The sequence below is a fragment of the Shewanella sp. UCD-KL12 genome, from assembly GCF_001957125.1.
Taxonomy (GTDB): domain Bacteria; phylum Pseudomonadota; class Gammaproteobacteria; order Enterobacterales; family Shewanellaceae; genus Shewanella.
Genome location: NZ_MPHJ01000013.1, coordinates 1 through 115,343, shown reverse-complemented (window position 1 = coordinate 115,343; position 115,343 = coordinate 1). Strand labels below are relative to the sequence as shown.

The window sequence follows — 115,343 nt, the reverse complement described above, 5'->3', positions numbered from 1 at the left end:
CTGGCATACCTTCTTCATAGATCATCAATCCAACAGGGCTCATGCTGTTTATCGTGATATAGATGTAACCGTCAGACGCTTCGATAATTGAATTTTCATCAGAAGTTCGTACAGCTACCATCTTAAAATTAGTTTTGATCCTATTCATTAAACCTGCTGCAACGGCTACAGCGATGTTTTGTCCCGGTTGTAACTCATACTCCTGAACTGGCTTATAACTTGCTCTCAGGCTTTGACTAAAAGAGCCATTTGAAGAAGCCATTTGCACTTGAGGCATTCCAAAGCTATCTACGGTCATAGCAGATGGTGTGTGTGTGGCTTCTTTAGGAACTGAGGACTTTAAAGAGTCATAAATAAACTGCACTGGATTGTTAGCAGATGATTGCTCATTTGACTCTTCTACTGCTGCTGAAGGTAAGCGTTGATTCGATGTGTTTACAGGTAATATAAATTCATTAATTGGATCACCTTGAGGTTTTTCAAAAAAATCAACGGGTTCATTTGCTGATGCATCTAGTACAAATACCGATAATGAGGTAAGTACTAACGCTATTTGTTTGTTTTTAGTTAGCATCATTTATTTCCTTAATAGTAGAGCCTGATTCCTCAAGTCCTAATCTCATTTCTTCTGTTAATTCTGGAATCGTGTCTGAGGCTGGAACAGTTCGCTGGCGTGTATTTGGCTTACCTGGATATTGTTTGAAATAAGATATTTTCGGCATTCCCCCGTGGACACCAATTCTAAATTCATATGTCCAAATCTTATTTAGCGGTTTCTGGTTGGGAATAGTGATTTCTCTGTTTCCCCAAACCCAAACAACATCTTGATATTCATCAAAGTAAATGTCTTCAATGGTAAACTTCTGCTTCAACTTTCTAGCACTTATAATGCTAACTTGACGCTCAATTTCTTCTTCGAATTGATCTCGAAGGTGTGGTGTTGAGCTCGCTAGAAATCTCTGTTTTACAAATTTAATGTTTGTTTTGCTGATATTTCCGATTAGTTCAGCAAAAGCGATAGCGTGACCTTGTTTGAATGATGAATTTGCCCAACTACCTCTAACCTCAATAGGATCTGTTAAAGGCGCATTAGGAATTGCAACGGCTCCAGGTTCAAAGGTTGCAAATTTAAAAGCAAAAACCAGAATGCTTAAACTAAGTGCTAAGTTTGATACTAAGGTGACGTTCCTTACGGAGATGGCTTCGGTTAACGAGACCTTTACATCGTTAGCCTTTTTCAAAAGTTCGGTCATTTTATAAACTCTCGCTTAAGTGGATCAGGTGTTTTATACCCGAGTTTCATTGGCATGATTCCGAGGTACCAGAGTGAATGTTCTACATACCCTCTTGGGTGGTTTTGGGCAAAGTAGGAGGTAATTTTGAAGTACAAAATAGCGAATATTATTGATTCAAATACCGCTTTAAATGTATATCCCAACGCAATAGCAACTGCGATTGGTATGAACTGTTCAAGCGTAAAGAATAAGACGATCAATGATTCATTTACTTTTTTAGGGATTTTGTATGTTGTAGCCATTAAATTCATTCCAAAACGAAATTGTGCATGAATAAAGTTTGACACTAATAATTTTGAATAAGGCTATTTAAGATGTGAAATATCGATGTCTTAAACTGAAAGGATAAGTAGGTGGGAGTTGTAATTCTAACTTGATAGAGAAATGTCTTGATTTAGACAGAACCTACCAAGTTAGAGAACTTCGGTTATCACAATTTGGGATTTAGTTTACACAGTACCAGTTAGGAATACGTTAATGATTGTGACTGACTGAGAAAGGAGCATACCACCAAGGAAAGCACCGATAGCCATATAGAAGTTTTGCTTTAGTACATTAAATAGAGCGGCAAAAAATGCCAATAGAGTAATAATCTTCCCAGGAACGCCATCAGCCCAACCACTGACCTCGGTCCAAATACTGGTAAATGCTGCACCGCCTGAACCGGCAATAGTTTCCATAGAAAATAGTAAGGTAATTAGAAATGATGCTAATAAAATTGCACCACAGGTTAGTTTTTTGTTGTCTATAGGCGTCACACCTACAGTAGGTAATTGCAATGTATTAGTCATAGAGTAAATCCTTTGATGTATCTAAGTTGTTATGTCTCGATTGATAATTTACTACAGGCCCCAAAATGTAGATCAAAATAAGGGTGGCTATTTCGCAATATAAAAACGCATTTTTTGTTGTTTAACTATGAATATCTAATAGAACTAAGAAGGTGGAAGGGGGAGTAGCGTTCGGTACTACTAATGAATGGCTGAACCCTTTTGGCTTCAGCCATATGGACTGGTTATTGGTAGCTTAACCAGTTTAAAGTGGAAGAAAGAATTTTTGATAATCCGTACTCTGTTTTTGAGTAAGATAAATATTCTAAACCAGACATGGATTCAAGGTTCTTACGGGTTTGAAGTTTATCCGAATTAATATCCACCAGCCCAATTCGCTTTGCTTCTTGGCCTGTCCAGATAAGCCCTGAGAATAGAACTTTCTCATCAGCATTTAATTTATTCTTTCGAGCAGTTAGTACACTTCGCTTGAATTGCTCGAATACTGGGATGACTAACATATCTCGAGCCAATCCTTGTTGCTCAGAGCTGCTATGTTGCCATGGCGATAGCATATCTTTGTGAGGACCACTAGTTATTACTGTGTTAGTAATCCCCAGCTTTTTAGCCAGATCGTGCCAATTATAGGAGTCCATTCTGACGCCGATATTACCAACTAAAGATGCAGGCTGAGCGATTATTATATCCGCATTGACGATAGCTTGGACGCATGCGCTTGCACAAGACTTGGATATCACAGCAATAATCAATTTTCTTGGCAGCTCTTTTATCAGTTCTTGAAAGTCTCCTTGAACTACTACGTGATTAACTTCTGCTTTACGCAGTACATCATTGCTGAATATACGGTTCGTTGAATGTAATTCATCTGATATTCGTTGTAGAACTTCCACATCTAATTTTGCTATCTCTTTATATTGAGTGATAACACCATCAATGATCTGAGAATCGGTAGGTGAGCCTCCATTGCTATCAGCTTCTATCACTATTGCACTCGCTTTACTGTTGTTGATAGCGCTGATGATATGATCACCTACAGAATAGCCAGACCCAGTGTCACTGCCATTTCCAATGTCACCCTGCAACAATATTTGGGCTATGTGCTCCTTTTCACCAAAATCAACGAATTGAGCTAAGTTTGCAATTGTAGCTGTTAGGAATATGAGGCCAATAATAATTATTTTCCCATAACTAGATCGTCTATAGATTTTTAAATGTTCGTTGCCAAATTCGATTATTGCTTTTTCAACTTTAACATCCATTTTTTAAGCTACCTTCATATAGTTTTCGATTGTTTTTTTACATGCATATCCAACCAGCATCAGCATAAGTAGAGGGAACCAAGCTGCAAAAGTCACACCTAAAAAATTTGGAATAACCAGATAACTAAATGCTAGAACAATGATGTACACAATAGAGCGAGTCCAAACCCTTGAACCCTTAATGGATACTTGTTTTGGTTCATATAGCCTAATCCTACGTTGAGTATATCCGTCATAAATTACAGCGATAAAATATGGGATTAAAAGGAGAAACCAGAAGCTAAGGATAGAAATGCGGTAGGTCAATTGATAAGCCAGTATATGCAGATTGTTGACTACTCGATTAAGAACAAAATCTCCCTTAAAGTTTTCAATTATTTTCTTAATTTTATAGTTACCACTGGGGAGTAATGTCTCCTCAACCGCGCTTTGCATGCCTGTTTCAATGTACTTCTCTGAATAGTTGACGTTAACTTTATCGGTAACCTCTATCCATTGAGTAACATTAATCAACTTTGAAAGTGACTTTACTTCATTCTCCACTTCACGTTGAAAAATTGAGCTTGGGACAGCCGTTAATATCACTAAAAGTGAAGCTGTGAAAATTAATAAAAGGAGGCTAATGAGTTTTGTAACTCCATGCTCATAAACTAATTCTGACATTAGATCACCTACATTGAATTGAGTTTTTAAGTGAGTAGACACGCTCTCTACCTGGAAGGGGCAACCCAATAATGTTCAACCGTTTACGATTAAAAATGTGATGACACAATAAATAGGAAACTTTTTCATTCTCTATAAATGATTGTCTTTCTACATAATGAACTTGAAAGCAGTTACATGTAGGCTTTGAATCGAAGCAGTTGCATTTCTTTTTCTTTCTATATACTTCTTGCTGGCTTTCGATAAATTGAGGGAGTGTTTGAGAAACACAATCCCAATGAACTATTTCAGACGGCTTCACTTTGTATGTAACACAATAATTGGTGAGTTCATTGAGATCATCAAGAATCGAAAGGCAAAACCTGCGGAACTTGTCTTCAATGTGCTCATCATCATCATCTCCCCAAGCTAAGTCTGCTTTGATAATAGCTTTGTCAAAAAACGAGATGTTGTTATGTTTGAGTATATTCGTCCCTGCAACTAAGGAGTGTAAGTTCCTAATAACTGTAGAAGCACCTTCATGAACCATGTTGATATTGTTAGTTTCGACCTTGAAATCCATCCCATTAGCTCCCACTAATTATTGGTAATTTACACTTAAGTTTTTGACCGTTTGATAACCTGGCTATGTACTGTAGTTTTGGAAGGTCACCAATTAGACTAGGAGGAAACATATCCTCTCGTGCTTTTGTAATGTTCTCTTTATAGCCACCGCTAAATTCAGTTAGACCATGACCTGTAGCCGATTGGACTGAGTATTGAACTCCAACTGTACTGATATTCGTTTGGTTGAACTGTTGAGAAACGTACTCTTGTGTCTTCGTATCAGTGACTTTCATTGAGATAAAGTTATTACAAAGGCCCAAGTAGCGATCTGCAGTTGCTTCATCTGTCATATCAATTAAATCAGGTATAGTCTGTGTTGAAAGTACAAACTGGGCTTTTGCTGCTCGGCCTTGAGCAAGGTTGTTGAGTAATGCATCGTTACCAGCGACAGCCGCGTGCACTTCATCAACTAAAATTGAGACTCTTCGTTCTTCACTGTCACCATAATTGTATCTATCGCCTAAGCAGGATGAGATATCAGCTAGTAATAACTTTGCTAGATGACCGGCGGTCTTAGGATCATTCATTGAGTTAAGTGAACAATAGATAACTCCTCCATCAAGAATTACCCTCTTGATATCGATAATTCGTGAGAAATCATCCTTATTGCGATCTGGTGATAACAACTTATCTAATGGATTTGTGCATAGGACTTTGAATAAAGGGAAAACAGAAGCTAGCATTTTTTGAGCATGCTCATGGTTGTGGGTCACAAACTGGACTACATCATCAACAGCAGCAACTTTCTCAGTACTAGCTATCTTAAGTGAGTAGTAAGCGAGCATCCCTTCAACTTTCGTATCCCCCATCTCCAACATCTTATCCAGTTCTTCTTCACGCCAATGCTTCCCAAAACGTTTTTCGTAAAATACGGATAATACTTTTTCTAATAGTTCTGTTTTGCCTGATCTCATATATCGATAGATTTCAGTTAATCTAGGGGCTTCAGAGCAATAAATCATTCCATCTGTTATTTGACTTATTGTCTGCCAACCAAAATCGATAAATGTATCTGAACCAGATTTCCCAGATTTTAGTAGACTGGCGATTCGTGTGGGAATTTCTGCTGGAGTTGCGAAGTTTTTCAATATGTCTATGGAACAAGACTCAGAAGGTCTTGCTGGACAAAATTCATGAAACTTATGGAAGATCCCCATTGCTTTCATTTCGTCTTTTATACCATTTTTTAGTTGCTTATCATCCTTGGGATCAATGATGACCAATGAATGGCCTAGGTGTAGGAACCCGGTACCAAGTAGCCGTAATAATGTTGTCTTACCTGAACCTACAACACCGGTGATAAATGTATGTCCAAAGAAAGTCTCCTCACTAACAATTTGCTTTTTCTCATCTCCTATAGAGTGAATCCAAGTTTTGCCACCTAGAGAGCGGGTATTTTTCTTGTACAAATTAACATATGGCTTTAAGGCAAATGGTAACTGCAACTCTTGAAGATCAACACTCATGTCCATGATTTGGTATGCACGTTGGGCATGTTCTGGCCCCCACTCAAAGCCATTGCCTATGTAGATCTCTCTTTTGCTTGTATGTTTAAAATTCTCAACTTTAGGGTTCTGCTCCCAGCGGTTTAGAAATCTAACGATTTTTAGGTCAATAAACATCAGTTTATTGATATGGAGACTCATCTGCCTTTTCATTACTGGGTAGGCATTCATGAGTTTGATTAACCCCACACCTATTAGACCACCAGCTATAAACACTGGTGTCGCTATGTCATTACTGGATACATTTGCATTTACACCAGCAGTAACCCCTGTAGCTAGACCTGCGCCAATATAAACATACGCACTGTTGAGCTCCAATAATGGTCTGAATAAGGTTTCGCTGTAAGTTAAGCTGCTCCTATTGGCCATCAGTTATTCCTTTTTGAATTTTATATTGCAATTCATCTCTTTGAGTTTGTGTACTACTGACCATTAAAGTCCCAGATTGGTCCATAGTTGGTTTAATGTTTAGTGTCTTTAAATATGGGCGTAAACTTGACGCTGAAACCCCTGGATAGTCTTTCTGCAAACTAGACACAAACGTGCTTAACGTTTGGTAAAGATACTTAGATTCATCAGGTAGTTGGTGTGACGTGTTTAGTGGTTCATCCGCGACAATGGATTGCTGTACCGTTGTTGTCATTGATGTTTCGTTGGGTTCTACTTGTTCAATGTCAACATTTTGAGGTTGGGCTAGCGGTATTTCTGTTTGTAGAGGCACAAATACAATCGGCTTCTTACTTGATTGTGTTGGTTTTACTTTATCTTCCTCTGCATTATGTTCATCCACTACATTCTCTATTTCATTGTTCAATGGGATATTTAGATACGTAAACGTCACTGCTGCAGATTGAGATATTGCAATTACTTTGGTCAGAATGTCGTTAATAGGAACTTTCTTAGGAAAATTTTTTGGGGTGTCAATCAGTAAACCTAAATAATCCATTTCTTGCTGGATAGACTTAATTGGTTGTTGCAGGTGCTCAGATAAGAACTTTGTTGATACAACTACAAAACCATTCTCAATTGTTGCACTTGCTTTATCTCGGTTCGACACTAACTCCCAAAGAGCTAGATCTACAGCTTTAACCGGTCGTTTAATTACCCAAGGTGGACTTTTTATGTCTGACTTACTTCCGCATTCATTAGCCTTACTCTTTTCTTGTGTGGATGATTCGCAACCAGGTAAATCAGGTTTTAATTCATTTGCCACATCCCTACCGTTTTTGGCGTTTTGCTTCAATGGCTCGTTACTGCTCTGCAAATTTGACTTATTTGGAGTCGACTCAGTTAATTTAGATTGATCACCTGATTGAGCGGATGCATTTGTAACTTTCTTTGCTTTTGGTTGACGCTTACGAGTAGTTACTTTAGTTGGTACAGGTAATTCTTTGTTGGTATCTACAGCTGAGGTTGAAGCGGTCTTCATTGACTCACTGTTGGAATCTGATGGTTTGGTCTTAATATTGTCCTTTGCTAAACCTACCTTAGCTGTATCGATATCTTCAACAATGGGCTTTTGGATGACAACAATTGATTTATCACCGTTGAAAAGAGTATGCACATTGTCTTCACTTTTTGTGTTGTAGCGTAACGCTCCATTTGCATTATCTGGAATGGGGTTATCACCAATGGCGAAGTTGGCCCAGACAAACTTTATTACTGATTTGGGGCTGGTGGATGCTAAGGGCCCAGACTTGTGTTCGTTGAACTGGTGGATATCATCTACGGAAAACTTTCCACAATAAAAGTTACCAAATGTAGACTTGTTAGATACCTTTCCAATAATTCTCTTCTCTATGAGAATTTCAATTAACGACTTTGGGGAGTTAGGAACGGCAATACGAAGGTCTTGGCATTTTTTGATAACTGCCTTTATTGGTTTGTTCATATCAAGGTATATTTCACCATTGAGAATAAACATTTCTGAATTGGGTGTATTAACAGTCCAATCAAAATACAAAGAGCGTAAGACGTCCACAACAGCCGTTACCATAGCCTTATCACGGTGAGAGTCGTGTCTCCAAACCCTAGCGTAATCATTATAGGTTGATGCGCCATCTGCGAACCTAACAGCGTTAAATAGATATCCTTTATTCGAATGATAGCCAATGAGGGTTTGAGTTATCTTTGAATAGAGATCATCGGGACCGCTAAGCAAATAATCTTTAGTGGTGTCATTTAAAATTAAAGAAAGGAAATGAATAGAGTTTGTTTCGTGCTCATTATGTATCCTGTTCTTGTTATGTAGAACAGTGTATTCAGTAAATGACTTAACCCCAGCCCAGTCCATTAGGTTGCTATGAAGGGGTTGCCATTGCTGACCCGTTTTGGGTTCTATTATTTGCAGGTTAGAAATAATTTTTCCTGCATCGTGTAACAGTCCACATAACCATGCTGCGTATTCGTATCTTGGGCGGCGTACTTGGTCCTCATCAATTAAACCTTGCTCATCCAGCATTGACCCTATAGCTGCCTGTAAAGATCTTAGGGAAACATCTAAAGAGTGCTCGAGTAGCCCACCGACATATTGATGATGATCCATTTCACTAGCAGGGAATAAGTGGCAATAACTGATGAAGTTTTTTAATATCTCTTCAACCATTTCTGTGGAATTGTATTTACTACCAGTCTTAACAAGGCCAATATTGTTTTCAATTTGAATGATTTTTGATTTGTGTCGGTCATATAAAGATTCAACACTTACTAAAGGTATTGCTGCAGGCTTTATAGGATAATGAAGCAAAGCATCCAACTTCGCTTCATCTTCTCTCATTTCAGAAATGTGGTCACTTTTTAAAAGTGAAGTCAATGAACTTTGTAACTTCGACTTGATGTTATGAGACCACATTTTTATTTTTATCATTAAACAGCCTTAGCTAACTCTGGTTGGTCAGCGTTTAATTCATTGTTGGGACTATCACTGTTTAATATTTCAGAAACATTCTCGGTTTCGATATTTGGTTGGTTTTCAGAACTATCTGAGGGTAGGGTAGTGCCAATTTCTGGAAAAAGTGAGAATACTCCTTGTTGAAGTTGCTGAATGAAATATACAGCGCTAAAAGCACCACCATTTCGTTTACCAGGTTTTGTTACAGTAAATATCTTTCTCGACATGTTATTAATTATCAGATTCATATTTGTTCTGCTTGACTCTTCAATACCATCATCATCATCAATGTTTGATAATAATAACAACTCTATATCTTCCATTAAAAAGTCAACTTTAGTTAATAATGACAGTATTTGAATGTGGCTCTTATGAATGATATCTATTTCTAGAAACATGTCAGGATTTTTAATAGATATAAATTCTATTCCTGAATCTGAATCATCTCTTAAAGCAGCAAGTTGACTTTCTAGTGAAGCAATCTCAAGTTCAGCTGGAATTAATACTTCTGTGTTGAACCATTCCACTAATTGATTGTGAAGTTGCTTATCATGAGAACGGGATGTCATTTTAAATAACTCTCCCATTCGATACATTGCATTGTTCAGGTTAGTGCCTGGGGTCTTTCGCATTGACAAGTAAACAGATTCAGACTTGAAGCTCTGTTTAACTACACCAGTCTTTCGCCTTGTTGGTTTTTCATTGTTATTTACTTGAGTTGAGTTAGACATTTGATAATTCCTTATGTTGCCTTTATTGAGCTGGTTTTCTAAGAACTCGTAGGATTTTGTTTAAATGGTTAATATGGTCACAGATAGCATTAAGAGAAATTCTTAAAGAGTTAAATTGAGCTTCGTATTTATCATATAATTTCTTTTCCCATGAGTTTGCATGCTTAGATACGCTGGACCATGTATACCCTTTTTTAGTTGGCTTAATGCGAACGCCAAAGGATTTTATATGCTTTCTTAATGGACTTTTTTTAAAGTCCCACCACTCCAAGTAAACACGGTGAGTGTTTTTTGGGGAATATACCCTAGGTGCCAATCGTCCTGTGTGTATATAGTCAGCAGAGCCTACTGAAATGTGTAGAGACTTAATCCTTTTGTTTTCAGTCTGCCACTCCTCCCAATATGCATCTACTTTGAACTGTACTTCTGCTTGAAGTTGATCTTTTAATTCATGTGAGTTCTTTATCATTGAAAGAATCACTTCGCCCTTACTTTCAGCGGTAAGGGTGTTGGTTTGGCCCATACTTACTCCTCAATGAGCAATGCTACTAAGAATATTTAATCATGAATGGTTTCTATGGAAGGGGATTAAGATTGCAAATATCGACACACTAAACGTAGAAATTAGAAATTTGAAACTCATTAGCTAAAAACATTAAGAAAAGTCCTTGTAGTCATTTTTATAAAATAACTATCTGTTGTAAATGCGGCTAAGTTTACAACTTCACTATGAGCCATTTTTTGCTCGTTAGAGGTGTTTGGAGAATTGTTTACAACATATATACGAAACCAAAAGTTGTTAAATCATAATCTTCAATAAACTGAGCTAGAAATTGCTATATATGTTGTAAACAAATAGAGGTTGCAAATGTGTGCAGGGACAAAACTCAGGTATGACTATTCTTACAATGGCTAGTTTACAACCTATGTAAGCGACCAAACGCTTTTATGGCGGGTTGCTAATTTATGCTTTGGTTATGTTTGTATCAAAATAAATCAATGTAGAAATTTATGTATAGAAAATGCCGGGTAATTATCAAGTTTGTGATCTTGGGTGTCACATTTGTTGTCTTCTTGTGTCGTCATTAGCTTCTGTATCAATGGCTTGAGGTGTTTTGTGACAATTGGTTTCTTTATGTTGTAAAAACATAGCCGCAGGTGTAGAATCTGTTTTGCTGTAAAGTTGTCCATATGGATTGTGAGCCTATTTTAAATTTAGGCTGTATTCGACTTTAAAAATTTACGTGGTAGTAGATATGATTGAGCAAAATATAAGTTTCCATAGGTTGCTAATTGACTGTCAGAGAATGTACTTGACGGCCTTGCATCGCCTATCGGTTCATGACTCGGTTTTGTGTTCAACTTTTTTCGATTTAGATGAGAAAACTTGTTCAACTCTATCAGGCATCAGCCACGAAGAGTTCGATAAAATTTGCCAATCTTTGAACCATTGGGTTCTCTCTTCAATGACCTATAAATCACAAAGATCTCTATCTATCGGCTTCAAGTTAGATGACTGGGTTGATAATGTATGTGCTGAATCTAGTGCGGAAATTAATTATAATAATAAATTTAATTATCCAGACAATTTGTCAATTGAAAATAGGAAATATTTCGATGATATACTAGAAGCTCAATCTGCACTTTTATTATCGCTTGGTGACTCAGCTTATCATTCTCGAGGTTTTACAGTTGGTGTGACTGGCATAGATAATAGTTTGATAAGCAAACTAGTAAATAGTTGGTTTAGTCCTATGAAAATGAGGTCATTACGTTGCCTCTCTCCTGTTTTTACCATTAATAAAAAGATCAACGTCCCGTTATTTTTAAGGGATGGTCGAGAGAGTTTATTATCTGTTGAAGCTGGTATCTATTCTATTAACTGATGATGAGTGTTTAAAGGGAAGTATCATGTCAAAAAGAGATAGTATTTCATTATCAGAGTCATTATTGATTAATAACAATCAGGCTATGCAGTTACATTCACTAGGCATGACACCGAAATGCATTGATGAGTTTGTTGCTGGTACTTATAACAATGTAAGAAGGTTTAAAAATGTAAACCCTCAACTTCAGTTTTCAAGAGGTTCATCAGCTGCTTGGACATTTAAAAAGTCTGGGTTTAAGTTCTCAAATATTTTATTTAAGTTATATATAAATGTTTCCGGTGATTTGAGTTTAAGTAAAGAGCCCAAAGTGTCAGATATTGTCGCAACTTGGACTGCTGCTCAGATACTATACCCCGAAATCATTACCGATCAAATTTGTGACATAACAAGGTTTTCATATCTAATTAGAGGGATTATTGATCACTCATATATTGTTGAGTCATGCAGTAATAAAAAATGTAAATCGCAATTCATTCGCCATTATTCATTTTTAAAAAAAGAATGCTGGTGTTGTATTGAGAAGAGGGAGGTTGTAAGAATTACCAAAGTCGGTTGTGCAAAGCCAACTTCTGTTCCAACTTGTTCTCCCAGTAAAAAAGCGGTTTCACTTGCAGCAAGTAATAATCATGTGGACATAAGTAAACATTTCCCGCATTCGATCTCCAGTAAATAGCTACTTTACTTTAACTGCTCCTTGCATAGTAATTGCGTCATCTAGTAAATGACGCAATTATCTATTGAAATATCTGCCCCCTTCAATTAATACAACCTTCTACATTGCTATTCTTGCTAAAAATCAACTTTAGATACCATTATTCGCAATCTTAAATACACCGTTACTTTTGTACCACCAGTACACTATTTGGAACGGAGGTATGTATGAAATTATTGGTTTTTTTAACATGTTTATTCGCCTGTATTTTTTGTTCATCGGTATTTAGTGGTGATGATGCATTTTACAAAGCTCGTGAAAAAGGATGGTTTTGGCACGAATCACCACCAATAGAGGAAGAAGAACCCGAGGTGAAAAGTAAGGTTGAAATAACTCAAGAAGTTATTCAAGTACAAGGCGAATCAGAACCTGAAATGATTGAAATTAATGCTGAATGGCTAAAGGATAACATCCCAATTTTAAAGATGAAGGCTATTAACAATCCTTCTTCAGAAAATCTAGGCGCTTTTTACTCTGCTCAACGAATCATGATTGATATGTCATCAAATTTTGCAACAAAGACAACGGACTATTTTCGTAAAGAAGGTAACTTCTTATCAGAGGAGCATCGTCGTCCAACTGAAAGTTTTATGTTATCCAACTTTAAACGACAAAGGCAGGAACAATCTAAACCTGTTTTAGCAAAAATTGGGATGAAAGGTGGGTTATGGTTTTTCTATTCTAGCACTTGCCCTTACTGTAAAAAGCAATTGCCATTAATGAAAATATTGGCTGATTATTATGAGGTGAATGTTTTATATGTCTCTCTTGATGGCGGTGTTTTACCGGGCATACCAGAAGATAATGTGGTGTATGACACGACTGGACAGGTAGCCTTAGACTTCAATATACAAGTTACCCCTACAACTGTTCTTGTATCAAATGACGGCCAGTCATTCGAGATGATTGCTCAAGGGGCAGCATCCTTAGACAAAATTCAAACTCAGTTAATTGCGAATGCCCACACGATGGACTGGATAACTGATGAAGAGTATCAGTCAGCACAACATATTCGAGGGTCGAATGCTTTAGCAAATGGGAATGTCGCAGTAAAAGCTTCAGAGATCGATAATCCAACAGTATTGCTTAACGCTCTTAAATCCAAGATTGACCTATCTAGCTCTCCAGTCGGGACTCCATTTAACCGAAGGACTTTGCAAAAATGAAACAGCTAAAAATTTCTATAGTTGCCTTTTCTATGTTTGTATCACCGGCATACTCAGATCCGATGCAAACAATTTTTAACGATATGTATAACGCCACTCCACCAAGCTTTTCTCAGCATGGCAATGGACGCTATGGAGTTTCTTTTGGCTCTTTTAGTTACCGACCAAATATCAGTCAACCTGCAAATATTGTAGCAGCTAGATTACCCAATTTTAAAATGGATGATTGTGGAAGTATTGATATGTTTGCAGGTTCATTTTCAATGATTAGTGGTGATGAGTTATCTCAAATGGCAAGAGCAATTATGCAAGGCGCCGCAACCTATGCATTCGATTTAGCTTTGAATTCTATCTCACCTATGGCTGGTGACATAAAAAAAGAGCTCACAAAGTTAATCACTGATATGAACAAGTTCTCAAAAAATGGCTGTCAAATGGGCCGCAACATGATGATGTCAGCAGTTGGAGAAGAGAATACGACTGCTATTACAGAGTTAAAATTGATGGAGTCACAATTTTCTTCGATTAAGTCAGCATTGGGAACTAGACCGGATTGGTTTTCTGCTGAAAATGATTCAAATAGCATCGCTGAAAATGCTGGTGAGACTGCGGTGTCCGTTGATTATAACTCCACAAAAGCAGCTCTTGATAAGCATGGGGCAATGGGAGCATTTTTCGAAAGCTTTGGTTCAATGAACAGAAATGAACTGGCCATGACCTTCTTTGGAACTACAGTTACTAATACAAGCGGCATCGGCTGTTCCTCTCCAGCGCAAGATGGCGAGAGTACATGTATTTCATATTACCCTGCAAAAGGGCCTAGTTATTTTTTCGACCTTTTCTTCGATGTACAAAATTTTAATAACACTTCTGATGTGACCATTACCTACTATAAGTGTAGCAATCCGCAATGCACAGAAATTACCGAGTCTACTAATACTTCTAAGCGTTTCCTGCCCCTCATAGCGGAAAGTATCGATGACTTATGGGATGTTATGGCAAAAGGCGATCAAGCACTAACTCAAGACCAACAAATTCTCAATTATTATCTAGGCAACGATATGATTTCCAACATGGTTAAATTTGGAACCAATAGTGGGAATAAGGAGGCTTATAAAATGCTTAAATCTCTTCAAATGACACGAACTGTTCTCGAGCATCTAGCTGAAGATATGATGGAGAAAACTGAACAAGCTTTGGAGAAGGAGAAATCTGAAAACCAAAATTCAAAAGTAGCCAAAGCCGGTTTACCTCAATCACTGAAGTCAGTTGAAACATTTCGTGAACAATATCAGTTATCCGTTAAATCAAAACTTAAAGAGCATATCAACGAAGTTACAGCTCAATTTGCAAATTTCTATGCATTGAAGTCAGCGGAGTAACAGTCATGGGAAGTTATGAAATATTTTCAGTGGGTAACCCTGCATTTCTTATAGAAATATTTACGGGAATTTCACGACTTTGGTCTTCAGGTGATATTTATCTTTTCCTTGGGACCGGGTTAATTCTTGGTCTTATTTGGAGCACTTTCCAATGGGCGATAGACCAGGATAAATCTCCATTTCCTGCTAAAGGCTTTATTTTAAGTATTATATTGGTCGTTGGACTATTAGGCCCACAGTCATTAGTTGATGTTACTGTTATTTCGAAGCGTGACAATTCTTTCCAAGATGTAAGCAATGTACCTTTATTGCCTGCTTTTAGTGGGTGGCTAATTACTAACTCAGTTAGTTACCTTGCAGATGGATTTGCTCAAGCATTTAGTATCGTTGGCGTTGACAATACATGGAGTGCGTTTTCACCTATCCAACACTTTGTTGGTCTTGCCAGTGTGAATTATGAGTCTGTTTGCACACCTTATCGAAACGCAGAGAAGTCATATAACATATGTAAGTCAATGAACTTATACCTAAATGAATGTTATACGCCTTCAAATTTACTTGAAGACGGCAAAAGTGAGCCTATAGAAGCAATCTTTAAAGTTAAACCAGCCGATTTAATGGCAACTATCCAAACGACTAATAAAGCATTGCAAACTACGTATTTTTTAGACCCATCAGGAACAGCTACTCAAGGGGTAATGAGTAGCTGTACGATTGCCTACGCAAAACTTGATGAAGCAATTAAAAGTCCTATATTCAATGATTCGTTGGATAAGTCTTTAAAAGCTCAGGGTATAGATCTAAATGAAGTACAGATTTTTGTTGACCAACAAACATCTCAAGGAACAATGCCTGATGCTGAATCATCTTTGACTTTAGCGAATGCTATGTTTTTGAAAAGTCAGTTTGTAAATTACTTTCCCAATTCTAATTACGGAAACCAGGTTGCTAGAGGTATGTTTGATACTGCTAACCAAAGGCACCTAGCTAATGCTCAGAAGAAAGAGTATTGGATGGAAAATGCAGAAATAATGCAGTCATTTTTTGAAGCTTTAGCTGTGTTTTTAACGCCATTTATTGGCTTAATGTTGGCTATCTCAAGTAAGGGGCTAATGGCTGTAGGCCAATACATGATGGTATGGGTCTTTGTGCAAATGTGGACCATTATGATTGTTCTCGTAAATGGATTCATGGGTATGGCAATGACTGGACGGTTTACCGAAGGAGTGGTGGCAGGTGAAAGTGTGTTTAGCTTAACCGCTATCGATTCTCAGTTTGCATCTGCTAATAGTTATATCTCTATGGGAGGGATGTTATATACCTTTATTCCTGCTATCTGTGTATTCGTTATGTATCGAGGAGTCCATGCAATGCAAGGTATGGCTTCGAAAAGTATGGCAGATCCAAGTATAAAAGCTGAGAGGTTTGCGCCTGATACTGGTGCAACAATGAACTCAGGAAACGCTAGTTTTGGTAATCATAATAGCCAATATATGAATAATATTGGGGCGTATAATCGTGGTGACAATGCGACATCATCAACAGCTGGAGATATAACTGCAGGAGGCTCTGTTGGAGCTGGGGCGACTAGTGGACAAACAGCCATTAATAAAGCTTCAGAAACGGTATCTCAACAAAAAAATGCAGCAATCCAAGAAATGTTTCAATCTGGACAAAGTGGAAGTTCCGATTTTACCACTGGGTCCCAAACCCAATCCACAGTGGGAAGCAAAGAAGCGTTTATGGCTCAAGCATCACAGGCAATTGCTAAAGCTACTGGCATGGATATATCAGAGGCTCAACGATTGGTTGCAAATGGTAATGTCGAGATTGGCGCCGGTGGTCAACTTGGTTTTAATAAAGGAGGAAACGGAGTATCGCTAGGTGCAAAAGCTAAAGTTGCAATGGGTGTGAATGACGAAGCGTCTCAATCAAGTAAGGAATCATTTAGCGATACACTTAAACAAGCACAAAGTAAAAGTAAAGAGATTAATGCTGCCTTATCTCAGATTCAAACTGCAGGTGATAGCAGTCAGTTTACAGAAAGTGCTCAGTTTGCAGAAAGTACTTCCAAGGCTGCTCAATTAGCAAAACAAGAGTCAGTTTTGCAGGAGCAAAGTGCTTCAGTTGGTAATATGAATACTGCCAGTGGCCAGATTTCTCAATCTGCAAAAATTGATACAGGAACAATGACAAGGCAACTCGATGGCCAGTCTATCGAGGATTACCTTAAAAGTGTTGATCCCAAATTATGGGAGCAGATTTCAAATTCTCAAATTCAAACTGAAAATGGGATGATTTCTGGAGAGAAATACTTGGAAAATCAGACTGCTGAACGGTTTGCTACTCGAGATGGTTACTCTGCAACCCCATATGGTGAAGCAAAAGCTTATGCATTAATGGATTACGTAAAACAAAATGATGGCCTTGATGTATCAGGAAAGGGGGTAGATTTTGATAAGGAAATGAATGATAACTCAATTAATAAGGGAATATTTAATGCTCTCCAAAATCATGGTGTTGAGGGCGCTGCACAAGCATCAGACGTATATGAAAATCGCGAAGGCAATCTTCAACAAATGCAGAGTACAACATCTTCAATTCTCGGTGACTATGAGCTTAAGGATGTTTTAGGTGAACATCAAAGTACTGCAGATATTGCCGGTTCTAACCAAACTCCAACTTCCAGTGCAGACAAAACACAGGGCAATGCGAGTGGCAGGATTGATACCACACAGGCATCTACAGCTAATGGACAAGCTGCAGTTGTTGCTGCTCATTCAGACGGTAATGCTCAATTTGAAGAAGATGGTCAATCAATAGCAAATGTCGGAAGCATTAGTGAAGATGATCAGGAAAGATTAAACAACTCAACAGCAAATTTACATGACACTCATGCAAATACTGCTGGAGTTTTAGGGGGAGTTCAAAGTGTAGCAGGCCAGGTTGTTGATCATGTAAAAGGTGATGCAGCCGAAAACATGAATGAGTTTATTGTCAGCTCAACAAACAGTGGAACAATACCCACATCGGTTAAAGAGGATTATGCTGATGGAATGGAGAAACTTAGCGATGTTGGAAATATAAATACTAAGGTTCTAGAAAATGGATTGAAAGCTGATGATAGATATAATTCGTCTGAAAGCTTTGAGGCCATGATCGGCTTGATATCAGATCAAGAAATGGTTGATTCAATTGTGGGCAAAGATGGAAATAGCGGAAGTACCGCTTTTACAACTGAGCAAAAGGAGCAACTCTCTGCCGCTAACCAATGGTTCCAAAATTACTCTCAATCTGGAGGAGGATCTTCATTAATTGATAAAGCTATTGAAAAGGCTTCTGATAGAGATGGTGACGTAGTTGGATCATATCTTAATGCATTGGACAACCGTGGAATGGTGTCATCAGCAATGGATCAATCATCACCTGACTCATCTATTTCTGAAGGCTTTAGTAGCATTATCGAAGGGGAAAAGTTCTGGGGGGTAAGTAATGATCTAGGTGTTTCAGGTTCAGGCATAGAGCCAGGTACCTACAGCTTCCTTAACCATAGGTTTGATGAAATGGCTGTGCATGCAGGTCATCAACAATCAGTCTCAAATCAACTGGGCGAGCTATCTGATAAATTAGAGCCATACATGTCAGAAGAGCAAAAAACAAAATTTGATAGTTATATGGATGAATATAATGAAAGGTTTGAAACTGAATCTATATCAAACACTACACCTAGTAACACCTCAAATGTAGGAAGTCGTTCATAGAACTAAATCTCTGGTTGCTACTGAAATATGTAGCGCCAGAAACTAGGCTTTTTTGTTGGGCATGCTTTTAGGTAATCATCGAAGTAGTTTTTTCTTAAATTGAAAGGAACATCTTTGGGCCGAGTGTTCAATTTACACCATTCACGCCAATCCATTTGAGTTTTTAATTTAAGACTTCTTGTAAATACGAGCAAACTTGCAAAATCAATGTAGGTTGGTTTATTGAAAAATTCATTCCAGTTCTTAAACCCTTTGATCTTGTTTATATGTACTGGAGCTTCTATCTGCTTAGTGTTGATTGCTAACTGCCATTCCTCTTTAGTTTTCAAATTAAGAGACAATGCCAATTTCTGCAATGACTCTATATCATGTTCAGAAGTTAAATATTCAACGCCTGTGAATTCATCCCACCCCTTCCAATGATCTTTGTAGAAAACCATAGGCTGGTAAGGAAGTTGTGATTTCAAATCAGGGGTAGAATTTCTGAAACGCATATAATCATTAGCACTGGTGACTTTGTTATCACGGATCAGCTCTAAGGCTTGTTGGTAAGTTAACTTATAGTTCATATAATTCATTGTAACACAACATTCGACAACTAGCCGTTAACTGTTATCTGCGTAGAAGTATCTCCTACAAAGAGTGTAAAAACCTTTCTGTTCTTCTGAGATTGTTTCCAAGAAACTGTTTGGTCAACAGTTTTACTTATGTGCCTTTTTGATAAAAGTATAGAAAAAAAATGTCTAGTGACTACCAGTGATGTGTCTGTTGTAGATATTTTTACTTTTATGAAAATTCCAAGTATGGGAACAGCACTTGCTACTATGTAAACCCAAGGTAAAGTAATCTCATACAATTTATACGAAGTTATCGTAGAAAGCATAAAAATACAAAAAGGCATCATCAGTGCAATTATCGTGGCCTGAAACAATCTATTTTTCCGAAAAAGGTTATATTCCATTATTGATCTTTCCTATCCATGAAGTAGGTATCTCCGTGGAAGGTGAATTGCCTATGAGGGTCATTAAATATTTTACCGCCAAGCATATATTTGTCATTAACACGCGCTGGAGTAGCAATAAACTGACGATTGATTTTACCATTTAGTAAAACCATTTGAGCCTGGTAAAGTTTGTTAATGTACTCCTGCTGTGTAGTCATATGTACATTAACAGGATGTAGTTGTACTTGGCTAGAAAAACTTTCTGTCTGGTTAAAGGTTAACCCCTTTGGTAGTTCATTTGCAGGAGTAGTGACTGATAAAGTTATTGCGCATAAAATTTGACAAATCATGTTGCCATCCTTTCATTAGATTAAGTACCAATGTTTCCGTTGAATCAGTACTGGGTGTTCAATTTTTGGTGGTTCGCGATACACATAATCTTTCAAATCATTAATTTTTTCGGGCTTCTTAAACAAAACAATTGGTATTGTAGCGTTACTACTTATGTGCCGTTTTGCTCGTGTTTCTCCGCTACCTTTGCACCATATATCGATAAATGGTTGCACTCGTGCGAAGCGGATCTCAAAGATCTTAGAGCTGGTGGGCACATGAGTGAGTAACTCTGTTTCCTTTCCATGCCGGTTAACAACTTCATCTTTTGTTAATCCAAAGCACTCGAAATTTCTAGCCTTAAGCCCTGAGTCGAGTATGTTCAGGGCGTCATCATGCTTTACGTGCTTTTTTATCTTCTTAGCTCGCCAATAGAAATTAACGGAGCTTACATGTTCAAAGGACCCATCTAAGATCTTTATTTGCCTAACTGCACTCAGAAGAACTACATTCGGGAGCAATTTATGCAGGTTTTCATGTATATCTTGTCTTTTGTCGAATCCAACCTTAACGGAATCACTAAAAATGACTCTTAATCTATTAGCTTGCTCATTTAAATCTGTAAACTGCTGCTTAAGGTTCTGAGGTAAAACGATGATGCCTGGATATCTTTTCGCTAAATATGTATTTTCATTGAAGGGATTTATCTTGTTTTGAGTAATAGCCTTCTTAACAAATGTTTTTGACTGATCATTAACTTCTGTAAATTGTGAAAGAATCTCAATTTGGGTCGGTACTTCAGATTCGTCCCCGAGATTGTTAACTGGTAATTGATAAATATTTACCTGAATCAAATTCAAACAAACAAACTCTGCCAGTTCAGCAAGCGCTTCTTCTAGCCTTTGATAGTTGATTAATATGTATGAATTTAAGGTTGCTCGATTACTCATATGTGTTACGGCATACTGTCAATAATTATAGTCTATGCCTATTTTTTAGGCTGGTCAATCATTTTGAGTTGTGACATTAAAGTTTGCTACCATGAGGGGTAGCGTATGAAAATTTCTCTTATCTGACTCTATATGCAACAGAGTGAATAGCCAATAGAAAAATCACGGGGCTATAATCAATTGTTATGCAATTTTATGAATAACTAGTGTTTTACTATCTGGTACACTACTTTTTGAGTAACATTTTGGTAGTGCTTGAGATAGCCTAGGTATAATATTGAATTTAAGTCCCAAATGCTGATGTCATTCAACAAGTAATCCGACTCATTGGTGGAGTGGCCAAATGAGCAACTTGAAGAGTCATTAAAGATAAAAGTATCATGACCTTCTATCTTGCTTAATTGTTCACAGTCTACATTATCAACAAAGACAAAGCTGAGGTTATGCCCTCTAGTTATATTAAACTTAATATTATTAGTTGTCTTTCCATAAAAAATTGTGGAATTCAATATTTCAGTGTTGATGAGCACTTGTGATCCTTCCCTATATTGGATAATCCCACCTTTCAAATCAGAATCAATTGAATTTATTGTGAAGTTACCTTCAGATAAATGAATTGGTAATCTATAAAGTTTATTCTGTTTAGCGATACTTGAATTTTCAAACCCATTAATTAAATCACTTGAATTAATTATTGCCGCAGTACTGCCAAGGGCTAGAAATGAGTTAATGCCAAAAAAATCTTTGATCTCAACATTTATATTTGATCCGTGTTTAACAGAAAATGTGCCGAAATCTCCTGATAGCTCAAAGTCACAATTATTGCCAGTGTCTACTGTTAATGCTCTTTTAAAGTGTACAAGTGCTAATTGTTCGTTAACTTTACTTAATTGAGAGCTAAAATGACGCGTTAGTTCATCCCTATTCAGTTTGAATATTTGCCTATCTAACAAGACCTTAATCTTATCGTAATGACCATATGGATGTGTTTGTGGAACCTGGACTATAGAGCCATTACGGTCTCTCGTGAACCCTGATAAGTAGTCAGCGTCAAGATCTAAAAAAAACTCCTCAGCCTCATCACTCTGCAGGTTAGAGTTGTTCATCGAAGAGATTTCTAACAGGCTATTATTACATTTATTTATTTTTAAATATGCATTGCCATTGCTAGAGTGAACATTTACGTCATGTAAATTGTCCTTACTTTCATTAAACTGTTCATTGCCAAGTTTATCAACCTTCACCAAGTAATTGTTTCCTTTAAGGTGGAGGGTTGAATTTTCAATTGTTGAGATATCTAAAGTGCTGTCTAGTAGATTACCTGATAGGCTGAGATTTTCCATATCACCGGAAATATAGTGGTTAATTATTGATGTGTTCCATAACTCACCTGATAAATTTATATCATATATGTTTTTTCTGTACTGTTTTGTCCCAATAGATATACCACTAACTGTTTCCATATCAAGTAAGTTTGTTAAAGCTCTTTTAACCGCATCAGAGCTATAGTTATTACTTCCTATCGTTTGGTATAGTGACATTCTATATGAATTGAGTGATGACTCTTCAGCATTTTTTAAACTGCAATATGATAAGACTACACCTGTGACTGTGCTCGCTGTAATAAGTATAAGCATGACTGAAGCAAAACCTCTAAAAAAGCCATACTTAGGTTCCACCTCGAGTCTAAAAATGTACAAGATAAAATGATGAGGAATTAAAGCAATTTCAGTCGCATTATGTTTTGCAAATAGTGCCCAGCATATCAGCCTGTACCTAATTGTTTCTTCACCATGATTAGACGTGGGCTTTTCCCTCTCTGGCTTCTGCATGAGCTCTCCATTTTCAGTAGGTATGGTATTAACATCATTGTTTTTTAGCGTATTTTCAATGCATCGTTGTACGAAATGAGTGGTTCGTCACCAATTGTAATTAAATTGTTGTGTTAAAGAAAAACTGATAAGCCGATTACCCCTCAAGCCTTACTTACCCTATCGATTTACCGTTGATTTCTTTTGTGGTGTCACCATTTATAATCACTCTTGAAAATATCAGTTTTATGCAACATAATTAGCATTATGTTGCATAAAGGATTGTAGCAGCGTTATAATAGCTTTTATTAAATGGTGTCACCCTAATTGAGGGTTTGTCATTTTTCGGGGTGATGCTACTGTTTGACGAGAATGTTCAGTCATGGTGTTTCCGTCATAATAAGGAGTGAGGCATGTCTGATTATCAGCCGCCAAAATGGCGTTATCAATATGGCAAAACAGGGCGCGGCTATAATTTGCGCTTGTTGTCAGTCGATGAGCTGTTCCTCTCTGCAGATCTACTCAAACTATGGCTGAAACCCACCAGTGCACTGGATAATAAAGCGTGGTACCAAGCCATTGTCTACTCCAACGACTATGAAAATCTGTGGCTGTATTGTAATCGATTAATAAAAACCATTCGCACTTGTGAGCCTGCAACTGTCAACAAGTATGAAATGGATGCACTTAATGATGAGCTCAATCGCATTTTTAGTGATGCCGGTTGGCGCGCCATGAAGCAAAAAATGAGTCAACAGAGCAAACGCAAGCGTAAAGTTCGCCCGGAGATCTCAGCGACGATAGTCAAAGAGTTACACCATTTTAAACAAGAGCTGGGGTTATCGAGCCTCGATGAAGCGGTGGATCATCTACTGGCTTTTTATAAGGATCATGCAGACCAAGTTGGGGGCGACCATGACTAAAAATCTTATCGCTGCAGTCAACTCAAGTTTGGCGAACGCAGATACACTGACCCCGAATACGCTTGAAGAGTCATTGTTAGACAACCGATCATTATTGGAAAAACGCCTTAAATCTCAGCTATCTTTGACGGCAGAGCATATTGATAATGACCTAGTTAAGTCTCTGATAAACCAGCTTTTAGCAGATTTTGCTAACAATGATAGCGCCTTGAGCGACAACACCCTAAAGTCATTGTTTATTTATTGGAATGTATTTGAACAGTGGTGTAATGAACATAATCATGTTTCATTGCCTGCTTCGGCCGCGACATTTATTGCGTACATTAATGATAAAAAGTCTGTCGTTAAAATGAATACCTTGAGCCAATACCGCTGGGCGGTCAGTAAAATCCACCTTGCAGCAGGGTTACCTTCCCCTTCACACACCCAAAAAGTGATGGATATCGTTGGCGGTATTCGTAAGCAAAAAGCAAGGGCCAGTGAGATGGTGACGCAGGCGAGTCCGTTCCGCTCGCACCACATTGATGAACTGGTTAGCCTGTGGGTAAACCATCAATCACCGCTTGAGTGCAGAAATTTGGCGATAATGATCACCGCGTATGAAACCATGCTGCGTGAAAGTGAGTTAGCCAGGATTGAGTTATCTCATATTACATATCATGATGATGGACGGGCGACACTGCTTATCCCGTTTACCAAAACTAACTTATCAGGCGAGCCAGATGTCGTGATGCTTAGTCGCCAATGCGTTGAGATCCTTGAACGCTACCTGTCACATAGCATCAATGACAGCGTGTATTTATTTAAAAAAATGGCTAAGAATGGTAACCCTGCAACGCAACATAACCCGATCTCACGGTTCACCATTGACCGCGTATTTAAACAGGCTTATTTGAGCTTTTGTACGCATCGACCACAACTTATCCGGGGCATATCGGATTGGTCTGGCCACAGTGCACGAGTCGGCGCCTGTCAGGATCTGTTAAGTGCCGGTTATTCGGTATTAGAAGTGCAGCAAGCAGGGCGTTGGTCATCTTCAGAAATGGTCTATCGTTACGGCCGCAATATTTTGGCTAAAGAATCGGCCATGGCACAAGCAAGGTGGAGTAAATAATGGCACAAGCGTACCAACTTCTGTTATCTGAGTGTTGTCATAATAACCTCATCAGTTTGTATTTAGAGGTGGCTGAGCAACCGCGCTTCATGCCCTTCGAAAAGCGCAATCAATACTTACTTAAGCGATTAAAAGCACAGTATAAGAAGCCCATTAATAAACCGATAAAATCTGATATTAAGAAGATGATAGTCAGGGCCCAATCGGTGAGTTTAGAAGGGCAATTGCTTAAGCTAAATAGACTCATTGCCAATAACCAGGTGTTGAAACGCGCCGAAACCAACTGGGTTGACTTCTTAGTTCGTCTAACTGACAGCGGCTATGTGGTGGAGGTTTCCAACCTTAAGCAACCAGCTCAAGAAAATAGGCTTTACGTGGTTAAAGATGAAATATTTAACACCTTGGAACAATCAGGCACCGTTGGACCATTATCACTATTTGCCTACTTGTCGTCAAAGGATGACATTGACAAGCTGAGTGCACTGATTGAACAAGATGAATGTTATAACATCGATGAACAGATTTCCTTTGATAATCATGCAAAGCTAAGTTTAGTGCAAATAGAGTAATAAATATTTGCGGTTAAAATGAGTTTGTAGTGAGTAGTAATTGTACTATATTTTGTCTGTATGCCGTAAAATATTTCAGTTATATAATGCTTTCTTATCAACGAGTTTGCAATGTTCGAGCAAATGAATATATTCTGTTATTGACAATCACCTTGTCAGATTTGTACCAAGTACTTACAGCCTGCCGACTCACTCCTGTTAACTTCATAAATCCAGAGGATCTACCTTCCAAGTATTTATGTTCGTATTCCGCCATTGAGTAGACAACTCCAGTAAATACTCCATCTGAAAAGTGAATAGGTTTGTCTATGTCGGCTAATTTCAAATCCCTAAAATATCTATATAACTTCTTGCCAATAACAATGTAGTTACCAACTGACCATTGCTCAACATTCCTGCTTTGGGTATTGTTCATCTTCGCTGCAATCTTAGTATCGTTGGAACAATGACGTTTTAGATAAAACTCAAAACTATTGATGTTTACATGCTTTTTCTCAATGTTATCGGACTCAATAGCCTTTGAATCAAGCAATAAAGTCTTCAGACTTTGCCCTGTTTCAAAGTGAGCCTGTAAGACTATTTCTGCTGGAAATGCACCTTTGTAAACGTTCTGATAGTAATTACCATGTATAGCTCGCATTTTTAGTTTAAAATTTGCGTGTGACGATGAAGTAAAGCCATAAGCTGAAGCTATACGCTTAAGGATTGCGGCGGTTTTTTTGGAGATAGTAGATTCAAGTTCTTCAAAGTTACCATAAACCTTTAAAGGAAGGTCTAACTCCTGCAGACCAATAATTGATCTAACATCCTGCTTAGTGATTATACTCAATATAATCAAGGCTTTATTAGGCAATGTATCTCTTTGCTTCCAGATACTGATACGATATGGGGCAACCCCCAGCATTTCAGCTATTTCGGCTCTTTGATTCAGTTTCAATCCAAACTGAAAGGCTAGGCGCCTGAACAATTCTTTTACCGTAGATACAGGTTTAACCTCAACAACTTTACTCATATACTCTCTTTATCAATAAATTCAATCAACACATTAACCATAATCTATAAAATCAAACCCGCAACAGCTTGGTTTATGGTTATACAGGCACTTCTTAGGAATATGTTATTTCTGCATATCTAATTTGATAGACCTGGCTCATAAGTAAGATATAGACGAAGATGAGCAAACATGAAGTTGAAGATTTATTTCTGCAAAGAAAATGTCTCTCGATCACTCAAATTAATTTTCACCAATTGACCAGGTGACTGGCAAAGTTGGCACGTTCTAAACATAATGCTCATTTCCTCTATCGCCCAAATGGCCTAAATGCAGATTCGGTTGGTAATTGATATAAAATTGAAAGAACGATTATCAACAGAACGAGCACAACTGCTATTCGCTTCGGTAAATCCATTTGCTGTATCCTATATCTCATCTTTGTCGCCGGTTAACATATAAAAGCAGCCGGTAAGGAAAATAATCATGGCAACAATAAAACAAAGTCCGAATAATGTAGGGTTGTTCTCATAACTGAGGATACCCCACATAATTGGTTGCCCAATTAAACAAGCCCCCGCCATTAATACTGTAGATTTTTTCATCGATATTCACCTTTCCCAATATTTACTAACCTTATAATTCAGCCAATTCATTATCATAAACAGGATTATCAGCATTCCTATAGCTACAAAAAAATGAGCCACCGGTTTTTCATATAATCTAAAATGATATAGGACCGAATTTAAGGAAAGAACACCAATTGCAAGACAAGCGAACAACTTTTGTTTGCCATATATTGCTGTAAATACTAGAGAAAAAATGATACTGGTTACAAAAATACTGCTAAAAGCCATACGTTCACCTCTTCAGCTTGTCATTTTACGTGCAATAACTATTAGGCTGTCTGTATAAGAGTACCCATAACCATATCCGTAACTAACACCACCAGCTACCGCCTCAGTATCACCCATGAGCCTTGGTGAAGAGGTTATTTCATCATCTCGAAATTGGTAACTGTAAGCACCTGAGATAACTGGGACGATACTGTGCACTTCATAGCCTGAGCCATTAAGGCTTACTAATGCTAACCCTAAGTCTCTTTCAAGTCTTTCAGAGTCAACGCAACTCTCAGGTTTCTGAACTTCAGTTTTATCGTTTTTTGGTGTCTTTGGATGAGCATCTGAGCTCCCCCAAACATCTGGTTTAATTGCAGGTTTTTTTTGCGTTTCATTTGTATCTTTGAAGTAAGCCTTTACAAGTATTGTTTTATTCATAAACTGGAGGGCCTATATTATTGTTAGTGGTTTTAATCAGGAAGTGCCACTCAAGGGCAAACGCCGTCTCTCATGGTTAGATATCCATTAACCATCAACATAATACTGGCAGAAGTGATCGCGCCAAGCACAAGCTTAGATAGTGTATAATTGCCTGTTATTAATGTCAGATCATCAACGCCGAAACCTACTAACCCAAGTCCAAAATATACAATTGGTACAAGTAAAAAGGCTCCGGACACAAATCTAGTCTTTCCTAGTAACATAATTGGCTCTCCAAATATTAATGCCGATGAGTATAGTTCGCATAGTATTCTACAAACTTCAAATGGCGCAACTGAAGCAAGTACGATGCTAATCATCTAGGGTGATCAAAGATATGTTAAACGATTTAAGGCAAAACATTGCATTCAAGATTGCGAATTAAGCCATGCTAAATCAAATTTTGAAACTGGAACTGATATATAAGAATTGAATACGAGTCATCCGGAGAACCAACAAATAAATATGATAAAATAGTAGCAATTTCTAAAGGGAGTTAATTATGAAGTGTCGTCATCGATTGCTATTAACTGCGTTTGTTACTTTGGCTGCTTACTTATTATTGGGAGTTAAGGCAAGTACAACGTATATCGGGTAAGCGATAAATAAAGTAGGTGATTAAGTACACAAGTTCAATGCACTAAGTGGAGCGCTCGTACAAATCTATCTTATACCGTGTTTTTCCATGTAAGCTGCGATAGCTTTATGATCACCAACTTTTTCTTCAAGCATTTTTAATGCGCGTTCTTTGATGTCCTGATCTTCATTCGACCAAGCCAGAGATAACCACGTTTTAACTAAAACAACTGGGGGTTCCATCATATTTCCTACAAACATAGCTGCCAAAGCTGGAAAAAATTTTCCCATCATCAAAATATTAAAATGGTAGCGCAGCAAACTCTGCATTACCCTCGTTCACAGACCATACACCGCAAGGTTCGTGCGACTCCAATAGAGACACATTAATTAGACAATTGTTCGGCTGTACAACAGTAAAATTATCTACGTTTACCGAGGTGACTCGAACGGGCGTTAGACCAATCGGATCGGTAGGTAACACAGCAAAAAACTGACCTGAAAATTCCATCGGTATTTCCTACTTTAGCTTTTAGACCAAGAAAGATCCGTCGCGTTGTGTTTCGATGCCCACTCTAAAACAGCACCAAGGGCCCAATGTACTGCGACTATAGCCTGAGCATTAGAACATGCATCAACTCGCTCTAATCCGCTTTCCCCCAACCATAATGCGAAAATTACTCCGTTGATATCATCGTGCTTTAGCGTTCGCTCAGATGCAGGCCTTATTTCAATCCCTGAATAATTGATGATGTTACCCTTCGCTAGCTGCTTACTAGAACCCCCACCAACTAAATCGCGAATAATTCCTACACTAAGTCGGTCTTTAGTCGGAACTACAAGTGTTATGTTTGTTTTCTTTAATTTCGCCTGGACTAGCGCTAGCTGAAAAGCTTGCTTATGCGGTTCTGTATTACCACCTTTCGCATCGATAAAATATCTATCTAACATCATGCATACTCCGTAGGTAGCGTTCTGGAGGAAGTCTGGAAACCTTGCCCTGGCAATGGGCGTAAGACTTTTCCAGAGTTTGACCAAAACGGCCCTAAAACTGATTCTAAGCGCTAATTATCTGGAACAATGTCCAGAGTTCAACTAACGCACTTCGCTTGTTAAATCCACTTCAAAGCCTTTTAGAATAAGCGATTAAAAGGCTTTAAGCTGGATTCCCAATTGGGTTTTCCAGAGTCAAAAATCTACAGTCTAGCTTTCCAGAAAAAGATCTACATAGTACATGCTGTATCCTATTTCATTCTTTTGCGTTCATAGCCATAACTCTCTGCACGAAATTTCAATTCGGCAGCATCAAGAACTTCTCTCCTGCTATCCAACTCTTCAAGGGCATTCATGATGCATTTAGTCATCGCAGACTTGTATCCACTAACTAGTGGACCTTTAGAGTTCCAACACCCACCGTCGGACGAATCAGAATTTAATGACCACACTTCGTTATCTCGCACAAAAAACCAACTACTGAGCCCGCAATCATGATTATGGTGACAACCGCCACTAATCGAGCGTTCCTGTTGCTCCCAAGAAACAAACGACTCTACTTTCATGCTTGGAGGTGTTGTGATTGCTATTTGTAAGTTTCTACGAGCCTCAATATATAAAACCTTTGCTTTTCGCAGATCTGATTTGCTTTCTTGTGCCGCTAGACTCATGGCATGTTGTATCCATTATTAACTATTGTGGCGGTCTTACGTGTGAAACATCAGCAAACACATCTTCCAAAAACTTGATATTCCTTGACCAAGCCTCTTCTACGTCGCATTGACCAGAGTCTATTTCTTCTTGAAATAAAGGCCCAAAACCGCTAATTCGCTCATAATTTTCAAACGATACACGCCATTGTTTATTGAGTTTTTTAGCAAAGACAACCATGCTATTTCCTTCATTGTGCATTTTCAATTAATGCTTCAATCTCATTTACTGACTGTGCAACATGATATGTACTTTGCATTTTAAAGCCGCCATTGCCATCTGAACCATCAATAACTGGCTTCATGGTAATCATCGAACAGTGGTCAACATTCTTTGGTTCATCGTATTCAATTACAGTTTCAATGCTTTCAACATCTACAAGCATGTTGCCTATTTCTCTGCCTGTAATCTCATCGATCAGTCGGAGTTTGATTCGAGCCATGCTGTATCCCATATCAAGATTTTTCTAGTTTTGCTGCCATAGCTCGTAATTTAGCAGCCGTTTTTTGTTCTCAGTACCGAGCATTTCGATTTCATCATCGCTTAGATCGATATCTTCAGTTGTAACCCCAGAACTGACATAATCTTCAATCATGCTAGCGGCAGTCGTTAGAGATATGATGCTGATCTCACGCCTTTTATCGCTTAAATCCATGTACTCTCTTTCCCATAAAAAGGGGATTAGGATAATTATGACTCAAGTTAGTCAATCACTCTAAAATTAGTGACTTCACTATTGATTTCATCAATGATTTTTTTCATTTCTAATTTCAATTCTCCTTTGTAAGCGGCATTTTCAAAGTTCTTTGCACGATACAAGCTTTTGGCTGCGTCTCGTATAGCCTTCTCTACTGAATAGTATGGATTACCAAATGGCAAGAAGCTTATTTCCGCATGTTCTATATCGGTACCGTGCAGGTCTACATCCATGATTTCACAATTTAAAATTTTCGCATTGGATAAATTAGAGTATGACATATCATTATCAACGAGCGACGAATTTGACAAATCTACACCAGCCATATTTGCATTAGTAAACCTTGCATTATTTAAATTAGAGTGTGATATATTTGACAAAGACACATTAGCCTTGCCAAAATTAGAGTCCACTAAATACGTGTGTGACAAATCAGAGTTAGACAAATTAACTCTCCAGAAATCGGCACTATTAAGTAATGAGCCTTTAAGGTTTATCCCACTAAGATTAACACTGTCCATAAAATGCGTTGTAAAGCTAATGTTCGATAGATCTGCTCCTTCTAAAGATATTATAGGGCTCTCTTTCGCTATCAAATTTAACGAGTACAAAAAAATTATCAACTGACCTTTTTCATTACCACCTAACTGGGTAAGAGTTGAAATTGTCAATGCTGTAGCGGCTTCCACTGTAGCTAAACTAGAATTTGCTCTACCGAGCCCATTGTTAGCCATTAAACCTATGATTAAGTACTGAAAATTATGAAGTCTCTCTATATTAAACTTGTTTCGTTCGAATTTAGCTTGGGATATATATCGTTTTTCCTCTAGTTTTAATTGAGTCTCTGTACGTTTATTCTCTAGCTTTAATTGGGCCTCTATACGTTTATTCTCTATCTCCTGTTGCCGTGTTGCTTGGCTTACATTCAAAAAATATCCACAGATTAACAATGCCGCTGGAATAAATAGTAGCTCCATCCATTCCCATAATGATTTTTGTTTTAATGATTCCATAGATACCCTTTAGTAAAAGTGTAAATACACTACTGGACTGCCCCAAGAACCTAGGCATTTAGCAGAGAAACTCTTTTTTCCTTTATTACTATTAAGCAATTTTTGGTAGAGGAAGGGGTTTGTACTCCCCTTAAGTATGCTTTCGCAGAGACTTTTAATGCGTTAATGAACGCCCTCAATTATCTTATGACATTTGAACTAAATAATTACACTGTAACTCAATGGAGTTGATCTGTTTCCCATCATTCATATTTGCTTAACATGCGCAATTCTATGGCCTCTAATTTCTCCGCCATAGACCACATATCGTTATTATCGCTTCGGCTCACTACAGATGATCTTGGTACGTTCCTGCCAATCAATATCAATCTAGCTAAGCGTATTAATCCGACCTCAAACCGTGTTCTTAACCAATCTTTCATAAGACGAATACCCCTCTATAAGATAATTCAACCAAATACTGGTTCTGACAGACTAATTACAAGTGCTTCACCGACTGTAGATACTCCTTGCACGACCATATAATTCCAATCATCCCCTGATACAACTGAAGCATCGAATGGAACTGATTTATCAATTGCATTCAACCGTTCTATTAGATCGAACACTGTAGCAATTTCACCTCCATTGCCCGCTTGTATGAACGTATTAGACGGCTCATGGTAAACCTTACCTATAGGATTTAGCTCACCATCAATTGACACTTTTACTGGTGATGAAGGCAAAAATGTGCCGAGTAACTTGATTAATTCACTTGTTTTCATGTGTGCAATTTTCCCATCATCAAAATATTAAAATGGTAGCGCAGCAAACTCTGCATTACCCTCGTTCACAGACCATACACCGCAAGGTTCGTGCGACTCCAATAGAGACACATTAATTAGACAATTGTTCGGCTGTACAACAGTAAAATTATCTACGTTTACCGAGGTGACTCGAACGGGCGTTAGACCAATCGGATCGGTAGGTAACACAGCAAAAAACTGACCTGAAAATTCCATCGGTATTTCCTACTTTATGATCTTGATTTTAAATTGGCATAGATGGATACAATTCATAATCTTCTGGATCGATATACTCTTCCGCTATGTAAACGCTTTCACTGCCTTTGACTGTAGCGAGTAACTTTAGGTATTCAGTGTCAGTACCAGTATGTTCTTGGTAGCTGAGTACAGGCTTTTTCAGCGTTGCAACGATGTATTCGAAATCACCCCACCCGCAACCATTTATCCGATAGTCGAAATGCGAATTGTTCCATATTTGCGATACCAATTTATCGAGCGCTTCTCGCTGATTCTCGGCTTTAACTATCCAAAACTCTTCTCCATTTACGATAACAAATGTCTGACCATTACCGCCAAGTTGTAAGGTGTTATGCTTGTATTTTCTATTGGAGCAACAAAATATCGTCCTTAAAAAAAGGGTGGTTTCCATGCTGTATCCCATCATAGAAAATTAAGATCTCGGTCTACAAACGAACCTGTGAGCCGATGACCTGGAGCAAAAATTTTGTTCTGCGGTCAACGGCTATAGTTCAGTTTAGAAAAATGTTTGGCTAGTTATCTGGCTCGCAGATGCAATCATGTTCTTTTTCGTTACATTCGACACAATAATTACACTCGCAATTGCTCCCCATTTGCTCACAACCATCGCAAATTTTGTCCATTGGATCTTGCATAGATAGAACTCCGTTTCGTTGTTTAACTGAATTGAATAATTTAAGCGGCTTACGGCAGCAAATCGGCAGTTTTAGAAAGATTTGAGAAAGCAATTTAAAACCAGCTAAACAGTTTGCTTTTGTGAATAGCACTCATTGAATGCCATAGGCAAAAGCCAGATAATTACCCCTTAGTATCCTATGATATTTGAACTAAATAATTACACTGTAATTAAATAGATGCTCTGTTTCCTTTATCGCTATTTGCTATCGAGTAAAACTTTTTCAGCCGCTTCTTGTGTAATTTTTACATTGTTAGATACTGCAACTTTAAAGCTATTTATCGATTCTCTTAGTTGTTTGCATTTTTCTGTATTTTGGTCTTCACAATAACTCAAAGCATCATTCCAATCTTTGGCTATCTGCTGCCCTTGAACATCAAACAATACAGCTAATTCGCCGTGGAGCTTTTCTTGTTCTTCTAAGTAGATAACACGATCTCTGAGTTGTGTTTGTAAACGTTCAGCAGTAGCTTTCAGCTCTAATTGTTCAGCTTCTATAGAAGGGTCGCTACAACCGGTGAACGCAATACATGCTATCGATAGCAACCATCTAATCATTCCATGCTTTTTCATGCTATATCCTACATTACAAATTAATCGAAAATGTCACCTTTGGATGATCACTTAGCTTTGCTAAAGCCCCTGCAAGGACACGAGTCAATTCAATCAAATTTTTGGGTGACAATCTTAAAATAATACGTATTTATCGATAGTAGCTACTTCAATGTGAGTCAAAAAGCGATGCGCTTCACCACGCGATCTAAGTCGTGAGAAGCCGCCAACTCTTGAGCAAATTGAGTAAGATCATCACGATAATATTGCAATTCCCCCTCATGAGACAGCGCACCTTCAGTTATTGCAATACCCGATAAATCCATCACTTTATCAGCTTTGAAGAGAGTCTAGATGCAAAATCGTAAATTCTTTATGCTCACCGCAAACAGGACAAGACTCTGGCACTAGATCATCTTCATCATAATTTTTACCATGATCACACTTCATGCAATGAGTGCTACAAACGGATTCATTCTTGGTACCCATAACATATTCCCCTATAGTTTTCTTCTAACCATTTCCGAGTGTTCTTTCCGCTTGGCTGTGGTTCTTTTTGTCCAAGTTGAAGTTTGTACCAGTACAGAAATTTCAACATTATAACTGCGCTTAGCTACCAAGGATTTGAGGTGTTCGGAAAATGCATCAGCAAGTTCAACACTATCAAGACAAAGCTTCTTGTAGGTCAAGCGCCCCGTAGGGGAAAAGGATAAAGAGACCATAGACTCGCCTGCACTAAGATTATCCTGCAAATTTTTCGGCAAATCCTTATGCATCATCTTTGCTAATACAGTGGCGTACTCAACTACAGTCCTGTTGGGAAAATCTCCTGCACTTCTAAGCATCCTTTCTTTCAACATATAAATATCCTCAATTGCAACAGAATCAACACAAGCTCAGTCTTGAAAGTGGAAGTAACAAATGAACTATTACAGACTGAGCATTCGTAGCCGAAATACTTTTCTTATCTACACCTCAATACTTCTTCATCAGTAAATGCGTAAGTCATAAAACCACCTGTATCTTCTGTGTAAGCAACTACTTTTTCTTTCTCATACAGCGCCAGCCTTGTCGCTAAAGGCTTTCTATCTTCAATTGGCATCATATCCAAATATTCTTGTTCATTGAGAATCAAATGCATAGTTTGCTCTCCCTCAGTTGCCACAAGATAAATCTGCCCACGTTTGAGGGATCTAAACAAGTCAAGATATTGATCTTCGCTTTTAATTAATTCAATCAATCTGGGGCGAACGGCGTCCATAAGCTGTGAGCTGGGAATCGAAGGTGTGATGGTATTAATACAGCACTTTTTAAATTTTGAGCCACTACCGCATGGGCAAAGGTCATTTCTACCAGTTTTCATCAAACTTCCTTGTTAGTATGTGAATATATAGTAAGTACAACGTATATCGTGTAAGCGATAAATAAAGTAGGTGATTAAGTACACAAGTTCAATGCACTAAGTGGAGCGCTCGTACAAATCTATCTTATAGGGGTTTTGCGCCCATCCCCTCGAAATTAACCTTAAGAGAGTTTTTCAACCAATATCATAAGTTATGATGATGAAAATCAACAAGAATGGTTGCCCATCATCAATAAACTAACTACTAAAAGGATTCAAATTCTAAGTGAATCCGAAATAGACGAGCTTTACGCTCTTCCAAACTTTAGCCGTACAGAGAGACTAGATTGTAGGCGTCCGGTCCAATTTAAAGCGTGTCGGCTGGGATTTAGATTATCTAGTGACCCTATTGTTTGTATAGCTAGGTAAACTAGTTTAGAAATGAGAGGATAGTTGCGCCTAAAATTCGAGAATTCAGAAATAAAATGGATAGAATAAAGCTAATTTACACTAGCTGCCGCTGTTTAACAGATGAACTAACTTTTTCCATAAAAAAATCAGGCTTTTAAGGCTCACTTCAGGTCAGAAAATGTTCATGAAAACCCCGTGGCTCCGTGACCTGTTTAACAGCTTCGATTTTGAACTCATCGATATATCGTTTTCCGCGCATGTAACACCTCATATTTTTGATTCATTATAACTCTATGAAGTGTCTACTGTTCTAGGGGCTTACCAATGGTTTGATCCTCAAGAGTTTTCAAAGCCTAAACCACAGCCAGTGACAACTCGTTGTAATAATCGAAAAACCATATTCACAATTGAGTTATTTAAGTACGCAATGAAAGAGCACAAGCGAAAAATGAACAGGAATGCCCAACTTAGAAATAAACGTGCTTCAGTTCCAAGCACTTAAAACAGCCTACATCTTAGGTTGTATAAGCTTCATAGAAGCAAAATTCTAGTATAGAAATTATTCTGAGGCAGATTGTGAAAATATCTATTTCAAAACCCCATAGCTTTACCTACATAGCTGAACTGTGCTTAATCCACCTTTATCTGACAATTAACCAAAAGGGCCACTATTCTATTGAACAAAGAAATAAGATCCTAACCACGTATATTGGGCAGATTTCTAAATGTAGGAACTTGAGAGCATTTGGGTCAGACTTTGAGATAATCAGGAAATATTCAAAATTAAAACGCTACGACTTAGAGCAGTATTTACTAAATCTTCATAAACCTATCATCAGCCCAAAGCACAAGCCATGCGGTTCTGAGCCTTTCTATAGTTTGCTCGAAGAACTATATGTAAATCACAACCTCGAATCTCGATATGTTGGATCTCCAGGAAGCAATGCGGTAGGAGTGATAGTGGCCCACCAGCAAGAACTGGATGCAGTTTTTGTTGGTGGCTATCAGAAGGAGCCAATTGAGCTATATATCACGCCTAGCAAGGTCAATGAATTAATCGCAAGGATAAATGAGCAAAAGGCGTTCAATGCAAACCTAAAGTCTTCTAAAGGAACGCTAGCAGTGGTTAGCCTTAATCAAATCCAATGAAGAGATAAACCTTCGGCCTAATACAAGGTTATTTCGCTGCCCTGGCTTCATTAGCTAAGGGCATGTACCTGACTTTACAAATTGCTTACCTCCCCCCAATACAAATCGCAATATCAATATTCATAAGAGAAAGTCGCATATTTAAAAGTTGATGAGCATTTCGATTTAAGAGAAGCGCGAGCTGTGTTAGCCTAACATTTATCGTGTGTTACAGGTTGTCAGATTACTTTTTAAGGTATGGTAATTGTTGAATAAAACAGGCTCAGAAGCGCTTAAAGATGCTTTTTATCATTATGTCGAACTAGTACATAATGACGCTCAATTTCCAGATCATGTTTGGAAAGCCGGCTTTTTTACTTATCTGCCGACGAAAAAACAGAAGAACCGAATCTTAAAGCTCTCTAATGAGCATGAGTGGGGGTTGGATGCTCAAGATATCAGAGGTATCACGATCACAGGTTCATTCATATCACATGTAATGAAAGCTCGAATGACCAAAGATGGCGCGAGTTGGGTAGAATGCGCTGAAATTTTAAGCTTATCGTTTCATGCCACTTCTGAAATAGCATCAAATGTTAGCAATCAGCACTACAGACAAGGGTTGATGTTTAATAGTAAAAAGCGAGTGACAGTAGCAGGGCAGTCTCAGTACGCCATCTCAGTTTTTCGTGTTGAAAACGAAATAAGCCCCGTGACAGCTTACGCTGGCAACAGGGCTCGATTCGAGTCTAAGACTGGTAGGTGAGAAGGACGCCCGATTAAACTTCTTTCCTCAATTTAATGAGAATAAGAAAATTGTCTAATACTTTCCCTTCATTTTTCTTAATCGACTAAGACTAAGTAGAGCAGCATCGGCGATTTTCTGCTGTTCACCTGTGATAATAGTATTAAGGAATAAACATAATAGCCATAAAAATCGCATAGCAACTGGTCGGATGAGTTAGCAAGGACTTATATTACAACTGGTTACGGTCTAACTTACTTTTTTAGTGGTAAAACCAATTAAGCTATATGCTCTAACATCATACTTATACAGCACGAATAGCAAAAGGAAATTAATAGCAACCAAAGACAAGTATCCTTTCCAACATCACTATTAAAAATTATCTTTATTGACTATCATTAATGCACTGTATAAATAACCAGTGTAAAAATGAGATCACCTACATCAACCACAACACCAATACATGGTTTTGAATCCCCAGCAAAAGACTATGCCGTTAAAAGGTTATGTCTTGACGATATTCTTATTGAAAAAAGTGGTTCAACATACATCACAATAATGTCAGATGATCAAATGAACCAGATCGGCCTATATAAAAACGATTTAGTGATTTTGGACTCAGACCTTACTCCTAAAGAGGCTGACATAGTTTGCGTGCTACTCAACGGGCAGTTAAAGTGCAGAATGTTAGCCCTTCATCCTAAAGCCCTTAAACCATGCCACAGCAGTAACCCTACTCTCGAATTTATTGAAGAGTTTGATGACTTAATAATAGTGGGAGTAGTAACGCGAACAGTCCGTTGTTTTCGAAAACTGAATACGTCAATTTTTGATTGAATACACAGGAATTACAGATGAAAAAAAACCAACATTGCTGTTGGTTTTTCCCCTCGCAGGACCCCTCCTGCGATTTGGAGGACACACTATGAATCATCACAATGTATCAAATTTCATTATATTGTATTAGTTTGCCTATGTATAGAAAGCATCTGCTCTACGTGCGATAAACTTCAACGCTCTTACTTATCTGTAGCTGCTGAATATACACCTAGTAGTAGCCGCGTAACGAGAAGAAGGCAAACCGAAGCGGTCAAAGCTAGTGATAAAATTGAACTTAAAACTACAGAGCTCCTTTCTATAAATTCGAAATCGATTTTTTCATGAATTACCAACTGTAAAAGGAATAGAACCAAAGTTAAAACAATAAACCCCTTGAAACTTCCTTTCAAATCTTCGACTGAAGGTGTTAAGTAAAGACCAATGGTAGCCACCAGCCCTCCCCAAACTAATGTCATTATCATGTTATCTGAGAACCTAGCAGTTAGATGTTCAAAGTTAAGAACTGTGCACTTCATAAAAAACTGTGAATACATGATTAACTGGCTACCTTCTGATGGTGAAAGTGCTTCCAGGTTGATTAAGTCTGTGATCCAATGGTCTCCATTACTAACCAATAAGGAAGTACATAAAACTGTAGCTAATATGCCGCCAAATATTGGAGCTATTCCAATAAAAAAGTTACCTACAACTTGCCATAACGATCTAGATGAATAGCTGTGCTGAACACAGCCTAGAGCGCCATTTTTGGCATAGAAGTCAAATAACACGACTCTATCAATTCTATGCCTAAATATTAAACATGCCACAACGTGTGATAATTCGTGAATAGGGACCGATATCAGGCCATAGGATCTCATTAACCTGCTTGTTATGCTTGCCAAAAATAACCGCTGGACAAAATGAAAGCAGATCAGTGGGATAAGTAAAAATGATGTGCTCAACAGTAAACGTATAAGCAGATCACCAAAATCATTTATCATTTACACCTCAAACATGCTCATTCTAAGACTTAAAAAAGAGCTAAAGCAAACACTGCTTGTAGCTCTTAGAAGGCTAACATACTGACTTATTACCTATTTACCCTTACTCTTTGACGGTTTACAAACCAATGAAAGAAATATCGCAATCAGAAGTGTCACAAAGCACATAAAAAGACCCAAACTTATACTGAATTGAGTCCCTTCAACAAACACTCCCCAAAGACCAATAGCAAAACCAACAGCGCATATAAATAGAAAAAGATTTGTAATCATTATAATCCTTAATTGTTGTTAAATTTCAACTATCGAGGTTAGAGCACTTGGCTTTTTTTTCAAAAATCAGATTATGCAATAAAAGTTCGTTGCTCCATTGGGCCATAGTTTGGAAACCTGTATGTAGTCTATTTGTGTACTTCCCCTATTTGAAAAGTTTTGATGAAGGTTTTACTCAAAATTCATATTCTAAATATTCAAATTAACCATCTTATTTTACCTTAGCTTTCAATGAGCTTGATAAACTGCAGCAAATAATTAGAAGAGGCGATTTACTTTATGAGTCTAAACATTATGTCGATTGAGAAAATAAAACCTGTTTACTCTGATGAGATGCTAACAATCTTCGTGTGTACCAACCGAGGTCTAAAACATGATCATAGTGACGTTCAATCTACTCCATCTAAATATCTGTACTCAAATGGAGATTTTTTCAACATAACTAGTCATTCTCCAGTCATGTGTAATAAGGCACAACAGAATTTCCTTTTAGATTTGATGACCCAATTCGGCACATTTTAAATCCTTGTAGTGGTGCAAAATGCAAAACATTTCATTTCAATATAGCTTGTCAGATAAGTCATTATCAGAGCTCCTAGCATTCAAAGATTTTGAATGGCCTGAAGCAGCGCATAGTTGTATACAGCTAACTGATGGAGAGGTAATTTTCCTCAGTCTCAGCTCTCAAAACTTTAACAACCTGCGATTCCAAAATGAGTCGCAATGCCGCTTTACAGACGCAACTGTTTTACAAATGGTAAAGTCTGTTCACTGTGTGTATGTAGAGGGAGGATACCTTCTACTGCTTGATGAAATAGCAGTTGATTGGTGTGTAGCAACAACTAAAGAAAAAATTCTGTTGTCACTGCTGACAGTGCTATCTAGAACTGAAAACTTTGAAAATGGTTTGCTGATGTGTATGGAAAAACTTTCTATGCTTGGCCTGAGCAGCGCAATGACCAAACATGGTTTACTAATTTCTCTTGCGAGTGGCACAGAATATTTAATTCCAAAAGCGCCTGATAGCAGCGAGTTTCATTTCATTATTAAAAAGTAACCTTATGATTAACGACACAAGAGCGCTTTGTAGAGACGCATGCGCATCCGTTGGGATACCTGAGCACTTTCTTTCGTTAGAGCTAATTGACAGCCAATTTTTTTGGGGAGGGATAGCTGGCCGCTGCTTGTTTGATTGCCGGGTATCAAGCATGGACACCACACCCGAAGAAGTGATCATAGATTTTGTTTGCCGTTTTTTTAGCATTCACACAGCATTACCCGATGAATATCAGTCAATTCTCTCATATCTTGAGGTCCAAGAACGATATGGACTAGAAGCTGTTGTTAATCCATTCACACTTAACCATTCACGAAGCACTGCAAAGTATATTGATCACTTCCCATATAATGTATCGGCTTAGTTAGTAACAGATAAGTCTGAATAAATAACGATTTGCTTCCCTTCAACCAGAGCCAGTCTACTACCACCAATATCTATCAATGTGTGCTCAGAGGTATGAACAAAGTTTCTCCCTTCCATAGTGCTATACAATGCTTCTATGAATGCTGCTTTTGAGCAGCTAACTGGCTCAAACTTAATTAATGTTCTATCAGGGTTTGTATCCGAGTTAGGGTACAGGTCATCGCTGTAACTGACTCCCATTTCTTCAACGGAAGTTATTTTTGCAATATAGAGTGCCACTTCAGAATTTTCCATCTTGATTATTCCTCACTTTTTGTCGGGAGAGTTTCAAATTGCCGTTAAATATTAGTATCCATGTGCTCACTGCATGCCTTACAGGAAGTTAATAACGAGAAAGCCCTTGAGTTAACCATATGGTTAACTTCAAGGGCTAAGGTTGCTTATAGTTCATCCAGTATTGCTTTGGCTTGCGTGATCGCAGTGGCCATTGAATATTGTTCGAGTTCACGAATATCAACTGACAAGCATTCCCTTCCAGATCGGCTAAGGTGCATTACCAGGTTTTTTTTCGGAATCCCGTATGAAACTACGTTAAATGTTGAGTTTGCTCTTTGCCACTGAGTGTGAATACGCCTAATTGGGTGTCCTTCAGATAATCCGGCAAAAAGTAGATGTGGGTTTTGGGTATTTTCTTCGATTGAATAGTCACGTAATGACATGGTATATCCTCCAATTGGCGAATACACATTCCCCTTGGGGAGTGTGTTCCCGCCGGGGTAGTTTTGAATTCAGGGTTGAGTTAAGTAAATAACTCGAATTCAATGTTATAAATTATCGTTTAATCTAGATCTGACAATTCGATGTAATTCACTTTCTAATACACTCAGATTCATCGGTAGCTCAAAAGCCATAAATAAACCGTGTGAATAAAGAATATGAACCTTCGACATGCCCTTCTTTTGTTGATTAACGATATGCTTTAGCAATGGTAACGTTGAAATGTTCACATCCCGCCCCATGCTAATGACTACTGCATTAGAGACTCGATTTCCGTCAAATGCTGTTATTGATACATTATTTGAGTGACATGAATCTTCGATAAACCATTCCGTTTCGTACTCAATAGCTAGTGTTTCAAAAGCTCTGAATGCCGCAACAATAAAGGGCTCATCACTATGCTGGTGGATTGAGAAACAACGTTCAGTCGTAACTTCTGCAACTTCATGATTAATTTCAACACGAATATCACTACCCATGTTAAAAGCTTCAAAAGTTGCGCTCATTTTGGTTTGTACTTTGATTGACATAACAAATGTTTCCTAGATTAGCGGGAAACATTACCACTATGGGATAATTTATTTCCCATAGAGTTGGTAAGTTAAGATTTTAGTTAAGAGATTTTATATCGACCGTTTCTCATAACGAAATGTTCGCTATTAAGTAAGGTTGAAATTGAACTTGGTAAGTCAAACGGGCCCAACTGGTTTAAGTGTTGCAAACTCCCAACCAATTCAGATTCAGACCATTCATAGCACTGCATCATTCGTTTTAAGGTAACAAGCAGATCATCCATATAAACGGAATACATGCTAGCTATCGAACGCTCAAGGCTAGAAATAGCATTAACTGTTGGAGACTTTCGAAATACAAGAAGCTTCTCGTGCGAAATCCTCACTATCTGCTTGCTGTAGACTTTAGAATCACTGGTACAGTTGCTTTGCTGCTTAATAATTTCGTCCACCAGCGGATCTGGAGCTAACCTCTCTGTCAAACTAGACCAATTGAGATATTTGCCATTTTTGCGCTGGTTACCAATTAAGACAGCATAATGCCCCCCAGGTTTCACTGCATCAGAAATGTTAACTAATGCTAGTTTTAAAGCTTGAGGGAAATCATCATCGCTCATTTGACTAAGGTCATCTTTATGCGGCTCTGCCCCCCACATATTGCCGGAGTACCTTACCATTCCGCCGTAGGGGGGGTGAAATAGGGCTAGGTCAGCTGGGCGACCAACTGCATTAAGCAAGTCATCGCGAAGTAGGTTAAACCCACTGTGCAAATCGAAACCAGCAAATTGATTTTCACCTAGACCGAGCTCCTTAGCCACATCTACCGACGTCCCACCTCCAATAGCAGGATCGATAAAGAGTCCATTTTTAGGTAAAAAACTCTCAATCAAGTCGACTATTATTTTGCCAGTGGTATTGCCTCTGTAACGTGCATTTCCATAGTGACCTCGTTCAGGGTAACTAACTACACTAGATTTGAACATTTGGCGCCTCCTTAATTATTCTCTAAGAAATATTTAAGATTGCGCACAACCTCAGCATCATAAGACTCTTTGGATAATGCTGTAGCCCAAATAATATCGCCTTCACAATAAGTAACTAATTCAAGAATTTCATCATTAGCCCATACTGCGTGTAGCGAGCTCTCAGAAGCTATCCTTTGCCAGTTGTCATCATCCTCTATCAACTCATTTTCAAATTTATACAAACTTTGAGGTGTGAGTTCACGAACAAGTAGACAACCCGTAGAGGTACGCTCTGCAAGTTTTAATTGTGCCGCACTTGATGGAAACCACCATGCTTCACTTTCTGTATAGATAAATCGATCTGATGAATCACAAACATCATCAAACCCAATTACCTGCTTTGGTTTACGAAAAAATATTCCATATTCATTAGTAAAAGTTACAAAGTCACCAACCTCAAACTCACAAGGTATTACCGACCGTTTTAGCAACCCTCCCTTAAAATCTTCGTATTTTTTCTGTTCTAATAAACCGTATTTATTTAATGACATAGTTCGTCCTCCAAAGACAAATTGAAGGCACAACTTCCCAATGGGTAGTTGTGCCCATTGGGTAGGTAGATATTAAGTTATGCAACTAATCTAAGTTGATTTAATCGCTTGTTTTGATTAATGGCCTTGTCCATAAACTCAGTCATCATCGAGTTATCAGTGCGCTTAAACCACTCACGCCACTCACACCAAGAACTGACTCTTGAATTCAAGTGCACAACTTCAAAAGCTGAAGATTGTACAACTGAGTCACTTAGCAGTTTGTCCATTTTATCCATCAACTCTCTCATCGATGATACGGTAGATAAAGGGAATGGATATTCATTAGCCAGGTTCAAAGCAAACTCATAGTTTATTTTGTTCACTGATGAACCGGCTATATGAAAAAACAAATTGTCCTCATTGTTCCAATGTGACACATGGACTGGGTTAGCTCCACGATACAAAGGAATAAGGCAAGTACCACTAGGTCGCAAAATCCAAATATATTCGTTAGAACACGATTCAATTCCTGCTTTTTGTATCATGGAGTAATCTATATTCAAATCCTCTCGATATGCTTTTGGCATGTCGTAAGCATTTGAAATTTCTTCCATCAGTTTTTTGATTAATGCGGGATTTAACATGTTGTGTCTCTCCAGAGTTTAAAGAGCACAACGCCCTTAAGGGTGAAGTGCCCTTAAGGGGGTTAGTTTGAAATTACAAAGTCTATATCTTCGATATTTAATACAGTAGAACCATTCTCATTTGAAAGAATCGTTCTTTTCCCGATGTACTGCTCTCTAACTTCAGGCCAACACTCCATATCGTCACGCTCAGTTGTCCAAACACTCTTATAAGGGTGCTTTTCATACTCAGCCAGCGACATGACAGGTAAAGGTACTTTAAAGCGCATACCTGTTTTGATGTGGACCAAAATCCCTGCAGGTTCAAGTTTTGATTTATCTCCTTCATTATGAAAACTTGAATACCCAAACCCATCGCCAGTTAAAGCAATTAATTGAGCGTCCAAGGATTTATTTGATAATGGGATAAGTTCAATAACTTCATTCATATTGTGTCACTCCAAATGTTTGAGGACACAACAGCCCAGTAGGGTGAAGTGCCCTATGGGGGTGGGGGGGTGTTTGAGTTATTTTTCAGGTGTTATATCGATTAACCTACCGATATGGACACCATTCTTTTTAAGGCTTTCTTCGAGTAAAACACGACAATATTGAAATGCACGACGCCCTTCTATATTGTCAAATTGTTCGGCTAATTTTTCGTTATCTTTGAAATCATCAACCAACCCTAATAACTCCTTTGATAATTGAGCACTGACTAAGTGATCAGTCATTTTCACTTCTCCAGGTTTCAATACTTTTAAGGTTGTAAGAACTGAGGTTCGGTTCAACATTTCCACAACCTAAGTGGGATTTACCATCCTCCGACATTCGTGGAGTTGGGCCACCAAGAAGAGTGCTAATGTATTCACAGCCAGTTAAGTGATCAATGTAAATTTTCAGACCACTTCTCACCTTATTTTGAACATCATCAGTTGAATCGAACTCGGTGCAAGAATGGACACAAACAGCAATAAAAGTAAATATGATGATATCTAGACGATACTTACTAAATAATTTAAACATTTGTTTGCTCCAACTTTTTTGATAAACGAGATAAAGTATTTTTTCCACTCCAATGACAATCCGACTCATGCTTAACGCTGTTTCGAATTTTCAACTTGAGGCTTTGATCAGAGTTTTCTTTGTGCTCCCGGCAATGATGTATTTCTACTTGCAATAAAAACTGCAAATCTGAATACGCTAGGCGCAATTCTTTCAACAACTCTTTTTCTTTAAATACTTTACGTCCAATCAGATAGGTAACTAACGAAGGTACTGCTGCAGTCAAAATATTACCCATTGACTTGATCAGTGCTGCCATTAGTAAATTATCTATAACAATGCTTTGCATAACCTGATCTCCTATCGTGTTTCTAGAACAACAGTTGTAAGAGATCTTCCTACACAAGGAAGCACTTCATCGTCACGTAGCAACACTAAAGGCTCTACGTTATATGTTACTTCCCCGCTAATTAGTTTGGTTTTACAGAAGCCGCAATAGCCATCCCTACATTGAAAATCTGTAACTTTTCCAATATTCGGGTGCTCTATAAGGTTGGTATTTTTTTTGATTGTTAACATAGGTGTATCCTCCAGATTTGAGAAGATACAATGATCCCAGAGGGATAAAGTATCTCCCTCTTGGGTAAGTTGATTAGCCAGATGGCTCTCGCATATCTATATTCGCTTTGAATACTTATATACCGGTCATTGTTTATCTAGATAGATGAAACAACCGCTCAGGTTTCCCATGATGAGCTTGCATGCGCTTTATTTAATAAATTGACGAGTACCAAAAAAGGTACAAGGACAAAGATAATAATTAAAACGATTGGTGGAACTGAATAAACCTAAACAGACTCGTAAATCAACTTAGGTTTATCACAGGGTCATATGAAAACATATGCCCTGTGATCCACAGTTAAATTTCAGCTATTACACTGTTATTCCGAATTAAGCCCTTTTCCCTTGCCCAATTAGTGAGTCGTTCCAACCTTGCACCGACTTCAAGTTGGTTAACGTTAGAAATTTTAAACGCTTTCTGGCCGATACCACTTTTGCCACTAATGGTTAGAATTTGGGTGCTCTCATCATAAATACCTTGCACTTGCATAATAAACACTCCAGTAATGATATTAATAAGGTTGCTCACCCCTAAGTGCATTTATGAATGGACTTAGGAGTGAACAACCCAGCCATAGACCCCAAAAGGGGCCTATGACGGAGCATTCATTTAGCTATATAGCCTCGAATATTAGTTGGACAATTAATGAAAACGTCTAACCAATCTTCTTTCTCTGTGTTAAGAAAATCAGGATATTCTATTTGGCAATAGAGACCTTTATTTCTAAGTTTGTCACGTAACTTCACAGCAGAATTCCAACCTGCTTTGCTTGGCTCTTTTTCAGACCAAATCGCGACATGTGTTATGTCAGATTCAGGCTCAAAAAGTGCTAAAACAGTATCAGAGTACAATGGCCAACAAGGGAGATTGTTAGCATTAAACAACGCAAGCGCAGTTTCAATACCTTCAGTAACTCCTATGTATTTACCACCACCGTCTAAACTAATTGGCTCTCCTAAGCGAAACGCACCTCCACCCATATAGTTTGGTGGTGACATTAATTTCTTAGGATTGCTAACGTCAGCTTTACCACTGCCATCAGGCTTGAGGTAAATACGATGAATGGTGAGGTTGTTGCCCTCTTTATCTTTGAAAATCCCGAGTAAAGCTGGGAATTTACCTTTGAACTTCTTTTCATCATCACAGTAGTAGGGTAACCCTGGATGAAACCCGAGGGTTGATGAAAATCTTTGAACTTCTGTTTCAGTTAAGGTTAATCCCCGACTTCGCAAATAGTTCATCGCAATAGGCGATTTGTAAGCTGGCATTGCTTCAGAATGTACCTTCTGCAACTTGGCTAGACGCTTTTGCTTTACTTCATCACTACAATACGTAGATGCTTTGATGTTCTGTTGGTGTATTTGCTTGGCTACCTCTGAACGTTTGACTGTTGTTAGATCACCACCTGTGATCCTCAACACTTCATCAGCTGCGTCTTTAATAGAACACTTCAAATAAAATGCTATAACATTCAATCCATCCGTTAAGCGGCCTTCGTTATTATGAAACGCTTGTCCTGAATCTTCCCAGCCCGTTACTAATCTAAAGACAGTTTTCCCGTCTCCAGTAGCTGGACATGGAACTTGCGCAGGGTAGCGATCAACAGCAAGTTTAAGACCACTAAAGTGCTCATAAACATTACGCCAACCACCACTTTTACTTACCAGCGTTTTAACTTTTTGAATCTTAGATTGAGTGGCTAAATACATAATTCTTCTCCTAATAACTCACGAAAACCCCAAAATTTCCTCGCAAAAAGAAACTTTGGTGGTTTCCGCGAGTCTTGGGTAAGTAGCGCTTCAGATTGAAGCGCTTGCTTTGTTTACCGTGTTAGAAGTGGTCTCATAGTCCATGAGGCCCCAATTAGTACCTTCGTGCCATTACGTATTTCGTAAACAGCTATTGCGCCACTCGCTCTAGTTTCTGTGTATGTTGTAGTTTTCATAGTGTGCCCTCCAAGGACGTAAATTTGGGACACACTAATCCCCAAGGGATTAATATGACCCTTGGGGTTATGTTGTTTATCGCTTACTTAAAAGCGTGTTTTAAACCTTTTGTTAAAGCTTGAACTAACTCATTTGAGTCATTGATAACTGAAAAATCAGCATCGTCAAACCCATCAACTTTTCTGTGTATTCCTATTCCAAAAACTCTAACTCCCATACAATTAGCCTCAACGATTGCTCGCTGTACTTTCGCTGCATTGTCTGGGTCACCATCAGTTATCACGAATAATAACTTTCGCGGTGCCGACTGATTTACTAACAAAGCCAGTGCACTAGTTATAGCTTCGGCCGTTGGTGTACCACCTTCAGAAATAATGTTGAATGAATTTTTTCTTACCTTTGTTTCAAACGGTTTAACTATATTGAGAGAGTGATCATAAAAATCTAAAACACTATTGCTACCATCTATAAAGCTAAGACCAGGATAATATCCGACCATATTTGAAACACCTTTAATGCTATCTAGCGCAGCACTCATGGAGTAGGCAACGCTTGACGCCATAGACATCTCGGCAGCACTCATAGAACCAGACTTATCCACCAGCAATGCAATTGCTGAGTTTGGAGATCTTCCTATGGATTCTTGCTCAAATATACGTTTATTTCCGGTCACAACACTTGATAGTCTTGATGAGCTCAAAGAACAGCCCTTCTTATCTAGCGTTACATGGCGATAGTTTTGATCGTGAAAAATCCTTTTTAGTGGGCTTTTCAAGTTAGATATTAATTTATGACATTCTTCTTCAACATTATGAGGGTCAGAACAACAGTTCGTTCTTTCAGATTTATCGTCTATTTTTAACTTCAATGGAGCAATCTGAGAACCATCATAATCTTTAGCCATAGAATCTAATTCAGCCCTAAGCTTTTCATGCAAATCATCTATTTCATCTTCTAAAGAAGCCAAAATATCTTTTTTGCGAGTTGTTGTTTTACCACTGCTTGAATCATCACTGCTATCTTCTGAGCCATCAGCATCATCTGAGTCGCTTGAATCATCATTGCTATCTTCTGAGCCATCAGCATCATCTGAGTCGCTTGAATCATCACTGCTATCTTCTGAGCCATCAGCATCATCTGAGTCGCTTGAATCATCTCTGCTATCTTCTGAGCCATCAGCATCATCTGAGTCGCTTGAATCATCTCTGCTACCTTCTGAGCCATCGGCATCATCTGAGTCGCTTGGATCATCCTGAGAGTCTTGCTGGTCAACCCAATCCAATAACAACAAGTACAACTTTTCAGCAACGACAAAGCACTTTTCAGTGCTATCCATTGTTTGAAAAACTGTCTCGTTAAAGATTAAGTTAGCCTCTCGATAAAAATCATCACCAAATTTTGCTTTCAACAAATTATCTGCTTTAAGGAAATAACCATTAAGCGGATTGCCTATAAATACTCTAGCTCCATAAAGAACCCATCCCTTTAAAATCAAGGTCTCTTTATGCTCTGTATAGGGTTCAGCAAACAACCCTTTTTCAATACACAGTTTGACTAGATTATTAAGTGTTTTTGTACAACCTTTGAAGTCTGCCATCAAACGTCTCTCTTGATGTGCATCATCCAGGCTATTCAATAACCCTCTTAAATATGGCGATTTGTTTTGAGCAATGCGGTACCAATTGTTATCGGTGTAATTCTCATGACCAAGCTCATGATCACAGTAACCGAGTGACATAGTAACGAAATCATCATCACTAAAATCACCCATTGGTAAAACTATTCTCCCAGGACTGTGACCCGCTCTCTTTCCATGGAAAACAATCTCCATATCTGTAGATCGGGTTAGTACACGAGAGAGATTTTTAAACTTTCTCAAAAGTTGTTGTTGAGTTGACATGAATGCGTCCTCCAAGACGTTAATTGAAGGCGCACTCACCCCCAATGGGAATATGTACGCCCATTGGGGTTATTTAAAAACCGAGGCCAAACAAACCATCTTCCTCTTCTGCAATTTCCGGTATTTCAACAACTTCATCATCGTTATCATCAACAATGCCAAAATCACCGAAACCTCCAAATTGCTCATCAGAAAGTGAATTTGAATCGATTTGAGGTATTTCTTGTTCTACTTGATTTGACGCAACACTGCTTAAGTCTTCATCTAGGTTATTACTAACCTCTTCACCTAGTACACCAAAGTCATCGACAATGACCTCTTCTTCATAATCAACAAGATCATCGTTGGCATGATTCTTCAAGGTGTCTGCATTGGACATTACGCACGTCCAATGAGCTAAAGCAGCTAAATCATTGTCCTCAATCCAACCTGTTTTAGGCATTGAATTGAGTACACGTTCTGTCTCAGATATCACTTTCTCAATATTACTATCAAGAAAAGATAAACCACCCAGCTTCTCGATAAGGGTTTTAAACGAATCTTTAATCCGTCTATTTGCCCTAGTACGAGCTACTTTGTGGCCTTTATCATCTTTAACAAAAAAGGAACGTTCATAAACGTCACTCGCCATTTTAGCTACTTCGTTGTACAGATTATCAAGCATTGAATTTGCAAGCTCTTCTGCAGCATCCTCATCATTTTCATCAATCAATGGTTTGAACGCTACAGGGGGTAACATCTTCAACTTGAATCTGCCACCAAACTCGTTTTTATCCATCGTGTATCGTCGCATAATATCTGCAACATCAAGATTGTTCATATGCCAGTCACTTACCAAATTGTCAAAATCAATAAGCATTGCATCAAGATCTTTCTGCCATTCAATTTGAATAGATTCAATCTCTTGCTGTAAATCATCCAATCGAGCCAAAGGAACGATTGTCATATCTCCCCAACGAACACCATAAGCATTCAAAGTCCGAGATATCGCTTGTTTTGATTTATTCACAAAGTTAAGAGGTTCTTTTGGAAACCACCGAATTTTCGACCCCTTAATGGTGTCTGAATCCTGTAATTGTCCATCGAGTTCAACTTTCACTTTAGGTAAACTTTTCTCGCCACATGCAGCCTGCGAGATAATATTGACGACGCAAATGCCTTGCTCTAATTGCTGAAGCCTAGAACAAAGTACAGCTGAGTCAGTGACGGTAGTTGTTGTTGGGTTTATTGATGTGTTCATAATTTGTCCTCCAAAGACAAAAAGGCACACCAATCCCCAATAGGGTATAGGTGTACCTCTATTGGGTTGTTTAAACGTTTTTGATTAAATCAGCATATTTATAAGTGCTTTTTTCTGTATAACCTTTTAGCTTCTTTTCAATGAAAAGATCTGCATGATGTTTTACACCTAGAGGTGTATCAGTACTTACATCAGGATACTCATAGAGCACCCAATGAGCGTCTGATTGCTCATTCTTGAATAAAACAACAATTTTATTTCCAACACCACTTACGCTAATCGCATACTTTCGTCCATTATTGTTCTCTAGTAACAAATACTTACCATTACGATGAGTAGTAGTTACCCTAGATGCACGATATGGAGCAAAGGTAAATGATGACTTCTTATTTACATGAACCGTCAGCAGATGCCGATGACTGTGTTTATAGCCTGCATTTAATGCATCACTATCACTTATCATAGACTTTGCTACTGGCTCACCCTTTTCAACTATGCCTTCGATTACGAATTGCTTATCCAATGATTGAGCAACCCATCTATCGCCTTCTCCCCAAAAATCGGAGTTCAGACAAAATGCCTCAAACACGGCTTCACTAGGAATCGTGTTCAAGTCCTGAACCGAAGGCTTTACTACTTTTTTGCCAATAAATCATTCAGCTTCAGATTAATATCATCACCATAGATTTTATCGACAATATCTTGAGCGATATGCTTGTCATCAACGCTAACCGAACGCATGAAAACTGCATCCAGTGATTGCTTTAATGAACGAAACCTACCGAACCCCTGAATATAATAAATCCAGGCGACCAAGACTCGAGTTGAAAATATACATTTGATTGGATCTTCTACATCTCCATCCCGCTGAACACCCAAAGCTGCATCACGAAAAGCATTGGCTAACCTGATCGCATCATTTCTGATACCAACCGGTAATTTCGCGCCTACCTTTTCAAGAATTTTAGCTTCGGTAACTGGTGTTGGATAACGGGTTTCAATCCACATAAAACGTGAAATGAATGCACCATCAAGTTGTCGAGATGAAATATAAATATCATCGTGACCTCCACCATATGTGTTAGCTGCAGCCATGCAAAAGAAGTTTTTGTGCGCAATCAACGTCTCTTTGAACATCTCAAGCGGCCATGGCTTTCCTTCTACTAACAGATGCATCGCACTAGTTAGCTCTTCAGATGCTTTATCGACTTCATCTAGCAGCATAATGCCACCGTTAATGTAAGCCTTTGCAGCAGGACCATACTCTTTACGAGTAACCGTTGAACCGTTGTCATTATCTAAAACGTAGCTACCTTCTAAATCTTGTGGATTCATTCGAGGATGAACTTTCACAATATAGAGTGGCAGATTAAGTCTATCGGCAAGGAACATAGCAAGTTCTGTTTTACCAGTTCCTGTATGACCTTGTAGACCTAAAGCTAACATTTGCTCAGGCGCTTGAAGCCAAACCAAGGCTAGCTTGGTATTTTCTTCATCGGGTACATACATAGGGTTACTAGGTATGCAATCCTCATGACGATGCTTACGACGCTTAAGCGTGATTTTTGACGGGTCAAAGATTTCTGGAAATAATACGTGTGCTGGCACACTTTCCATTTCTGAGTAATCGATTGATGTGTTTGTATTTTGGTTTATAGATTGTACTGACATATGTGCGTCCTCCAAAGACGTAAGGTTTTGAGGACACAATCAGCCCCTATGGGAGATTGTGCCCATAGGGTAGTTAAGCTTTGTTGATAGTTTCAGTAAGCGATTCAAGCAATGCTTGACGTGGATAACCTTCTAAATAAAGGTCATCCATTAACTCACCAATCTGTTTAAGTAACACTTTAAGTTCATAATGATCTTGGCACTGAGCCAATACATTTTTGAAAACATTTATATGAGTTACTTTTGTGTTCATTTGCTCTTTAAACATATCTGCAAATAAACCAACCCAATGATGAAACTCTAACAACAAATCCATTTCGGATGATTTGCCATATTTCTTCATTATTTGCTTAACTTCATGGCGTATAGCGTGAGCGTCATATCCAAGAAGCTTTGCAATCTCAGCGAACTGAGGGGTAGCCTGCCAAACAACCTCCTCTTTAAAGAGTTTATTGCGGGGCCTAGCATTACGCAAAATTTCTAAACTTCGAATAAACATCCCTTCTAAAAGAATGCCTATATCGTCATTTGTCCATTCAATGTGGTAAAGGTTCGTTTGATGTTCAAAGTGCGGGTCCATCATCATCATCATAGAAGAACATTTCTCATTCCCTCTATTCATCGAGTCAACGATGTCTTTATCAAGTAAGTGATGAATGGTTTCAGGCTTTGACCAAAATGGCTGTCCTGTATTGGTTGAGTGTGATTTACGCATGGTGTCCTCCAGGAGCGAGAAACACCGATCCCATTGCGGGGAGTGTTTCCCGCATGGGTAAGTAAAGCTTTGGGTATTTTAAAAAAAGTTAAGCACGATCCATCAACCGACTCATTTCTGAGCTAGTTCGAGATAAGCGGCGAGACGTTTTATCAAACTTATCGTCATTGCCGTTGCTATCGTGGATTTGTTTAAGTTTTCTTAAGATCTTCTGTTTGCGCCTGCGTAAGTAAGCAGCTTTAGAAGAACGAAGTTTGCGATTGTTCATAACAGCCTCCATAACTAGCAAGGTTGTTTGAATTATAAGATGTGATTTTCATTGTGCTTCTCCAAATTTAGAGGAACACAATCCCATAGAGGGTGTGTCCCTCTTGGGTAGGTTTTAAGTGAAAGTTAGTGTTTGACTTTGCTTTTCTTCTGCTCGGCTTTATAAGCGTCAAAAGTTGCTACATGATAAATACTCATGCCTAAAGCAAATACAAAAAAGACACCAATTGAAATATAGGGCATCCACTCACTAAGAGTTTCAATATTCATAACGATACTCGGATTCATCTTAACTGTCCTCATTTTAACATATCACTGATTGATTTTCACGCAGTCAATTTTCATTTCTAACACTCCACAGTGACCAAATAATCGCTAAGTACAAATCAAAAAGCAGAACGCTTAAAGCGTAGTGCCAAAATGAGTTGAGACTAAACGCTAAGCCAAAGAAAGCTAGGCTAAACGTAAGCGATAGTGATCGAGTGAGGTCCAAGATGAAAAAAGTCTTACTTTGCACAGTTTTCTTGAACCTAATGAGCGTCCCATAGTAATGGGCTGACATTGAGATTAAGAAGAAAACATAAAGCAGTATTTGAAACCAACTAGCGGTAAGCTGTAGAGCGATAGTAAAGCCCAGTAAGCCTATATTAAAAAACTCACTAGTATCGACTAATTTTGGTGGTGATTGATTTTTCTCCATTTGTATTCCTTTAGTAAATCAGAAATACAGACCCTAAAGGGAATAATATCCCTGCGGGTTGGTTAGTTTTGTTGATGACCAAAATCAGCTCCATTTTGAAAGCCAGATTGGTCATTGTAATTATGGTGTTGTGGAGCAGGCTCTTGAGGATGATGATATGCATTCTGCTGTTGAGCAGATTGCTGTCCTTGTTGTGGAGCCTGTTTATAACCACCCTGCAGATGAGCTGGTAGGTGTGGCTGTTGTCCTTGGTGAGAAGCTTGATTATGCCCCCCCCTGCTGTTGAGCAGGTTGGCGCGGCTTCTCAGTGTGTTCAAGAATCTTATTAATGATTATTTGAATGCCAAAACGCTTTCTACCTCCTTGAGGGGTATAATTGTTTGAAGCTAAAAAACCATCAATTGTCATTTTGTCGCCAATATTCGGAATAAATCTCATAGCTTTGGGCACGATACAAGTTATAAACATTGTGTCGGTTTGCTCCCATTGGCCATTAACGGTTTTCCCTTCGTTATATGCTAATGAGATCGCAGCGCCACCACTAGAAAGAGGTCGAACTTGAGATACATTACCTGTCAAACGAAGTTTGTTCTGACGAAGTTTTTGAGGTTGTGATTGATTTTGATTGTTCATGGTATGTCCTTCCAAATGTTATGTAACCCACTAGAAAGACATTGATCCCAGAGGGATAAAGTATCTCCCTTTTGGGTAGGTTGATTAGCCAGGTGGCTCTCGCATATCTATATTCGCTTTGAATACTTATATACCGGTCATTGTTTATCTAGATAGATGAAACAACCGCTCAAGTTTCCCATGATGAGCTTGCATGCGCTTTATTTAATAAATTGACGAGTACCAAAAAAGGTACAAGGACAAAGTTAATAATTAAAACGATTGGTGGAACTGGATAAACCTTAAACAGACTCAGAAATCTGCTTAAGGTTTATCGAGTGGCTATATCAGCCACTCACGATAACTAGTACCGTCAAGCTTTCGCTTGTATCGCTATTAAAACGACATTAGTAACCGGATCTAAAATCCAGTATTGGCTTGATTAGTAATTTGTTGATGATTAGTGCTGGTATTGTCATTGACACAACGATTACGATTTCCATAATTCTCACCCTTAGATTTTTAAATTAATAATTTCTAAGCCTGCTGGCTCACTTATTTGCTTTTGGTAAAAACAGATAAGAGAACCAGCAATTAGTTGAACCCAGTTGGGTTCAACTAAGTGTTATTGCTATTAACGAGAGTAATTCAGCCAAAGTATTGGTTGAACAAGAAACTTGTTAATAAGCAACGCTGGGATGGTTAATGCAGCAAGGATGATGATTTCCATTGTGTGAGCTCCAAAACGATTTTAAGAGAACACAATGCCCGGTAGGGAATTAAGTTCCCTGGTGGGTGGGGTTGAAATAAGGTTTTGTTGATGTATAAAAGAAGCTTTCTTAAAAAGGAAGATTCAAATGTCACTAAATGCCTCGCAAGTCATATAGCCGCTGCGGATTTTCATGTTTAGCTAACATGCGTTTTTATAAAATTTATGCTTTACCTATAAATAGGGAAGGAATAAAAGTTAGAGAAAAACGATTGGTGGAATTGGGGCGCGTATACGCATACCCAAATAACTTCATCAACAATGGCACAAAGCCAGAAGTAACTTGGGTATGTGTATATATTTGAGATAATTGCAGCAAGAAGCTGCGAGTGTTGATGTTGCTTATGAGATCAAAATCTCTAAATTGAACGGCACAAATCGTTCGAAGTAAGTGCAGGTTTAAGTTACAAAACTTAATAGTAGTTAGCATAAATGCTATGTTTAAATTTACCTCACTTGATCTGAACATTCAACCGTCTAATTAACTATTTTATCGAACCTGTCGAGTAAACCCCGTGATCCTAGCTGAGCGAAAGTCGCGGGGTAGTTCACTGATATTTACTCCTCTTCGTCATTAGCTGGTATCGGAGGACATTAAAGTTTGAGACTTTTCTACTTCCGAAGCTCGTTTCCATCGTGGCTACCGGAGACCAAATGTAACAATAAAGATTGAAACTAAGACCCCATCAACGCGGCTATCCAAAGACAGTGTGACAACAAAGAGTAAACTCAGCTCATTAACAAGCTTTTGGACAGATATGAGCTAGCTAAACCTCTCTAGCTAACACGTTTGATATTAGTAAAAGTATCTCCAAACTCTGGTGATTCAAAAGTATTAAAAGCCTTCAAAAGGAGCTCTAAATCGCCCTCACTAAACACTGATGATTCTCACTTTCTAAACATATTCTTGGTACCATCGTTCCATTGTCGAAGTCATATACAATCACCTTAGGGTGGTGCACATCATATGCCTGTCCAATAAATACCGATGCAGCATTTGATGTACAAGGAAATAAATGAATAACTTGTGCCCCATACTTTGACTTGAGGTTATGAAACAGTGATTGAAGAAAAGCAGAAAAAGCCCTTCCGTCATCTGGGTGTGGTATCGCACCATTCCCCATATTAGTTTTCCTTGCTCGGATCGTAATAGTTTGCGCCTCAACTCTATCGCCGACTGATTTAGAAGCCTCGACTAAACTTTCAGGCTCTGCAGTTAAAGCAATATTTATCACAAAATCACTACCACTTTGTAAATTGCTATTACCTTCTATCTCATAAAAATCGCCAACTGGTTCTGTTTGTGGCCAAGACCAGCTTCCGCTTTCTCTGAATCGGAGCATAGGGGTGACAGCATTTTTGTTACCCAACCTAGCTCCTAAACCTATAAGCGCTGAGGATGGCCCGAACCCGAATAGTGCAGCGCTGTATCCAAACTGTTTAGTTTGTTGAATTATTTTTTCAGCAGCATTCTGGATAACAGTTGGCATTAAACTCCAGAGTATGTCTGGTGATCCAACTAATAACTCTTCATTGTTACTTAAAACATTGAGCTGTTCATGCATCCTTCTTTTGATTTTCGAAAGACTGTTAGCTACTTGCAGATAAGATGGAGGTGAGACCGTCTGAGAATTTACAGGCCATAAAACCGCATACACAGGAATAGGCTCGAACTTTAGCCCATCCAATAAGCTATTAGCGACAATACTAAATTCCTTTCTCATAGCAGACAACGCAGGAGCGGTGTAATCACTAGCGGCCACTTTATCTATGAGCCGATGGTGTTTATCACACAATAACAGAACGTTATTCGGGTTGTTGGAGAGCTTTTTCGATAACTCAATGATTCCCCTTGTACTTTGTTCCGATGAAGCGACATTGTGAGCTAAGTACGCATAATTTCCTGAAGTACCTGACACTTCATCGTAATCAAGCTTTTCGCCACACCCAGTAAACATACAGCGTCCGAAGCTTTCCCTCCAAACGGTTTCCTTGGTATCCTTTGTGAAGTCAGGGCCTCGACCTTTTTCTTTTCTATCATCATCAAAACGGATGAACAAAGGCTCTATTTCATCGTGGGTAAGTTCTGCACTTTGTTCCTTTGCTTTGTCCCACATGCCTGCAATTGATTCCAAGTGTAGAAGATCATCACTAGAAATTGAATAGCCTTGAATGCACCTATAACAAACTGTCCCACCTTCTACAGTCAAGCCTTTTAAGCAACTTGCAACAATACTTGGCTCAAGAGATAGGCGTACTGTTCCAGCTAATTCATCATTTGAAATCAGCAATATGATGATATTCCTAACCCCCTCATCCGTTAAAACTCCGACATGACTCCAACTGACCAGCTTTCTTAGATTATCGATATATTGATCAAATGTTTCCGCTGATTCAATTGGTGAACTTGCTGCTTGATTACAAAACTGGTCTGCTTTGTTAGCCATCAATTTTCCTCGTTACCATTTCTAATTTATTGTTGATTTTTAAGTAAATATTGACCTGTTTATTTCCAATAACCACGAACACGAGTTGTCTGTCCGGGTTACGTAATGAACATTGATCCCAGTCATTCAAATCTATAATTGAAGGTATTGGTACCCCCTGAGGATGAGTGTGCCAAGTACCTATATAGCCCGACACACCATTTGACTCTTCAAATGCTGTGTCTATTTCTTTTTGATGAAATGGATCTTTCATCAAAAACCTTGCTCGTTGGCTAATGTCCCTTTTCTGAGGTGTTGTACACTTGTTTATCCAGATTTTGCTTTCATCTTCAATCCGCGAGCCTATTAGTACCCCAAACTGTTCCGTATCCTTGGGTTTCATTTGACGATGCCTCAGCCAGCAGCCATAAACTTGCTTGCTTACTGTTAATTCTATGGTTGAACCGACAAACCGCACTTCATCAGTTACAGACATCACAATCCTCATGAACTAACGGTTGAATTTTCAATGAATTAGTAAACTGATAGAATCTATTTGTTAGCGTTACTCCATGCTTTTTGGCATCGTGTTCGCTGCCTTTCCAGCTAACCTTAGAGCTTGTTTCAACTTTTCCTTCGAGGTATTTGATAGCTAAATCGCTTGCTATTAAAGCTGTTTGTGCAGAACAAATTGCACCATAAGAAATAAATTGTTCACCGCAACCAGACATATTAATGGTGACGTTTTGATTAGGCTCTATAAAGTTAAGGTTTGATCCTAACCCTCTAACCAAAGTATCTGGACAAACATATGCACAAAGCAAGCATCCCTTACTTTCTGGAATATCAAGTACCGCATGCCCACCAACACCAAAACCTTCAAGCCAAGTATTAATTACCGGAACTCTAATACCCTTCTCTAATAAGTACTCTTTAAAGAGCCTCTCATGTGTAGGACTACCTATAGCAATGACGATTAAGTCATAAGAGTTTAGTAATTTCGAGCTTCTGAGATCTAGTAGTTTATCCAACGATGCGTTGGCTTTAGACCATAAAAATTGGCGTTTAAGGCTAAAACTTAGTCCAAAGGACTTTCCGTAATTCAAAAGTTCTTCGGGTAATATGTGTCTATACAGGTTTTCGATATTGTATCTATCAGGGTCATATATAGTTAAATTTTGAACTCCGGCAGCCGACAGTTTATGTGCGACTTCACTTCCTACAGAGCCCGCTCCAACTAACGCCACCTTAGTTTCTGCCAAGTCTAAGTTCGCCCCCCCCCTAGGTAAGATAGTTTCTTTGTTGAAAAGCTTTATAGGTACAGCTTTTACTTTCCAATTTTCTAATTGTCGTTTTGTTAATGGTAGCGAGTGCTTTTTACCTTTTTTACTTTTAAACGATAAGCAAAACCAAACCTTCCCTGATGGCACCTGAGCATTAAAGAAGACCCAATACTCATAGGTTTTCCATCGGCCATAGTTATCATTTAGCTTTTTTAAAATTTCTGGTTTTTGTTTCGAAATAATATCTAAGTACCAATCTGTCAATTGGCCTTTGTCTAATGGTGCAGGCTCGATTTCAGTTAAAGGTAACACTACCGCCTTACCGGCAAGGCTTCTACCAGAACTATCTTGCCAGTATATTTTTGCTGCTGCAGCGAGATCTGTGTCCTTTGATTGGGCTAAGTAGTAAGAGCTAACACCAAACTTACGCCCTTTAACGGGCCTGAATACATCTATTTCTTCTAGGGCACCGCTATCGTTAGTTAAAAGTACTGGCCTGTCGTCAAAATCACAAACGTTTAGCCAACAAGACTTAAACTCTCGCAACAGCTCTTGCCTATTCCATATTGGATCAGTTATCGCTTTCTTCAAAATAGCTATATGGCGATTAAGCGACTCTTCAATCGCCAATAACGGCATATTAAAGTTAACTGAAACAGAGTCTCTGTCATTGACACAGATACTACCAAAATCATAGCCATCTTCTTGATGATTAAGAACATGTGCCAAGTGACCAATCTCACTTGGCTTTGCAAGTAAAAATACAGGCAAACCAGCAATCTCGGACGATGGAAAGTGTATCAGCTCTATGAGCTTTTCTGCGATTTCTACGTCTACAGAAATAGCGTTGATACCTTTAAAGTCGAGTTCTTGGCAAGCAAACCCTTTGCTTTTTAAATATTCGATGATCTCAATATTGTCAGCCATTAAGCCCCCTGAGAAGTCCCAGAAGCTCCAGCTGTTGCATATGCAGCTTTCTTTGCTGTTGAAGAGCTACTAGGCACTTCAAAATCATCGCCAAAAACTTCGTTCAGTATCTTGCATTGCTTAACCAAGTCAGTTTCTTCAATAGCCTTATCTAGTTTATTTTTCAGTACTGTAAGCTTGTTGTAAAACTGAGTCCCCGTGTTAAGACTACTTCCATCAAAAATATCTCTCCATGGTGACTTAGGTAAAGTTACTCGAACCCTATATTGCTCATTACCTTGAAAGCTAAAATAACTGGCATGAAGCATGTCATTTACGGTATCTCGAAGCGCGACTAAATCATTAGCTTTTTCGCTGTCATCTAAGCTTGAACTGAATTGCTGTTTAGCCATTACTGTTAAAGCAATTGAGAACACTTTTTTAGCAACAGCAGTAGAGAACTTATTGTCTCTCCATCGTTTTAAGTACCTAACTATGCGCTTATATTGCTCCAACTTCTTATTCGCAGACCCAATATATAAGGATGAGTCATTTATCCAATCCCTTAGTCCCTTCGGATCAGAGGCTGACCATTCCTTATTATCATCACTAGAGTTCTTTTTCCCTACAGCTAGTTCATAGTCACCATTTTGTTCTCGATAGATTGGGATATCAATGTGAAGATTTTTACTTGTATAATCAGCAGTAACGCATGGCTTCTTAATCTTGGCATTTTTGAAACCTCGATCTTCCAGCACCTTCAAAACGATTTTTTTTACTTTAACTGGATCATCAGGTGATCCATCAAATGCTATTACTATGGCTCTATCGATATCGAAGTCTTCTCCCGGATTCTTAATCCCTGTAGCTGTTGACATAGACCCTTGAAGAAAATTGTCTATTACAGGGTAACCTTCTTCCTCCAATGCTTTTTTTACAGCCTTTAAAATGCTGTCATCCTTCTCGCGAGCGTCTTTGTACTCGCTGTCTTCACGGCTTAACTTAATCTTGTCGTGAAACTTAATAAATTTTGCTTGAATACTCATCTGGCTCCTTAACTACTTACATATCTAGAAATTGATGATCGCTTGACTCTTAACACTACACACGATCACCATATGTAGTGCCAACAGTCAAGCTGACATACAATATAGTGTGTTAGCAAGGAGGTTTCAAGTCACTGAAACTTCAATAACTGTGGATAACCATTGAATAATAAATTATGTGTTAGTGATTGCTTACTGTACAAAACAACATCACCAAGAGATTTCAGTTCAAAAAGATTTGAAGGTATTGGTCAATTATCAGACAAAAAAATATTTATTTTTATTTTTTCATAAAGTTAGCCGACAAATGTAGACAGCAAAAATTGAGAACTAATTTGTTATTTGTGATCAGCTATCACTCTCTTTTCAACCAAAAGCAAGTACTGTTTCCACAACTTTATTGGTTTTCCAGACATGAGAAAATGTAAGTTGAATAACTTGTTGGTTAAGCAAGTTACCGAAAAGTTGAAACAAGGAATGGGGCAAAACTTTGTCAGAGCAAAAGGCAAACTACGACAAAAAGCATCGAAAAGTTTCGAACTTTATTGTTATAGTTCTAGTCTTCATTGTCGAGTTCCAAACTTGAATGTTCGACGACATCCGGGCTCAGGGTAACTAGCTTGCACATTTCTTCTGGGAACGCTTCAATTAAAAATTGTGAAGGGAGCGCTGCAGAGTACCAAGATAGATACAGGTCTCTTTTTGCGCGAGTCATTGCCACAAACAAAAGCCGCCTCTCTTCATCAAAGTTGATATTTTCCACTGATATATTCTTCATTTGAAGCGGTAGCTTATCTTCATTGATCCCAGCAAGCCATACTACATCCCACTCAAGTCCTTTTGCACCATGGAACGAATTGAGTATTACAACATTATCATCGAGCTCTTTAGTTTCTCGCCTAGAAGATAGCTCAATCATATAGTCAATCCGCTGGCTAAAGTCCCCCTTCAAACCATTTATTAAATTTTTAAAAATATCTAGAAAGTCGTTTTGTTGTTTCGTTAGTGCATCAGAGAATGATTGGCCAACATATTCAACCATTTCAATTATTTTCACACTGTTTAACTCTGTACCAAAGTTGCCATAAGTTCGACACATATCATGTAGATTATTGGTAATCTGCGTCCACAGCATTTCATCCTCAACATGTGAAAATCCAAGGCCATTTGATTTTCTCAAAATATCAAATATCGCTTCCTGATCTTCGTGCAATGCCACCAGCACACTTTTCAAATGAGTTGATTTAGATGGTTCAATTATCGTAAATAATAATTGTACCCAGAAAAATAAATTAGCATTTTGCCAAATGGACGTTCCGTTCAAACGCTTATATGGAATGTTATGGACCTTAAGATGCCCCTCAATCTCATCTAACTGCTTATTAGTCCTAGTTAGAATCGCTCGTGACTCAAGATGATGCTTACGCATTGCTGAAATAATGAATGAAACCTCATCCAGTTCATCACTTGCAGGAACCAAATACATACTCCCTGATGTATCACCAAGAGTATTCATTTCTTTATCGATACGAGATACATTGTTAAGTACAACATTTTCAGCTGCATGAAGAATTTCAGGAGGACAACGGTAACACATGCTTAACGTATGATAAGACGGATTAAAATCTTTCCTAAACCTCTCGATGCCTTTAATTCCTAGTGAGTTTCGCCAAGAGTAAATTGCCTGATCATCATCACCTACAACCGTTAATAATGTCCCATTGTGTGCATGTGCTTTTATCCACTCATATTGAATATCATCAGTATCTTGGTATTCGTCCACCACCAAATGTGAACATTGAAAAGGTTCAATCTCTCCTCTTACAAGGCGCCTAGTTACATCAAAGCACATATAATCAAGAGGCCAAATGTTTAACTCCTCAAGTTTTTGCTCATAGAATGAGAAATAGTCGAACCCCATTACCGACATGAACCGCTCAGACTCTTCGCAAGGTACAGATTTAAGCTTTAGAATTCGATTTTTGACTATCCTACTGACCATAGCAAACATACCCTTTTTTTCAGCGGCTTTAAAAGGCTTTGCTCCGTCTGTTAATGGTTCCCTGTCTATACTGTAAATTCCTAACATTTGCTTATAAATAAAGTAGTTATAATTACGCTCTGATGAGCCCATAATCTGCTCCCTTGCTGCTAAACTGGGTATTCGCTTAATCATTTGGATCAACACAGAGTGAAATGTGCTTATGTAGACTTGTTTCCGTCTCGCCCCTTTGATTGTCTTCCCAACTCTAGCTTTCATCTCTAAAGAAGCTGCATTCGTAAAAGTTAGTGCAAGTAATTGGGCATTTGGATCAGACACAACATTATTGATAAAGCTAATCATCGTGAAGGTTTTACCTGACCCTGGTAATGCAATCACTAAATTATGAAAATCGGTATTAACTGACACACCATGCTGCTCAAGACTAAGGCCCATATAACCACTTCTGCTTATTCCGTTGCTTCAAATTAGTTATTTAAGCAATGGTAGGTTTACTAATTACTGAAAATTACCATCAAGGCTAGAGTAAAAGGTGATTCTGGATGTACTATTTTGCAATGCTAATCAGTTTTTCAATTATCTCATTGAGTTATGGTAATATTTGGAAATGAATGTGTTAAATAAACATTGGAAGTTCTGAGTAGGCGTTCTGCCTTAGTTTAAGGGTAGCGTGTTTGTATATCGCCTATATCATTTGTGTATATTCAATAAGAAAGAGAAGAATCAATGAAAGCATTTACCTTGAAAGCATTTGCAACCACTCTTATCACATCAACCTTACTCGTAGGGTGTGCATCTACAGATCCAAGTCAACCTCAATCTAGTAACGACTTTGTTTACAACTCAAACATGAGTTTCGCAATGAACGTAGTTGATGGTTCTTTAGGCTTTCATAAAGGGCTGCAAGATGCCAAAGTGCCAGAAGGTGCAGATGCTAGTGCAGGCGCTTTAGATTATGCTGCTGATGGAATTATCGGTGCGGCATTTGGTGGTGGAATAAGCGGTGCATTTCTTAGTATGCTCGGAACTAATCAAGGTTCAGCACCATTGCACACCTATTACAATATCGTTTATTACCCCGTTAAAGAGAAAGGTAATATACAATCAATTTTTGATAGCCTAGAACAAGAGTTCATTACTTTAGCTGAAAGCAAAAAACAGGTGACATTCGTTGAAAAGAGGCACTCCAAAGACTCTAGAGTCTTATTGGAGTTTAAGGGGAAGGGTTGCGAGTTAAAAAATGAGTTAATGTCTTATAAGCAAAGTGATACCTGCAACTTCATTCATTACAACAAACCAGAGCTAATCAAATATGCATCAATAACTCCAAACGGAAACAAAGGGTTGTTTGCTGTTATAGGGTATGAAGGCTTTATTGGTTCAAACTATCTTTCTTTAGATTTAGATGAAAAATTCTATATCTTCTCCCCAGTCATTAGAAACAGAACAAAATTCCCATTTGTTTCTAACAACAAGGATATTTACTTATTTATTAAGCCTTCTCATGAGAATTCAAAACGAACTTCGTCTATTTCAATCGAGACATTGGCAGAAATCGATCCTTGGGTAAAAAAACACTACCAGTAATCACCCCCCCATTTCACAAATTAATGGCCTTGGATAAATGGAGCAATCCACTTGTTCAGGGCTAAATGTCTCTTTAAGCTGATTCGTATCATCACTCATTCCCTCTTTAAACTGCTCATTAGCCCTTTCATTTGCATTTTTACGCTCAGAATCCACACATTCTGGATCTTCACTCTTACTACAATCAACATTACCGTAAGTTCGGCCTGTTCCAGTTAATCTTTCAACATCATAGCCTGACGTTGATAAGATATCGGATTCATACATGGTTGATAACCACTCAGATAAATCTAACCTATCAAAGTCTATGGTTCCAAACTCTTCTATTGTAAACCCAGGACAACCATTCATATTTTTGCCAATTTGCTTAGAGCCTTGATCAGCAATGATTCGTGACAATATAGAGGAAAAGCAGCAATAATTTTGGCGTCTTAAATAACAAACCCCTAGAATATCTTCAGCACAATACTTGTTCCCGACCTTAAAGCATTGTCTTTGGGCTAACTTTACCCCCATATCTTGCTCAACTTCATCACACTGAGTTAAGAGATTTGCAAGCAACTTAACCACATTGTATATGGTGTAGATCAACCCGACGAAGCTCACAATACTCATCATGGTACTGGCCAGTTCCCCTAGAACTAAGTCACCTGCTTGTGCGGCACCTTGATCTACCATTTCTGCAGTAGCCTCTTGAAACATTAATGAGGCTAACTCTTCCGGCAACGCACCATTGATGAATGAGTACACATTTTGCTGCATTGAGTGAAGCATTGTTGAGACAGCTTCAGATGCGGATGCCGCACCAGAGCTAACGGACTCTGCGGCGCTGTTAATAACTTCAGTGTCACCCATGATAGAGCTAGTAAAGTCTACGACGACTTTAGAGCCAGCATTCCATCCATCTGCAATCATATTCGTAAAGTCTGTATACATCCCACCTACCGCGTCAGGAACATATGATCCTAGGTTTGAGCTCACCGTTTTGAAAGCATCAGTTTGCATCATTTTATAGCCGAGAGCTGCCATTTCGAGGTAATTGACCCCTTCTGGTGATTCGCAACAGTTATTACCAAGACCGCTTAATTCCCAAGAACAATACTTTTCCTCACCAGGGAATATTTCACACGTATTTGGATCTTCACCTACACAGGAAGCATCATCATCAACAGTTTGTGCAACACTCCCCATCAATACCGCTTTTTCAAAATCATCACTTGCTTCATCTTCACCAATATTACAATCATTCCCCATACAAGGTAGCATCGCTGCACATACGTTCTTTGTAGTTGTTTTGGTAACTTCCAAGGGATTTGAAACATCACAGCGATAATCATCGGTATACATATAACAGATACCAGTTTTTGAGTTAAACCAGCCTTCTGCACAACTGCTACCTGTTTTCTCGCATCTCTGATTGTCCTTAAATTGTTGACAGTTTCCCTCTAAAGCTTTGAACTCTTCATAGGTATAACATTGCTCCTCAAATTGCTGGGTATCTTCGTTTAGCACATCAACACAATATTCATTGGTTCGAAGCGGATCACAACTATAGCCTTTTGCATTAATTTTCCATGTTGCAACTTGATATTGATCATTTCCATTTTCATCACCGCCATACCAAGGCCCAGGATTTGGATCTCCAGCAAACATTTTTGAAATCTGATTAATGACTTTTTCATTATAATTGTATGTCCCTTGGTCTATGATCTCCCACTCATCAAAAGTACAAAAATCATCTACAGGGAATTGAGGCGTGTAGCCCTCACAAATACTTGTAACTTCACAGACAGGGGTTTTAAGACATGCGAGTTGATAATCACACCCCATTATATCTGGTGCATGTGGGCTTACACCTTGACAGTTAGTCGGTACATAATCATACCCACCAACATTCTTAATAGGTCCGTTTTCACCAACTTGGTCATTTTTATTATAAATATCTTGAAATGATGGCATCTCAGTTGGTGCACATATAAAAGGAACAAATAAGCATGTTGAACTTACTGACATTTCGTTTTGTTGGTCAAATGAACATTGAGTAGCTTTATATGCTTGCCCATCGAATACCCCTACATATCCGTTTCCTTTATACGTACAAATTATCCCCCCATTACCGACATGACTACAGCTACCTGAAACTGTTTCCCATCTGCTGGCCGCAGACTCATCATACGGTCTTATAGGATAGCCACTTCCTGATGCCGCCATTGGGCTAACCGATAATATTGCTGACCCGTTTGACTGACCCGATAAAAGTGATCTTGCATTGGACTGCTTTAAGTTAGTTACTGAAGAACCACTAGATACGGGTACGCTTTGTACTCTCATAGAAGTCTTTTGGGCATTCATTGAAGATTTCTTGGAGCCAGTTTCAGAGGGAACACTCAAAGCAGAAACGCTTTGTACACTCATAGAGGTCTTTTGAGCACTCATGGATGAACTGTAAGACCTAACCTTACTTACTGGTGGCTGCATACAATCAGTATTTGGTGGACACTCTGGGCGCCACCCTAACCTATCTGCACAGCCTTCAGGGTTTTGGGTATATACCTCAACATATTGAGGTGTTTTGCCTTGAATATATTGAGGATTTGACTCTAGCACTCTTGTAACTTCGCAAAAGTCCATATTCTGATGGTTTGGTTGAGCACAGATCTTATTTTCCCAAATAGGGATCTGTTTAATATCAGTTTCTACAATAGTTTCATCTTTACATGTTTGGGACCAAATGCCTTCACCGTTTGCAGCATCAGATAAAGCTTTGTTGCCGGCATCAAGAAAGTACGCATCAGAGTTTATTACTTGAGCAGGATTATCTGTTGAAGCTTTTATAATTGCCCTATACGCTTCAGACTCCATTGTTTTACCAGTACCAGAATTAATATACTGGGCTCGCATGTCTTCAATATAGGCATCTTCATCACCATAATTACTTGGTGCATTAAACTCAGCATCAGGTCTATCTTGTTGTGAACTAAATGCTTCGCTCGAATGAATACTGCTTTTCTTAACACCTCGCTCACTGATAGGAACGCTGGTACTCACCAAGTTACCATTTGCATCTCGCTCTATCTTAACTCCTGCCTTTTCATAATATTCTGCATCGATATTGCCATTTGTCATAGTTGGAGCTTTAGCTTCAACCCCAAGGCCATCACTTAAGTAACTCCTAAATTCAGCATCAAAATCTACTACTGGATACTGGTCAAACTCTAAAGCTTGTCCTGGTCCGTAATCAGTATTTATTAGATCTTGCTCTAAAGCTGGATTTGATGTTCCTCCATTAGTATTTTTACTTAATACTTTATTATAAAGATCAACTCCATCTACATTCTTAGCCGTCGATAGATCATACTTCTGTTCAAGTTTATTCTTGAGTTCATCGACTGCATAAACATCAAACGAGCTTACGGCGCCAACAATGGTGAAAAAGAAAGCCCAATGAAGACCACCAGCCAACATACAAAAGGAGGTAAAATAAGTAACACCGACTTTCCAGCAAGCGATTGTCTTCATGGTGGTCATTAACTCCCACCTGATAGGCTTAAACAACACTCTTTGTATTGCCATAACATGTAAACGGCATCTTCCATACCGGGTCTCATTCTCCCCCCTACAGGCAAACACCACAGATTTGTAGATTGCCCCATAGGATGACAACAACCAGAGACATCATTTTTAGTTTCATCAGCTTCAGCTCTTGGGAATATCATGCTGAACTTGTATTGAGACCTAGGAGTAAACGGTGCGTAAGTAGACTTACATACAGCCTCCTCACCCATCGTCTTCTTTGACAGTCCTTTTCGATGCAGTGAACTAACCATACGCTGTGCAACCAAACTAGTTTGAGCAACTGTGTCCGTTTGACCAGCTACCCTGCCAGTAAATGGATACAGATGACCATCACAACCCGCACAGCCAAATGTGGATTCGGGGGCTTTATCTGCTGAAATCAGAGCGCAATCAGATGCACACCACGGTGTAGCCAAAGGAGTGGCAAATAGTATTGCTTCAGGTGAAAGAAGAAGAGCAAGGATATCATTTGACCAAGTAGGGTCCACTTCAGATAAGAACATCAAATCTAAGTCTATGTAACCATCTTGATGGCAATCTATGTATAAGATCTCCAGCATTTCCATTAACGGAAAAGCAAAATAATGAGTCTGCCAAAATGAGGAAGATCCACTTGAGAAACCTATCCCAGTATAATCATCTTGCAGCGTTATCCCCCCTAAAGTAGGAGAACACCAAGGAGTTCTAACTGTTTCAATTAATCGTAAAGGTGCAAAATATGAGAGTTTGGTGCCAACATACGGCACCCCGAGGTTATCATTACAAGCACAAACAGGATTATTACCACTTGCCCCTTCAGGTTTCTTACCAATCCCCATTAATGACAACCCTTCCGTAAAGCAGCTCCAACAGATTTGGTCCAAGATCTTTGTCCAAATTTCAGCATCCTTACATAGATTGCTTGTGTTAGAAGCATTTGCAGAACCACAGGCCATGATTGAAGCAATTAATACAAAACATTTAATAAGTTTCATTGAAACCTTACCCCTCAAAAAAGGCTTTTAAGTACTGAAATAACCAGTCAACTAGAACCATGAAATTATCAAGAATCATGAAAGCTACATCTGGGTAAGTTAGCGTGAGAAAGATCCCAGCAATAATGCTCAAGGGAATAGTAATTAACCTCATTTCAAATCCCTCATCCCTATTTCATCAATACGAAGAAATGCTTTTTCGATTGATACTCTTGAAGGTGCAGCTTTAAGTGCAAATTTAGCTACAAGCTCCTTTTCCAATAAATATATGTTCCGTTGATAACGGTTTCTTAGCTCGGTTAAGTGGTCCCAGCCACGTTGATTATCCACTTGGGTTATGATGATTTGATCACGGTAATCAAATTTTCCAATGTATGAGTCGAGCCATTTTAATTGACGAGGATCTAATGGATTTACGATATACATGCCTAAATAAGCACCGGGTGAGCTTGTCAATGGATTGATAGTTTGCCCCGCCCTTCCCAATACAACTCCAGCTTTATTGATAATGTCTTTTTGAATTTTTACTGTTGGATCAATATAATAAGTGTGGTCTTCTAGTGTGGTTTCTAGGAGAGTGTTGTTTCTCTTTTTCCAAAAATTATCAACTGCAGCCTGCTTTTTGGACTCCCAGTCCATCTTCTCCATTAACTTACGGATTTGCTCTATCAACGACTCCTCTTCAACTGGAAAAGTCGCTCCATAATCTCCAAGATCTATGCTTTTCGTAGTTTCAGACAACTTATCTCTAAAAAAACTAATCTGGGTTAGTCCCTTCATGACTATTTGCTTTAATTCGTTGTCATAAACTAAAGCTGGTACTCGTTGTATGTTGTACTTTTTGAACCAAGTAGGCCCAAATTTGACATTAGGCTTAATCGTCATATCTTTAGCGATAACTTCTAACCGCATCATTGTATCCATGATGTGCTTATCACCTTCAAACATGCCGTTTATGTAAACCGTAGTGCCAGAGCTTGAAGCGTTTTTAAATGCATCTTTCAATGATGCTCTAGGCATAGATAAGCTAACAAACATCATGATTGGTGAACCCGGCCTTGTTTCAGCATCTGGCAGCTCAATAGCAGACTTAGAAATGGCCTGGACTTGCTTCTTTGCATTATCCATAAAGGCGCTCACGTCTTTAGAAGATGCTTTTTGCTCACCTGTGCCAGTTAGGTTTAAGCCTTCAAACCATCCGTTCTTCTCTGCAAGCTCCATCGCTTCATGTTGTGTCATTCCAGCTGGTGGAACAGGCGCAGAAGCTATATGCAAACTCAATAAAGAAAGAGTAATACCAACTAAACTATAAAATCGCATATGCATTCCCTATTACATTTTCCTCAGAAATTACGCCCCAGAACCTTGAGTCGTAAGAAAGTGGAGTTTCGCCAACCATGAAGTATTCGTTACTACCTAAAGTAATTTTTCGTTCAACTTCAGACCTATCCATCTTTAGTTTCATAAGCAGCAACTTCATATTGTTAACGTACTCATGCCCATTTACAGTTACAGAATTCTCAGTGATAACTACTTCATCTCCCGGCATTCCAACCAACAACTTTATCCACCTACTACCAAGTGGGAAAAATTCTGTTTCATTTGGTAAATAGAATGCAATAAGCCTATCCCGCTCCAATTTTTTCTCCGATTTATCAACAAGAAAGTAACTAGCATTCAGGCATGAATACTCTTGTGCAGGGATAGCAATAGTGAACGCAGCATTGAAGAGCAATACTGACAATCCAATTAAGGAAAAACTGACAACAACTGTTCTCATCACAAGTCCAAATAGGTATTCACTCTTGTAATGTTAATAATAAAAGTATCGAAAAATGCGAAATAGGAAGGTCAATTTGAACATCTTAAATACGATTTCTGTCTGTACCAAAACAAAAAGGCCAATCAAAAATTGATTGGCCTTTTTCCATAGTTACTATCTATTCGTACTAATTTTTTCAGTTAGAAATTGACTTGCCCAACACCAATGCCACCAGCATCATCTACAGCTTCTATGGTAATCGAAGCACTTGGGTAATCATTTTCATTGAACCTCACTTGTGAACCATAAGGGCTGAATACCGTCCCATTAACAACCCAGCGATAGTATGTAATTTTACCATCTTCATCTTTACAGTTTGCATCAACAATATGGACACCGTATTGCTTTCTTATTGACGGCGAGCAAACAGGGATCTTATTCGCGAAAACATCTATGGAGAAAGATGTTTTTCCTGTTTGACCAAAATTGGTCTTAACATCCAAATCAATTTCATAGTGCCCTACATCTAAATCATTGAATGCTCCAATTGCTCTATTTGATATTTCGCCCTGCACGCCATTAACTGTCCAAACGTACTCTTTCACAAAGTCATATGGATGTCCCACTTTCACATTGGGATAAATAGATGCTGTAAGAGGAGCACGTTTATACTTATTGGAGAATACTTCATTCATTTTGAACTCAAGGTCATTAGGCTCAACAGCATCTACAAAGTCGTTTATATGTGCAAAGTTCCCACGATTATCAGAAACTGTAACCATAATTGAATGTACACCTGCTTCAATGACTTTGAAGTTCATACCTTTACCATTAGCCGTTACTTTTTCTATAGCTGTATCATCAAAGGTCCAGTCATACGTGAACCGCACTCCAGGAGCATTAATGTATGGCATATTGACTGTTGCAAACCCAGTTGAAGGTACAAATTTAATGTTGTTATTTACTGTCAGGCTTAGATCTGAATCATCAGGGAATTGATAGCTAAAGGTATTCATAACACCTACCGACTCACCTAAAGTTACATTTTTAAAACCTTCTAACCACGCCTTAGCAGTAACTGACACTCTATTCAGCTCATCTAAATCACTTTCAACTAGCTCATATTTGATCTCGTTTATATCATTAACAGTCGTACCATCAGGCAAAAACCATTCAGTTTTAAGCGGTATTCCTGTTCCAGCAAAGCTATTCGAAATCATCATCTTAAGCTCAATTTCAGTCCCAACCTCTGCCATTGATGGTTTTACCATACTTAAAATTATCGGCTTGGGTTTTGTCACTGAAATGTATTTTATCGCCTTACTCCATTGCCCAGCAGTAATATCATCAGCAGTATTGGCATACTTCATACGCCCATGAACTTTTATATTTGATTCTTCAATATTTACAGTGAATTTATCAAAACCTTGCTCCCAGTTCTCACCATCCAAAGACCACTCCACAACGGTATCTCCCTGCGGCGTAGTATCATTATCTACTGCAGTGAGCTCTATCGCTTGTCCAGAAATGGCTTGGCTGATGCCTTCAATCTTCATCATCGGCTTATCAAATGAGACCAAACGGATTGTTTCAGTTTCTGTTATGGCGCCCGTTTCTTTGTTCGTGATCACCGCACGAATATCTAGTGTCTCAGGAGTAATTGATTTAATGGAAGCGTATTGACGACCAGACAAATCAGGCATATTCACCCAAGATGAACCATCCATCTTCTGCCATTCAATATCTCCCATTACTAAAAAGTCTTGAAAAGATTGAGTGTCGAATCTTAAATCAAAGTTTGCGGGTATCCTGGAATGAACAATTCTAGAAACAATCTCACCTTCTACAGCCGTTCCTTTAACTACAGTAATACTACGTGGGATCGAAACTCGCTGTATTTGGATTTCTGGGTATGGTGAGCGAGCCTCTGCAATGGCATAAATGGCTTCATTACGGCTGAATATAACATCTGCATCTAGCTTAATGACCCCTTTACCATCAGTACCGATCTGCACAGAATCAGTTATAGCCTCGTATTCTGTTCCCTTCTTAAATGCAATATAGACATCCCACCCAATACCCATTGTTTCGACGTTATATTCGAATGTGTTACTAAGGTTATTCTTAATTCCTAGCTTTATTGTCGCTTCAATTGACTCCGTTGAAGCGTACCTTGGGCTATCTAAATCCATAATTACTTGCATATATGGATGTGGGGTTACAACTAAATCAAAATTTACAGTGTCCGATAGTTGAGGAGCTAAGCGGTACTCACCAGTTAATTGATAAGGAACTTTGTCCCATAGTTTGGCATCACCTAACTTATCTGCATAAGAAGAGAAGTTTTGTGTCTCACCAAAAGGAAGTTGATTGTGCTTATATTGCTTTGTATCACCAGAGTCGTTTGATAGCTCTACATCGATATTAGCCCTGCTAGAAGTTCCTTGGTAACGGCCTATCTGCCTGTCCATTACAGAAATACTATAAACACCTTCAGCAAGTTTAAGTCTTTCATCCAGAGCCATAGAGATTGGCTTAGGTTCTATTGAAGTAAAGGTTACTTCATCACTAACAATCTTACTTGCCTTGCCATCTTTGTTGACAATATAAGCATCAAACCCAACTTTGTTTTCTCCCAAGATATTTACCCCACCAACAGCACTTGCTTGATAAGTTGCTACTTCTGGTGTCAATCCATCAGGTAATGAGGTCCACTCAATATAACAGGCATGATTATAGTTATTAGCAGCTAAAGCCGCTGCCGACTTAGTTCCATACAGATCACAACGTAGCCCCTGTGTTCTAGAGACCTTTAAGTTAACGTCCTCAACGAGTTGAATCACCGTTGAAGGCTTTCTTTGAAAACCAAACATCATTCGTAAGTAATTAAATGAAATGCTAGATACAGTAGTTGAACCATTTGTATCTTCAGCTTCTACTTCCATAAGATATGTTTGATTAGCCGATAAATCGAAGCCCTCACCAGTTAATAGCTTAAAATAGCCTTCAGAGTTAGTTGTTAAAGCGTTCCTACCATCAATTTTTATGCTGGTAATTGTTGTATCACCTTCAAACCCGTTGTGGGCAACAACCATGACATCATCAAGCATATTAATCGTGGATACGCTAGTCTCACTCACTGGTCGTTTTTTATGGACAAATTTTATTTGAGGTTTTGGCGTAGCTACCTGAATATTATCAACGGTTGAAATTGAAGTATTATTATATGCATCTTTGGCTGATATCTTTACGGTGTATAGCCCAGGCGTTAATGATTTCATTCTAAATGGGTATGCATTCCCCCCTAGCTCTTCAAGTACCTCATAATTACTAATTATTGGATTATCTCCAGTACTGTTAGGCACTTCAAACGTCACATCTGTACCATTAGCGCTTATCGTACTGACACTATGTTTACCATCAACGGCTAGAAACTCGAGCTCAACTTTCGTTGGTTTCCACCAGCGCTCATTTGAACTTAATTCAGCCCTAAAATTAGTAACCCCTATGGCGCCTTCACCACCTTTTACCGAAACGGGAAAACCTAACGATTCATTTAAAATAGGTGGGTTATCAACGATCGAGTTAAACTCAGAAAATTCAATACTTGGACCACGGAAGTCATGGTGAATAGTCCAGTCTTTAGCAGTTAATTCGGCTTTATCCCAACCACCGACTTTACTGTTACCCCAAACCTTATAGACACTATCAAAGGTTAGATTGTCAGGATCTCGAACAAATGACTCACTACTGTACACATTACAAGAAGTGGCATTGGCTGGAACATCACAATTACCAACACTTTCAATCTCTACCGACTGCTCGTAGTTTTTTGGTTCCACAATTGCTGTTGTTATGCTTATACGACTCGATGCATCATAGTTATAAACCTCAAACCCACTAACGACTTTATTCATTAGACGAGTTGTAATGTCAGTAACTACTGGCTTAGTTGGCATATTGACGTTAACGGTTAATTCACCAGTAGAAATTAAAAACTGATCTGTACTTGAACCACTGAACCCTTTGAGTTGATAACCCAACTTATACGTCCCAGCAGCTTTAAAGATACCACTGAGAGTTTTGTTATTGCCGGTGAGTCCATCAGGTAAGTTTTTCCAGATTAAAGAACATGGGACATCCCCTCTCCTAATAGCACCTTTAGCTTCGGCCTCAGATGAAACCAAACGACAACCACCACTAACATCGATAGCAATTTCATTAACTTGACTGACAACAGCATCAAATTCTGTACTTTCTAACTCTACTCTTGATAACTCAGCAACAAAGTCACCTTCAAATGTCTTAGCTTCTACCCCGCTCCCACCATAACCAGCAGGCTTATAATCAATATATTGACACTGGCCTGAAACAACTGCAAAAGGCGCCGTACAACTTTTAGTTGCTGAAATAGAAGAGCTAAATTGGCAGTTTGAACCGTTAGTTGTCATTCCAGCAGGACAATAATCAAACACAACATCTACTTGATTACTATAACTACACTGGTTTCCATTAAGCGTATAACCAGCAGGACAAGTTTTAAGTACAGAAGACTTTTGAGCTCCCTCACACATCCAAGAAGACTCGTTTAATGTCGTCCCACCACTACAGATACAACTTGAGCTTAGGATGTCATCTGGACAACTAGGGGAAGAGTAAACCGATTTAATGCACTCATTTGCGACCTTAGAAAAGCCAACTGCACATGACTCACCAGCGGGAATGCTTGACGTAAAGTCACACTTATTTCCATTTTTTACATAATTTGTAGGGCACTGGCCAACGAGATTACTAACCGTAACCTTTTCACAAGAAGTATCCGTTAGCTTTGAATATTCTGGATTAGTACAAACCCACTCAACCGGATCTGTTAAAAACCTAGAACAATTACCGTTGTTTAAGTTAGTTGTTCCTGCGGGGCAAGAATCCGTCATAGCAGCTGTTGTTGTTCGAGAACAAGTTGAGCCACTTCGTGACCAACCTGAAGGACATGAGTAAACTTTAGATGTCGTTTCTTCAGTTGTAACGGGAGTAACATCTACAAAATCACTAGGAAACGCACAAGCATCCCCCCAGTTATACTTAGTAGCCCCCGATGGACACTGCGAAGGGACCTCCGTGGGTGTGGCTTTACCGCATGTTTTGTTATACGGCTTATTCCAATATGAGACATGCGGGTAATCCGCAGGACAATCTTGATCGAGTGGAACCGATTTCTTTGTGTAAGTATGACAGATGTCACCATTAAAGTCCGTTACCCAATATCTACTTGGATCGGAGCAGAATGTATTATCCTGCTTAAAGCATTTAGTTTGAGTAGCATCTAGATTCACGTTTCCATTTGCTGATTTAGTAATGCTGTCCCCTTTGAATCCAACATATCCACGTGGACATCTATCACCACCGGGTCTAGAAGTTGTTGTACGAGAACAATAACTTCCTCTATTAGTCCAACCAGAAGGACAACCATATGAAGCAGAACGAGTCTCAGTTGCCCTACAATCTTTATATGTACTCGAATAGGTATATCCTGCGGGGCAAATTTTAGTTGATGGAAACACCTCAGTTTTCTCACACCGATTATTCGTTGTTGAGTAGGTATAACCAGCAATACACTGTGACGCAGTGGGCATGTATTCAGATTTACTACATGTTCCGTCACCATTAGAACTTAATCCAGAAGGGCATGAACCTTTTGCTATCGTAGTTTGTTGTGTACAGTTCCGTAAGTCTCCAGTTGCTTGCCAGTTACTGTCAGGGCAGTCATAGACAAGATTAACTGTATTAACTTTAAAACAATTATTTGCCGATTTATCATGAGTATAATCATCAGCACAAAGTTTGGCTGTAACCTTCGGGATATCTATCGTGTAGTGACTTATGCCTGCTTTATGTGAGATTGCTGGGTAAGTAGGGATTTTAAGCGCTCCACCTGTTGCTGATAAATCTTGAACAAGTGAAATAGACTTTCCAGGCTGTAGGGTTTTACCTTGAATAATGATTGCGTTCTTGGCTGAAGCATCAAGAGTCAGAGTAACCTCCGTCATCCCTTGAGCGACTTCCCCTTTGGAATTCGTAATTGGAGATGTTTCTAGAACAGTAACAGGGGCATCAGATCTATCTAAGACCAGCTTATCTAATGCAAGCGCTTTTACATCTGGCAGTAGAGTGTTTGAGCTCGCCATTAAATTGCCAGATATCGACAACAAAACAACCAGCATGAAAGCTTGTGTCCTATACATTTTAATCTCCAAAACAAATAATCCCACTTAAGAGCTTAAAGAGATTCGATTCAGAGTTGTGGTTTTAAGGTAAGCTAATTCACAATATTAAAGTGCATTTTTGCTTAACGCGATTGATGCATTCTTTTACCAAATATCTACCAAGTTGCTGCTTTTTTCTTTAGTGAGATAATTATTTCATCAGCAATTCGTAGAGGTTGAATATGTATAATCAAGACTGTAACGCCCAACATTTTGAAACAGAACACCAACAAGGCTACCATCAAAATCAAGGATTTAGAGCACAGGAACAACTCTATGGGAATAATGCCCCTGAGCATTATGCAAACCAAGAAGAGCACTTTGTACCTCAAGAACACTCTCAAAATCAGTCAAGGTACTCAGGCAGTTTTCCTCAATACTTCTCCCATAAGTGCCATGGTTCTAAAGCTGCTATTGAGATGAAGCCATCCCAAACAAAGAGAGGTTGGCATACAGTGTCCCTCGAAGCAGCCTCTAGTGTTGCGCTAAGGAAATTTGATTGGGGAAATAAAACGATCGTGCAAATAACTAAGGCTGAACTACTTCCATTAATCGCTGTACTATTAGGTATTAGAGAAAAATATGATGCCAAATCGCATGGCATAAATAAGGACAAAGGTTATAGCCTCCAATGGCAAAATAAAAATTCTAACCTCTCGTTATTCTGCTCTTTGATGGAGGCAAAAAAAAAGGCTATGGCAGTTCCTGTCTCTGCTTATGATGCAACCATGCTAGGACACTTAGCTTTGAGTCAATACGTGCTGAATTACCCCAAGCTAACACCGGAGAGTATAATAATGAGCCTCAAACAAGTTCACAGATTTCCAATAAAATAACCTGTGTATGCCCTCTCCATAAAACAGATAACACTCTAAAATCCAAGAGTGTTATCAATTACTTAAAGTTGATATGGCTTCACTCGCATTCATTTTCTCGTAAAGCATCAAAGCTTGCCTGTGTTTCTTATTCGTTCACAAGCTGACGACCTCTTGCTGAAGTACAATGGGACAATGACACCTTAAACTGCTCACTCAGTGACATACTTGGACAAAAGCACTTTAAAACTAAGGCTCTGGAAGTGGCTATTGCATCTGGGAAAGTGTGGCATCTGATTATTAATACCCAGTTAAGGTATAAGCACCGCAATAGCGAAGCTCCCGCATACCACTTTAAACACTGAACGCAACGCATAGTAAAAATGCCACGCGTTGCGAATCACTCTTGAACAGATTGTTAGAATGTAATTGACCTCATTCAATCGAGATTACACATTGATCATCTAACCAAACCCCACCTTTGCTTTGGCATTTTCTAGCCTTTTCGATTGTGACGTTAATATCTTCTTTTGGTGGTGAGTTTTTAGCTGGCTCACCGACAACCTCAATCTTTTGAGGCTTGCTCTCGGAACAATTGTAGACCTTAGCATTTACAATCGAGGTTGGATTCATTTGACTACTCGTTATCAGAATTGCATTAGCTCCACTTAGAAGTGCAGCTTGATTTTTTGCATTTGAGTAAGCCATATCTAACCCAGCAGTACCACCCCAAATACCGGCCTCTCCAGTAACAAAACCAAGTTCCTTACAATTCATCATTGCTATTACAGCACCATCATTAATAGTCATGATTTGCTGTGCCTCTCTCGACAGAGGAGTTGAGCAGCCAAAAGTTGCTACACAACTAGCAAGCAAAACCATGTTTTTGATGTACTTCTTCATTACAACCACCAAATTAAATTTTTCGATACGCTCTAATTTGTATAGTGCGCATGCACGTACATTAGGAAAAACGTGCATGTACACTCAATAAACCTATTATTGTAAGCCTTACTAAAGCAAAGCTATTGATTAATAAGCACTCTACCAGAGTGGTGTTGGATAAACGAGCTCGGAAAATTGAAAAGTGAGAATAAGTATTGATGTTGAATCGAAAGTAATCAGTAACTGTCACTTATCAATTAGAAAATAGGGTCAAAAGGCTCGTCATTGTTCTGTAATACCTATTTATGTGAAACTAATTTTGGGACATAAATGGGTTACAGCATTTGTAAATCACTAGCCGACTCTATTTAGTGGTGGTAATTCACCGAACTTTGTCATGTAACACTGTAGAGCTTCACGTTCAGTGACTCTTGGCTCACTTGAGCCTATAAGGTTCACTTGTAGCCTCTCATAAGAAAATGAACTAGATATTCCCTGATGTTCTTTATAACGAGCACCACACTCGTGAGCACGAGAGACATGCTTAGGAGATAAACTTTTCTTAAGATCTATAACACGATCAAGAAATGAAGAAGCCATGCCTATATAAAGAACTCCACTGGGATCTACCCCAAGTAGTCTACTTATTGGGATCTGATCACCCTCCTCATCCTGGCACGACAGAACATAAATACCGCCAGACTTGCCAAAAGATTTCTCGACTTGGTACCAAAACTCAGGTGATGAGATCATCATGTTCATACTAGACTCCATTTTTCTTCGAGATTGTAATTAATATCACATTCAAATCTAACACGATGATATTTGATGGTTAGATCCAATTCATAAAATATGAATTGGAAGTGTTCAGCTAGTTTTACTCATTAGGTTTGGTTTGACTAATTCATAGCGCTGTCTTATCAAGTATATTCATTGTAACTCGCAACGGGGAAAAGTGAGTTTCATACATCATCCTTTGCATTTAGTTTCAATCTTTAACTGCCAATCGCATACGGGAGGGAACACCTATTTACTGCCTATGAGCATGTATATATCCAGCTCATAGGCATACCAGTTAGCAAGTAAGCTATAACGCTCAGCTTGCTTCTTTGGTTCTTAACAATGAATGTTGAAACTTGAGTACTGACTCAGGTATCTCTGTGCCTTTGTATAAATCTACTCTCCAAACCCTATTTTCGATCTCTTCAATTCCCTGCTTTTCGAAAAATCTTCTATAGTGCTCAATCTTAGTACTATGGCTCTCGTGAAACTCGATTACCGTAGCGTTATGCTCTTTGAAAAAAAGCAGTATTGCCTCAAAAAATAGAATACCGATGTTTTTTTCAGTCAATTGATCTCGAAGGGCAAAATGCCTAATTTTCACAATCCCACCTCCATACATACAGATACCTTCTACATTCCCAATAGTGAGGTCATTTTCGGGTCCTACGAAAACGTTTTTTAAGTTTGGAAATGAGCTAAGTCCGTATCTACTTTCTTCACGATTCAATCCTGGCGCGAACCCATGGGTCGTACTCCAAATTAGCGGCTTTTCATTTTCGCCATAGAAATGCTTCTCGGGATTCTTAGACCACTCTGTTAAAAAATCTGCAGGTGTACGCTCAACTTTAGATTTTGATGTAGAAAACAACTTTCGAATCATATTTAGCATCTGTAAACTCCATTTTTGGTATAACAACTAATGTTGTTCATATAAACATCCATCGATAACAACCCTCGATTTTCGAGGAGTCATATATTCATATATCACAAAATTTCTGACGCCAGCCAAGATCTCGCAAATTTTTTACATCAAAGTAGATAAAACTAGTCGGTCTACTATTTTGGAGTGCTGAACAAACTTCATACGCATACCATTGTGGGATATCGTCATTCCGTTAATTTTTTCTATATCATTTATGTCCAACACATCTAAACATTCAATAACCTGTTGCTTCAGCCAGCATACAATGCCTTGGCCCTCAAGGTTATTTCCAAGGTATCGGTGTAAGTGTACCGTCGATAGCCGGTCAATCGCATGATGAGAAACCTCTACCTCAAAGCTTTTACGTGAGCAATCCACAAAGTCACGTCTAGCAAGTTCTAGCTTTCCTAAATGGTATTGAATTGCTGAGTATTTTTTTTGGTTGGACACGAAGTCCAAGAGAAGTGAAATTGGTAATCGTGTATAGCGGATGCCGTCAAAGGATTGGTCCGAACATAAAACGTCATGAGTAGAACTCGCTTCCTCAACAGTAATTTGATTGTCGTAAACTATTGTCATTGGTTACTCCTTAGCTAAGTGAGTAACCATCTTTAATTAATTCTAAAATCCCGCAACCGAAGGAATAACCTCTCTAATCCTGTCAAACCTGTTCTTAAACTCAGGGGTGTATCTAAAATATAAACTACCATTATCCATGGCTAACGCTTCAATCCCTTGATCTCCCTTCCCATAACGGAAAACCTCAATCTTGGATGTATTAATACTGACCTCGTAGTCGAAACTTATAACCCCCAGGTCCCCGCAAGCCATTTCAGTGACATCAACCGAGCTGATATCCATGTTATTAATTTTTGCTTTGTGCCCTTTTCGCATAAGTTCATAATTACTGGTGATATCTACCCCATCGATGCTGGCCTCATTAATCTCACCAGAACATAGCCCATCAATTGAAACCCATTGACCAACAATATTCTGCTTTACAGAAGATTGTTCCTTATCTAAACCCATCATCTCTAAGAAGATAATAACGATCATAAATACTGAAAGAACACCTAACACTATTAGTGGCTTACGATTTTTTAACATGTTGTTCTGTTCCTTCTGAAATTTCAAAAAACAATTTGTTATAGATATCTATAAACGTTTTTACCACGTAAAAAATATTTCGATGCGTTACCCCACCAGCTAAATGGACATCTAATCTGTATATCGCAGCATCGGTGCCTTCAGCATTGTACAAACGTCCAATCTTGGTATTTTGATTAAACAATGCGATGAAATTGGTATCAAAACTAGAAGGTACGGTCGCTATCACCCCGAAAAAATCTGAAGCATTTTTTGCGTTCCAATCTCTGTTAGAGAAGAAAATGGCATTGGCATAACCAATGTCTACGGTAAAGACACTAGCGTCATTATCTAGATCAATCAGTCCTCCAGAAAAAGAAAAATCCATTAATAACTGAGCTAATTCGGAAGTAGTAATCCTCTCTACTATTTCAGAATTTATGACTTTAGGAATTTCAATTGTTCTATCCCTTGTTTCAATTACTTCATTCAAAAAATCGATATGTTGTTCTTCCATTTACGCAAACCTCTACGGGTGTTAAAAATAGAAACTACTCAGAAATAGCCCATAGGCTAAGACATACTCAAATACCCCACCAGTTTTAGCTGGGATCAGACTCTTAAAGCGATATTGCAATGGCCAGAAAAAGGGGATTCCACTATCCGTTAATATATCTGCGAATAGATGTGATGCGTAGCCAATTGCAATGCAGAGCACTATCTCATTACTCATCAATCCATCCGCACCAAATAGTAACAAAACACCAACAAATGGCCATAGTGAATGAGTTATCTGTCTATGTCCAAAAAAGGCTGAAAGCGGAATGCTAATAAATAACACCCGCTTTCCTATAGTTGAACCTGGATGATCTAAATCTGGCAGCAATGAGCCCATTATGATCATCAACACTTGTAACCAAATCGAAGAGTCAAAGTTCCCGAACTTCACTGTGACCACAGCTATAGCCCCTGTCACTATTAAATGGTTACGAAATAACATCCCTAAGAACCAACTGCTTTTGCTACTGTCTCAGTAATCGATTCCAAGGTATTTGACTGATCAACTTTTACTTGAGGCCCTTCGGAGATTTTCTTTTGACCACCCCCTATAACACTATTTCGTGCATCCATTAATTCAATTTTTCGCTCGTGTTCGCGATCCAGATCACTACTTTTTCGTAATCGCTTAGCCTCTAGTCGACGCTCTAAATCATCAAATGCGGCGAGCTCTTTAGCATCTTGTGACTCGGACTTAATTTGTTGAAGCACTTTATTAAACTCATCAAATGGTAACTTCAATAACGTGTAAACTTGGTACTTTCCATCTGGAGCGACTTGAACTTGCTGATCTAACATTTCATATCCAACAACGGGTACGGAATCAACCAGCTTGTCTATAAGGAACAGGCTAGTTTGTATTAACTCTCCTGTTACCCCTTCTCTCTCATAAATTCGCTCTGTTCCAGATAACTCTTGCTTGTAGTTTTTAGCTAGAGCAAATTCAGCCTGAAGCTTTGATTTCTTGACTGCATGGTGCATATCTTTAGAGGTGGCAGCACCAACAGCGACAATCCCCATTGAATCACTCTTAGGTGGCTTTAAGTACCAATCAGGCAGATTAGCTAGCTTTTCTTTTGCTTGCTCGACAGCTAGCTCATTTGCTGCAGCTTGCTGATCGTTAAACTGTTCTATAGGATCTGCCGCACAGCCTGTAAGCAATACAATCCCAGTAATACATAATAATTTTCTCATTGAATAAACCTTCTAATAAAAATAAATTTCACGATTTTGGTATCTTAAGAAGTTACCGTTAATATCGGACCAAGATGAATTGTTCACGTTATATATTTCCTCCCGCACGCTTGTAGTGATTTTTATTCCGTCATTCAACCAGCTAATAGGTTGATAGACTGAAAAAGTTAATTCATTAACCATCAAATTACTTAGGTTCAGATGAAAAGCTTCACGACCAACATCTATTCGCAACCAAAATGAGCGCTTTGATAATTCTCTTAATGCGTCTGAATAAACCTCTTTATGATCAATTTCTTTTTGCCACAAATTTGTCATATCAATTGAGCTAGCTAAAAAACTTGTTCTCCACTGGAATGAACTACCACATCTAACATTCTTTTCCGCTGCTTTATTTCCAAGGCTATCCTGTCCTTTGAGCGGTAAAAACTCATAGATAGATCTACCACAAAATCGAGGTTTTAAAATGGTATCGACTGTCCATCTTGTTTTTGGGACACTTGGCACAAACCATATTGAATGCTCATGATCTAACAACCATTTGCAATTATTAAAGAATGCCTCACAGTCCTCTAAACGATATCCATTTTTGATATTCGGGATAAACATATCCGTATAATCAACCTTACGGTCAATACTAACCCGTACTTTAATATCCGCAACCTCATGCTCCATCTCTGTTATATCTATGATTTCATGTGTTATTTTGGCATTCTTAATGAATGGGAATACAAAAAGCTCATATGCCTTTATAACATCAGCCTTGATAACTTCTTTTTCTGACATACCATTCAAGTCAACTTGCAATTTCTTCTTAATTGTTTCACCAGGAACAATGCTAAAAGTCTGATTTAATTTGTTGTAGTAACTTTTAACAACAAGTGACTCAGCTTGAGTTATTGTGCTTTTCCTCTGAATTCTATCTAGCACTAACTCGAGTTCCCGCTGCTCTCGATGAAGATCATCAATTACTGACATCATCAATTTTTCGCGCTTTTCACTTTGCAACTTTTCAAGCATCACACTCACATCAACTTTTACATCAGCCTCTACATCCACCAGCATCGCATCAGACAAAAGCCGAACAGAATGCTTTACGTTGTGAATAGATAAGTTTGCACCTTGTGCAATAAGCCCCCTTTCAACTATTTCATCTGAACTGCTGTCATAAGATGTGTTTAAAGATACAAACTTTGGTGTTTTGGAAATGGCATTAATACTAAGCAATTCTTTAGCCCGATTTACTGCCTGATTAATGGTTTCATTTTCTCCCTGCTTTACTGTTACCTTTTCACTGTTAAAGATGAACACGGACTGCTTAGCTTGAACATTGAAAACAACACAAATAAGCACTATCAGGAACACTACATTCCAATTCATCGTTTACTCCTTTTGCCATCCATATAGATATATCACCACGAGTAAGCGACTTGGCTTATTAAGATGATAAATTTCACCATATAAAAGGGCTTTTTTAATACTAATTAAACTCACCCATTTCATAGCGTCACATCAATTAAACCACTCCCCCGAAATCCCGCAACCAAAGCGTAACCAGCTGAATAATCGATAATTTCACAGGGTTGCCCGTTTCATTAACTAAGAGATAATTCTAACTATCAAATGAACAGTAAAGGTATTCACTATGTCAGCAGTCGCTCAAGCAAAATCATCACACTGGACAGAAGAAGTGATAGAGGCGTATGACCATCATGGAGTGCCGAACTTTATGGATTCAACAGGTAATCTGATTGAAGGCATATATCTAAATATGCCTAATGAGGTTTACCACTCATTAGATGCTCAAAGCTCCTCAAAACTTAAAACCTTTGCTAAAGGCCGTCATCATTATTTCCGTCAATACCTATCAGATGTATGTCGAAAGCGCACCAAGCAGCAGGAGTACACATTTGATGCTGGAACTTATGGCCACATGCTTGTATTAGAGGAGCATAATTTCCACGGTATGTTTATGCGTAACCCTGTACCTGATGACTTTCCAATTGTCGGGCTGATTGAATCTATAGACGAGCTAAAAAAGGCACTAACTGAAAGAGCATTAGCTGTATCTGGTTCCAAGGCTGTACTTATTGAACGCCTATGGGCTCACGACAATACTCTGCCTATTTTTGAGAAACTACGAGAAGACAAAATCCAAGCTTTTCTCTCAAGCCTTTACACTGACATTATTAGAACTGAGCAAGACCTTATTGAGTTAGCTAAATATCATAACCTCGATACCAATAGAGAAACTGAGCTAGTAAAAAGTGACTTACTAGTCCTTATCCCTCAATTACAAACCTTTGATGATCTTGTTAAAAAACATGTTATTGACCACGTTGTATGGGATGACGCATTCCGAGTCCAAAAATCCACAAGAGCCCACCCTAAAGCCAACTGGCTCTTTTCAGACGGATTCCCAGAGCTTTCCATTATAGCCAAGTGCCCGACCACAGGAATGATGCTGAAAGTTCGTTTTGATTGGCTTAGGTTCGATGCCATAGCTGTAGACCTCAAAACAACTGCAAGTACTAACCCTCAGAAATTTGGATATCAAATAAGAGAACTTAGGTACGATATTCAGCAAGTGTTCTACACATATGTCGCCAAGCTCGCAGGCGTTCCAATTCGACACTTCACCTTTGTCGCAACGGAGTATAAAGATGCTGATAACACTGAAACTTTTGAATTGTCAGATAGGAAAGTCATAGAAGTAAATGAAGAACTACACGAGCTAATGGCTGAATTAAAAGAGTGTTTTGATACTGATGATTGGTATGGATTCGATAGAGCTAGAAGTACTTGGGTACTTGATATTTAGACAACAACCTAACTCAGTTGCGGGTTCGAGAACTTACTTTAAAGTTAAAACAATATTGCTTCATGAGGTATGAATATGAATAACCCATTCCATCAATTATTTATTAAGTATTTTAGCCAGCTAAACACCAAGAATCTTCACGGCTTTGTTGATTTAAACGATGAGATTGCTCATTTAAAAAATTTCATTTGGAAAGATAGGCAGAGCCCTTTCAACTTATCTAAATGCCAGGAATACTCCGTTTATGAAGTTCTAAAAGCTATTGCTACACTCGGCATCTCAATTGATCCAGCCAAAAAGTTGGCTTATCTAGCTGGAGAATACGATCACAACCAACAACCAGTATTAAGACTTTATATCGGCTACAGAGGGGAAATAGCCCTAGCCACTCAGTTTAATGTGATCCGCTCGGCTACCGCAAACCTTGTGTATGAAAATGATATCTTCAAATCGTTCGGTGCATCCCAAGAGATAGAGCACTCTATTACATCACTATCTACCGCTCAAAGAGGGAATTGCACAGGAGGATACTGCCGCTCAGTCTTGGCTTCTGGGGAAATCCTTAATTCGTTCATCAGCATCGAAGAATTAGACGAGATAGCAAGAAATCAAATTGAAAATATGCAAGGAAATACACCATGGAACTCAATATGGTGTCATGAAATGTATCGTGTTGCTTTGTATCGTAGAGCAGCGAAAGACTGGCGTCAGCGTTTGTATTCACATCCAGAGTTAACAAAACCTCTACTCTATACAGATGCGGCTTAAGGCATGTGGGTTAATCTAACAATATCGATTCAGAGCGAACTAAGTTAAGGGTACATCATGAACAAGATCATAAATATTATCGATTCATTGAGCGACTCCATGTCTATATCTCAACAGCAAACTGATGCTCTTAAAGAGATGGTGGAAGGCAATAGAAAATCAAGTTTCGAGTTTTCAGGTGAATTTTACTCGCTCGATGACGTACACCCCACCAGCATAGGAAGCGCTTTAACCCCTTACTTAGTATCTGATGTTATGGTGACAAGCCAAAATATGGTATTACAAGCTCGCTACGTAGAACGCAAAAGCGCATTTGAGTTTGAAATTGACTTAACCTTAGAAGGGCTAAAGTCCTTACTTATAGAAAGCACTTCTATTTCTGACATTATCATTAACCCTGTATACGCTACTGACGAGTTAAATATCGATCACTCAACAGAAACTATCACTCATGTTGTAAGTGGTGATAGAACTGAGCTAGATGGCCTGTATTGCATCGTAGAGTTTGAAGACGGCCAGTCGATAATGAATCAAATGAATGCGACTGAAGCTAAACAAGCTTTATATGCTAATTCCCATCAACGATTAAACGGTGTTAACCCTTACTTGTCTGAAAACAAAAAAGTTGAATGTTATAGGTTGTCCTGTCTTCGGAGAACACTAAAGACAATCTCTGCAATGCGCTCAGTTAAAAATTGTGATTTCATCGGGGTACTGTTAAACCTACATGACAGCCAATATGCTAAGGCCAATGATTTAAGAAAAGTTACCCCGTTAACAAATAGATTTCGAGGTTGTTCAAAGCAACCAAGTAAAACTGATATGTTGTTCAAACAAGCACAAGGGTGTGTTGTTGTCCCATTTACGAATATGTCTAAAAATGCATCCAAAAAGGATGAAACAATACAATCGGCATCTGCGGGTATTCATAAACATCCCGTTTGGGATGAAGATGAAGAGTTAGGAGTAGGCTTCTAATGACAGAAACACACAAGTATTTCGAAAAAATTGTAGTGCTACAGAATCAAACTGGCAGAATTATTCGCATAATGATCATGCATGACGGCCAGAGGAATTACTCCCTTAAAAGATCTAATTCGTTTAATGGCGTGACTAAGCATTTCAACAATAAAAAAATATGGCACTCCCTTTACCATGTAAATCTAATACTTGATCGTCAACTTGAAGAGTATGAAGCTAAAGGGTATGACGTTATCGATGAGTTTAGTCTAAATATAAACCGTCCTGCCAAAACTCAGTTTAAGTTCGATAACCATAAACTAGAAGCTGGCCGCCCAATGCTTAAAGTTAGCCATAAGGCTATCCCGATAGCTGTTTCAGCAAACTTTGATGGTGTTGATATAATCGACATGCGATACAGAACTGAAGTCACACAGACTGCGCTGGTGGACTTATTTAACGCCGTATCACATAACATTCATTTTATCCCTTTCACTTTCACTGGGATATTCGACCCAGAAACCAATACCCTTACCAGTTTAAGCGTTGATTATCGCTCAAAACCAGATCCAAAGGCGTATTACACTTTCGACTATCTAGTTAATAACAGTGGTTGCGATGGCATTATGAAGTTTGCCCACTATGAGAATTCGACTTCTCTATGTGACTGCAGTGGTACGTATGCAAAATTTGAAAACGACATTCTGACTTTTCATTTTGCTCAATGGAAAGCCGTCAACCTTATCCTGGAACTAGACTCCATTGCTGATCAGTCATTTAAATTGTATTCGATGAAAAATCACCGTCATTGTTTAGTTCACACAATGCAATTGCCATACAAACATAACCACCAAGCTATGTTTTTACTCAACGAGACAGCTGGTGAAGTAAGCGAAATTATTTATTTAAATCAGACTGTTCACACGAAGACAGTTTCAGAAACACCATACTTATTAGAAGTGAAAACAGAAATGCCAAAGCCAATCTCCGTGGAGCAGCTGTTTAACCATTTTTTGCCAATTTAATAAAACTTGATTCAATACTTAGGTATTAAAATAATTTTGCATCTGGTATTTTTGTTTCGATAATCAGCTTATTGCAATAAATCCCCTTGGGTTCAATTATGTTTACCAGCATCAGTTTACGTTTGTCTCGCCACATGTCTATATCACACGCTTTATCTGCAGCCCATTTCTCTCGATGTGCGTTTACCAGTGAACCAACTAATAAAAACCTAATTTGTGCCAATGTCAGCGCCGCTATCTTCTGCTCAGTAGCATTCATCGAAGCTTCCATAAATGAATGGGCCTACAATAAGCAAGAGTCGATTGACCAGTGGTTAAAAGAACAGCCACCTAAAAAGAAAATTAAAGCTACTGATTACAAGTCATTTGATAGAGAGACTATATTTACTAAATATGACATAGCCCTGCAATCACAAGGTCAAAATCGCCTCAACCTCGGAAACACAACTGCTCAGCATGCTAGAGCACTAATCAACTTAAGAAACAACTTAACTCATTACAAGATGGATTGGCTTGATACCGGATCACCAGAAATGCTTGGTTCAGGAAGCTCTTTCCTGAGTGAGTATTGGCCTAGAATGAACTTAATGGTCTTCGGAAAAAGTGAGGAAAAAGGTAATTGGGAGCGTAAAGAATATGCCGAATGGGCGGTTATCAGCTCCATCAAATTTGTAGATGATTTTTTTTTAAAGCTTGGCGAACAATCAATCGTCGCACATGTTAAGGAAGATCTCAAAACACGCTAATCCACAAATACTTGTCCCCCTTCTTAACGACAGTAAATCACTCAAAGTATCTTCCCTATTTATTCACACCACTGCTCTCTCCTACCTCGCCACTCTCTGCCCAGCCCGTTATCGATTAAGACATTGGCTAAATCCACTCCGTCGACCCAAACAACAGCTAAAACCCGATCGTATCTGTCCTTTCCTACTTCAGTAAGTAATATCTCCTTAGCTGATGATAGATAGGCTCTAGTAAAGTCTCTTGCAGCAATTGCAGCTTCTTTCTCGCTTACACATTGGCCACGGATTTCTGGCGTATCAACCCCTTTAACTCGAATTGGAAAGTCTTTTGTGTGCCCAGGAAAGAATGCTCGGAATGTATCACCATCATAAACATTTTTAACTGACTCAACTCTGACAGGTTGCTCTCCTGCGACTGCCTGTAAATAGGGAGAAATTGATAATGTAAAAAGAGAAATGATTATTAGCTTTGATTTAAAAATGGTCATTGACTGTTCTCTACTTTTAACTCGTTTAAGGTTTTTGTCATTTAGAACTTATATGGTGAACTGAATAAGCGAAAATCAGCTTACTCGCATATATTCATACCCGCCAAGATCACATCGCTTTCGTCTAAAACTGCTCCTGTTGCCAAGTTGAGTGCTAAACGACTCTCTTAACGCTTTATCTGCAATAGCTTGGCTATCTTGGTTGCCGTATCTCAATGTTTCACGATACATGCAAGGTCGAATTGATTGGCCGACTTCAATCAGCGATGCTACGTACTTTGTAAATCTAGCATAATCAAACCTACCACTACGTAATTCAAAGTTCAGCTGTGAATTCAAAATCATAATTGCTCCGTTTTGTCTCTACTCACCTTAGTATCATAGAAAATACACTGAAACTTTGAACCGGCAACCATTAAACCCAGCCCTCTTCGTTCGATGCTTTTCGCTATTAAATCTACATTTTCTAATCTAAGGGGCATCCTGAGTTGCGAGTAATTATTTTCATGATTAAATCATGTTAATTCAAACCTTTAAGGATATAGCCAATGTTTACTATCTCATTAAATCAAAAAGCAAAAGTTGCCTCGATGTGTGGATTTGCAAGCGGTAAGGTTAACCCAATCTATGAACAGGTTCACATTGAAACTTCGGGTTCTACTGTCATTATTAGTGCCTGTAACGGGGTTCAATACTGCTCGGTATCCCTTGAAGCAGATGTACAGGAACAAATTAAGTTTTGTGTATCAGCCAAGCGCCTAGCCGTTGTTACTACAGCATTAGCAGGAGACAGGGCTAAGTTCACTTTGAAGGAGGGTAACTTAATAGTCACTTCTGGTCGGAGCCGATTGAAGGTTCAAACTTTCAACTCAAAAGAATATCCAGATATGCAACCTATTGCCTCCCCAGAAAGCCGCATTACACTCACTGTCGGTGAATTGGAGTCCATGGTAAACCAAGCAAGCTACTGCGTTGCTAGCTCAGATGTGCGTGCTTACCTATGTCACATGAACTGGAAAATTTTTGAAGATCATACAGTGGTAGTTAGCGCCACTGATGGACATCGGTTAAGTCAGATTTCACAATCATTAACTTCATCAGCGGGATCAGGCTCATATCTTGTGCCTACAACCCTGTTTCAGGCAGTCATAAGCCAAAAGCTTGATTTAGAAGATATTTGCGAAGTTGCATTTCAAGACGGGAAAGCAAGTATTACTGCTCAGAACTTCAAAATTGTATCAACATTAGGCGATGGTCAATATCCTGATATAGAGCGAGTAATACCTACAGATACAACCAGTAAGGCGACTTTTGATCTAAACGAGCTATCTGATCTGGTTAAACGAGTTCATGCCGTTGCTAGCTTGGAAAAAACACCAGTAATAAAGTTTCACTTCATTACTTCTGGCCACTGTGAGTTAACCGTTCAATCGAGTGAAAAAGGTAATGAGTTCTGTGAAAGTATCAACCTTAAAGATCATTCTTTAAGTTCTGACATGACTATCGGTGTCAACTCAAAATACCTTGTAGAAGCTTTGAGCAAGCAATCTGGGAGCGAAGTAATGTTTATATTGAACACTCAATCTGCAATTAGGATTCAATCAGAAATGGCGAAGTTGGTTACGCTTGTTATGCCAATCAGGTGCTGACAAAGACTTGATTTAATGAATAAAAAAGCTGCGTAAGCAGCCTTTTACTAATACTTAACTTACTATTTAGCCTTCGCTTCGTTGATACACCTGCACAATAGAGAGAAGTCCGAAAACTTCATGCATGGAAACGAAACCCTTTCGCCTCTTTCGATTGAGATTGCAATTTTATTAGCAAGTTGTACTATGCTTGATACTGACATTATGATCTCCATTTATGTTGGAAGCGTAAGCCCATATGACTTGGCGGTGGTATGGGCTTATCGCGAACTTTCAAACCTATTTCTGCTTGTAATACTCAACAATTAAATTTTCAATATCCTTTAGTTCATTCGGGGTTCCCCGCGATATTTCAAATGTTGTTTTGTGCTTTACAGACTTTACTTTTACAAACTTATCTTTGTTAATATCAACAACTTTCCTTGGTCTAGTCGAATCTATTTTCTTATTTAGACCTGCTGCTTCTACAATGAAACCTAGAACTTCTTTGTTTGAAGTTCCAGTTTCTATTTGAACTGATTCAACAAAAGATAGAAGCTCGCTCTGAACTGGGTACTTCTTAGTAACTTTCACTAATTTAACAAAATCGGAGTGTGAAAGTTTTGACGGCCACTCAAAGAGTTCAACTAGTTCACTCGGTACACTCCAAGCGTTAATACTCCTTTTATAGTGAGACTCACTGATCCCTTCATCAATGATAATTTGCTCTTTAGTCATTGGGTTAGCTTCATCACTCAACAAAAGTTCATAATAACAACCATGATCTCTATATGAATGCTCTTCTGAACTCTGCAGCTCCTTCGCCAAACCTTTAACTTCCGCAGTAGTAAGCTCTTCTTCACATGACATTAATCTTAAAGGTGACTTAGCTTCAATAGCAGCAAGACGTCTTCTAGAACCATCAGTGATCAGATACTTATCGCCAACTTTTTGTGCAATACAAGGGTAGTATTGCTGTTTAGCAATAGATATCACCATCCCTGCAATTGATTTGGACTTAACCTCCCCCTGTATTCGCCTATTGTGCTCATGTACATAAGTTACATCAGCAACTTCGTCAGCAGGTATAATAACTTCTGTAAACTCGACCTTACGACCTGAAACCAATTCCCATACAGACTTATTTTCAGATGATGCTGATTCTTCCATTTCCGAGATCATAGACTCAGTAATACTTGTCATTCTTCTCTTTTTATTAGAGCTTCTTGGGTTAGCCATTAGTTTCTACTCCTAATTAGCTCTATACGTGAAAACAACGAACGAGAAAACTCATAGATAGAATCCTGTGCAGCTTTAAGCGCTTTTTTGTCTCCGTCATACATTGATGGATCAACTGACACAACAGTATCAAATGTTGCACCACAACGCTGGAAACCAGATTTTTCTGGAATATGTACATCCAACATTTTATCTTCCAAAGCAACCTTAGCCAGTGAAAGTGATTCTTGGTGCTGTATTATGTGTGGGCTGAATTTATTCATGAATGCTATAACTTCTTTATTTTCAATATCAATCCCTTGCTTTTGGAGATAGCCCATCAACACTCTAAGCTGTGACAAATACTTTAATGACGAGTGAAAATCGACTGTTACTGGTGGCAAAGGAGTAACTAGCACATCCGCAGCAACAAGACTATTTAGCAAGAAAAAATCTAAATGTGGGCCTGTATCAACAAGAATTTGATCATAGTCTTTGCAAAGCTGGTCAATTATGTTTTCCTTCAACAGTGAATGTGGCTCTTGGTTATCTAACTTAGATTCACACTCCTCTAGCCAGGATGTAGTAACAAATCCATCATCAATTGCTGCTGGCATAACATGAACACCTGGAACATCAGTTTCAAAAACATAATCACTTAAAAGTTGGTCTCGTGTAATGCCCTGTGCAAACATCGCTTTAGCAGCTGTATTTTTTTGACCACCAATTGCCAGTGCTCTTTTCAAAAACATTGTAGCCGAAGCTTGTGGGTCTAAGTCGATGACAAGTATCCGCAAATCGTATCTAAGCAATGTTTTATCTGTACGCAAAGCATGTGCAGTGTTGACACAAGCCGAACTCTTACCAGCACCCCCCTTCAAGTTATTGAAGTACATAGTCATACAGGTATCGTACATATCTCTATACCTAGGAACGCCACGTTGCTTATATATTGCGATAACATCTTCAAGGCTAAATGAATCTAGATTCCCGTTTGGTTTCCGTTTAAATGAATACCCACCTTCCTCTAACTCAGTCATCGCTTTTTCAACAGCGTTCCTTGATAAACCCTTGAGGCTTTCAGTCGCTTTCTTGGAAAGCCTAAGATGAAAGTCAGCAGCTCCAAATTCATCTTTATGATCTTGAACTTGCTTATTCATTGCTTCAAGAATTGCATTTGCTTTCTTTGCAATATGATCAAAATCTTTTAACTTCATTACTGTCACCCTCAAAAAACATTGAAATCATAGTAATACACCATAACCTTACAAGCAACACGTTTTAAGCGCCAAAACACCAAAAGCGTGTTGCTAGCACTTACCTGTGAAACAAAATGATTAAACGGTCACTAATCCACTCTCAGAACCAGTAAAATTTCGCACAGCCAATACCACACACAACAGATTGTTATTCAAGGAATAAAATTAAAAAACCATAAAAAGTTCAACTTGAATTTCGCACAAAAATAATTTTTATAAGCGTGATTAACTTATTGAGAATTAATATTAACACATCAAAACTTATCGACTTTTGAATACGATCATAATTTTTACGTATCAATTTTTAATCAAAAGTCACTTTTCAATGCATGATTTAAATGAGCAAATAGCACTATATAAGGCTAAATACTAATGAATCAATTCAGTGTTTTTTAAAATTCAATCCCCAACAACGGATTATTATGAACTCTCTCTACATTTATCAAGTTGCGGCATTTCAATTTTATAGGAAGGTTTAATTATCACTTTCCAATTAAGCGCTTTATGTGGACATACCAAGTAATACGAAATCAAATAAAAAAAGTTGATGACATCCAATTTCAAATCAATCGAGTTGATCGACAGATTCGTGCACTGAAAAGTAAACAAATGATTGCCCCGTCACTCACTGAGAAGCTTACTATCAACGCAAAAATCACATGTCTGATATCTACTTCCCGTAAGCTAAAAATCAATTATATAGCTATCAAAAGCGAGGTTGATTCTAATGTTTGATCTATATAGAGGTAGGGGTTTAAATCTCGGCGATACATGCAAAGTCTATAGAAACCTGAATAATCAACGATTTAGTGTTGTTGCAACCTCTGGGGATCACAAAGGTAAAGTTGTAGCTCATACAGACTCAATTCTTCTATCTGAAGTGAAGTTCAAAATTAGTGAAGCATCCAGAAAACGTGCTTTACGTGAATCAACACGTAACGTCCATGCTTTTGCAATCGGTAAAGTTGTAAGCTTAACGAGTCAACCTCACAACCCGAAAATGATTAGTGTGACTTATCACCCTTTTAAACTCCCTTACTTCTACCAGATACCGTCAATGTCTCCAGTTTCATCGACTCCAAAGTTGTATTTACATAACGGGAAAGCATTTTGCTATTAGTCTAAATTTGGTCGTCTTTACTTAGGTTGCCCGTTTATCAACTTGCGATAAATTTGTTGTCAATCAGGACAAATTAATTGTTACCAAAGGTACTTATATGAACTCAACATCTATCAATAATCAAACAACGAATACAATGATCCCATTATCATTACTTGTGCCCCTCCCCTTTGGTAATTGCCGACAAAAACGTAATCAACAGAAGTATAGTGATCTACTAAATAGCATCAAGGTACGAGGAGTTATTCAGCCTGTCCTTGTTCGCCCAAGCGATGATAAATTTGAAGTGGTTGCAGGGTATGGACGCTGGGAAGCATCAACTGAACTCAATTTAGAGTCAATTCCCTGCTACGTGAAAAACCTCTCTGATGCAGAGGCTCTAGAACACCAACTAGAGGAGAATATAAATCGCTCAGATCTTGATTTGATTGATGAATGTAAGGCAGTTCAAAGCTTAAATGCATTCTACAGTGGAGATAGACAAGCAATCGCTGACAGACTTGTTTGGCCTATTCGTAAAGTAAATGAACGATTAGAGCTACTTCGCTGTTGTAGCGAGGTATTAAATGCTGTTCGGGACGGTGTGATTACCGTTGGACACGCCCTACTATTAGCACCATTTAGCGAAAAGCTACAGCAAGGAACTCTAACCAAAGTAATAGCTGAACGGTGGACGGTTAAATACTTGAGAGAACGAGCCAGTAAAAGCCAGCAATTATTATCATCGGCAAAGTTTGATACAAATGAGTGTAATACATGTCCACATAATAGCGCTGCTCAGTCGGGGTTATTTGGGCTAGAAGATCATCGTGCGGCATGCAGTAAATTGGGTTGTTTCAAGGAGAAAACTAACAACTGGCTAGAAATTTATAAAACTGAATTGTCAGAACAATATGGGACAGTATTATTGATTCAACAAGTAGCACCATCAGACCGAAATACTGTAGATACCCAATCTGTAGGACAGGAGCAATTTGAAACTGGCTGCATGGCTTGTGACAAGCGGATAGTGCTCATAGATGATCGACTAGGACGCTCTCTAGGGACTACATATCCCAACCAGTGCATAGATAACATTTGCTATGTAAGCTGTGTTAAAGCCCTCACTAAACCAGATGTAGTTGAGCAAACTGCCGATGAAACGACTGAAAATGTTGTTGAAAACTCAACCAATGTGGTTTCTACAAGTTCATCGGCAAAACCTGATAAGTCTAAACCTAAGACTAATAAAGCAGCGACAAAAGTTAACTGCTCTATTTCATCAAAGGTTGTTGAAACAAATAAATCAGTTCTAAGAAAAGTAAGTGCTGAATTGCTAATGCCAGTTCCTCACTTCCAGTCAGCAATGACATATGCTGCTTTACGTAGAATTGCCCAAGGTTATACGCCCCTAGTCAATGAACTTTCGCCTACAGCACACTTTAGTGAAGTAATTAAACAAGCAATGAGCTTAGATGAAGCTTCTATTATGGCTGAAATAGCTAACGTCACACTACACCTGTCAACAACACAAAATGACACCAGTTTAAACTTTACCGATGTAATGATTTCATTGTTGGGTGGCACAAATGGTAGTAAAGAAGCCGCAGTGGAGAAGTGGACACCTACCAAGGAGATTTTGTCTCAATACAGAATCGGTGGAATGGAAGTCCTATGTCGTGAGTCAGGATTTATTGAAGCTTATGACAAAGCCAAGTCAGGCGAGTTCTCCAAGTTATTAACCAAAGGAAAAAGTGACTTAATAAGCGCTATCCTCAAGTTTGATTTTGACTGGTCAGGATTTGCACCAAAGGAATACCTAGCCCTGATAAATTAATCTAACAAGGCAAGAAAATTGTGAATTTCTTGCCTATTTTTTCGCATAAGCTGTAACCCCCCCTAACCATCTGTTATTACAAAGTAAATTTCACGGCAGACCAAAAAGTTCAAGTTGAATTTCGCACAGATTAGAGGTGGTTAATGTGAGTCTCTTTGACCCTCTGAGTAGATCTATTCATGAGTTGCCGAATTGAGACAATAGATTATCGTTATTTCAACTTTACCAATAAGAGCAACTACTATGTTTTCACAATTAAATGAGTTAAAAACAATTGGCGGTGTAGAGCGCCTCAATTTTTCAATAGAGTTTTTACAAAGCAACAATGCCAGAGTTGTGATCACCTCTCAAATAAATAGCACAGCTGACTCGCAATTAGCAGAAGTGTTGAAACGCCCTATCGTAGTAACAGGAAGTCTTTCAGATCTAGATATGATGCTGACAAATGAAATATTTAATTTCTCAACTGAAATAACTCAACCCAATGCTAATAAGGAAAAGTTTAATCATTCAGCACAACCTGAGATAGCGTCACCTTTGGAACATGTTGGCAATATAGATGAAGAAGCTGATTCCCTTTAGGAGCAATGAAAAATGATTTCAATTCAGACTTTACCTAGAAAATTTAAGATTGGTGCGACAATCGTAGAAGATCCAGCTCCAGAAGCATCATTAGATGAAGTACAGCGCATTCTAACAGCCCAATATCCGATGCTTAGACATACACGCCTATATCAAAATGACGGACGCTTAAACCAAGAAGGGACTGAAATTGTATATGAGTTTCAGTTAATTCCCGTTAAAACGAAAGGCTAGCAACATTAAGGGTAAAAATATGGAGTTACTTGAACAATGGGTTAAAGATACCAACGAGTTGATTTTAGATTCTAAAGAGAGGCATAAAACCCCAGTAGAAACACAACATACAAAAGTAATGGGACTTAACAGATTATCGTCTGATATTAATCAAATTTTACCACACGAAATTCCACCACTAGGGTGAGAAAATCAAAGGCCACTTAGTATTTATTACTAGTGGCCTTTTTGTCAGTAGCAGGTTTTTAGATTGGTGAGACACTATTTGTATTAAATGCAAAGGTTAGACTCATTATGAACCACACAAAAACACTAATTAATATTCCTTGGTACTTATCCATGAATCACTCTACAGTTCCTAATTGTGATTTGTTGAATGAGTTGTCCGAGCAAAAGTCTGTTTTCACCACCTTTGCATACAATTTTGACCGCATTGTTGAGATGCTAAAATTTGGAGTTGAGCAGAAGTATATTTCAAATAGACGTATCCAAGAGGTTATTAAAGTAGACACAAAGTCAGTTGAAGGAATGGAAACAATAGCTGATGTTCTCAACAATGATTTCTGGAATGGCTTTAGCTGTGCAGTAACTGACATGAATGATGATATCGCCAAGAGATATAACTCCGTCATGCCAGCTCCCCTCAAAGAACGGTTTAATGAAGCTGTTAGTAGCCACTTAGGATATCAAAGCTTGAAACTAGGTAAACATGAAGGGATTACATACAATTCCGATTTTATGGGCATAACAATCTCCATCAATGACATATATCTTACATCTTTTGATCTATCGAAATATCGATTCAACAATCGACTTGCTTCCGCTTTCACTACGCTGACTTATAAAACAATGATGCATCAAATTGAAGCGCCAGTTTGCTTTGGTACTTCTGATGAATGGCTTATCGAAGAATACTTGGATGGTAAAGAATCTGAGATCCAATCCATTTACGCATACTGGTTGGAGAATAACGAAAATAATGAACTCGATGTTGAGGCAATGATTTCTGAACTAAAATTAGAAGGGCTTGATGAATTTTTTGATGTAGGCGATATTTCATCAATAGTTCAGCATGTGGAAATTAAAAAGGCGCAAGAGGAATATAAAAAATTATCAAGTAAAAAGGCATGGAAGTCATCAATGAGACAGCTAAAAGAGGAAGCTAAAGTTGATCCCTACCTAGCAAGTCTAGTAAAAATGATTGAATACTTACCTTCTGAACAATTTCACAACGCTACAGAGAGTCAGGGAGATCTTTGCGCCTCCGATATGGCTTTATATGGCTTTAATACACCAACCGAAATGAACGTAGTCGAAACCGCATTTGACAGAGCATGGCAATCAGGAGAGTTAGCAGTATTAAGTCTTGATGCTTCAAAAGATGGTCTTATGTTCCTCCAAAACTTCTTTGAAACCCTCTACCTAAAGTCATTTATTCAAGTATTTCTTGAGTATGGACAAGATGAAGAAATACTTAGCATTAACAATATGCTTTAGCAGTAGCGGGATTAATCAGTCATGAAATAATAAACTCATTAACTAATCAAAGGATTTTCCATGTTACCACTTCAAGCAGATCAACAAGAGTTTTCCTCTGACTTGTGTGACGGGTTTTCACATGCAAGTTACGAGGTGAAACCAAAGTTTGCCCTTGTTGTATATTCAAACGGTAATGGAGAGCGAACCACAGTCACTCGACATCAAATAGCGAACAATCAACTAAAGTCTGGTGTACCTCTAAGTCCAGAGAGCATCATTGATACATTGAGTTCTGCATGTACCAGCAATTCTCAAATAGATGAAAAATCAATGATAGAAGCATGTGTGCTTGCAAAAGACTACAAATCTATCACTTGGCATAGGCCAAGACAAAAAAGGTCATTTTTTGTTTATGACAATCTACTCACCGTAGATATTCCTCCTCTCATTTTTAAGTTCTCAACTGATGGAAGTTTAAAGGTAGCTGCTTTACGCTTTAATAAGCGCCCTACTTCCACTGACCCCCTTTATCATGCTCCATTTGGTAATGTTTATGACTCTACAAGTGTCTGCCTTGGCTCCATGAAGCTCCCAAAGTCCATCAATAGCGACACCATAGAGTTAGTAGAAAAGGAGTTTTTCTCTACTAAATTTACTCACACTAATCATGATAGGATCTTGAGAAAGAAAAAAGCCAACTTGAATAATGAACTAGAAAATTTCTTAAAAAAGAAGTCTAACAATGGTGAACCTGTAAAAATCTCTGAACTCAATAGAATCTTAAAGCCGCAAAGTGCAGGTGTTTCTAGTTTAATCAATGTGAGCTATCTATTGTAGACAGACTTCAACCACGCAAAAACATAGTGATACTCACTTAAAATGTGAGTAACACTATGGCCTGGAATATCTCCTTCCCCTCCTCCATAGAGTTGCCTGTTCTGTTTGTCATGAGACTGTTTAATAACTTACAGCAAAGGACACACTCAAATGGAACAACTACTAAAACTCAAAATCGACTCATTGTCTGACCACCAGCTTTCTGACTTAATGGTTTATCTAAATGAACAATATAGATGTGGAACTCCCAAAATCAGTGATGCCGCGTTTGATTATGTATACATGCCCGAACTGCAAAAACGCCTCCCTTCTCATAATCTAATTACGAAAGTCCAGCCAGAGCCGATGCTTGGTTCAAGGCTTCGCATGAAGCACATCAATCCAATGCTTTCAACGCAAAAGGCGTATTTGGCTAGCGAAGTATCAGCATATTTAAAGCGCTGTCAGAAGGCATCTGAGGCAAAACAAGCTGGCAACTTAACTTACCGAATAACAGCAAAACTCGATGGATTAGCTGCTAAATACGATGCAAAAATGCAAACCCTTGTCACTAGGGGAGATGGTCAAGAAGGTCAATCAATCGGGAAATTATTGAAGCTTGGGTTAAAGGTCATTGGTTCTGGTTCAGGCGTAGGGGAGATAGTTGTAGTACAAAGCTACTTCGAAGAGAATCTCTCGCATATGAAACACCCACGAAACTTTGTTTCGGGCGTTGCCAACTCGGATTCAATAAGCCCAGAAGGTATCAAAGCACTTGAAGATGGTGCAATTCATTTGGTCTTGTTCAAGGATATGTTTTCATTATCAGTCAATGCCAATGAAGTTGAAACAAACATGGTCGATTTAGCCGAAAGGGCAGGGAAGGGATGCATTTATAAATGCGATGGTACGATCATAGAAGTCATACATGATGGTGTAAAGCAGTATATGGGCGCAACAGAACATCATCATTTATGGATGCTGGCATTTAAACAAAAAAGTGAAACAGCTAACGTAAATGTATTAGGAATAGAATGGTCTGTAGGCCGCTCAAAAATTACGCCTGTTCTTCAGTTGGAACCGACCATGCTAAGTGGAGCGGAAATTTCCAAAGTTACAGCACATCACGCTGGAAATGTTAAAAGCCTTTCTTTAGGCCAAGGTGCTGTGATTAACTTGATCAGAAGTGGGTTTGTCATACCTAAAATAGAATCAATAATTTCAAAATCTGATAAATGTAAGATCCCTACACACTGTCCAAGTTGTAGTGAACCAGTTATCTGGTCGAATGATTTTATTCTTTGCGTAAATGACGAATGTGAAGACCGTAAAGTATCAAACATTTGCTATCATTTTGAAAAAGTTGAAGCATTACTTTTTGGACGAAAAACTGTTCAAAAAATGGTTAAGAATGGATTAGATTCAATAGTAAAGATCTATCAAGCCGACAAGTATGACTTCGTAAATTGCGGAATAGGTGTAGGCCAAGCTGTAAACCTTATCAATGAGCGTACTCGTGTTAAAACATCGCCAGTAGATGATTTTAAAGTTATAGCCTCTTTAGGCATTAGTAAGCTTGGGAATGGAGCAAGCAAACGATTACTGACTACAGAAACAATTAATAACATCACCAGCTTATCAAGGGAGGATATTGTAGCAATAGATAATTTTGGAGATAAAACATCACAATCAATATCTGAAAACCTAAAACTTAACTCTGGCATAATCGAATTTCTAGTGTCCAACCTAAACATAAGGCACACAAAAGCTAAAAAGACTTCATCTGGTTCTCTAAGCGGTCTTAAATTAGCTTTCACTGGAAAGATGGCATCTAACAGAAATGACATGAAATCTCTTGCTGAAACCAGTGGAGCTGACGTTCAATCAAGTGTTAGAAAGGATACTACTTATTTAGTTACTGGTTTGAATGTTGGAGCAACAAAAATTAATGCAGCTCAGGCCAAAGGAGTCAAAGTCATTACCGAGGATGAATTCTATAAATTAATTGCCTGATCTTCATAGCGCATAGTCTACCGACTATGCGCTAGTTCAATTGCCAGGATGAAGTACATTCCGTTACCACAATCATTTTCAGATTCTATAGAAATCAATTCATAAGCAAATTTGGTGAAGAGAGTGTATTTGGAAATCGATGATTTCATAGTTGATTTTCTAGGTTAAAAATTTTGCAAAATGAAATGGATAAGTATAAGTATCTCATAAGTAATTTACAGGCAAAAAATGGCACTTAGGATGCGAAAGCCTAGAAGAAAATTCATAAGGCATATTCAAAGCCGTTCTAACGCCAACGGCAAAGAAATATCCAATTTAAAATTCAAGCATAAGGCTGCTTAACGGAAAGAAAATATTAATAGCCTTCTTCAGTTCTCTACCAAATAATAAACAAGTCTCAATTCTTTCAAAGTTGAATCTCCTAATTGAAAACGAACATAAGTCCATTCATATCAATTCAATGTAATCAACACAAACTCAAAAAGCAGAAAAGTGCTTGTTCTGGGAGATATGAAGGCTCATGGTTTAGATTGAGGTAACAATGGGTAAACAACTAAGTAAGCAACCTTCATGTAAAGGATTGCTTACTTGCTCGAACTGTCATTGCTGATACTATAGGTGTTAACTTTCAATCAACAGGGTGAGTACAATCATGAACTTTATTGACTTCTTTATTGGCCTATTTATTTTTCTTTTTGTAGCACCGATTCTAATTGCAATTTTTGGTGGTTCAAAAGGGGACTCTGAAAAAAATCAAAACCTTAAATCAGATAATTCCGATAGCATTTTCAATAACAGTTTAGACTCAGATTATCTTGGGAACACCAACATCGAAACTAACCCAGCAAGTGGTTTACCAATGTTAGGAGGGAGCTTTGATATCGAAGGAAATGCTTATGGTTCCAATGACGATAAAGACTATTAACCTCCTTTTTTTCGCAGAACAACAACCCTCTATAAAACCCTTTCATACCAAGGGGCGCAGCTAACATGCCCCATTAAAATTCAACTTGAATTTCGCACAGATCGCTACTCTCCACTTCGTCAGTTGCCGATATAGAAATCACTTATATGATACACCTAACTTGAAACAAATTAGGTGACAACATGAGCCAATTATCTTTACCTACTGAATGCATTAACCGCCCAATTAAGATTATGCTAATTGGGGCTGGTGGAAGTGGAAGCCAAATCGCAATCGAACTTTTTCAAATGGATAGCTTACTTCGTAGTATCTCTAATGGAACAGTCTATCTCGATGTAACAATTTGCGATGGTGATGAAGTAAGTCTTTTCAATGTTGGCCGTCAGGCATTTTATATGGGAGATGTTGGCCATAATAAGGCATCTGTACTGGTAGATCGGTTTAACATGTTTGGACAGACTAATTGGCGTGCTCTTACCAATTATGTGAATGCAAATACTCTTACCTCACTTGATACAGACTTCATAATTACAGCAGTAGACAAAGCAAAATTCAGAGTAGACCTAGGCCAAAAACTTGAAGCGAGCACTTCAAAAAAATGTCTCCTGTGGTTGGATGTTGGAAACGGTAAATCTGATGGTCAAATTATACTTGGGCATGCTTACCAGAATGTCGATGTTGAACTACGTATTCCAAATGTTTATGACCTTTACGGTTCTATGCTGGACAGTATTGATGATGAAAAAGAAGATGCTCCATCGTGCTCAACAGAAGCAGCCCTTCAAAAACAAGACTTCGGTGTTAATAGAGCCGTATCTGGTCAAGCTACACAGCTCATATGGCAGTTAATACGATATGGCAAGCTAACACACCACGGTGCATTTGTTGACGTTCTCACTGCCTCTGTGCAGCCATTAAAAATAGATCCTGCTCAGTGGGAAGTATTTGGTTACGCCAATCAATCAAAAGTTGAGGTTAATTAAATGGTGCTATCACAGCTTAAAGCTATAAAGCCTTTCCTTTCCAACTCATTTCAACATCGAGTTCGATTTGTTTTATTGTGCTTTACTCACCAGCTAACAAACAAACAAAATAAACCGACCCAGCCATTTGTAGTGAGTGAAACAGCAGGGGCTAAAAACGGCTCTTTCGCTGTAGGAAGTGACAAGGAAATTTATCAACTACAGGCCGATAGTTGGGTGTCGACTGATTTTAGCGGAAAGGCTAAAGAAAGATTGACTGGCCTATGTGGTTTAAGACATTCATTAATGAGCTTGTTGAACGCTGAACAAACAAATATTGATGAAACCCTAATGGAGGAAATTAGAAAGCAACTCAATGAACGCTATGATCTGTTCACCACCAAGTATGGATTTATTAGCGATTCAGCAAATCAACGAGTTTGTAAATTAGACCCAACTAACTACAACTTACTGTCATTAGAGCGTGATTACTCGGCAGGTGTAACACCCACCCAAGCAAAGAAACTAGGTGTCAGTGCTGTAAAGCCAAGCTGCGGCAAAGCAGAAATATTTACCCAAAGGGTAATGATCCCGTGGGTAGCTCCTAAGTCTGCTGAAAATATTCAAGATGCACTACTTGCATCATTAAATGTTCACGGCAGGGTCGATTTAAACTATTGTGCTGAACTGCTAGGAACACCTGTTAACTCACTAGTAGCACAATCAGAAGGGGAGCTAATTTTTAACGACCATGGAAACTGGGTTACAAAGAACGTTTTTCAAAGTGGCGATATAAAAACTAAAGTATCCCAGCTTGAAACTTGCGGATATACAGATCAACTCAAGTCACAATACCAAAGCGCCCTAAATGAAGCTTTACCTCTAGATGTGCAATTTGAGGATATTCAAGTAGGGTTAGGCGCCGCTTGGGTTCCTGCTAGTGTCTATGAGGAATTTATCAACACTCTTTGTGACGGTAAGATAAACAGCTACACAAAAATTGAAATCATGTACTTAAACAATGAATGGCATTTGAACCTTTCTTGTTTACCTCATTCACTCGAAACCAGCCTTGGTGATAATAACTACCCATTTTCTAAGCTCATCAAAAGATTAATGAACGGTCGGGGAACAGAGGTATTAGTTACAGATCCAAACGGTAAGCGAGTTATAGATAAAGAGTCTTCACTTAATAATGAACTAAACAGCGGCTTAATAGCCTCTGAGTGGGACAATTTTTTAGAGAACAATATCAATGTTCAAAATCAATTATGCCAAATATTTAATGAGAAATTTAACCGTTACTCACCATTAAAAGCACTCGATAATATGATGCTGTTACCCGACTCTAATCAATCGATTCAGTTACGTGAACATCAACTGAAGGCTGTGTACAGAGGGGTAACAGAGGGCCGACTATTGCTTAATCATGTAGTCGGTGCAGGTAAGAGTTACACCATTGCGGCAATTGCTCATGAATTAGTTAGGCTAGGCTTAAAGAAGCGGTGTGTAATTGTTGTTCCTAATCACCTTACCTCACAATTTGCGGGTCAGTACTTAACCTTATATCCAGCTGATCAGATCACAGTTTTATCTCCAGATGAGTTATCCCCAAAAGTTAGACAAGCCTCTCTTTTGAGGCTGAAAACTGGCAGCTCAATTGTGATCTGCCCCGAGTCATCATTTGCTTCTATAAGCCCTGATTGTGATGTTGAAAAATCTGTTATTGAATCTGAGATTTGCAAACTAGACCAAGCTTTATCTGATGTTGATCAATCAGGTAAACGATTCACTGTAAAAAACATTGAGAATCGAAAAGCGAATTTAGAATCACGTTTACTAGAGTTAGCCAATGATCATCGTAAAAAGGAGTTATCAATATCCGATCTTGGTATAGATGCGTTGTTCTGTGATGAAGCTCATTCACTTAAGAACCTTGCATATGATTCAACTCGACTCACTAATGTTAAAGGTACGAACACCCCAACAGGGAGTAAAAGGGCATTTGACTGGTATTTAAAAGTCAAATCACTCAGAGCCAGCAACAGTAAAGGGAATGGATTAGGCGTGTACCTCTCAACAGGAACTCCAATCGCGAACAGCTTACTTGAAGTGTTCACGTTCTCACGTTACTTAGCAGAAGATGAAGTGCTAGAGAATAGCGGTATAAACCATATTGATACTTGGGTAAGTGCCTTTGCAGACATTAAAAGTGACTTTGAGATCTCAGCCACAGGCTCAGGTACCTTTAAGCCAGTTACCCGCTTGCGCGCGTTCAAAAATCTTTCTCAATTAAAGTCCCAATGGTCTTTATTCACCGACTCTGTGACTGCGAAAGAACTATTAGGGTATTTACCAAAATTGGAAAAAGTTGATGGTAATACCACCCAATACTTTGATGCTATCCCTCGTATAACTGGAGGGAAGGCGCAACAAATCATTGTTGAACCAACAGAGTTACAATTAGACTTTGCAAAGTCGCTAGTTGAGAGAGCTAGCAACTTCAAATCGAGCAAAGTTGCTAATGATAATATGCTTTTAGTAATGAACCATGCTCGAAAATCGTCAATTGATATGAGGTTACTAAACCCTAATCTGCCTCCAGAAGTAAGCGGTAATAAAATACCTGCAACAGCTAAGGTTGTCGCAAAGAAATACCATGAAACCACCAGCATTCGTGGAACTCAAATAATATTCCTCGATTTAGGAGTGGAAAATAAAGACGGTCGCCATAGCGTATATTCTGATTTAAAGAAGCAATTGAGATCGCTAGGGGTGCAAGAAAGCGAGATAGCTTTTGCTCAGAGCTATAAAACGCCAATAGCAAAATCTGAGCTCTATTCAAAGTTAAATCAAGGGATCATTCGTGTGGTTATAGCCTCCACTAACCCTTCATGGTAATAGCCCATACAGGCCATGTGATTTAGAACAGCGACTTGGCAGAGGCATTAGACAAGGAAGTGAGCTATTAAAGGCGAATCCAGACACATTTACCTTAGATATCAATTACTTCGCGACAAAAAACAGTCTAGACAGCTTTTTATTTCAAGTACTTGAAAATAAACAGAAATTCATTTCAGAGTTTCATAGCAAGAATGAACTAGGCTTGAACTCTTGTGAAGATATCTCTTCAACAGAAATGACATTTGCCGAGCTTAAGGCCCAAACCAGCGGATCGCCATTAGTTTTAGAAATGGTGTCTCTGACGAAAACTATTCAACTGTTAGAAGCTAAGAAAAATTCATTCTTGAGAAGTAAGCGCAGCGCAATTTTTGATATAGAAAACCAAGAAAATTTGAAGCAAAAAGCCCAAAAAATGGTTAATCAACTTAAGGTTGATATCCAAATTGGTTTATTACCTCTAAAAGGGGATAAGTTCACCTTTACTAGCGACAGTAGCCAAGTATTTACTAAATTCTCTTCGGCCTGTGATCATATCACCAACCAATTAAGCAATACGGTAGCTTCCATTGCTCTAGGCTTTCATAAAGAGAAAGACTTTAAAATTGGTACATTTGCTGGATTTAACCTCGATATCTCAGCAAAAGGTAACATTATTCAGTTAGCCATTAGTACTGACGGTAAACGAAAGTATCATTTCAACATCGATACGAAAGCTAACATAGGAAGATCTATACTGAGCACTGTTAACAACTTTATTGAAAAAATGAGTAATCATTTGGAGCATTACGAAAACCGTTTAAGTGATGCAATCGACAGATTAGAACATGCTCATAATATTGCCAACTCAGACTTTGTAGACGGAAATTTACTCATAGACTCTAAGCAAAGAATGATCCTACTCAAGACAGAAATTAGTGAGCTAGGAGGAGCAGAAGAAATCAAGTCAGATCTTGATGATGCTGAAATTTTTGATATTGCGGCATAACATCAACAGCCCCAAATAATGGGGCTTTCATCATAATGGTTGCTCGATCTAAGTATTGTATTAATCTAGAGATCAATTTACGGGTATTCGTAAAACAATGTCTAAAACAGTCTTGGTTAGTGCTATTTTGGATGAGTGATGAATTCGCAAAAGAATGTGTATGGGGTTGGTATGGAGTCGAGATTTAAAAAACGCAAAGAGGTTGAACTTTGTGAACTTGTTGGTAAGAAAATTGCTGTTATTAAAGGTCTAGATAAAGGCTCGGAGGAGGTCAGGGTTTTCACTGAGTGTGGTTATGAGTATCTGTTCTCTAATGAGCCAGATGGCGGTAAAGTTGAGCTGGAGGATTTTGAGTGTGATATTGAAGCGTTGGTAGGTGCGGTGATCATATCCGCAGAGATTTCTACAAACGAACACTCTGAAGGGGATGATAACCCACCCCACAAATACGTTGAATGTTGGACTTGGTCATTCTATAAGATTGAAACCACTAAAGGTGAGCTTTGGATGCGATGGTTAGGTGAGTCTAATGGGTATTACTCTGAAGATGTCAGCCTTGTTCTTGTAAATGGTGAGGATAAAGTTGTTAAACATTAAAAAGGTTATGGAAATGACTTTAAACCAATTAAAGCAACTATAGAATAAACTTTAGCTGTGCGTTAACAGATGAACTCTACCTGTGGCAATTACAACTGATAAGAAAGTCCAACAAATTCTATGTTATTCAACGTAGGGAAGGAGATATAAAAAGCATAAAAAGACTGCTTAACGGTGGAGACATCAACTCTGCTTGGGCGGTAATACAAACAGTAATAAATGAGCCATTCCAAACAGTGGTTATACAGCAACATTTGAATATCAAACTATCTAGTTCAAAATTACTCAAACACACTGATAATGACGATATTTACACCATTATTGGTATAAGTACTGATGGATTTACAATAGCCAAAGTTGGAGCAGACAATGATTTAGCATCTGCAACAACTGTTAGCCAGCGTTACACATCTCCTACTTCATTGTATAGGTTATTTGATCAAGTCCAGGTTAATCACGAACAAGCTGTGATTATCAAGAAATGCTAACTCCTGCTCAAAAGTCACCAGTTACAAACCACCGAAGAATTTTCATTGTTTTTCTATTACAACGAGATTATGTCCGTTCATCAATAATCTTTAACATTGAATATTTACTGACTCATCGGTTGCATGTGTACCAATCTATCGTAAGATGAATATCGTTAAATAACCGTTAGTTAGACGTCACTAAATTATCATTGGAGTCACCATGATAGTAACAAGATCTCTAAATAAATCTGAGCCTGATTTATTGTTAAACAATGAAAATGAAACCTTAAAAATACTCGATTTGGAAGGTACTTTAATGAAAGAAATAAAGGCCGTAGTCCCTTGGACGCATGACTCTCTTGAAGCAATTGATTATTACAGCTATTCAACTGAAGGCTGGGAAGTGTATCTAGGCAGTGAATGGATTGGCAGCTCAGAAGTATAAGTACTGCCATTAATTACGAATTTCAACAATGGGAATCATTATGGACACACTACAAACTCAACACGATATAGGCTCATTAAAAAATAATAAAAATAAGCCATATACAAGTGCAGCAAGAGCTAAAAACTCTTTAAGGGACCGTGTTGTGCAAGTTGGAGGAGTTGGTGCTATTCCTGATGATTTCCATGTTGTACAAACTCAGGCAACCCCAAAGCTGTTTGTTATTCGACATAAGCAAGTTTGCATTATAAACAATATAACTATCGAACCGTTCTATCTATATGGTGTTGAATTTGTAGACACATTCAATTCTCATCTTCCTCAAACATCTGCATCAGTTCGATTTGATACTATGCCAGAGGCCATAAGGTACGCTACAAGCTACAAAGTTGAGTCAAACATAACAAGTATCAAAAAGATTCATACAGCGCAGCCTCTTGACCGTGAGAGCCTTAAAAAGGTTCAACGTGATTTACTAGAAGGTAAAACAATTTTTGAATTACTAAATGATGATTTAAACCATTACAGACAGTGTATAAAAGACAGCATAAAAGATAGAAACCAAGTGTTACAGCAGCACTATAAAAACAAGGTCAAGGCATTACGATTAGAGATTTGCTCAGTAGAAGCCAATGCCAATGTTACTTGGGAAAAAAAGGATTTCTCATTGTTTAAGCCAAACACTCTTTTCCCGCGTATTAATAAGGCATTCCAACGCTATTTTGAACTCAATGAGGCAGCTTAAAAACGAATCATCCTTGTCTTTTCGCTAACGGTTGCCGGATTTCAACCCTGAAACACACTAGCTGAAACTACTAACTCAATAGGTTTCAGTTATGAATATGAAGTCGCAACAAAATGAATCCGATCCTATTCAAGAATTTCTATCTTTACGTACAGTCAGCGAATTACTTGCCCCTTATTCGTTCTCAACCTTTGATATGGTTTGCCCAAATTGCCAACAATCTTTTGAAGATGATATGGCTCGGGGGAACGCAATTAAACAGCACAAAAATAATGAATGGTGTTTATCTGGGCTAGCACATTGTGTTGAATGCAATGGAAACACAGAACTTAAACTGTTAATTGTCAAGGGGAAACGAGGACATGTACTGTTTAGTACTTTCAACGAAGTGGAGCCGGACTACGAAACCCCTATAGCTATCTCTTATACTTCACTCTTAAAAAGAACTAAAGAATACATCGATAACAATGTAAAAAGGCTATTCAAAAAATAAACTAGACACTAGTGATAAGAGCCCACTCAGCAGAAATATTCTCTAACCCGTTGCTGGTGGGCCTACAACCTAATCACATTATCTTGCCATACTCCCACAATACAAACTTCCATTTCACTCTGTAGATTAGAATCTAGAGCTATTATTTCATTAGCTTAACAAGGCTAATTGGCGAGATTTGGTAAAGTCTGACGAACTCCCCAGGCATGACATCCTTTGCTTTAAGCTTTTTGTGTAATTTAACTGGTGTACTAATTTCTAGTCTCATTGTTGCTTCCGATAGTAGCCCCCAATGCATACCGATAAGAAAGCCGATGACTAGCTTTCGTTTATCTTCGTTTTCAAACCAACTTCTGAATGTTCGTGAAGATATGCCCTCTATGTGCATTGTTAGTGGGTTATCAAACCCCAACGATTTGGCAACCTCTTCTAATGACGCATTTGAAGAGGTAAGGGCGCTATATTGTTCAAGTTCATTAATGGCTTGATGTGCCTGCTCCATGATCTGTCTGTGAGCGACACGATTTTCTGAGGTTGCCCATTTATTGAGTGTGGTAACAGGGATGTCGAAGCTTAATGAAAGTGCTTTAGAAATCTCTTTAAATTTGCTGGTCATCTCGTTTTACCTATGCCGCTTTTCTTTGATTCATCAGTGCCAGTTTGTCGCTTAAGCTCAAGTTTGTAGTTACTTGGCGAAGGGCATTTTGGCGAATATCACGCATTGCGTTATGCAATTGAATAAGATGTGCATTATGCCCATCGATAGTCGTGATTGCATTATTTAGATACGTTGTCATATTTTCCAAACTTGGGTTCCACCAGCTTAAGATATCACTCTCTGCCAGCATCACTGGAGAATGTTCTTGAATGAGGTTTCTGAATTGATTTAATGCTACTTCTTTATCTTGACCTGGGTTCGCTATCAGGGCCTTTAAACTTGCTAGCAGTGGAGCCCAATCATTTAAGGCTCTTTCGAGCTTTACTTCTAGCGCTTCGATAGTTGCTAATGACTCTCTCCCAGCCACAACATATTCTGTAGGAGATGCTTTTAAAGTGTTAAACCCACTTAGAGTCATTATTTTACGTAGTAAATGATCGATGTGGCTCATTCCATCCATATTAAGTGAAAGCCACAAACTAGAGATCTGAGCTCGATTCAACGGCGAAACCTCCTGCGTATCAAAGCTCATTTTTAGCAGGCTAGCTGACAGCTCATAACTGACACTCTCTATTGCCCCCAATGCAGCACGCTTAAAAGTGTTTAGGTTTTTAGCAATGAAGTTCATGCTTGCTGATTGTTTAAACTCCCTTCTTTGAGCATTACGTAACTCACGTACTTCAAGCATGACCCTCGCTTTATCAGTGCGGTGTTGCGTCATACTAATTGCTTTAGGGTGTGCTTGTACTGCTTCAACGGTCATAGATTGAAATGAGTACATACCAAGATCGTTAAAAATTTGAGTGCGCTTAAGAATCGACTGCAGTTGTGTCCAATATTTCTTGTTAATTGATACCACCCCTTCGGCTAGCATCGCTTCAGCTACATGAGTCCCGCCATAGCTTCTAACATCACTAACCTTATAGCCTCGCTGGTGGCGCTTACTGATTAGCGTGGTGAGGTGATCATCATGTATTTCCAGTGCTCTAGTTAGGCCACCTACAAGCTTCCACTGCGCTAAGCCTTCTTTGGAGATCATGATATTTTCAAGTGCTGCTTTTTCCTCTTCTAACAACAGGCTTGCATCATGAGTGACTATCGTCTTTTGCGTATGAGTCTCAAAGCTCGGTACCAACAGCTCCTTTTCCTGCTTGTGAGCGCGGTGAATCCGACTGTCTGAGATAGTAGGGTAGAAACTTAAGCGGGTGTTACCTCGCTCTAGTTTACCTTTGACCACTGGCGTAACTCGACGGGTAAATTGAATGGATGGATCTGCAAGTCGAGCAGATTTTGAATAACCTGTAAAAAGCGTCTCTGTACGTAAATGCTGAACTTTACGTTTTAATACTTCTTGCGCTGGGAACATGTCCTTTAGTGCTAACAGGATAGTTTGAGTGAGATCTTCATCTGTACCGGTTGGTGGGGTAATAGCAAACTTTGAACCTAAGTTTGATAGCTTAGTATAAAAGCGATTCTCAATCTCTTCATAGATTGCTTTGGTAATAAGTTTGTCTTTTGCATCACCCGAAACGGTAACCCCGTTAAGCTTAACTGATAAGATCTCTGGCGTGCTGTACTTAACTAAGAACCGTGTTGAGCCAATAATAATTTCATTGCTGTATTGAACAGACTCAGATGCCGTCTTTACAACACTATATTGGGTACGAAATGCGATTTCTATGCCTGCAAGATTGTCTGCAAGCCGTGAGATAGTGCAATTTCTATCTTCATCGAAGATATCAGACATATCTGTAGGACGCTGCCACAGGTCCAGCAGGTTAAGCGGCGAAGTGGCTTGCTGCTTTGGATCTTCCTCTTTAAGGATTGGCATCATAACAGCATCAGGTAGACACTTATCACTTTGAAGCTTTAATGGACCATGCTTGGTTTCATATTCACTATTAAGCATTGGGTAAGGTATCCAGCCCTTGTTTGCTGACAATTGCTCCCAGATAGCTAAAGGACGAAAAGGTGCTGCACCGATCCCATCAATCGACCATCTAAAGGACAAAAGCAGAGCATGATCCTGTGAAAATAGGTAGTTCAAATTTTTTGGGTCTTGAACACATTCTCGATACATCTCGATAAAGGCTTTCTTCGTTTTCGGGGCCATATTAGGATCGTTTGCTATGTCTTTGAGCCCAGGATGCTCTAGCTCTCTTCCTTGATCTACTAACTTCCTGAAGTCTGCAGCAACTTTTATAGAATCAAGCGTAAGCTGACTGGCAAATCGCACCATCTTCTCTAAATGCTTTGGCTTTAACGTGTTCGGCTGTAGTGCCACACGGTTATAACCCGCTGGGTCATAAGCTCGAGCATGAAGAGCCCTTGCATCGATATCGCAAGACAAACGAAATAAAAAGTCTCTTACCCTCAAAGCATTTTTAACGCCCAATACACTCCATCTTGGCATCTCAGCCAGTGCAGTAGAAGAGTGATCAGTTACAGCTATCATTGTGCAGAACGTACAACCAAAGCGAGCCTTACCATTGCAACCAGCACTGGCCGTTGAACCTATTGTCAATTCACAAGTCTCATTAGACCCGTTACCGTATATTTCTAAAAGTAGGCCAAAATCGGGAAGGAAAGCAGGAAGGGGATTCAAACCAGAACATTTCTTTAATGGTCGGCCACCAGCTAAACGCAAAGCATCAAACACTTGATCTGTTGCCCAGTCTTTAATTGGAGCAAACTTGAACATGGTTTCTTTTCCAATGTTTGAACACTGCAGTTCAGCCATTAGTTCTTCAGCGCTCTTTTTTGATAATCCTTGTTTGGCCATATTGTGAGCTCTACGAGTGCTTTCCTGATCTCTTGAGCCCACACAGCAAATCACCTTCGCATCAGCATAGAGTCGGTATTCAGGGGCGTTTTTAAATTTGCGGATTAAATTTTTAACATATCTCTCGGAAGGGTCAACTTTAAGTATCACAGAGCAGTCGCCTCTGCGCGTCGGTTTCGCATCGTTGAATTGTATAATCAATTGACTCTGAATAGCCTTAATTAAAATTCTTTTACAGCAATGAATTACAGTCAAAATATATAACTCACTCTTACCCAAATAATTGACTTCGCCCCTATAGGAATAAATTGACATAAAGCAGTCAGGTATCAGCTAAATAAAATCAACTATTGACACCAAACTTTGCTAGTTCTCGCTCCATGTTATCAATTTGATCAAGTAACAGTACCTCACGTGCGAGCGCATTATGTAGTTTGTTCTCAGTCAAGTCCAATTGAACCCGAAGGCTCTCTACC

At 38.6% G+C, this 115,343-nt stretch carries 116 protein-coding genes (1 of these 116 running past the window's edge); 37 read left to right on the top strand and 79 right to left on the bottom strand.

Going from position 1 to position 115,343, the window contains the following annotated elements; translation table 11 throughout:
- From BM736_RS19005 to mobI, 11 genes are all read right to left on the bottom strand, one after another.
- On the bottom strand, positions 1-574 hold the 5' portion of the coding sequence (locus BM736_RS19005) for a type-F conjugative transfer system secretin TraK (protein ID WP_076415076.1). It extends 572 nt beyond the left edge of the window; 574 of the gene's 1,146 nt are visible here — the first part of the coding sequence; the start codon lies at positions 572-574; its stop codon lies beyond the left edge, outside the window.
- Positions 564-1,253: a TraE/TraK family type IV conjugative transfer system protein gene (locus BM736_RS19000; protein ID WP_076415073.1), complete on the bottom strand. Its 690-nt coding sequence runs from the start codon at positions 1,251-1,253 to the stop codon at positions 564-566. The genes BM736_RS19005 and BM736_RS19000 overlap by 11 nt, the downstream gene beginning before the upstream one ends.
- Entirely contained in the window at positions 1,250-1,537 is a 288-nt protein-coding gene (gene traL / locus BM736_RS18995; RefSeq protein WP_076415071.1) for a type IV conjugative transfer system protein TraL, read from the bottom strand. The genes BM736_RS19000 and traL overlap by 4 nt, the downstream gene beginning before the upstream one ends.
- Before the next feature lie 207 nt (positions 1,538-1,744).
- A complete protein-coding gene (locus BM736_RS18990) occupies positions 1,745-2,086 on the bottom strand; it encodes a hypothetical protein (RefSeq protein WP_076415069.1) in 342 nt (113 codons plus the stop codon).
- A gap of 224 nt (positions 2,087-2,310) precedes the next feature.
- Positions 2,311-3,345 carry a S49 family peptidase gene (locus BM736_RS18985; RefSeq protein ID WP_076415068.1) on the bottom strand — a complete coding sequence of 345 codons (1,035 nt, stop codon included), beginning with the start codon at positions 3,343-3,345 and terminating at the stop codon, positions 2,311-2,313.
- Between the two features lie 3 nt (positions 3,346-3,348).
- Complete coding sequence (locus BM736_RS18980) at positions 3,349-4,008, bottom strand: DUF4400 domain-containing protein (RefSeq protein WP_076415066.1); 660 nt, start codon at positions 4,006-4,008, stop codon at positions 3,349-3,351.
- Between the two features lie 4 nt (positions 4,009-4,012).
- Positions 4,013-4,570, bottom strand: a complete 558-nt coding sequence (locus tag BM736_RS18975) for a hypothetical protein (RefSeq protein ID WP_076415065.1) — start codon at positions 4,568-4,570, stop codon at positions 4,013-4,015.
- A gap of 4 nt (positions 4,571-4,574) precedes the next feature.
- Entirely contained in the window at positions 4,575-6,488 is a 1,914-nt protein-coding gene (gene traD / locus BM736_RS18970; protein WP_076415063.1) for a conjugative transfer system coupling protein TraD, read from the bottom strand.
- Entirely contained in the window at positions 6,478-8,985 is a 2,508-nt protein-coding gene (gene mobH / locus BM736_RS18965; RefSeq protein WP_076415062.1) for a MobH family relaxase, read from the bottom strand. The genes traD and mobH overlap by 11 nt, the downstream gene beginning before the upstream one ends.
- Complete coding sequence (locus BM736_RS18960) at positions 8,985-9,740, bottom strand: hypothetical protein (protein WP_076415060.1); 756 nt, start codon at positions 9,738-9,740, stop codon at positions 8,985-8,987. The genes mobH and BM736_RS18960 overlap by 1 nt, the downstream gene beginning before the upstream one ends.
- Positions 9,741-9,762: 22 nt before the next feature.
- On the bottom strand, positions 9,763-10,263 hold the full coding sequence (mobI, locus tag BM736_RS18955) for a conjugative transfer protein MobI(A/C) (RefSeq protein WP_076415059.1): 501 nt from the start codon (positions 10,261-10,263) through the stop codon (positions 9,763-9,765).
- A gap of 733 nt (positions 10,264-10,996) precedes the next feature.
- On the opposite strand from mobI, the gene BM736_RS18945 reads away from it, so the two are divergent.
- From BM736_RS18945 to BM736_RS18925, 5 genes are all read left to right on the top strand, one after another.
- Positions 10,997-11,626 carry a hypothetical protein gene (locus BM736_RS18945; RefSeq protein WP_143562439.1) on the top strand — a complete coding sequence of 210 codons (630 nt, stop codon included), beginning with the start codon at positions 10,997-10,999 and terminating at the stop codon, positions 11,624-11,626.
- A 25-nt stretch (positions 11,627-11,651) separates the two neighbouring features.
- Positions 11,652-12,302: a hypothetical protein gene (locus BM736_RS18940; RefSeq protein WP_076415053.1), complete on the top strand. Its 651-nt coding sequence runs from the start codon at positions 11,652-11,654 to the stop codon at positions 12,300-12,302.
- Between the two features lie 206 nt (positions 12,303-12,508).
- A complete protein-coding gene (traF, locus tag BM736_RS18935) occupies positions 12,509-13,507 on the top strand; it encodes a conjugal transfer protein TraF (RefSeq protein WP_076415052.1) in 999 nt (332 codons plus the stop codon).
- On the top strand, positions 13,504-14,889 hold the full coding sequence (locus BM736_RS18930) for a conjugal transfer protein TraH (protein ID WP_076415050.1): 1,386 nt from the start codon (positions 13,504-13,506) through the stop codon (positions 14,887-14,889). The genes traF and BM736_RS18930 overlap by 4 nt, the downstream gene beginning before the upstream one ends.
- A gap of 5 nt (positions 14,890-14,894) precedes the next feature.
- Positions 14,895-18,650, top strand: a complete 3,756-nt coding sequence (locus BM736_RS18925; protein ID WP_076415049.1) for a conjugal transfer protein TraG N-terminal domain-containing protein — start codon at positions 14,895-14,897, stop codon at positions 18,648-18,650.
- 17 nt (positions 18,651-18,667) lie between these two features.
- On the opposite strand, the gene BM736_RS18920 is transcribed toward BM736_RS18925, so the two are convergent.
- The 4 genes from BM736_RS18920 to BM736_RS18900 form a co-directional block, all read right to left on the bottom strand.
- Positions 18,668-19,219, bottom strand: a complete 552-nt coding sequence (locus BM736_RS18920; protein ID WP_076415047.1) for a hypothetical protein — start codon at positions 19,217-19,219, stop codon at positions 18,668-18,670.
- A gap of 391 nt (positions 19,220-19,610) precedes the next feature.
- Complete coding sequence (locus BM736_RS18910; protein WP_076415044.1) at positions 19,611-19,943, bottom strand: hypothetical protein; 333 nt, start codon at positions 19,941-19,943, stop codon at positions 19,611-19,613.
- A gap of 15 nt (positions 19,944-19,958) precedes the next feature.
- The gene (locus BM736_RS18905) at positions 19,959-20,873 is read right to left on the bottom strand and encodes a DNA replication terminus site-binding protein (protein WP_076415043.1); all 915 of its coding nucleotides are present in this window, start codon (positions 20,871-20,873) and stop codon (positions 19,959-19,961) included.
- Positions 20,874-21,076: 203 nt separating this feature from the next.
- Positions 21,077-22,705: a hypothetical protein gene (locus BM736_RS18900; RefSeq protein ID WP_076415041.1), complete on the bottom strand. Its 1,629-nt coding sequence runs from the start codon at positions 22,703-22,705 to the stop codon at positions 21,077-21,079.
- A gap of 392 nt (positions 22,706-23,097) precedes the next feature.
- Between BM736_RS18900 and BM736_RS18895 the strand changes: the two genes are divergently transcribed.
- From BM736_RS18895 to BM736_RS18885, 3 genes are read left to right on the top strand one after another with little or no spacing between them, the layout of a single operon-like run.
- On the top strand, positions 23,098-23,607 hold the full coding sequence (locus tag BM736_RS18895; protein WP_076415039.1) for a hypothetical protein: 510 nt from the start codon (positions 23,098-23,100) through the stop codon (positions 23,605-23,607).
- Positions 23,600-24,721 (top strand): tyrosine-type recombinase/integrase, encoded by a 1,122-nt coding sequence (locus BM736_RS18890; RefSeq protein WP_076415037.1) that lies wholly within the window; start codon positions 23,600-23,602, stop codon positions 24,719-24,721. Before BM736_RS18895 ends, BM736_RS18890 begins: the two co-directional genes overlap by 8 nt.
- Positions 24,721-25,290, top strand: a complete 570-nt coding sequence (locus tag BM736_RS18885; protein WP_076415035.1) for a DUF2913 family protein — start codon at positions 24,721-24,723, stop codon at positions 25,288-25,290. Before BM736_RS18890 ends, BM736_RS18885 begins: the two co-directional genes overlap by 1 nt.
- Positions 25,291-25,387: 97 nt before the next feature.
- Here the strand turns inward: BM736_RS18885 and BM736_RS18880 are convergent, their stop codons facing one another.
- From BM736_RS18880 to BM736_RS25320, 18 genes are all read right to left on the bottom strand, one after another.
- Positions 25,388-26,302: a hypothetical protein gene (locus BM736_RS18880; protein WP_076415033.1), complete on the bottom strand. Its 915-nt coding sequence runs from the start codon at positions 26,300-26,302 to the stop codon at positions 25,388-25,390.
- A 407-nt stretch (positions 26,303-26,709) separates the two neighbouring features.
- Entirely contained in the window at positions 26,710-26,886 is a 177-nt protein-coding gene (locus BM736_RS25230) for a hypothetical protein (protein WP_179079082.1), read from the bottom strand.
- 264 nt (positions 26,887-27,150) lie between these two features.
- Positions 27,151-27,558 (bottom strand): hypothetical protein, encoded by a 408-nt coding sequence (locus tag BM736_RS18870; RefSeq protein WP_076415029.1) that lies wholly within the window; start codon positions 27,556-27,558, stop codon positions 27,151-27,153.
- A 705-nt stretch (positions 27,559-28,263) separates the two neighbouring features.
- Positions 28,264-28,506 carry a hypothetical protein gene (locus tag BM736_RS18860; protein WP_143562438.1) on the bottom strand — a complete coding sequence of 81 codons (243 nt, stop codon included), beginning with the start codon at positions 28,504-28,506 and terminating at the stop codon, positions 28,264-28,266.
- A complete protein-coding gene (locus tag BM736_RS18855) occupies positions 28,478-28,687 on the bottom strand; it encodes a hypothetical protein (protein WP_076415011.1) in 210 nt (69 codons plus the stop codon). The genes BM736_RS18860 and BM736_RS18855 overlap by 29 nt, the downstream gene beginning before the upstream one ends.
- Positions 28,688-28,701: 14 nt before the next feature.
- Positions 28,702-29,130, bottom strand: a complete 429-nt coding sequence (locus tag BM736_RS18850) for a hypothetical protein (RefSeq protein ID WP_076415024.1) — start codon at positions 29,128-29,130, stop codon at positions 28,702-28,704.
- Positions 29,131-29,420: 290 nt separating this feature from the next.
- Complete coding sequence (locus BM736_RS18845) at positions 29,421-29,840, bottom strand: hypothetical protein (RefSeq protein ID WP_076415022.1); 420 nt, start codon at positions 29,838-29,840, stop codon at positions 29,421-29,423.
- Positions 29,841-29,862: 22 nt separating this feature from the next.
- Positions 29,863-30,060, bottom strand: coding sequence for a hypothetical protein (locus BM736_RS18840; RefSeq protein WP_076415021.1), 198 nt, complete (start codon positions 30,058-30,060; stop codon positions 29,863-29,865).
- 10 nt (positions 30,061-30,070) lie between these two features.
- Positions 30,071-30,322, bottom strand: coding sequence for a hypothetical protein (locus tag BM736_RS18835; RefSeq protein WP_076415019.1), 252 nt, complete (start codon positions 30,320-30,322; stop codon positions 30,071-30,073).
- A gap of 24 nt (positions 30,323-30,346) precedes the next feature.
- A complete protein-coding gene (locus tag BM736_RS18830) occupies positions 30,347-30,535 on the bottom strand; it encodes a hypothetical protein (protein ID WP_076415018.1) in 189 nt (62 codons plus the stop codon).
- A 47-nt stretch (positions 30,536-30,582) separates the two neighbouring features.
- Positions 30,583-31,590 (bottom strand): pentapeptide repeat-containing protein, encoded by a 1,008-nt coding sequence (locus tag BM736_RS18825; protein WP_076415016.1) that lies wholly within the window; start codon positions 31,588-31,590, stop codon positions 30,583-30,585.
- 449 nt (positions 31,591-32,039) lie between these two features.
- Complete coding sequence (locus tag BM736_RS18815; protein WP_076415013.1) at positions 32,040-32,354, bottom strand: hypothetical protein; 315 nt, start codon at positions 32,352-32,354, stop codon at positions 32,040-32,042.
- Positions 32,355-32,381: 27 nt separating this feature from the next.
- Positions 32,382-32,591: a hypothetical protein gene (locus BM736_RS18810; RefSeq protein ID WP_076415011.1), complete on the bottom strand. Its 210-nt coding sequence runs from the start codon at positions 32,589-32,591 to the stop codon at positions 32,382-32,384.
- Between the two features lie 28 nt (positions 32,592-32,619).
- On the bottom strand, positions 32,620-33,024 hold the full coding sequence (locus BM736_RS18805) for a hypothetical protein (protein ID WP_076415010.1): 405 nt from the start codon (positions 33,022-33,024) through the stop codon (positions 32,620-32,622).
- 483 nt (positions 33,025-33,507) lie between these two features.
- Positions 33,508-33,882 (bottom strand): hypothetical protein, encoded by a 375-nt coding sequence (locus BM736_RS18800; protein ID WP_076415008.1) that lies wholly within the window; start codon positions 33,880-33,882, stop codon positions 33,508-33,510.
- Between the two features lie 158 nt (positions 33,883-34,040).
- A complete protein-coding gene (locus tag BM736_RS25225; protein ID WP_179079081.1) occupies positions 34,041-34,190 on the bottom strand; it encodes a hypothetical protein in 150 nt (49 codons plus the stop codon).
- 171 nt (positions 34,191-34,361) lie between these two features.
- Positions 34,362-34,721: a hypothetical protein gene (locus tag BM736_RS18795; RefSeq protein ID WP_083700366.1), complete on the bottom strand. Its 360-nt coding sequence runs from the start codon at positions 34,719-34,721 to the stop codon at positions 34,362-34,364.
- Between the two features lie 104 nt (positions 34,722-34,825).
- Entirely contained in the window at positions 34,826-35,224 is a 399-nt protein-coding gene (locus BM736_RS25320) for a YecA family protein (protein ID WP_218638772.1), read from the bottom strand.
- A gap of 1,350 nt (positions 35,225-36,574) precedes the next feature.
- Between BM736_RS25320 and BM736_RS18785 the strand changes: the two genes are divergently transcribed.
- The 3 genes from BM736_RS18785 to BM736_RS25550 all read left to right on the top strand — a co-directional run bounded on the left by BM736_RS18785 (position 36,575) and on the right by BM736_RS25550 (position 38,324).
- A complete protein-coding gene (locus BM736_RS18785; protein ID WP_076415006.1) occupies positions 36,575-36,763 on the top strand; it encodes a hypothetical protein in 189 nt (62 codons plus the stop codon).
- 244 nt (positions 36,764-37,007) lie between these two features.
- Positions 37,008-37,508 carry a hypothetical protein gene (locus BM736_RS18780; RefSeq protein ID WP_076415005.1) on the top strand — a complete coding sequence of 167 codons (501 nt, stop codon included), beginning with the start codon at positions 37,008-37,010 and terminating at the stop codon, positions 37,506-37,508.
- A 408-nt stretch (positions 37,509-37,916) separates the two neighbouring features.
- The gene (locus tag BM736_RS25550) at positions 37,917-38,324 is read left to right on the top strand and encodes a S24 family peptidase (RefSeq protein ID WP_076415003.1); all 408 of its coding nucleotides are present in this window, start codon (positions 37,917-37,919) and stop codon (positions 38,322-38,324) included.
- A 182-nt stretch (positions 38,325-38,506) separates the two neighbouring features.
- Here the strand turns inward: BM736_RS25550 and BM736_RS18770 are convergent, their stop codons facing one another.
- Entirely contained in the window at positions 38,507-39,094 is a 588-nt protein-coding gene (locus tag BM736_RS18770) for a hypothetical protein (RefSeq protein ID WP_143562437.1), read from the bottom strand.
- A 1,027-nt stretch (positions 39,095-40,121) separates the two neighbouring features.
- On the opposite strand from BM736_RS18770, the gene BM736_RS18760 reads away from it, so the two are divergent.
- A complete protein-coding gene (locus tag BM736_RS18760) occupies positions 40,122-40,637 on the top strand; it encodes a hypothetical protein (protein WP_076414999.1) in 516 nt (171 codons plus the stop codon).
- A 4-nt stretch (positions 40,638-40,641) separates the two neighbouring features.
- Complete coding sequence (locus BM736_RS18755) at positions 40,642-41,001, top strand: hypothetical protein (protein ID WP_076414998.1); 360 nt, start codon at positions 40,642-40,644, stop codon at positions 40,999-41,001.
- Here BM736_RS18755 and BM736_RS18750 read toward each other — a convergent pair.
- The 19 genes from BM736_RS18750 to BM736_RS25220 form a co-directional block, all read right to left on the bottom strand.
- The gene (locus tag BM736_RS18750; RefSeq protein WP_076414996.1) at positions 40,998-41,297 is read right to left on the bottom strand and encodes a hypothetical protein; all 300 of its coding nucleotides are present in this window, start codon (positions 41,295-41,297) and stop codon (positions 40,998-41,000) included. The genes BM736_RS18755 and BM736_RS18750 overlap by 4 nt on opposite strands.
- Positions 41,298-41,443: 146 nt before the next feature.
- Positions 41,444-41,722, bottom strand: a complete 279-nt coding sequence (locus BM736_RS18745) for a hypothetical protein (protein ID WP_076414995.1) — start codon at positions 41,720-41,722, stop codon at positions 41,444-41,446.
- A gap of 105 nt (positions 41,723-41,827) precedes the next feature.
- Complete coding sequence (locus tag BM736_RS18740; protein WP_076414993.1) at positions 41,828-42,310, bottom strand: hypothetical protein; 483 nt, start codon at positions 42,308-42,310, stop codon at positions 41,828-41,830.
- 83 nt (positions 42,311-42,393) lie between these two features.
- Positions 42,394-43,275, bottom strand: a complete 882-nt coding sequence (locus tag BM736_RS18735; protein WP_076414991.1) for a hypothetical protein — start codon at positions 43,273-43,275, stop codon at positions 42,394-42,396.
- Positions 43,276-43,286: 11 nt separating this feature from the next.
- The gene (locus BM736_RS18730) at positions 43,287-43,808 is read right to left on the bottom strand and encodes a hypothetical protein (protein WP_076414989.1); all 522 of its coding nucleotides are present in this window, start codon (positions 43,806-43,808) and stop codon (positions 43,287-43,289) included.
- A 77-nt stretch (positions 43,809-43,885) separates the two neighbouring features.
- Positions 43,886-44,434 (bottom strand): hypothetical protein, encoded by a 549-nt coding sequence (locus BM736_RS18725; protein WP_076414988.1) that lies wholly within the window; start codon positions 44,432-44,434, stop codon positions 43,886-43,888.
- 62 nt (positions 44,435-44,496) lie between these two features.
- Positions 44,497-44,862: a hypothetical protein gene (locus BM736_RS18720; RefSeq protein ID WP_076414986.1), complete on the bottom strand. Its 366-nt coding sequence runs from the start codon at positions 44,860-44,862 to the stop codon at positions 44,497-44,499.
- Between the two features lie 78 nt (positions 44,863-44,940).
- Positions 44,941-45,207 (bottom strand): hypothetical protein, encoded by a 267-nt coding sequence (locus BM736_RS18715; RefSeq protein WP_143562436.1) that lies wholly within the window; start codon positions 45,205-45,207, stop codon positions 44,941-44,943.
- Between the two features lie 224 nt (positions 45,208-45,431).
- On the bottom strand, positions 45,432-45,767 hold the full coding sequence (locus BM736_RS18705) for a hypothetical protein (protein ID WP_076414981.1): 336 nt from the start codon (positions 45,765-45,767) through the stop codon (positions 45,432-45,434).
- 11 nt (positions 45,768-45,778) lie between these two features.
- Entirely contained in the window at positions 45,779-45,997 is a 219-nt protein-coding gene (locus tag BM736_RS25045) for a 2Fe-2S iron-sulfur cluster-binding protein (RefSeq protein WP_076414979.1), read from the bottom strand.
- Positions 45,998-46,337: 340 nt separating this feature from the next.
- Positions 46,338-46,529 carry a hypothetical protein gene (locus BM736_RS18695; protein WP_076414978.1) on the bottom strand — a complete coding sequence of 64 codons (192 nt, stop codon included), beginning with the start codon at positions 46,527-46,529 and terminating at the stop codon, positions 46,338-46,340.
- 116 nt (positions 46,530-46,645) lie between these two features.
- Complete coding sequence (locus BM736_RS18690; RefSeq protein ID WP_076414976.1) at positions 46,646-47,749, bottom strand: toprim domain-containing protein; 1,104 nt, start codon at positions 47,747-47,749, stop codon at positions 46,646-46,648.
- 319 nt (positions 47,750-48,068) lie between these two features.
- Complete coding sequence (locus tag BM736_RS18685) at positions 48,069-49,886, bottom strand: vWA domain-containing protein (RefSeq protein WP_076414975.1); 1,818 nt, start codon at positions 49,884-49,886, stop codon at positions 48,069-48,071.
- Positions 49,887-49,959: 73 nt separating this feature from the next.
- The gene (locus BM736_RS18680) at positions 49,960-51,126 is read right to left on the bottom strand and encodes a DUF3150 domain-containing protein (protein WP_076414973.1); all 1,167 of its coding nucleotides are present in this window, start codon (positions 51,124-51,126) and stop codon (positions 49,960-49,962) included.
- Positions 51,127-51,196: 70 nt separating this feature from the next.
- Positions 51,197-51,739: a hypothetical protein gene (locus BM736_RS18675; protein ID WP_076414972.1), complete on the bottom strand. Its 543-nt coding sequence runs from the start codon at positions 51,737-51,739 to the stop codon at positions 51,197-51,199.
- Positions 51,740-51,759: 20 nt separating this feature from the next.
- Positions 51,760-52,797: an AAA family ATPase gene (locus tag BM736_RS18670; protein WP_076414970.1), complete on the bottom strand. Its 1,038-nt coding sequence runs from the start codon at positions 52,795-52,797 to the stop codon at positions 51,760-51,762.
- 73 nt (positions 52,798-52,870) lie between these two features.
- A complete protein-coding gene (locus BM736_RS18665; protein ID WP_076414968.1) occupies positions 52,871-53,512 on the bottom strand; it encodes a hypothetical protein in 642 nt (213 codons plus the stop codon).
- 88 nt (positions 53,513-53,600) lie between these two features.
- Entirely contained in the window at positions 53,601-53,780 is a 180-nt protein-coding gene (locus BM736_RS18660; RefSeq protein ID WP_076414967.1) for a hypothetical protein, read from the bottom strand.
- 125 nt (positions 53,781-53,905) lie between these two features.
- The gene (locus tag BM736_RS25220; protein ID WP_179079080.1) at positions 53,906-54,067 is read right to left on the bottom strand and encodes a hypothetical protein; all 162 of its coding nucleotides are present in this window, start codon (positions 54,065-54,067) and stop codon (positions 53,906-53,908) included.
- 569 nt (positions 54,068-54,636) lie between these two features.
- Here BM736_RS25220 and BM736_RS25455 point away from each other — a divergent pair.
- Complete coding sequence (locus tag BM736_RS25455; RefSeq protein ID WP_256717973.1) at positions 54,637-54,765, top strand: hypothetical protein; 129 nt, start codon at positions 54,637-54,639, stop codon at positions 54,763-54,765.
- Here BM736_RS25455 and BM736_RS18645 read toward each other — a convergent pair.
- From BM736_RS18645 to BM736_RS18620, 6 genes are all read right to left on the bottom strand, one after another.
- Entirely contained in the window at positions 54,744-55,112 is a 369-nt protein-coding gene (locus BM736_RS18645) for a hypothetical protein (protein ID WP_076414962.1), read from the bottom strand. The genes BM736_RS25455 and BM736_RS18645 overlap by 22 nt on opposite strands.
- Positions 55,113-56,717: 1,605 nt before the next feature.
- On the bottom strand, positions 56,718-58,307 hold the full coding sequence (locus BM736_RS18640) for an SAVED domain-containing protein (protein WP_076414961.1): 1,590 nt from the start codon (positions 58,305-58,307) through the stop codon (positions 56,718-56,720).
- The gene (locus BM736_RS18635) at positions 58,300-58,782 is read right to left on the bottom strand and encodes a Mov34/MPN/PAD-1 family protein (RefSeq protein ID WP_076414959.1); all 483 of its coding nucleotides are present in this window, start codon (positions 58,780-58,782) and stop codon (positions 58,300-58,302) included. The genes BM736_RS18640 and BM736_RS18635 overlap by 8 nt, the downstream gene beginning before the upstream one ends.
- On the bottom strand, positions 58,769-60,496 hold the full coding sequence (locus tag BM736_RS18630; protein ID WP_076414958.1) for a ThiF family adenylyltransferase: 1,728 nt from the start codon (positions 60,494-60,496) through the stop codon (positions 58,769-58,771). Before BM736_RS18630 ends, BM736_RS18635 begins: the two co-directional genes overlap by 14 nt.
- Positions 60,496-61,521, bottom strand: coding sequence for a nucleotidyltransferase (locus tag BM736_RS18625; protein ID WP_076414956.1), 1,026 nt, complete (start codon positions 61,519-61,521; stop codon positions 60,496-60,498). Before BM736_RS18625 ends, BM736_RS18630 begins: the two co-directional genes overlap by 1 nt.
- 556 nt (positions 61,522-62,077) lie before the next feature.
- On the bottom strand, positions 62,078-63,958 hold the full coding sequence (locus BM736_RS18620) for an ATP-dependent helicase (protein WP_076414955.1): 1,881 nt from the start codon (positions 63,956-63,958) through the stop codon (positions 62,078-62,080).
- A 291-nt stretch (positions 63,959-64,249) separates the two neighbouring features.
- Between BM736_RS18620 and BM736_RS18615 the strand changes: the two genes are divergently transcribed.
- Entirely contained in the window at positions 64,250-65,110 is an 861-nt protein-coding gene (locus BM736_RS18615; RefSeq protein WP_076414953.1) for a hypothetical protein, read from the top strand.
- Here BM736_RS18615 and traN read toward each other — a convergent pair whose 3' ends face one another.
- The 5 genes from traN to BM736_RS18590 all read right to left on the bottom strand — a co-directional run bounded on the left by traN (position 65,111) and on the right by BM736_RS18590 (position 77,676).
- Complete coding sequence (gene traN / locus BM736_RS18610; RefSeq protein ID WP_179079079.1) at positions 65,111-68,629, bottom strand: conjugal transfer protein TraN; 3,519 nt, start codon at positions 68,627-68,629, stop codon at positions 65,111-65,113. It lies immediately after the preceding gene.
- 8 nt (positions 68,630-68,637) lie between these two features.
- Complete coding sequence (locus BM736_RS18605) at positions 68,638-69,660, bottom strand: TraU family protein (protein WP_076414950.1); 1,023 nt, start codon at positions 69,658-69,660, stop codon at positions 68,638-68,640.
- 150 nt (positions 69,661-69,810) lie between these two features.
- Complete coding sequence (locus BM736_RS18600; protein ID WP_076414949.1) at positions 69,811-70,980, bottom strand: TrbC family F-type conjugative pilus assembly protein; 1,170 nt, start codon at positions 70,978-70,980, stop codon at positions 69,811-69,813.
- Positions 70,967-71,440, bottom strand: a complete 474-nt coding sequence (lepB, locus tag BM736_RS18595; protein WP_076414948.1) for a signal peptidase I — start codon at positions 71,438-71,440, stop codon at positions 70,967-70,969. The genes BM736_RS18600 and lepB overlap by 14 nt, the downstream gene beginning before the upstream one ends.
- 182 nt (positions 71,441-71,622) lie before the next feature.
- Positions 71,623-77,676, bottom strand: coding sequence for an Ig-like domain-containing protein (locus BM736_RS18590; protein ID WP_143562435.1), 6,054 nt, complete (start codon positions 77,674-77,676; stop codon positions 71,623-71,625).
- 191 nt (positions 77,677-77,867) lie between these two features.
- Here BM736_RS18590 and BM736_RS18585 point away from each other — a divergent pair, with 191 nt between their 5' ends.
- The gene (locus BM736_RS18585; protein ID WP_076414945.1) at positions 77,868-78,521 is read left to right on the top strand and encodes a hypothetical protein; all 654 of its coding nucleotides are present in this window, start codon (positions 77,868-77,870) and stop codon (positions 78,519-78,521) included.
- A gap of 414 nt (positions 78,522-78,935) precedes the next feature.
- Here BM736_RS18585 and BM736_RS18575 read toward each other — a convergent pair whose 3' ends face one another.
- From BM736_RS18575 to BM736_RS18535, 9 genes are all read right to left on the bottom strand, one after another.
- Positions 78,936-79,403 carry a hypothetical protein gene (locus BM736_RS18575; RefSeq protein WP_143562434.1) on the bottom strand — a complete coding sequence of 156 codons (468 nt, stop codon included), beginning with the start codon at positions 79,401-79,403 and terminating at the stop codon, positions 78,936-78,938.
- Between the two features lie 336 nt (positions 79,404-79,739).
- Positions 79,740-80,147, bottom strand: coding sequence for a hypothetical protein (locus tag BM736_RS18570; RefSeq protein ID WP_076414940.1), 408 nt, complete (start codon positions 80,145-80,147; stop codon positions 79,740-79,742).
- 334 nt (positions 80,148-80,481) lie between these two features.
- The gene (locus tag BM736_RS18565) at positions 80,482-81,057 is read right to left on the bottom strand and encodes a hypothetical protein (protein WP_076414938.1); all 576 of its coding nucleotides are present in this window, start codon (positions 81,055-81,057) and stop codon (positions 80,482-80,484) included.
- A 135-nt stretch (positions 81,058-81,192) separates the two neighbouring features.
- Positions 81,193-81,669, bottom strand: coding sequence for a hypothetical protein (locus BM736_RS18560; protein WP_076414937.1), 477 nt, complete (start codon positions 81,667-81,669; stop codon positions 81,193-81,195).
- A gap of 42 nt (positions 81,670-81,711) precedes the next feature.
- Entirely contained in the window at positions 81,712-82,197 is a 486-nt protein-coding gene (locus BM736_RS18555) for a hypothetical protein (RefSeq protein ID WP_076414935.1), read from the bottom strand.
- A complete protein-coding gene (locus BM736_RS18550) occupies positions 82,181-82,693 on the bottom strand; it encodes a hypothetical protein (protein ID WP_076414934.1) in 513 nt (170 codons plus the stop codon). The genes BM736_RS18555 and BM736_RS18550 overlap by 17 nt, the downstream gene beginning before the upstream one ends.
- A 21-nt stretch (positions 82,694-82,714) precedes the next feature.
- Positions 82,715-83,176 carry a metal-dependent hydrolase gene (locus tag BM736_RS18545; protein WP_076414932.1) on the bottom strand — a complete coding sequence of 154 codons (462 nt, stop codon included), beginning with the start codon at positions 83,174-83,176 and terminating at the stop codon, positions 82,715-82,717.
- A 2-nt stretch (positions 83,177-83,178) separates the two neighbouring features.
- Complete coding sequence (locus tag BM736_RS18540) at positions 83,179-83,928, bottom strand: hypothetical protein (protein WP_076414931.1); 750 nt, start codon at positions 83,926-83,928, stop codon at positions 83,179-83,181.
- 12 nt (positions 83,929-83,940) lie between these two features.
- Positions 83,941-85,308: a hypothetical protein gene (locus BM736_RS18535; protein WP_076414929.1), complete on the bottom strand. Its 1,368-nt coding sequence runs from the start codon at positions 85,306-85,308 to the stop codon at positions 83,941-83,943.
- 265 nt (positions 85,309-85,573) lie between these two features.
- On the opposite strand from BM736_RS18535, the gene BM736_RS18530 reads away from it, so the two are divergent.
- The 5 genes from BM736_RS18530 (at position 85,574) to BM736_RS18510 (ending at position 90,248) form a co-directional block, all read left to right on the top strand.
- Positions 85,574-86,749 carry an SAP domain-containing protein gene (locus tag BM736_RS18530; protein WP_076414928.1) on the top strand — a complete coding sequence of 392 codons (1,176 nt, stop codon included), beginning with the start codon at positions 85,574-85,576 and terminating at the stop codon, positions 86,747-86,749.
- A 75-nt stretch (positions 86,750-86,824) separates the two neighbouring features.
- Positions 86,825-87,517, top strand: coding sequence for a recombinase RecT (locus BM736_RS18525; protein ID WP_076414926.1), 693 nt, complete (start codon positions 86,825-86,827; stop codon positions 87,515-87,517).
- 57 nt (positions 87,518-87,574) lie between these two features.
- Positions 87,575-88,495 (top strand): hypothetical protein, encoded by a 921-nt coding sequence (locus BM736_RS18520; RefSeq protein ID WP_076414925.1) that lies wholly within the window; start codon positions 87,575-87,577, stop codon positions 88,493-88,495.
- Positions 88,495-89,502, top strand: a complete 1,008-nt coding sequence (locus BM736_RS18515; RefSeq protein ID WP_076414923.1) for a hypothetical protein — start codon at positions 88,495-88,497, stop codon at positions 89,500-89,502. Before BM736_RS18520 ends, BM736_RS18515 begins: the two co-directional genes overlap by 1 nt.
- Before the next feature lie 98 nt (positions 89,503-89,600).
- A complete protein-coding gene (locus BM736_RS18510) occupies positions 89,601-90,248 on the top strand; it encodes a hypothetical protein (protein ID WP_076414921.1) in 648 nt (215 codons plus the stop codon).
- Between the two features lie 59 nt (positions 90,249-90,307).
- On the opposite strand, the gene BM736_RS18505 is transcribed toward BM736_RS18510, so the two are convergent.
- Together BM736_RS18505 and BM736_RS18500 are read right to left on the bottom strand one after the other, a co-directional pair.
- Positions 90,308-90,736, bottom strand: a complete 429-nt coding sequence (locus tag BM736_RS18505; RefSeq protein WP_076414919.1) for a thermonuclease family protein — start codon at positions 90,734-90,736, stop codon at positions 90,308-90,310.
- 75 nt (positions 90,737-90,811) lie between these two features.
- Positions 90,812-91,081, bottom strand: a complete 270-nt coding sequence (locus tag BM736_RS18500; protein ID WP_076414918.1) for a hypothetical protein — start codon at positions 91,079-91,081, stop codon at positions 90,812-90,814.
- A gap of 203 nt (positions 91,082-91,284) precedes the next feature.
- Here BM736_RS18500 and dnaN point away from each other — a divergent pair, with 203 nt between their 5' ends.
- Positions 91,285-92,385, top strand: coding sequence for a DNA polymerase III subunit beta (gene dnaN, locus BM736_RS18495; protein ID WP_076414916.1), 1,101 nt, complete (start codon positions 91,285-91,287; stop codon positions 92,383-92,385).
- 279 nt (positions 92,386-92,664) lie between these two features.
- Here the strand turns inward: dnaN and BM736_RS18490 are convergent, their stop codons facing one another.
- Both BM736_RS18490 and BM736_RS18485 read right to left on the bottom strand, forming a co-directional pair.
- Complete coding sequence (locus tag BM736_RS18490) at positions 92,665-93,603, bottom strand: ParB/RepB/Spo0J family partition protein (RefSeq protein ID WP_076414915.1); 939 nt, start codon at positions 93,601-93,603, stop codon at positions 92,665-92,667.
- A complete protein-coding gene (locus BM736_RS18485; RefSeq protein WP_076414913.1) occupies positions 93,603-94,799 on the bottom strand; it encodes an AAA family ATPase in 1,197 nt (398 codons plus the stop codon). Before BM736_RS18485 ends, BM736_RS18490 begins: the two co-directional genes overlap by 1 nt.
- A 1,259-nt stretch (positions 94,800-96,058) precedes the next feature.
- Here BM736_RS18485 and BM736_RS18470 point away from each other — a divergent pair.
- The 15 genes from BM736_RS18470 to BM736_RS18400 all read left to right on the top strand — a co-directional run bounded on the left by BM736_RS18470 (position 96,059) and on the right by BM736_RS18400 (position 111,427).
- Positions 96,059-97,777, top strand: a complete 1,719-nt coding sequence (locus tag BM736_RS18470; protein WP_076414908.1) for a PRTRC system ParB family protein — start codon at positions 96,059-96,061, stop codon at positions 97,775-97,777.
- A 243-nt stretch (positions 97,778-98,020) separates the two neighbouring features.
- Positions 98,021-98,359, top strand: a complete 339-nt coding sequence (locus tag BM736_RS18465) for a hypothetical protein (protein WP_076414907.1) — start codon at positions 98,021-98,023, stop codon at positions 98,357-98,359.
- A 12-nt stretch (positions 98,360-98,371) separates the two neighbouring features.
- The gene (locus tag BM736_RS18460) at positions 98,372-98,593 is read left to right on the top strand and encodes a PRTRC system protein C (RefSeq protein WP_076414905.1); all 222 of its coding nucleotides are present in this window, start codon (positions 98,372-98,374) and stop codon (positions 98,591-98,593) included.
- Between the two features lie 19 nt (positions 98,594-98,612).
- Positions 98,613-98,780 (top strand): hypothetical protein, encoded by a 168-nt coding sequence (locus tag BM736_RS25215; RefSeq protein WP_179079078.1) that lies wholly within the window; start codon positions 98,613-98,615, stop codon positions 98,778-98,780.
- A 107-nt stretch (positions 98,781-98,887) separates the two neighbouring features.
- On the top strand, positions 98,888-100,090 hold the full coding sequence (locus tag BM736_RS18455; RefSeq protein WP_076414904.1) for a hypothetical protein: 1,203 nt from the start codon (positions 98,888-98,890) through the stop codon (positions 100,088-100,090).
- Positions 100,091-100,150: 60 nt separating this feature from the next.
- Positions 100,151-100,909, top strand: a complete 759-nt coding sequence (locus BM736_RS18450; RefSeq protein ID WP_076414902.1) for a hypothetical protein — start codon at positions 100,151-100,153, stop codon at positions 100,907-100,909.
- A gap of 150 nt (positions 100,910-101,059) precedes the next feature.
- Positions 101,060-102,901, top strand: a complete 1,842-nt coding sequence (locus tag BM736_RS18445; protein WP_076414901.1) for a BRCT domain-containing protein — start codon at positions 101,060-101,062, stop codon at positions 102,899-102,901.
- Between the two features lie 652 nt (positions 102,902-103,553).
- Entirely contained in the window at positions 103,554-103,826 is a 273-nt protein-coding gene (locus tag BM736_RS18440) for a hypothetical protein (protein ID WP_076414899.1), read from the top strand.
- 182 nt (positions 103,827-104,008) lie between these two features.
- On the top strand, positions 104,009-104,809 hold the full coding sequence (locus tag BM736_RS18435; protein WP_076414897.1) for a PRTRC system ThiF family protein: 801 nt from the start codon (positions 104,009-104,011) through the stop codon (positions 104,807-104,809).
- Between the two features lie 132 nt (positions 104,810-104,941).
- Positions 104,942-107,689 carry a DEAD/DEAH box helicase family protein gene (locus BM736_RS18430; RefSeq protein WP_179079077.1) on the top strand — a complete coding sequence of 916 codons (2,748 nt, stop codon included), beginning with the start codon at positions 104,942-104,944 and terminating at the stop codon, positions 107,687-107,689.
- A 205-nt stretch (positions 107,690-107,894) separates the two neighbouring features.
- Positions 107,895-108,677, top strand: coding sequence for a hypothetical protein (locus BM736_RS18425; RefSeq protein WP_076414893.1), 783 nt, complete (start codon positions 107,895-107,897; stop codon positions 108,675-108,677).
- Positions 108,678-108,815: 138 nt separating this feature from the next.
- Positions 108,816-109,274, top strand: coding sequence for a hypothetical protein (locus tag BM736_RS18420; RefSeq protein ID WP_083700353.1), 459 nt, complete (start codon positions 108,816-108,818; stop codon positions 109,272-109,274).
- A gap of 690 nt (positions 109,275-109,964) precedes the next feature.
- Positions 109,965-110,189 carry a hypothetical protein gene (locus BM736_RS18410; protein ID WP_076414889.1) on the top strand — a complete coding sequence of 75 codons (225 nt, stop codon included), beginning with the start codon at positions 109,965-109,967 and terminating at the stop codon, positions 110,187-110,189.
- A gap of 40 nt (positions 110,190-110,229) precedes the next feature.
- Positions 110,230-110,934 (top strand): hypothetical protein, encoded by a 705-nt coding sequence (locus BM736_RS18405; RefSeq protein WP_076414887.1) that lies wholly within the window; start codon positions 110,230-110,232, stop codon positions 110,932-110,934.
- A gap of 91 nt (positions 110,935-111,025) precedes the next feature.
- Positions 111,026-111,427, top strand: coding sequence for a hypothetical protein (locus BM736_RS18400; protein WP_076414885.1), 402 nt, complete (start codon positions 111,026-111,028; stop codon positions 111,425-111,427).
- Between the two features lie 142 nt (positions 111,428-111,569).
- On the opposite strand, the gene BM736_RS18395 is transcribed toward BM736_RS18400, so the two are convergent.
- Together BM736_RS18395 and BM736_RS18390 are read right to left on the bottom strand one after the other, a co-directional pair.
- The gene (locus BM736_RS18395) at positions 111,570-112,043 is read right to left on the bottom strand and encodes a hypothetical protein (protein ID WP_076414883.1); all 474 of its coding nucleotides are present in this window, start codon (positions 112,041-112,043) and stop codon (positions 111,570-111,572) included.
- 10 nt (positions 112,044-112,053) lie between these two features.
- Positions 112,054-114,786 carry a hypothetical protein gene (locus tag BM736_RS18390; protein ID WP_143562433.1) on the bottom strand — a complete coding sequence of 911 codons (2,733 nt, stop codon included), beginning with the start codon at positions 114,784-114,786 and terminating at the stop codon, positions 112,054-112,056.
- Positions 114,787-115,343: the final 557 nt, after the last annotated feature.

What these genes read in the sequence shown, in the direction of transcription:
- BM736_RS18630 (WP_076414958.1), bottom strand. Translation starts at nt 60,496, where the DNA reads ATGGCTGACAATATTGAGATCATCGAATATTTAAAAAGCAAAGGGTTT.
- traF (WP_076415052.1), top strand. Translation starts at nt 12,509, where the DNA reads ATGAAATTATTGGTTTTTTTAACATGTTTATTCGCCTGTATTTTTTGT.
- BM736_RS18525 (WP_076414926.1), top strand. Translation starts at nt 86,825, where the DNA reads ATGAATAACCCATTCCATCAATTATTTATTAAGTATTTTAGCCAGCTA.
- BM736_RS18960 (WP_076415060.1), bottom strand. Translation starts at nt 9,740, where the DNA reads ATGTCTAACTCAACTCAAGTAAATAACAATGAAAAACCAACAAGGCGA.
- BM736_RS18645 (WP_076414962.1), bottom strand. Translation starts at nt 55,112, where the DNA reads ATGAACAATCAAAATCAATCACAACCTCAAAAACTTCGTCAGAACAAA.
- BM736_RS18825 (WP_076415016.1), bottom strand. Translation starts at nt 31,590, where the DNA reads ATGGAATCATTAAAACAAAAATCATTATGGGAATGGATGGAGCTACTA.
- BM736_RS18450 (WP_076414902.1), top strand. Translation starts at nt 100,151, where the DNA reads ATGTTACCACTTCAAGCAGATCAACAAGAGTTTTCCTCTGACTTGTGT.
- BM736_RS25215 (WP_179079078.1), top strand. Translation starts at nt 98,613, where the DNA reads ATGGAGTTACTTGAACAATGGGTTAAAGATACCAACGAGTTGATTTTA.
- BM736_RS18905 (WP_076415043.1), bottom strand. Translation starts at nt 20,873, where the DNA reads ATGAGTAATCGAGCAACCTTAAATTCATACATATTAATCAACTATCAA.
- BM736_RS18435 (WP_076414897.1), top strand. Translation starts at nt 104,009, where the DNA reads ATGAGCCAATTATCTTTACCTACTGAATGCATTAACCGCCCAATTAAG.
- BM736_RS18565 (WP_076414938.1), bottom strand. Translation starts at nt 81,057, where the DNA reads ATGCTAAATATGATTCGAAAGTTGTTTTCTACATCAAAATCTAAAGTT.
- BM736_RS18690 (WP_076414976.1), bottom strand. Translation starts at nt 47,749, where the DNA reads ATGTATTTAGCCACTCAATCTAAGATTCAAAAAGTTAAAACGCTGGTA.
- BM736_RS18535 (WP_076414929.1), bottom strand. Translation starts at nt 85,308, where the DNA reads ATGAATTGGAATGTAGTGTTCCTGATAGTGCTTATTTGTGTTGTTTTC.
- traL (WP_076415071.1), bottom strand. Translation starts at nt 1,537, where the DNA reads ATGGCTACAACATACAAAATCCCTAAAAAAGTAAATGAATCATTGATC.
- BM736_RS18400 (WP_076414885.1), top strand. Translation starts at nt 111,026, where the DNA reads ATGAATATGAAGTCGCAACAAAATGAATCCGATCCTATTCAAGAATTT.
- BM736_RS18840 (WP_076415021.1), bottom strand. Translation starts at nt 30,060, where the DNA reads ATGGTTGTCTTTGCTAAAAAACTCAATAAACAATGGCGTGTATCGTTT.
- BM736_RS18405 (WP_076414887.1), top strand. Translation starts at nt 110,230, where the DNA reads ATGGACACACTACAAACTCAACACGATATAGGCTCATTAAAAAATAAT.
- BM736_RS18815 (WP_076415013.1), bottom strand. Translation starts at nt 32,354, where the DNA reads ATGAAAACAAGTGAATTAATCAAGTTACTCGGCACATTTTTGCCTTCA.
- BM736_RS18945 (WP_143562439.1), top strand. Translation starts at nt 10,997, where the DNA reads ATGATTGAGCAAAATATAAGTTTCCATAGGTTGCTAATTGACTGTCAG.
- BM736_RS18750 (WP_076414996.1), bottom strand. Translation starts at nt 41,297, where the DNA reads ATGGAAAATTCTGAAGTGGCACTCTATATTGCAAAAATAACTTCCGTT.
- mobH (WP_076415062.1), bottom strand. Translation starts at nt 8,985, where the DNA reads ATGATAAAAATAAAAATGTGGTCTCATAACATCAAGTCGAAGTTACAA.
- BM736_RS18665 (WP_076414968.1), bottom strand. Translation starts at nt 53,512, where the DNA reads ATGCGTAAATCACACTCAACCAATACAGGACAGCCATTTTGGTCAAAG.
- BM736_RS18720 (WP_076414986.1), bottom strand. Translation starts at nt 44,862, where the DNA reads ATGAATGAAGTTATTGAACTTATCCCATTATCAAATAAATCCTTGGAC.
- BM736_RS25550 (WP_076415003.1), top strand. Translation starts at nt 37,917, where the DNA reads ATGAGATCACCTACATCAACCACAACACCAATACATGGTTTTGAATCC.
- BM736_RS18600 (WP_076414949.1), bottom strand. Translation starts at nt 70,980, where the DNA reads ATGCGATTTTATAGTTTAGTTGGTATTACTCTTTCTTTATTGAGTTTG.
- BM736_RS18695 (WP_076414978.1), bottom strand. Translation starts at nt 46,529, where the DNA reads ATGCAAGTGCAAGGTATTTATGATGAGAGCACCCAAATTCTAACCATT.
- BM736_RS18845 (WP_076415022.1), bottom strand. Translation starts at nt 29,840, where the DNA reads ATGAGTCTAGCGGCACAAGAAAGCAAATCAGATCTGCGAAAAGCAAAG.
- BM736_RS18625 (WP_076414956.1), bottom strand. Translation starts at nt 61,521, where the DNA reads ATGAGTATTCAAGCAAAATTTATTAAGTTTCACGACAAGATTAAGTTA.
- BM736_RS18465 (WP_076414907.1), top strand. Translation starts at nt 98,021, where the DNA reads ATGTTTTCACAATTAAATGAGTTAAAAACAATTGGCGGTGTAGAGCGC.
- BM736_RS25320 (WP_218638772.1), bottom strand. Translation starts at nt 35,224, where the DNA reads ATGAAAACTGGTAGAAATGACCTTTGCCCATGCGGTAGTGGCTCAAAA.
- BM736_RS18640 (WP_076414961.1), bottom strand. Translation starts at nt 58,307, where the DNA reads ATGGCTAACAAAGCAGACCAGTTTTGTAATCAAGCAGCAAGTTCACCA.
- BM736_RS18990 (WP_076415069.1), bottom strand. Translation starts at nt 2,086, where the DNA reads ATGACTAATACATTGCAATTACCTACTGTAGGTGTGACGCCTATAGAC.
- BM736_RS18855 (WP_076415011.1), bottom strand. Translation starts at nt 28,687, where the DNA reads ATGGAATTTTCAGGTCAGTTTTTTGCTGTGTTACCTACCGATCCGATT.
- BM736_RS18570 (WP_076414940.1), bottom strand. Translation starts at nt 80,147, where the DNA reads ATGAACATGATGATCTCATCACCTGAGTTTTGGTACCAAGTCGAGAAA.
- BM736_RS18420 (WP_083700353.1), top strand. Translation starts at nt 108,816, where the DNA reads ATGAATTCGCAAAAGAATGTGTATGGGGTTGGTATGGAGTCGAGATTT.
- BM736_RS18860 (WP_143562438.1), bottom strand. Translation starts at nt 28,506, where the DNA reads ATGCAGAGTTTGCTGCGCTACCATTTTAATATTTTGATGATGGGAAAA.
- BM736_RS18520 (WP_076414925.1), top strand. Translation starts at nt 87,575, where the DNA reads ATGAACAAGATCATAAATATTATCGATTCATTGAGCGACTCCATGTCT.
- BM736_RS18985 (WP_076415068.1), bottom strand. Translation starts at nt 3,345, where the DNA reads ATGGATGTTAAAGTTGAAAAAGCAATAATCGAATTTGGCAACGAACAT.
- BM736_RS18470 (WP_076414908.1), top strand. Translation starts at nt 96,059, where the DNA reads ATGAACTCAACATCTATCAATAATCAAACAACGAATACAATGATCCCA.
- BM736_RS18740 (WP_076414993.1), bottom strand. Translation starts at nt 42,310, where the DNA reads ATGTCAATCAAAGTACAAACCAAAATGAGCGCAACTTTTGAAGCTTTT.
- BM736_RS18755 (WP_076414998.1), top strand. Translation starts at nt 40,642, where the DNA reads ATGATTAACGACACAAGAGCGCTTTGTAGAGACGCATGCGCATCCGTT.
- BM736_RS18440 (WP_076414899.1), top strand. Translation starts at nt 103,554, where the DNA reads ATGAACTTTATTGACTTCTTTATTGGCCTATTTATTTTTCTTTTTGTA.
- BM736_RS18585 (WP_076414945.1), top strand. Translation starts at nt 77,868, where the DNA reads ATGTATAATCAAGACTGTAACGCCCAACATTTTGAAACAGAACACCAA.
- dnaN (WP_076414916.1), top strand. Translation starts at nt 91,285, where the DNA reads ATGTTTACTATCTCATTAAATCAAAAAGCAAAAGTTGCCTCGATGTGT.
- BM736_RS18530 (WP_076414928.1), top strand. Translation starts at nt 85,574, where the DNA reads ATGTCAGCAGTCGCTCAAGCAAAATCATCACACTGGACAGAAGAAGTG.
- BM736_RS18635 (WP_076414959.1), bottom strand. Translation starts at nt 58,782, where the DNA reads ATGTCTGTAACTGATGAAGTGCGGTTTGTCGGTTCAACCATAGAATTA.
- BM736_RS18795 (WP_083700366.1), bottom strand. Translation starts at nt 34,721, where the DNA reads ATGTTGAAAGAAAGGATGCTTAGAAGTGCAGGAGATTTTCCCAACAGG.
- BM736_RS18485 (WP_076414913.1), bottom strand. Translation starts at nt 94,799, where the DNA reads ATGAAGTTAAAAGATTTTGATCATATTGCAAAGAAAGCAAATGCAATT.
- BM736_RS18940 (WP_076415053.1), top strand. Translation starts at nt 11,652, where the DNA reads ATGTCAAAAAGAGATAGTATTTCATTATCAGAGTCATTATTGATTAAT.
- traN (WP_179079079.1), bottom strand. Translation starts at nt 68,629, where the DNA reads ATGAAGACAATCGCTTGCTGGAAAGTCGGTGTTACTTATTTTACCTCC.
- BM736_RS18410 (WP_076414889.1), top strand. Translation starts at nt 109,965, where the DNA reads ATGATAGTAACAAGATCTCTAAATAAATCTGAGCCTGATTTATTGTTA.
- BM736_RS18685 (WP_076414975.1), bottom strand. Translation starts at nt 49,886, where the DNA reads ATGTCAACTCAACAACAACTTTTGAGAAAGTTTAAAAATCTCTCTCGT.
- BM736_RS18930 (WP_076415050.1), top strand. Translation starts at nt 13,504, where the DNA reads ATGAAACAGCTAAAAATTTCTATAGTTGCCTTTTCTATGTTTGTATCA.
- BM736_RS18445 (WP_076414901.1), top strand. Translation starts at nt 101,060, where the DNA reads ATGGAACAACTACTAAAACTCAAAATCGACTCATTGTCTGACCACCAG.
- BM736_RS18980 (WP_076415066.1), bottom strand. Translation starts at nt 4,008, where the DNA reads ATGTCAGAATTAGTTTATGAGCATGGAGTTACAAAACTCATTAGCCTC.
- BM736_RS18760 (WP_076414999.1), top strand. Translation starts at nt 40,122, where the DNA reads ATGCAAAACATTTCATTTCAATATAGCTTGTCAGATAAGTCATTATCA.
- lepB (WP_076414948.1), bottom strand. Translation starts at nt 71,440, where the DNA reads ATGAGAACAGTTGTTGTCAGTTTTTCCTTAATTGGATTGTCAGTATTG.
- BM736_RS18670 (WP_076414970.1), bottom strand. Translation starts at nt 52,797, where the DNA reads ATGTCAGTACAATCTATAAACCAAAATACAAACACATCAATCGATTAC.
- BM736_RS18395 (WP_076414883.1), bottom strand. Translation starts at nt 112,043, where the DNA reads ATGACCAGCAAATTTAAAGAGATTTCTAAAGCACTTTCATTAAGCTTC.
- BM736_RS18560 (WP_076414937.1), bottom strand. Translation starts at nt 81,669, where the DNA reads ATGACAATAGTTTACGACAATCAAATTACTGTTGAGGAAGCGAGTTCT.
- BM736_RS18455 (WP_076414904.1), top strand. Translation starts at nt 98,888, where the DNA reads ATGAACCACACAAAAACACTAATTAATATTCCTTGGTACTTATCCATG.
- BM736_RS18830 (WP_076415018.1), bottom strand. Translation starts at nt 30,535, where the DNA reads ATGGATTTAAGCGATAAAAGGCGTGAGATCAGCATCATATCTCTAACG.
- traD (WP_076415063.1), bottom strand. Translation starts at nt 6,488, where the DNA reads ATGGCCAATAGGAGCAGCTTAACTTACAGCGAAACCTTATTCAGACCA.
- BM736_RS18880 (WP_076415033.1), bottom strand. Translation starts at nt 26,302, where the DNA reads ATGAGTAAAGTTGTTGAGGTTAAACCTGTATCTACGGTAAAAGAATTG.
- BM736_RS18460 (WP_076414905.1), top strand. Translation starts at nt 98,372, where the DNA reads ATGATTTCAATTCAGACTTTACCTAGAAAATTTAAGATTGGTGCGACA.
- BM736_RS18910 (WP_076415044.1), bottom strand. Translation starts at nt 19,943, where the DNA reads ATGATTTGTCAAATTTTATGCGCAATAACTTTATCAGTCACTACTCCT.
- BM736_RS18900 (WP_076415041.1), bottom strand. Translation starts at nt 22,705, where the DNA reads ATGCAGAAGCCAGAGAGGGAAAAGCCCACGTCTAATCATGGTGAAGAA.
- BM736_RS19000 (WP_076415073.1), bottom strand. Translation starts at nt 1,253, where the DNA reads ATGACCGAACTTTTGAAAAAGGCTAACGATGTAAAGGTCTCGTTAACC.
- BM736_RS18800 (WP_076415008.1), bottom strand. Translation starts at nt 33,882, where the DNA reads ATGAAAAAGCATGGAATGATTAGATGGTTGCTATCGATAGCATGTATT.
- BM736_RS18810 (WP_076415011.1), bottom strand. Translation starts at nt 32,591, where the DNA reads ATGGAATTTTCAGGTCAGTTTTTTGCTGTGTTACCTACCGATCCGATT.
- BM736_RS18660 (WP_076414967.1), bottom strand. Translation starts at nt 53,780, where the DNA reads ATGAACAATCGCAAACTTCGTTCTTCTAAAGCTGCTTACTTACGCAGG.
- BM736_RS18505 (WP_076414919.1), bottom strand. Translation starts at nt 90,736, where the DNA reads ATGACCATTTTTAAATCAAAGCTAATAATCATTTCTCTTTTTACATTA.
- BM736_RS18925 (WP_076415049.1), top strand. Translation starts at nt 14,895, where the DNA reads ATGGGAAGTTATGAAATATTTTCAGTGGGTAACCCTGCATTTCTTATA.
- BM736_RS18500 (WP_076414918.1), bottom strand. Translation starts at nt 91,081, where the DNA reads ATGATTTTGAATTCACAGCTGAACTTTGAATTACGTAGTGGTAGGTTT.
- BM736_RS18515 (WP_076414923.1), top strand. Translation starts at nt 88,495, where the DNA reads ATGACAGAAACACACAAGTATTTCGAAAAAATTGTAGTGCTACAGAAT.
- BM736_RS18510 (WP_076414921.1), top strand. Translation starts at nt 89,601, where the DNA reads ATGTTTACCAGCATCAGTTTACGTTTGTCTCGCCACATGTCTATATCA.
- BM736_RS18975 (WP_076415065.1), bottom strand. Translation starts at nt 4,570, where the DNA reads ATGGATTTCAAGGTCGAAACTAACAATATCAACATGGTTCATGAAGGT.
- BM736_RS18705 (WP_076414981.1), bottom strand. Translation starts at nt 45,767, where the DNA reads ATGCAAAGCATTGTTATAGATAATTTACTAATGGCAGCACTGATCAAG.
- BM736_RS18390 (WP_143562433.1), bottom strand. Translation starts at nt 114,786, where the DNA reads ATGTTCAAGTTTGCTCCAATTAAAGACTGGGCAACAGATCAAGTGTTT.
- BM736_RS18620 (WP_076414955.1), bottom strand. Translation starts at nt 63,958, where the DNA reads ATGGGCCTTAGTCTTGAGCAGCATGGTGTGTCAGTTAATACCGATTTT.
- BM736_RS18870 (WP_076415029.1), bottom strand. Translation starts at nt 27,558, where the DNA reads ATGAATAAAACAATACTTGTAAAGGCTTACTTCAAAGATACAAATGAA.
- BM736_RS18605 (WP_076414950.1), bottom strand. Translation starts at nt 69,660, where the DNA reads ATGAAACTTATTAAATGTTTTGTATTAATTGCTTCAATCATGGCCTGT.
- BM736_RS18835 (WP_076415019.1), bottom strand. Translation starts at nt 30,322, where the DNA reads ATGGCTCGAATCAAACTCCGACTGATCGATGAGATTACAGGCAGAGAA.
- BM736_RS25220 (WP_179079080.1), bottom strand. Translation starts at nt 54,067, where the DNA reads ATGAATCCGAGTATCGTTATGAATATTGAAACTCTTAGTGAGTGGATG.
- BM736_RS18715 (WP_143562436.1), bottom strand. Translation starts at nt 45,207, where the DNA reads ATGTTGAACCGAACCTCAGTTCTTACAACCTTAAAAGTATTGAAACCT.
- BM736_RS18725 (WP_076414988.1), bottom strand. Translation starts at nt 44,434, where the DNA reads ATGTTAAATCCCGCATTAATCAAAAAACTGATGGAAGAAATTTCAAAT.
- BM736_RS25045 (WP_076414979.1), bottom strand. Translation starts at nt 45,997, where the DNA reads ATGTTAACAATCAAAAAAAATACCAACCTTATAGAGCACCCGAATATT.
- BM736_RS18890 (WP_076415037.1), top strand. Translation starts at nt 23,600, where the DNA reads ATGACTAAAAATCTTATCGCTGCAGTCAACTCAAGTTTGGCGAACGCA.
- BM736_RS18615 (WP_076414953.1), top strand. Translation starts at nt 64,250, where the DNA reads ATGAAAGCATTTACCTTGAAAGCATTTGCAACCACTCTTATCACATCA.
- BM736_RS18735 (WP_076414991.1), bottom strand. Translation starts at nt 43,275, where the DNA reads ATGTTCAAATCTAGTGTAGTTAGTTACCCTGAACGAGGTCACTATGGA.
- BM736_RS18545 (WP_076414932.1), bottom strand. Translation starts at nt 83,176, where the DNA reads ATGTTATTTCGTAACCATTTAATAGTGACAGGGGCTATAGCTGTGGTC.
- BM736_RS18805 (WP_076415010.1), bottom strand. Translation starts at nt 33,024, where the DNA reads ATGGAAACCACCCTTTTTTTAAGGACGATATTTTGTTGCTCCAATAGA.
- BM736_RS18885 (WP_076415035.1), top strand. Translation starts at nt 24,721, where the DNA reads ATGGCACAAGCGTACCAACTTCTGTTATCTGAGTGTTGTCATAATAAC.
- BM736_RS18850 (WP_076415024.1), bottom strand. Translation starts at nt 29,130, where the DNA reads ATGATGTTAGATAGATATTTTATCGATGCGAAAGGTGGTAATACAGAA.
- BM736_RS18490 (WP_076414915.1), bottom strand. Translation starts at nt 93,603, where the DNA reads ATGGCTAACCCAAGAAGCTCTAATAAAAAGAGAAGAATGACAAGTATT.
- BM736_RS18730 (WP_076414989.1), bottom strand. Translation starts at nt 43,808, where the DNA reads ATGTCATTAAATAAATACGGTTTATTAGAACAGAAAAAATACGAAGAT.
- BM736_RS18555 (WP_076414935.1), bottom strand. Translation starts at nt 82,197, where the DNA reads ATGTTAAAAAATCGTAAGCCACTAATAGTGTTAGGTGTTCTTTCAGTA.
- BM736_RS18895 (WP_076415039.1), top strand. Translation starts at nt 23,098, where the DNA reads ATGTCTGATTATCAGCCGCCAAAATGGCGTTATCAATATGGCAAAACA.
- BM736_RS18550 (WP_076414934.1), bottom strand. Translation starts at nt 82,693, where the DNA reads ATGGAAGAACAACATATCGATTTTTTGAATGAAGTAATTGAAACAAGG.
- BM736_RS18575 (WP_143562434.1), bottom strand. Translation starts at nt 79,403, where the DNA reads ATGAAGAAGTACATCAAAAACATGGTTTTGCTTGCTAGTTGTGTAGCA.
- BM736_RS18680 (WP_076414973.1), bottom strand. Translation starts at nt 51,126, where the DNA reads ATGAACACATCAATAAACCCAACAACAACTACCGTCACTGACTCAGCT.
- BM736_RS25230 (WP_179079082.1), bottom strand. Translation starts at nt 26,886, where the DNA reads ATGAAAAAATCTACAGTATTAATGGCGGGGGCTTGTTTAATTGGGCAA.
- BM736_RS25455 (WP_256717973.1), top strand. Translation starts at nt 54,637, where the DNA reads ATGCATTCTGCTGTTGAGCAGATTGCTGTCCTTGTTGTGGAGCCTGTT.
- BM736_RS18920 (WP_076415047.1), bottom strand. Translation starts at nt 19,219, where the DNA reads ATGAACTATAAGTTAACTTACCAACAAGCCTTAGAGCTGATCCGTGAT.
- BM736_RS18745 (WP_076414995.1), bottom strand. Translation starts at nt 41,722, where the DNA reads ATGTCATTACGTGACTATTCAATCGAAGAAAATACCCAAAACCCACAT.
- BM736_RS18540 (WP_076414931.1), bottom strand. Translation starts at nt 83,928, where the DNA reads ATGAGAAAATTATTATGTATTACTGGGATTGTATTGCTTACAGGCTGT.
- mobI (WP_076415059.1), bottom strand. Translation starts at nt 10,263, where the DNA reads ATGGGCCAAACCAACACCCTTACCGCTGAAAGTAAGGGCGAAGTGATT.